The following is a 106,911-nucleotide window of genomic DNA, read 5'->3' on the forward strand; positions in this document are numbered from 1 at the left end:
GGACGGCTGGGCGCCCGGGTCGGTGCCGCCGACTTCGCGCAGGCGCTGCTGCGGGTGCGCCGCGAGGACCGTGCGGCGGCCTTGGCGGCGGCCGAGCGGGCGGCGGCACTCGGGACGCCGGAGGGCGAGCGGCTCGCGCGCCGGCTCTCCGCCGGGGGACCCGCCCTGCCCACGTCCCACCACCGGACCTCGGGGGTGCGGATCCTGGTCGAGTCGGGTGAAGTCCTGGAACTCCAGGCGGACTTCCCGGAGGCGTTCCGGCGGCTGGGCCGGCCGGTCACGGCCGGCGACGAGCAGCGGTACTGCCACCACTGGGGTCAGGAGAACCACCAGCACTGGCTGGCCGTCCTCCCCGAACAGCGCGAGCTGGTCGCCGTGCGGTTGGTGCACGACCTGTCCCAGGCCGCCGTGGACGATCAGCGGGGTATCGCCGCCGCCCTTCCGCTGCTCGCCGAGTCCGGCGGCACCGCCGGTGACAGCACCCGTCTGTGCGTCGCCTACGGGCTGGGCGCCCGGCATCCGGAGGACCGGCTCGCCGCGGTGGACGCGCTGCTGGTGCTCGCCGCGCGCGGGCAGCTCGACGCGGAGCGGCTGGGCGCCGACCTGGGCCAGCTGGTCCGGCGCGGTGCGGTGAAGCCGCTGCGGCTGGCCGAGTCGGCGCGGACGGCCGCGGCCACCGGGGCCAACACGACGATATGGGAGATGCTCCGGCACACCCTTCCCGTGCTGCTCGCCGACCTCGCGACGGCGGGCGCGGGCACACCGGGTCCGGTCCGTGGGCTCGGGGAGCTGCTCTCGGTCGCCGCCGAGTGCGCCGAGCGGTCCGGGGCCCGCGGTGCGCTGCCCCATCTCTCCCAGGCGGCGGCCCGGCGCGGCTCGTCCCGTCTGGTGGTCCAGGCCCGCCGGCTGCGGGACGCGCTGGGCGAGGAGGCGGCCGCGTGACAGAGACCAGAACCGGTCATTTCAGATACCTCGGCAAGAGTAAAAACAGCACAAAAACAACATAAGCACGCTTTACCCGTCGGTCACAGAGCGTTCGTGATCACGCAACACCCTTCCTTCACAGTGGATGCATGAATCGAGACATGTCTGATGTGACGCGCACACGGAACGGACGTCCCGTGCACCACTGGCGACGGGACGTCGTCGAACTGGCCGCCCTGTTCACAGCCGTCGCGGTGGCGGACGCGGTGGCGAACCTGATCGGGCACGGCCCCGACGGTCCGGCGCTGCTGGTGATCTCGGCGCTGGTGCTGGCGGCGACGGCGGGATTCCACGTCTGGTGGGCGAGGCGCCCAGGTCACGCACCTCCGGTGACCGACAGCGATACCGGCGCCCGGCCGACCGTCCCCGAGACGCGGCAGGCCGGGACCGGTACGCAGACCCCTGCGGCCCAAGGCGTGGACAGCACGCTGTGGCGGATGCGGACGACCGTGCGGGACGAGCCCGGCTCGCTGGCGGCGCTGTGCACCGCGCTCGCCGGGCACGCGGTCGACATCCTGAACCTGCAGACGCACCCGCTGGCCGACGGCACGGTGGACGAGTTCCTGCTGCGGGCCCCGGGCCTGCTGACGGCCGGCGAGATCACCCGGGCGGTCGCGCTGGCCGGGGGCACGGACACCTGGATCGAGCGGGCCGACGCACACGACCTGGTGGACGCTCCGACCCGGGTCCTGAGCCTGGCGACCCGAACCGCCCTGGACGCGGCGGAACTTCCGCTGGCCCTCCGGCAGTTGTTGGGGAGGTGCACGATCCGCTCGCTCCCCGCCCATCCGGTCGGCGGGGCCCGGAGCCCCGAGACGGTTCCCGTCGAAGGGGCCCTGGAGGACACCGTGATGCGGCTGCGCGCACCGGAGGGTGGAGTGATCACCGTGGAGCGGCCGTATCTGCCGTTCACGCCGACCGAGTTCGCGCGGGCGCGGGCACTGGTGGAGCTGGACGCCCGGCTCGGGCCGCGCATCCCGCCCAGTCAGGACGTGCTCACCCTGCCCGAGGGCAGGGAGATCACCGTACGCCGGGCCGACACCGGTGACGTGGAGGCCGCGAAGGCGATGCACGAGCGCTGCTCGGCACGGACTCTCGGGCTGCGCTACCACGGTCCGGTCGGGGACGCGGACCGTTATCTGAACCACCTGCTCAGCCCCCGCTTCGGCCGGACGCTGGCCGTGCAGACCGCGTCGGGCCGGATCGTCGGCCTCGGGCATCTGCTGTGGGACGGGGACGAGACGGAGGTCGCGCTGCTCGTCGAGGACGACTGGCAGCGGCGCGGCATCGGCAGCGAACTGCTGGGTCGGCTGGTGGGGATGGCCGTCGAGGCGGGCTGCGAGAGCGTGTACGCGGTGACGCAGGCGTCGAACACCGGGATGGTGGCGGCGATGCGGGGGCTGGGGTTGCCGTTGGATTATCAGATCGAGGAAGGGACGCTGGTCATCACCGCGCGGCTGGCGGCGGTTCCGGCGGAGCCGGGGGATGCCGTGGCTGCCATGGGGTGGCTTTCCGGTGCGGGTGAGGCCGGGAAGGCCGAAGCGCCGTAGGGCTCAAGGGCGTCCCACGACTGCGGGTGCGTGGGGGCTGGTCGCGCCCGCGCGGCGGAGCCGCACATCGATACGGCCCCGCGCCCCTTCCGGGGCGCTCAGATGTCCCCCAGTGCCCGGTCCAGGTCCGCCCACAGATCGTCCACGTCCTCCAGCCCCACCGACAGCCGCAGAAGCCGGTCGCTTACCCCAGCGCTCCTGCGGTCCCCCTCGTCCACGATGCGGTGGCTGATGGAGGCCGGGTGCTGGATGAGGGTGTCGACGCTGCCGAGGCTGACGGCCGGGGTGATCAGCCGTACCCGGGAGACGACCTCGTGGGGATCGCCGTACACCTCGCAGGCGATCATCGCGCCGCCCAGGCGCGGGTAGTGGGTACGGGCGACGCGCGGGTCTGCGGTGAGGCGGCGGGCGAGTTCGGCGGCGGTGGCGGAGGCGGCCCGGACCCGTACCGGAAGGGTGGACAGGCCGCGCAGCAGCAGATAGCCGGCCAGCGGGTGCAGTACACCCCCGGTCGCGAAACGTATCTTCCTGAGCTGCCCGGCGAGTTCCTCGTCGCAGGCGACCACCCCGGCCAGCACGTCGCCGTGGCCGCCGAGGTACTTGGTGGCGCTGTGCAGCACCAGTCGGGCGCCGTGTTCGGCGGGGCGCTGGAGGACGGGGGTGGCGAAGGTGTTGTCGGCGAGCAGCGGGACCGTGCCGCAGGCGTGGGCGACGGCCCGCAGGTCGAGTTCGGCGAGGGTCGGGTTGGCCGGGGACTCGACCAGCACCAGGCCGGTCTCCGGGCGCAGCGCGTCGGTGATGCCGGCCGGGTCGGTCCAGGTGACCTCGGTGCCGAGAAGACCGGCGGTGAGGAGGTGGTCGCTGCACCCGTACAGGGGCCGTAGGGCGACGACATGGCGCAGGCCGGCCGCCGCGCGGGCGAGCAGCACGGCGCTCAGCGCGGCCATGCCGCTGGCGAAGGCGACGGCCGACTCGGTGCCCTCCAGTCGGGCCAGGGCGGTCTCGAAGCGGGCGACCGTCGGATTGCCGAGGCGCCCGTAGACCGGCGGGCCCGCCGGGTCCGCGCCGTCGGTGGCGAACGCGTCGATGCGGGCGGCCTCGGCGCGGCTGTCGTAGGACGGGTAGGTGGTGGACAGATCGATCGGCGGGGCGTGCAGGCCCTGGCGGGCGAGGTCGTCGCGGCCGGCGTGGACGGCCTCGGTGGCCAGGGCGCGCACGGCGCCGGACCGCCGCGTCACCGTGTCGCGGAGCTGCGCCGAGTCGTCGTAGGTGCTCACTGAGTCGTCGTAGGTGCTCGTCGAGTCCATGGCCGAAGGGTGAACATCGAGCGGGGTACGGGGAGCGAACACCGTGTTACGTTCGCCGTATGGCCGAATCTGTCGTACTGGATCCGGTCGATCTGCATCTGCTGCGGCTGCTGCAGAACGACGCCCGGACCACCTACCGCGACCTCGCCGCCCGGGTGGGCGTGGCGCCCTCCACCTGTCTGGACCGGGTGACCCGGCTGCGGCGCTCCGGAGTGATCCTCGGGCATCGGCTGGAGCTCGATCCGGCCAAGCTCGGGCGCGGTCTCGAGGCGTTGCTGTCGGTGCAGGTGCGGCCGCACCGACGGGAGTTGGTGGGGCCGTTCGTGGAGCGGATCAGGGCGCTGCCGGAGTCGCGGACGGTGTTCCATCTGACCGGTCCCGACGACTACCTCGTGCATGTGGCCGTGGCCGACATGGCGGACCTCCAGCGGCTGGTCCTCGACGAGTTCACGTCCCAGCGCGAAGTGGCCCGGGTGGAGACCCGCCTGATCTTCCAGCAGTGGGAGTGCGGACCGCTGCTCCCGCCTACGCCGACAGCTCAATCCCAGTGACGTGCGGCGGCCCGTCGTACGAGGATGGACCGCATGTCACAGACCAACAGCCCGCTGCCCCGTCAGGTCGCCGACACCTTCGTCGACGAGCTCATCGCCCTCGATCCGATCACCGGTACGTTCCTCGGCGTCAAAGAGAGTTCGAGCCGGCTGCCCGACACCTCGCCGGCCGGCGACGAGGCGCTCGCCCGGCTCCAGCGTGACACCCTCGCCCGGCTCGACGAGGCCGAGCGGCAGCCCGGCGCGGACAGTGACATCGAGCGTCGCTGCGCACGTCTGCTGCGCGAGCGGCTCACCGCCTCCCTCGCCGTGCACGAGGCGGACGAGAGCCTGCGTTCCGTCAGCAACCTGAGCTCGGTCGCGCACGCGGTACGCCAGGTGTTCACCGTGACGCCCACGGCCACCGAGGAGGACTGGGCGGCGGTCGCCGAGCGGCTGCGCGCGGTGCCGGCCGCGCTGGAGGGCTACCGGCAGTCCCTGGAACTCGGTCTGGAACGGAAGCTGCACGCGGGGCCGCGTGCCACCGCGACCTTCGTCGGACAGCTCGGCGAATGGACCGACACGGGCGACGGCCGGGGCTGGTTCGAGCAGTTCGCCGCGTCCGGGCCCGAGGCGCTGCGCACCGAGCTGGACGAGGCCGCCCGCGCCGCCACCCAGGGCGTCGCGACGCTGCGCGAGTGGATGCGGGACGTGTACGCGCCGGCGATCGAGGGCGCCCCCGACGTGGTGGGCCGCGAGCGGTACGCCCGCTGGGTCCGCTACTTCAACGGCACCGACCTCGACCTGGACGAGGCGTACGCGTACGGCTGGTCCGAATACCACCGGCTGCTCGGCGAGATGCGGACCGAGGCCGAGAAGATCCTGCCCGGCGCGGCCACGCCGTGGGTGGCGCTGGCGCACCTGGACGAGCACGGCACCCACATCGAGGGCGTCGACGAGGTCCAGCGCTGGCTGCAGTCCGTGATGGACGAGGCCATCGAGAAGCTGGACGGCACCCACTTCGACCTGGCCGAGCGGGTCCGCCGTGTCGAGTCCCGGATCGCTCCTCCCGGCAGCGCGGCGGCGCCCTACTACACGCCGCCGTCGGACGACTTCTCGCGCCCGGGCTGCACCTGGCTGCCGACCATGGGCCAGACCCGGTTCCCGGTCTACGACCTGGTCTCGACCTGGTACCACGAGGGCGTGCCCGGCCACCATCTCCAGCTGGCGCAGTGGAAGCACATCGCCGAGAACCTCTCCCGCTACCAGGCGAGTGTGGGCATGGTCAGCGCCAACGCCGAGGGCTGGGCGCTGTACGCGGAGCGGCTGATGGACGAGCTGGGCTTCCTCACCGACCCGGAGCGCCGGCTCGGTTACCTGGACGCGCAGATGATGCGCGCGGCGCGGGTCATCATCGACATCGGCATGCACCTGGAGCTGACGATCCCGGACGACTCCCCCTTCCACCCCGGGGAGCGGTGGACGCCGGAGCTGGCGCAGGAGTTCTTCGGCGCGCACAGCAGCCGGCCGGCGGACTTCGTGGAGAGCGAGCTGACCCGCTACCTGTCCATGCCGGGGCAGGCCATCGGCTACAAGCTGGGCGAGCGGGCCTGGCTGCTGGGCCGGGAGCAGGCGCGGGAGCGGCGCGGCGACGGCTTCGACCTCAAGACCTGGCACATGGCGGCCCTGTCCCAGGGTTCGCTGGGCCTGGACGACCTGGTGGACGAGCTGTCCCAGCTCTGACGGTACGCCGGCGGCGGCAGCCGCCCGCGGAGCCGACGACCTGCCCGGTGACCCGGTGCGCCTCCTGCGATGAGTCGCCCGGGTCGTCGGGCAGACCCGTGTCCGGCCGGGAACCGCGCGGCCACGACCGTCTGGGCCTCGCCGCGCTCACACCGGGGAGCGGCGCCCAAGACGTCGGCCCAGGTGGCGCCGTCTGCCGTTCGGGGGTGCTCCGGTGGCGGCGGCCGGGCGCAGGCGGCTTGCTGGTGCGGGGGCCATCGGACAGGAAGCGAGCCGCGCATGCAGACCTCCACGCCACCTCGGCAGTCGCTGGAGGCCCCCCGTGCCGCAGGTGTGGCCGGCATCGTCTTCGCACTGCTGCTGGCCGCCGCGATCGTGCTGATCCGGCTGGGCATCCCGCAGGGCGCCGACGCGGTCAACCCCCAAGGAGCGGACCCCGCCCGGCGCAGCGCCGTCCACGCCGCCCTCACGCTGGTGCCGTTCGCCGGCATCTTCTTCCTGTGGTTCATCGGCGCGGTGCGCACCCATGTCGGTGACAGCGAGGACCGGTTCATCGCCACCGTGTTCCTCGGCAGCGGGCTGGTCTTCACGGCGACGATGTTCGGCGCCGCCGCGGCGGCCGCGGCCCTGCTGGACACCGCGCATCCGGCGGGTACCTCGCCCTCCCGGCCCACCTGGGACTTCGGTCAGCACTTCGCCTACACGCTGATGACCGGGTACGCGATGCGGATGGCGGCCGTCTTCGTCTGTTCCACCTCGGTGATCGGGCACCGACTGGGCATCCTGCCGCGCTGGCTCACGGTGCTGGGCTTCCTCAGCACCGTGGTCCTGCTGTTCGTGTCGTCGGTCGTGCCCTGGGCCGAGCTGGTGTTCCCGGCCTGGTCGCTGCTGCTCAGCTCGTACATCGTGGTGGCGGGTTTCCGCCGCTCCGCCGCGGCCCCGGCGTCCTGAGCACTCACCCGATCGGAAGTCCCCGGCGCGCGGCGGCACGCACGAGCGCCCATGCTGGCGTGCGGGGAGTTCCCCGCCGTCCGGGACCGGACGGACGGGCTGGCGGTACGCACGACACCTGCCCACCGGAAGGGCGAAGCCATGATGCGCCTTGTCGTCGATCTCAACAGATGTCAGGGATACGCGCAGTGCGCGTTCCTCGCTCCGGACGTCTTCACCATGCACGGCGAGGAGTCGCTCGTCTACAACCCGCACGCCGAGGCGGAGCAGCGGGAGCGGCTGGCCCGCGCCGTGGCCGCCTGCCCCGTTCAGGCGATCACGGCCGACGGTCTGGACGAGGCCGTGGGAAGGACTTCCGATGCCGCCCGCTGACTATCTCGACTGGCTCCGGCGCGAGGGCCGGATCGTGATCGTGGGTGCCTCGCTGGCCGGGCTGCGGGCCGCCGAGACGCTGCGCGCCGAGGGCTTCGCCGGCGAACTCACCATGGTCGGCGACGAGCCGTACGAGCCGTACGACCGGCCGCCGCTGTCGAAGGGGGTGCTGCTCGGCAAGGCGTCCCCACAGCACACCGAGCTGCCCCATCGCCGGGAGATCGACGCGAAGTGGCGGCTGGGGGTGGCGGCGACCGGTCTCGACATCGAGGCCAGGCGGGTACGGCTGGCCGACGGCGACGAGGTCGAGTACGACCGTCTGCTGATCGCGACCGGAGTGAGCGCCCGGCCCTGGCCCAAGGAGGACGAGGCCCGGCTGGACGGCGTGTTCACCCTGCGCACCCGGGACGACGCGGCCGCGCTGCTGCGGCGGCTGAAGGCCGGCCCGCGCCGGGTGTTCGTGATCGGCGCCGGGTTCACCGGTTCGGAGATCGCCTCGGCCTGCCGGGAGCACGGCATCGAGGTCACCGTGGCGGAACGCGCGGGCGCGCCGCTGGTGGGCGCCCTGGGCGGGGTGATCGGCGCGGTCGCGGCCGACATGCACCGCGAGAACGGGGTGGACCTGCGCACCGGGGTCATGGTCACCGCGCTGGAGGGCGACCCGGCCGGCCGGGTGCGCGCCGTCCATCTGTCCGACGAGAACATCGTCGAGGCGGACATCGTGATCGTGTCGCTCGGCGCGATGCGCAACACCGGCTGGCTCACCGGATCCGGTCTCGGCGCGGGCCCCCAGGGCATCGCCTGTGACGCGGGCTGCCGTGCCTTCGACTTCCGGGGCATCGTCACCGACGACATCTTCGTCGCCGGCGATGTCGCCCGGTCCCCGCACGCGCTGTTCGGCTACCAGTTCCTCTCCCTGGAGCACTGGGGCAACGCGGTCGCGCAGGCCGAGATCGCCGCGCACAACATGATCAGCCCGAGCGCCGAGCGCAGGCCGCACCTGTGGGTGCCGGCGTTCTGGTCGTCCCAGTTCGGGGTGAACATCAAGTCGGTCGGGGTGCCGCCGATGGGCGAGCAGATCATGATCACGCAGGGCTCGCTGGCCGAACGCCGGTTCGTCGGGGTGTATGGCTACAAGGGCCGGACGATCGCCGCGGTGAGCTTCGACAACACGCGGTGGCTGGAGTTCTACCAGCGGCAGATCGAGAAGGGCGCGCCGTTCCCGGTGGAGTTCCCGACGGTGGACCGCCGCCCCGAGGGCCGGGTGCCGGTCGACGCCGACTTCCCGGACCCCGCCCTGCCGACGCACGGCCCCATGGTGACCCTCAGCGGCTACTCGCCGACCGACCAGCAGCTGGTCTTCCACCCCGCCCGCCACTGACCGCGCCCCGGCCCCGACGCTCCAAGGACCTGTCATGACGACGCACACCTCGATGTTGCGCCAGATCACCGACTTCGCGAACCGCGCCGACCCGTACCCGGTGTACGAGGAACTCCGCAAGACGCCGGTGCTGCATGAGGAGGACGACGGCCCCTACATCATCAGCTCCTACCACGACATCGAGGCCCTGCTGCACGATCCGCGGATCAGCTCCGACGAGTCCAACGTGACCGTCGGCGGGCAGGACGACCTGTCCGGTCCGGAGGCGACGGGACTGCCGCCGAGCTTCATCCGGCTCGACCCGCCGGAGCACGACCGGCTGCGCAGGATCGCCAACAGCTCCTTCGGGCCACCGCACCGGCCGCGCCGGATCGAGAACATGCGGGGCCAGCTGGAGGAGATCATCACCGGTCTCATCGACGGCCTCGGGGACGCACGGGAGATCGACCTCGTCGACCAGGTCGCGTACCCCTTCCCGGTCACCGCGATCTGCCGGCTGCTGGGCGTGCCGCGCGAGGACGAGCCCCGCTTCCGTACCTGGGTCGACCCCATCGTCGCCGGCCTGGACCCCGACAGCCGTACGGCCGCCGAGTCCCAGCACACCGCGCAGGAGGCCCGGCTGCAACTCGGCATGTACCTGAACGGGCTGGTGGAGCAGCGGGCCAAGGAGCCCCGTGACGACATGCTGTCCGACCTGGTGCACAGCAGTGGTCCGGACGGCTCCATGACGACCATGGAGGTACTGAGCACCGCGGTGCTGCTGCTCATCGCCGGCCACGAGACGACCGTCAACCTGATCACCAACGGCATGCTCACGCTGCTGCGGCACCCGGAGGTCCTGGAGCGGCTGCGCAACGACCCGGGGCTGTCGGTACGGATCGTGGAGGAACTGCTGCGTTACGAGCCACCGGTGCAGCTCGTGCCGCAGCGCACCTGTATCGCCGACATCGAGGTGCGCGGGGTGACCATCCCCAAGGGTTCGCGTATCTGGCTCGTCCTGGGCGCCGGCAACCGGGACCCGGAGCGGTTCCAGGACCCCGACCGCTTCGACCCGGATCGCCAGGACATCCAGCACCTCGGCTTCGGCAGCGGCATCCACAGTTGCTTCGGCGCCCCGCTGGCCCGCATCGAAGCCCAGCTCGCGCTCTCCCAGCTGGCCCGCCGGCTCGACAACCCGCGGCTGGTCGAGGACCCGCCGCCCTACCGTCCGAACGCGGTGCTCCGCGGCCCACGCCACCTCAACATCGCCATCGACGGCGTGAAGTGACGGCCGGTCAGGACTCGATCCTGCGCAACTGCACCAGACCCAGCCAGGTTTCCGGGCCGGGTCTGGTGTAGGCGGCGCGCACCTGGTAGGTGCCGGGCTCCAGCGGGACCCGCAGATGGTCCCCGCCCTCGGCCTCGCCGCCCGGCCAGGCGGAGTCGAACAGGACGACGGGGCCCGGGACCTGCCAGCGGATCTCGTTCTCCCACACGGCGCTGTCGAGCGCGGCGGGGACCTGTGCCAGGAGCTCGTCCTCGGAGTTGGCGGCGGACCAGCGTACGAACGTGCCGTGGTCCGGCAGGAAGGACGTCGAGGCGGGCTCGTCGCCGAGGACCAGGGCCGCGCTGTCCCCGACCGGGAGCAGTCCGACATAGCCGTCGACCTCGCAGGCCCGGTCGTAGTCGGTGGCCAGTTCCTCGCTGTCGGCTCCGGCCCAGAACGGCAGGACCGTCTCCGGGACCGCCACGAGCGGGCCGCCGCCCGACTCCACCCACTCCACCGCGCCTGGATCCGCATAACGAGTCATGTGGTGAACCTACACGTACAGCGACGGCACACCTTCGCCCCCGGGAATCAGCAACCGCAGTCGCCCTGGACGGGCGCGGTCAGCGGGTCCGGAGCCCGGCGCGTACGGCCCTGCCAGGTCTCGAACTCGAAGCCCTCACGCACCCAGTACTCGAAACCGCCGAGCATCTCCTTGACCCGGTAGCCGAGTTCGGCCAGCGCGAGGGCGGCACGGGTCGCACCGTTGCAGCCGGGACCCCAGCAGTACGTCACCACGGGCACGTCCCTGTCGAGAAGTCGGTCCGCCTGCCCGGGGATCAGGGCGGTGGGCAGGTGGACGGCGCCGGGGATGTGGCCCTGGTCCCAGGACTCGGTGGAGCGGGAGTCCAGGACGACGAAGCCGGGGTCGCCGTCGGCGGCGAGGGCGGCGGCCACGTCGGAGACGTCGGCGTGGAAGACGAGGCTCGCCCGGAAGTGGGCGGCGGCCTCGGCGGGCGCGGCGGGGGCGACGCGCAGGACGGGGTTCACGGTGGTGGCGGGCATCTGGGGCCTTTCGCTGACCGCCGGTACGGCGGATCTCCTTGACCCGAAATCTACGGCCGGCGACCGGCCGTCCTGAAGGTGTGATCCCCGGCCCTGGCCTTGTCCGGCCGGGGATTTCCTGTTATCCATCCGCCATGACCGTGTTTTCCCCGGACGCCACCGACTGGCGCATCCTCGATGTCCTCCAGCACGAGGGCCGGGCCAGCTTCGCCGAGCTGGCGCGTGCCGTCGCGATGTCCCCGAGCGCGGTGACCGAGCGGGTGCGCCGCCTCGAGGAGGCGGGCGTGATCCAGGGGTACGCGGCCGTGGTCGACCCGGAGCGGCTGGGCCTGCCCATCCTCGCCTTCGTCCGGCTGCGCTACCCCAACGGCAACTACCGGCCGTTCCACGACCTGGTCGCCGTCACCCCCGAGATCCTGGAGGCGCACCACGTCACGGGCGACGACTGCTTCGTCATCAAGGTCACCGCCCGCTCGATGCGCCACCTGGAGGAGATCTCCGGCAGGATCGGCACCCTCGGCTCGGTGACGACGAGCGTCGTCTACTCCTCGCCCCTCCCCCGCCGCGCCATCGGTACCTAGACCCCGCGCCGGTGCAGCGCCGAGCCCGATCTGCCCTTCGCCACCTCCAGTTGGGCGTGGATACGGCGGCGCAGGTCCGGGACATGGCTGACGATGCCCACGCTGCGGTCGCGTTCGCGCAGCGAGTCGAGGACGTCGAGGACCTCGTCCAGGGTCTGTTCGTCGAGGCTGCCGAAGCCCTCGTCGATGAAGAGGGTGTCGAGCCGGACCCCGCCGGCCTCGTCGGTGACGACGTCCGCGAGGCCGAGGGCGAGCGCGAGGGAGGCGAAGAAGGTCTCGCCGCCGGACAGGGTGGCGGTGTCCCGTTCGCGTCCGGTCCAGGCGTCGACGACGTGCAGCCCGAGGCCGCTGCGGCCGCGTCCGGTGCGGTCGTCGGAATGGACGAGGGTGTAGCGGCCGGAGGACATGCGGTGCAGGCGTACGGTCGCGGCGGCGGCGACCTGTTCCAGGCGGGCTGCCAGGACGTACGACTCCAGCCGCATCCGGCGCTCGTTGTCGGCGGAGGTGCCGGCGGTGAGGGCGGCGAGCCGGGCGACCCGCTCGTACTCCTCGCGCAGCGGTCCGAGCCGGCGTACGCCCTCGGTGGCGCGGGCGGACAGCCGGTCGAGTTCGGCGCAGCAGCCGGCGGCCCGGTCCCGGGCGGACGCGGCGTCGCGCAGCCACCGGCCTGCCGTGGCGGCGTCGGCTTCCGCCGCGTCGAGGTCGGCGGGTGACTGCTGGGCGGCCGCCGCGGTGTCGGTCTCCGCCAGTACCGCGCGCACCGCCGCCTCCTCGGACTGCCAGTCGTCCAGGCGCCGTTGGAGTTCCCGGTGGGCGGTGTCGTCGAGGAGGGCCGCGGCCGCGGCCTGCGGGGTGTCGAAGCCGGCCCGGAAGGCGGCGTCGGCGAGCCGTGCGTCGGCGTCCTTCAGATGCCGGGCGGTGTCGTCGGCGGCGCGGGCGGCGTCGGCGGCGTCGGTGAGCAGCGCCGCCTGCCGCTCCAGTTGCGCGGCCCGGGCGGCGACACTGGCCGCACCGCCCCTGGCCTTCGCCAACTCCTCCTCCAGGGAGGCCTGTTCGGCGTCGAGGCCGTCACGTCGGGTCAGCCGGGCGGTGGCCCGGACCTCGGCCTGCTGCCGGCCGGCCAGCCGGCGCTCGCGCTCCTGCTCGGCGAGCCGCAGCTCCTCGTGGGCCGCGTGCAGGTCGGAGGCGCCGCGCCGGGCCCGCGTGTACTCCTGCTCCAACTCGTCCGCCTGGGCGGCGAGTTGGCTGGTGGGCGTGTCGGCCGCCTCGGCGGTGGCGGCGGCCAGCGCCTCGCGGACGGTGCCGAGGCGCCGCTCGTCCCCGGCGCGCTGTTCGTCGGCGCGCTGATAGGCGGCGAGCGCCCGCTCCTCCGCCTCCCGGTCGACGTGCCCCGCGAACTTCCGTGCGGGCGCCGGGTGTTCGGTGGACCCGCAGACCGCGCAGGGTGCGCCGTCGGTGAGATCGGCGGCCAGCTCGGCGGCGATGCCGTTCAGCCGCTGTTCCTTGAGGTCGAGCCAGTGGGCCCGGGCGTCGACGGCCTGGCGCGCGGAGGTCAGGGCCGCACGCTGGGCCTCGTCCGTGTCCCGGCCCAGCTGGTCCCGCAGCCGTGCCGCCGCCAGCCGCCGGCGGGCGGGTTCGCGCTGTACGGCGAGCTGCTCGGCGCGGGTCGCGGCCTCCTGGGCGGAGTCGATACGGGACTGCAGTCCCGCGCGCAGGGCGTCCCAGTCGGCGAGCCAGCCCGCTGCCTCGCGCCGGGCGTCCTCGTCGTCCCGCTCCTGCCGGTCCAGGTGCCCGCGCTCGTCGACGACCTCGGCGAGCCGTCGCTCGGCCCGGCGCGCGGACTCCAGCCCGCCCAGCTCCTCGGCGGCCCGGCGGGCAGCTGTGGCGAGCCCTGCCGCTCCGGCTCCGGCGAAGGTCTCCGGCAGCAGCGCACGCGCGTGCGCCTCGGCGGCGGCCGCCTCGCGGTGCCCGGCCTCGGCGGCCTCCCGCAGCTCCAGCGCCGGCGCCACCGCCGCCGCCCGCCGCCCCCGCTCCATCCGCGCCTGTGCCTCATCGCGGTCCCCGGCCCGCTCCTCCAGCCGTCCGGCCCGCTCTCGCGCCTCGGTGAACCGGCCCTGCAACCGTGCCAGTTCGCGGACGCCGGTCAGCGCCCGATCGGCGGTGAACTGGGCGGACTCGGCCGCGGTGAGGCGGCAGTGGGCGACGGTGAGGCGCTCGCGGGCGGTGCTGCGGGCGACGGCGGCGGCGGTGAGGACGGCCTCGGCGAGACCGGGCTCGCCCGGGGTCAGCTCCGGCAGCTCCATCGCGTCGCCGGCTTCCTGCTGCATGCGGTGTGCGTCGGCCAGCAGCGCGGAGTCACCGTCCCGCACCCGGGCCTCGGTCGTCCTGCGGCGCTCGGCGAGGCGCTTCTCGACGTCGGCGAAGCGCTGGGTGTCGAAGAGGCGGCCGAGCAGCTGGCCGCGGGCGCCGGCGTCGGCGCGCAGGAAGCGGGCGAAGTCGCCCTGGGGCAGCAGGACGACCTGGCAGAACTGCTCGCGGCTCATGCCGAGCAGCTGGCTGATCTCCTCGCCGATCTCCTGGTGGGAGCGGCTGAGGTCCTTCCAGGCGCCGTCTGTCGCGTCGTACTCGCGCAGCCACGTCTGGGCCTTGTCGAGGGTGGTGCCCGAGCCGCGTTTCTTGGGGCGTTCCCAGGGCGGCTGCCGGGTGATCTCCAGCCGTCGTCCGCCGACGGTGAGTTCGAGGCGGACCTCGGTGCGGGTGGCCGGGTCGGCGTGGTCGCTGCGCAGGGACGTTCCCTGGCCGCTCTGGCGGGCGCCGGGGACGGTGCCGTACAGCGCGTAGCAGACGGCGTCCAGGACGGAGGTCTTTCCGGCGCCGGTCGGGCCGTGCAGAAGGAAGAGCCCGGCGGCGGAGAGCGCGTCGAAGTCGACGCTCTGGGTGGAGCCGAAGGGGCCGAAGGCGGTGATGTCGAGCCGGTGGAGCCTCACCGAGCGGCCTCCGCATTCCGTCGCGCGCAGGTGCTCACCGCGCCACCTCCCGCACCGCGCCGTCCGCGCGCACGGCGTCGAACGCCTCGCCCAGCACGGCCAGTTCGGGCTGGTCGGGGCCGGCGCCGCGGACATGGGCGACGAAGTCCTCGGCGATCTGGCGGTCGGTGCGGCCGGCCAGGCGGCGGGCGTAGGTCACGTCGGGGTCGTCCGGGGCGCGGTCGGGGGCGAAGACCAGGCTGAGGGTGCCCGGGAAGCGGTCGGTGAGGCGGGCCATGGGGTCGGCGGGGCGGACCGGGTCGGTGAGGGTGGCCTCGATCCAGGCGTCCTCGTGCCGGGTCAGCGCGGGGTCGGCGAGCAGGTCGTCCAGGGTGCCGCGGATGCGGGCCAGCGGGCGCGGGACCGGGCAGTCGAGGCGCTCGGCGCTGACGGTGCCGTCGGCGGCCAGGTCGACGAGCCACATGCTCTTGCGGTGGTCCGCCTCGGAGAAGGAGTACGCCAGCGGGGACCCGGAGTAGCGGACGCGCTCGGTGAGGGTCTGGCAGCCGTGCAGGTGGCCCAGCGCCACGTAGTCGACGCCGTCGAAGACTCCGGCGGGGACGGCGGCCACCCCGCCGACGGTGATGTCGCGCTCGCTGTCGCTGGCCTCGCCGCCGGTGACGAAGGTGTGCGCGAGGACGACGGAACGCGTGCCGGGCGCGCGGGCGGCGAGGTCGGCGCGGACGCGGTCCATGGCGGCGGCCAGCACCGGCTCGTGCCCGGCCTTCTCGACGGCGAACTCGTCCTTCACCAGGGCGGGTTCGAGATACGGCAGGCCGTAGAAGGCGACGTCGCCGAAGGCGTCGGCGAGGACGACGGGTGTGCCGCAGGCCGACGGTTCGGTGCGCAGATGGATGCCGGCGCGGTCGATGAGACCGGCGCCGACGCCGAGGCGGCGGGCCGAGTCGTGGTTCCCGGAGATCATCACCGTGGGCACGCCCAGGTCGGCGAGCCGGTGCAGGGCGTCGTCGAACAGCTCGACCGCGGCCAGTGGCGGAACCGCGCGGTCGTACACGTCTCCCGACACGACCACGGCGTCGACGGCGTGCTCACGCACGGTGGTGACGAGGTGGCCGATGAACTCGGCCTGGGCGCCGAGCATGTTCACCCGGTGGAAGGCGCGGCCGAGATGCCAGTCGGAAGTGTGCAGAAATTTCATGAAATCACACTGCCCCGCACATTCGCCCCTACTACCCCTCAGAAACCGGCACGAACCAGCACAGGCTCGCCATCAGCATCCACCACGCTAACGCCTGCCGTCCCCTGATCCACCACTACCCTCAGATTCACCATCACTTCCGACAGCAGATGGCAAGAAATGTCCGAGAACATCCGTTTGGCGGCTCTCGCGGTCCCACGTGGTGGCGGTGACCCCGCGCTCCCGCAGGACCGCCTTGCGGACCTTGCCGGTCTCGGTGAGCGGCAGCTCCGGGACGGTGTCGACGTACCGGGGCACCGCGAAGGCGGGCAGCTCGCCCGCGCAGTGCCGTACGAGGTCCGGAGCGTTCAGCAGGTGGCCGGGCCGGGGGACGACCGCGACCATGACCTCGTCCTCGGCCAGCTCCGAGGGCACCGGGAAGGCCGCGGCGTCGGCGACCGCCGGATGCGTGCGGACGGCCGACTCCACCTCCTGCGAGGAGACGTTCTCGCCGCGCCGGCGGATGACGTCCTTGATCCGGTCGACGAAGCGGAACCATCCGTCGGGTTCGCGGACCACCCGGTCGCCGGTACGCCGCCAGGCGGCGCGGTCCGGCTCGGGCTCCCCCAGGTAGCCGGTGCTGAAGGCGAACGCGCGGGTGCTGCGGACCAGCAGCTCGCCGGGCACGCCGTCCGGGACCGGGGCGAGGCGGTCGTCGACGACGCGCGCGGAGAAGCCGTCGCGCATGGTGCCCAGGTAGCCGGGCCGCTGGTGTTCGGGAGTCGACCCGATGACGAGGTTGGTCTCCGTGGAACCGAATCCGTCGACGAGAGTGACCCCGAACCGCTCGCGGAAGGGTTGCCACGCGGAGCCCGGGGTGGCCGGGGAGAGACCGCGCCAGGCCCGGTGCGCACGGTCGCCGGGGCCCGGGGGCTGGGCGAGGAGCATGGGCACCATCGCGCCCAGCAGGTAGACGGCGGTGGCACCGGCCTCGGCCACCCGCTCCCAGTGGCGAGAGGCGGAGAACCGCTCGCCGACGACACAGCTCGCTCCGACTGCCATGGCGTGGGCCAGGGTGTTGAGGGCGTTGGTGTGGAAGAGCGGCAGGCAGGTGTACAGCACGTCGTCGGCGGTGAGACGGAGCGAGTCCGCGACGCCCCGGCCCCACCAGACGGTCTGGGCGTGCGGGCAGCGCACGCCTCGCGCCGTTCCCGTGGTACCCGAGGTGAACAGGACGAAGGCGGTGTCGTCCGGACGCACGCGGGCCGCCGGTACGGCCTGGGCCGCGCCCGGCACGGGGACGTCCTCCCCGCCCACGATCCACAACTCCCCCCGGAAGCCGGCCACCACGGCGCGTCCGGCCGCGTCCGGTTCCGCGAGCAGGTACCGCGGTTCGGCCTCGCGCAGGACGTGCCGCAGCCCGCCGCCCCGCAGTCCGGTGTTGAGCGGGACCAGCACCGCGCCCAGCCAGGCACAGCCGAGGATCAGGTCGACGACCTCGATCCGGTTGCCGGCCATGACGGCGACGCGGTCGCCCGGCCGGCAGCCGCGCTCCGCGAGCGCTCCCGCCATCGTGGCCGCGGCCGTACGGGACTGCGCGTACGTCCGCGTCACCTCTCCCAGGCGCAGGAAGGTCCGTTCGCCGAAGTCCCCGGCCGCCGCGTCGAGCAGACCGGGAATGGTGTCGTTCACCGCAGCACTCCGGCCTCCCGGAGCTCCCGGATGCGCTTGACGGGAAACCCGGCCACCTCGCTCAGTACGGCGTCGGTGTCGGCGCCGAGGACGGGCGCGGCCGCGCGGATCCCGCCGGGCGTGCGGGTGAGGCGGATCGGGACGCCCTCGTGCAGGAAGGCTCCCGCGACCGGGTGCTCCTTGCGCACGTAGAACCCGCGGGCCCGCAACTGCGGGTCGTGTTCGACCAGTTCACGGCCGTCCTGGACGGCTCCGGCCGGGACGCCGTGTGCCTGGAGCGACTCGGCGGCGAGGTCGGCGGGCATCGTGCGGGTCCACTCCTCCAGCGCGGCATCGACCAGGGGTGCCGCGTGCCTGCGCGCCTCGGCCGTCCGGGTCCGCTCGTCGGTGGCCAGTGCGGGGCGGCCGATCACCTCGCACAGCGCCGCCCATTCGGCGTCGTCGCGCACGCTGACGGCCAGCCAGCGGTCGGCGCCGAGGCACGGGTAGACGCCCTGCGGGCTCCACGCCGGGTGGGTGTTGCCGCTCGGCTTCACCTCCGGTCCGCCGAGGAGGCTGGTGCCCATGTGGGCGGCGATCGCCTCCAGTTGGGACAGGTCGACGTGCTGCCCGCGCCCGGTGGCGGCCCGGTGTTCCAGCGCCGCCACCGTGGCGAGGGCCGCCTGCAGGCCGGCGACGATGTCGCCGTGACCGTAGATCACGCCGACCACGTCGACCGGTCCCCAGCCGGTCAGTCCGGTCAGTCCCGAGCTCGCCGAGACCGTGTCGGCGTACGACACCCAGCCGTTGCGTGGCCCGGTGTGCCCCATGCCCGACATGCTGACGTACACGAGATCCGGGTTGATCCGGCGCAACTCCTCGTAGTCCAGGCCGAGTTTCCTCATGACCGTGGAACTGAAGTTCTCCACGAGGACGTCGCAGTGCGCGATGAGGTCCCGCAGCACCGCGACGCCTTCGCCGGTCCGGGTGTCGAGCGCGATGCTGCGCTTGTTGCGGTTGACCTCGTTGAAGTAGCCGTTGGTGTCGGGGTCCGTGTGCGGGCCGCGGGACAGGTGCATGAAGGGGGCGAAGCGGGTGGGGTCGGGGCGGCCCGCGGACTCCACCTTGATCACGTCGGCGCCGTGGTCGGCCAGGATCTTGGTGCAGTACGGCCCGGCGAGGACCCAGGTCAGGTCGAGGACCCGGATGCCGTGGAGGGCGGGGCGCACGGGGTCCTGCGCGTGCGCGGCAGACGGTCTCGGACGGTGTTCGCCGAGCACGTCCTGGTCGGCGCCCTGACCAGGTACGTCCAGCTCCCGGACCCGGCGGCCTTCCGGGAACGCGAACGGGAAGCCCAGGTCGGTCCGCTCCCCCTCCTCCGTGCGTACCCGGGTGAAGAAGCCGCGGGCGGCGAGCTGCGGGTTGCCGGGCAGTTCGTGGGGCAGGTCGACGGCGGCCCAGGGCAGCTTCCTGGCCTGGGCCCGCTCCGCGAACTCGGCCTTCGGCCATGTCCCCACGAAGTCCTGGACGACCTTGAACACATACTCCTGGTGCTTCTTGCGTTCGACCGGGTCCTGCCAGCGCGGTTCCGTGAGATCGGCGGCCGCGCCCTCCTCGCGCAGCCAGTCGAGCAGCGCGTCCCACATCCGCGGGCTGCCGCCGAGACCACCGCCCAGATAGCCGTCGGCGGCCCGGAACAGCCCGTGCGGAACCAGCGGATGGACGCGTCCCGGGCGTGGCGGCACCCGGTCCTCGTGCAGGTAGGCGAGGGTTCCGGCCTCCAGGGCGGCCGCCACGCACGCCTGGGCCGACACGTCGACGAGCTGTCCCGGACCGCTCCGCCGGGCGCGCAGGCCGAGCACGGCGGCGATCGCCGCGTTGACGCCGGCGAGCTGCTCGGCCTGGTGCTCCGGGAGCCGCAGCGGCGGCCCGTCGGGATCACCGACCTGTGCGAGCATTCCGCCCAGCGCGGCCACCACGAGGTCGGTGCCCTGCCAGTCGGTGCGGGGGCCGACGAGGCCGAACGGGGTGACGCGGACGTGTACGAGGTGATCCAGACCGTCGGTGAGTGCCTCGGCTCCGCTCGGACCCCCGTCGAGCAGCACGTCGGCGCCGGCCAGCAGGCGACGCAGGTCCTCGGGCGTGGCGGGGACCACCGATCGCTTGCCCGCGTGCCAGTGGACGAACGCGTCGCCGTCGAGTTCGCGTCGGGTCTCGTCGCCTTCCGGAGGCTCGACGAGCACGACCTCGTACCCGAGCCCGACCAGCAGCCTGCCGGCGAACCGGGTGAAGGGGCTGGACAGTTCGACGACACGCACGGTGGTCTCGCTCATGTCTCCTCCCCGGAGAGTCAGTTGTGCCGCTGGTTCAGGAAGCCGGAGACGACGCTGTGGTAGTCGTAGGGCCGTTCCTCCTGCGGGTGGTGGGAGGCCTCGCTGATCACGTGCAGGTTGCCCTTGGGGATCATGCGGGACAGCATCAGCGGGTAGTCGGGGGTCAGGAACGCGTCGTGCATGCCCCACAGGAAGAGCGTCGGCGCGGCGATCCGGCCGAGTTCGGCGGTGAGGTCCTGCCAGTCGCCGCGCGGGTTGTCGGAGGCGCCGGCCAGGGCGGTCTCCTCGGGGTCGAGGCTCTGCTCGTAGCGCAGGGTCACGGTGCCGTCGGGGATGGCGTCGGGGTCGAACCACTCCAGGCGGGCGATGAGTTCGCGCATCTTCGGCCACGAGGGGCCGGTGCCGCCGTAGTACACGTCGCGGGCGTTGCGGCCACGGCGGCCGCCCTCCGGGAGGGGCGCGAGCGGGCCGTAGAAGACGGGCATGCTGCCGGTGATCACCAACGACCGGACGCGCTCGGGGTACTTGGCGGCGAGGTTGAGCGCGATGGTGCCACCCCAGGAGTTGCAGACGAAGTCGGCCCGCTCGATGCCGAGTTCGTCGAGCAGGGCCACGGTCTTCGCCGCGTGGTAGTCCCACATGGGGCCCTCGATGACGGGCTTGGCGGACTTGCCGTACTGCAGGATGTCCACGAGCAGGCACCGGCGGTCCGCGGCGAACAGGGGGGCCACCTGCCCGAAGTCCGACCATCCGGTGCACCCGGGGCCGCCGCCGTGCAGGAAGACCGTCGGGCTGCCCTCCCCCAGTTCGACGTAGTGGTACTTGACGCCGTCCGCTTCCGCGTAGGCGCCTTCCGGGGGCGCCTGGATGTCCATGAGGTCCATGGACCGATGGTGGGACGGCGGCGATCCCCGCCCAAGCGGAACGGTCCGCTGAGCGGGCCGGTTCCGTGGCGGCCGGCGGCCGGCGGTCCCTAGCGTCCGGGCACGGGACGACCGCGGGAGGCAACGCATGATCCACAACACCGTGCTGGAGCTGGCCGAGGAACGGGCCCGGGCGTCGATCGGGAGTGAGGAGCGGCGCTCGCTGGGGATCGTACGGGCCGAGGACGCGGCGGAGTTCGCACGGGCGGCCGGGGAGAGCGCGCCGTGTCTCGTCGATCCCGCCCGCGCCGACTTCGCCGTCCATCCGATGTACGTGGTGAGTCTGCTGCGCGGGGCGCCCGGGGCAGACCCGGCGGAGTTCCGGCCGGACGGCATGTACCGCGACGAGGTGCCCGGCACCGACGGGCTGGACGTGCGGCTGATGGCGGGTGGGCAGGCCGTGCGCTGGATCGAGGCGGTGCGGCCGGGAGACCGGATCGAGCTGCGGCGCAGGCTCACGGCCGTGGAGCGCAAGGGCAGCGGCGCGGGCTTCCTGCTGCTCACCGTGGAGAAGGCGTACGGCGCGGAGCGGGGGACGCTGGTTGAGGTCACGGAGAGGTTCATCGTCCGATGACGGGGCGGGCGCGGCGGATCGTCGTGGGGCAGGCGGTACCGCCCGTGGAGCTGACGCCCGATGCGGTCACCCTGCTGCGGTTCGGCGCGGTCACCCGCAATGCCCATCGCATCCACTACGACACCGGGTTCGCCCGGTCGGAGGGGCTGGACGGGCCGGTCGTGATGGCTCAGCTGCACGGCTGCCTCTTCTACCGTGCCGCCGCGGAGTTCGCGGGCGCGGGCGGGCAGGTGCGGGAGGTGGGGTGGCAGAACCGGGCGCCGGCCCACGTGGGTGACCGGCTGGTGGTGACCGGCACCGTGGGTTCCGTGGACGCGGTCGGCGGTGCGGTCACTCTCGATCTGGTCGAGCGCTGCGGTGCCGAGGGGGTGGTGTGCTGCCGGGGGCGGGCGGTGGTGGTCCCGGGGTGAGACGGTTCCAGGAGTTTCACCGCGGTCGGCTTTTCCTGCGGGACTGGCGCATACGATCCGTAGGCAGGAAGTGTGCGACCGGAGGTGTGCCGATGAGCAAGCCCGAGCTGGAGTTCCACCGGCCCGACGCGCCCTGGACCACACCACCGGGAGCCGCCCCCGGCGTGCAGGAGCAGACCCTCGCCGAGGACCCGGCCACCGGTGCCCGCACCGCGCTCGTACGGTGGGCGCCGGGCACCGACACGTCCGCCCAGGGCGTGACCCGGCACGGCTTCTGGGAGGAGGTCCATCTCCTGTCGGGAGCCCTGCACGACCTCACGCTGGACAGGACCTTCACCGCCGGCATGTACGCGTGCCGCCCGCCCGGCATGCCGCACGGGCCCTGGACCTCCGAGGACGGGGTGACGATGCTTGTCATCACCTACCGTTCCTAGAGGCTGAGCGGGAGTGAGTCCTGTTGCCAGGATTCGTGCTCAGCCGAACGCCCCGGACGGTGTTGGGCGTTCTGGTCGACCGCGTTCGCTCCGCGTCCGGGCGGCACGGATCGTGTCCGTGGTCCGGGGATGCGGGGGCGGTGTCCCTCACGTCCTGGGTCCACCGAACTGGCCTGGACGGTCCGATGCCCGCATCCATCGCTCTGGTGGGTGCGGGGCGGTGCCGTCCGACGCCGGATCGGGTGTCCCAGGGCGCGCCTTCCGATCGCCACGGCGGCTGCGTCGTGGCGAGTGGTCTTCCTGGTGTTGCTGGTGAGGGGTTTCTGCCAGTGCTGGGCGCCCCACCGGGAGGTGTAGGCGGGGTCGACGGCGATGACGGGGATGCCGAGTTCGGCCGCCATGCTGACCAGCCGGGCCCGCAGCCTGGCCACGGGCATGCCCGAGATCAGTTTCCGGAACTGCTTCCTGCCGCCGTGTTTCTCCCGGGTGGTCTCCGCGGCGAAGTCGAGGTCCTCGACGGCGATCGCGAGGCCGTGGCGCCTGGCCCAGTGCAGCAGCCGGATACCCCACCCAACGACCACTGTCGGTGAAGGTCACGCATTCGACGAAAGAACTCCCGTTCCCCGCCCAGAGTGAGCCTGCCAGTGCCCGGACGGCTCACTCATGCGCACCAGAACGCGTTCAACCGACGCCGATCGCAAGCTGTTCACAACCCCGACCCGGTCGGCCGGCGAGCAGCACCCTGAGCGTCGCGTCCGGGTGCGGCGTCGGGGTCCTTCAGTCCAGGTCCAGCACCACCTTGCCGACCGCCTCGCCGGTCCGCAGCCGGTCGGCTGCCTCCGCCAGCCCGTCGAGGCCGTGGCGCTCGATCTCCAGGGTCAGCGCCCCGGACCGCAGGTCGGTCAGCAGGGCCTCCGCGTCGGCGGCGACCTCCTTCCCCCGCGACATCAGGTTCACCGGCAGCACGGACACGTCGGCCAGCAGGAAGTCCGCGAGGTCCACGGTGAACTCCCGTCCGGCGGTGTAGCCGACCAGTGCGGCCCGGCCCCGCGGGCGGACCAGCGGGAGGGCGTCCCGCAGCACCGGGCCGCCCACCGTGTCGATGAGTACGTCGACCTGGCCGCCCGCCGACTCGGGAGACAGTTCGGAGGCGAGGACGGGCTTGGCGGGAGCCGGGACGTGACCGAGCTTGGCGGTCCGGCCGACCACGCCGACCACCTCGGCCCCGGCCCGCGCGGCGACCTGCACGGTCAGCGCCCCGACCGCGCCCGCCGCGCCGGTCACCAGCACCCGCTCCCCCGGTCGTACGGCGGCGACCGTGTGCACCGCCGCCCACGCGGTGCCGGCCGGGGAGAACCAACTGCACGCCAGGGCGGGGTCCGTGCCCTGCGCGACCGCGGTCACGGCGGCGTCCGGCACCAGCGCGTGCTCGGCCCAGCAGCCGTCGCGGCGCAGGCCGAGGCCCTTCCCGCCGAGCCGGACGAGGCTGCCCTCGGGGTGGGTGTCCGAGGCGAGGACGACCCCGCAGCCCGTGGTGCCCGGTACCGCCGGCAGGTCGGGGAGGATGCCGAACCTACCGTCCACGACGTTCAGATCGAGGTGGCCGACCTGGGCCGCCCGCATCCGTACGAGGGTGTGCCCGGGGCGGGGCTCCGGCACCGGGCGCTCCACCAGACGGGGCAGCGAGCCGAAGCTCTCCAGTACCAGGGCGCGGGACATACCGGTGGTCACAGCTTCACTCCGTACCGACGCAGGACGCGGGACGCGACGATCCGCAGGACGCGGTCGAAGACGAACCCGAGGATTCCCAGGGTGATGATTCCGACGAAGACCCAGTCGATCCGCCCGTAGTTGCGGGAGGTCCAGATCAGTGACCCGAGCCCGACCCGGGAGGCGACGATCTCGGCGGAGACGATGGTCAGGAAGCTGTTGCCCATGGCGAGGCGCGCGCCGGTGACGATGTGCGGCACGGTCGAGGGCAGCACGATCCCCTGGAGGATCTGGCGGCGGCTCGCGCCGAGGTTCTGCGCCGCACGCAGCTTCGACTCGCTCACCGCCAGCACCCCGGCGCTGGTGTTCACCGTGACGATGAAGACGGCCGTGTAGAAGATCAGGACGACCTTGGACGACTCGCCGATGCCCAGCCACACCACCGCCAGGGTCACGAAGGCGACCGGCGGGATGAACCGGAAGAACTCGATGTAGGGCTCCAGGAGTTGGCGTACCACCGGGACCTGTCCGACGAGCAGTCCCACCGGTGCGCCGACGAGGACGCCGAGCCCCCAGCCGATCAGGATCCGCCGGCTGGAGGCGACGATCGAGTTGGTGAGTGTGCCGTCCGCCGCCAACTGGCGTGTGGCGCTGAGGGTCTCGCTCGGGGAGGCGACCAGCGAGGAGCCGTACCGCATCGCCAGCAGCTGCCAGACGCCGAGGCCGACGAGGACGGACAGGGTGTACATGCCGAGCGTGCGCAGCCGTCGTACGCTCGCCCAGGCCGGGCGTTTGCCGCTTTCCGCGCTGCCGGCGGCGGCAGCCGTCGCGACGGTCATCGGTCGTCCTCCTCGGTGTCGAGCCCTTGGTCGCGCAGCGCCTTGCGGACCTCTTCGCCGATGTCCTCCCGCAGCCGGCGGCGAAGTTCGACGGCGGCCGGATCGTCCTCGTCCCGGGGCCTGGGCAGGTCCACGGGGTAGACGGACTTCACCGAGGCCGCGGGGCCCGCGGTCATGACGGCGATCCGGTCGGCCAGCAGGATCGCCTCGTCGATGTCGTGGGTGACGAAGACGACGGTGCAGCCCGAGGCGCGCCAGACGCGGTCGGTCTCCTCCTGCATCACCTGCCGGGTCTGCGCGTCGAGCGCCCCGAACGGCTCGTCCATCAGCATGACGCCCGGTTCGTTGGCCAGTACGCGGGCGATCTGCACGCGCTGGCGCATGCCGCCGCTGAGCTGCCCCGGAAAGCGGTCCGCGCAGTGGCGCAGCCCCACCAGGCCCAGGTACTCGTCGGCGAGCTTCGTCTGTTCCGCGCGCGAGGCGCCGCGCATCCGCGGCCCGAACGCCACGTTCTGACGCACCGTCATCCAGTCGAACAGCGCCTCGCTGCTCTGGAAGACCATGCCCAGCTCCGGATCGGGGCCGGTGATCGGGGACCCGCCGACGGAGAGGGTGCCTTCGTCCGCGGTCACGAAGCCCGCCATGGCGGACAGCAGCGTCGACTTGCCGCAGCCGCTGGGGCCGAGCAGGCAGAGGAACTCACCGGCGTCGATGTCGAGGGAGATGTTCCGTACGGCCTGGAAGGAGTCGAAGCGGATGCCGACGCCGTCGGCGCTCAGGGCCGCGCCGCGGCGGCTGACCGGCGCGCGGTCGGTTTTCACGGCCTCCGTCATGAGGATCCCTTCAAGTGCTGGGTGAACCACCCGCGTTGGACGGCCGCCGGCACGTCCGGCTGGGCCTTGACCTTGCCGGTGTCGACGAAGAACCTGGCCGTGTCCGCGTATCCCTTGAGGTCGGCGGCGGTGAAGTCGCGGGCTCCGAAGTCGATTTCCTTGATGGCGGTCAGGGTCTGGGCCGCCGGGACCTTCACCGCCTTCTCGGTCGCCTGGGCCGCGGCCTCGGGGTCGGTCTCGGTCAGCCGCGCCGCCTCTTCCAGGGTCTCCGCGACCTTGGTGGCGGTGTCGGGGTTGGCCTTGAGCCAGGCGGCGCTGGTGAGCAGCCACTGCGAGTAGGTCACCCCGTAGGCGCCGGTGTTCTCCAGGATCCTGCCGCCCTGCGCGACCCCCTTGGTGGGCCAGGGCTCCCACAGCACGTACGCGTCGACGTCACCCTTCTTCATCAGCGCCGGGATCTCGGGCGGGTCGGCCGTGACGAACTCCACCGACTTCGGGTCGATGCCCTTCGACTCCAGGAACCGGGTCGCCGCGAGTTCGGACAGCCCGGGGGCCACGGCCATCTTGCGGATCTTCGAAGGGGACGCCACCTTCGGGCCGAGGACGACCTTGAGGTACTGCCCGGACTGCTCGTAGACCATCAGCGACCGCAGGTCGGGGTCCTGGGGCAGCATGCTGATGGTGGTGCTGTCCGAGTTCCCGGACATCTGGACCTGGCCGGCGACCAGGTTGTTGACGCCTTCGCTGCCCTGCCCGAACTGGACCAGCTCGACGTTCACGCCGTGCTTGGCCCACAGGCCTTGGGCATCGGCGAGGAAGAAGGGCGCGTACGAGGCGTCGATACCGACGCCGATGCGGATCGTGGGGCCCGCGGCGCTCTGGCCGGAGCCGGCGGCCGAGTCGGTGGTGGCCGCGCTGCACGCGGTGAGCGTGAGCAGCGCGACGGCGAGGGCGGCGGGGCCTGCGAAGGGGTGTCTTGTCGTGGACCGTGTCTCCATGAGCACCTCGGGGGTCGGTGGGAGTCCGCGGGTTACGGCTGGTCGTCGGGGTGCGGCCCGGGAATTGGCGCACCGTAGAACGGGGGGCGCCCGCCACGCATCGACAAGGGTCCGCTGAACGGGACGCGCAGGTGAGCCCCGGTCTCCGGGCGGCTCCGCGCGGTGCGGTCTGCTCAGCGGACCGGGTCCCTTGGGCGGATCCTCCGGCCCGCCGCATGCTCACCTCACAGCTCACCCGGCAGCAGGAGGACGCCCACGATGACGGTCGACGACTCTCCCGACACACCGCCCCCGGTCCGGAGCCGCCGCAGACCAGCAGGAGAGCCCGGCCGCCAGGACTGGAAGTCGTGGCCGCACTACGACGCCGCGGGCGCGGGCTTCCGCGGCTACTGGTATCCGGTCACCTGGTCCAGCCACATCACCGCCGATCCGCTCCCGTTCACGATCTGCGGCGAGAAGATCACTCTGATCCGGGACGGCGGCACCGCGTACGCGCTGCACAACCGCTGTCCGCACCGCGGTGTGCCGCTGTCCGAGGGCAACCAGCAGTTCCCCGGCACCGTGAGCTGCCCGTACCACGGCTGGACCTTCGACCTGCCCACCGGCAAGCTGGCCGCGGTCATCACCGACGGGCCCGGCTGCCGCCTGACCGGCAAGGTCTCGGTGCGGACGTTCCCGGTCGAGGAGCGCCTCGGCATGGTGTGGGTGTACATCCCCCTCGCCGACGAGGAACCGCACCCCATCGACGAGCAGCTGCCCGAGGAACTCGTCTCCAACGCCTTCGTGATGGGCGGCCGGATCGACCCGCGCAGCGGCAACTGGCGCTTCGCCTGCGAGAACGGCTTCGACGAGGGCCACGCCAAGTACCTGCACCGGACGGCCCTGTGGCGGCTCTTCAAGCCCATGCCCACCTGGAACATCACCCGGATCGTGGCCAAGGGCCGCTGGATCTTCCGGGTTCAGGACGAGGTGTACTGGGAGGCGGACTTCCCCGGAGTCGGCCACTGGACCAACAAGCGCTGGTGGAAGGCCCAGCCGCCGAAGGAGACCTTCAACATCGGCAACACGGGCAAGCCCGACAAGGTCGATCCGACGATCGAGGCCCAGGAGTTCCCCGGCTTCGCGTCCCTGTCGATGCCCGGCGTGCTGCGCATCGCGTATCCGAACTTCATCCACTACGAGTTCTACGTCCCCGTCGACGAGGACAACCACCGCTATGTCGGCGTGATGGTCAACTTCACCGAGGGCTGGGACACGCTGCGCTTCTACGGCAAGTACCTGGGCGCGATCCGCTGGCTGTTCCACGGCCAGTTCTCCGGCCAGGACGCGTGGATGGTCGACATCACCGACGCACCCCCGGAGAAGCTCTACCGCCCCGACATCTCGCTGACCGCCTGGCGGAACCTCAGCGAGGAGGAGTACGGCAAGAAGCTCGCCGGCAGCGGTTCCGGCGCCGGCACCGACGAGAAGAAGGCATGACCATGGGCCGCACACTGCTCACCCTGCTGATCGGGGCCGGGATCGCCATCGGGCTCCCGCTGGCCAGGAAGCGCTTCGCGCGCACCACCATGACCCAGGTCCACAGGATCAACCAGTGAACGCCGCGGGCGAGTCGGCGGGTCTGGACGCCCGGCGGCAGGGGTGGGTCCAGGACGCCTGGGGGCAGGTCACCGGCGACCGGCTGCGCGAGCTGATCACCGGTCTCGTCGACATCCCGAGCCCCACCGGCGACGAGGGCCCGCTCGCGGAGCACATCGCCGCCACGCTCACCACGGCCGGCTGCCCGGCCCGGCTCCAGCCCCTGGACGACCGGCAGGCGAACGCCTGGGCCCGGCTCTCCGGCGACGGCACCGGCCCCGACCTCATGCTGTACGCCCCGATCGACACCCTGACCGTGGGCGAGGAGAGCGAGGATCTGCCCTGGATCGGGCCGGAGTTGCGGGACGACATGCGCCCGCGGGCCACCGTCCACGACGACCTGGTCGTCGGCCTCGGCGCCTCCAACCCGAAGGGCCACGCCGCCTGCGTGATGATGGCCGCCGAGGCGATCGCGCTCGCCGGGATCCCGCTCACCGGCGACCTGGTCGCGGCGTTCGGCGCGGGCGGCATGCCCACCAACGCCCGGCCTGTCGGCACCCGCCGCAACACCGGTCAGGGGGTGGGCTGTTCGTTCCTCCTGGAGCAGGGTGTGTGGACCGACTACGCGGTCATCGCCAAGCCCGGCTGGACGGTGTCCTGGGACGAGGTCGGCCTCGTGTGGTTCGAGGTGACGGTCCACGGCACGCACACCTATGTGGGCTCACGCCACCGCCTCCCCTACGACAACGCCGTCGCGCGCGCCGGTGAGGTCGCCCGGCATCTGGAGGAGTGGTTCGTCGAGTACGCCGACCGGCACACCGCCGGCACGGTCGCGCCGCAGGGCATCGTCTCCTCGATACGCGGCGGCTGGCCCCGGATGGCGGCGGTGACACCGGCCGCGTGCACCCTCATGGTGGACCTGCGCATCGGCCCGGACACGACCCCGATGCAGGCCAAGCGGGAGTTCCTCGCCGCCCTGGACAAGGTGCCGGCGGACGTCACCGCCGAGCTGGTCCTGGCGATCCCCGGTACCCGGACCGACCCGGAGAGCTGGATCTGCCGCTCGGCGACCGCCGGCTGGGAGGCCTTCGAGGGGCGCGCGCACGAGGTGATCCGCGGCAACAGCGGCGCCACCGACGCCAACATCCTGCGCGGGCGCGGCATCCCCACCGTCCGGGTCGGCATGCCGAAGGTCACGGACGCCCTGTTCGACGTCGACTTCGCACGCGGCATGAACACCGTCTCCGTGCGGGCCATGGAGAGGCTGACGCGCCACCTGATCCGTACGGCGGTCGACACCGTCACCCGGTCCCGCGCCGACGTGGAAGGAGCAACACCGTGACCGAGATCGTCCTGGGCGTCGGCGCTTCGCACAGCACGCTGATGAACACCCACTGGGAGGAGACCTTCCACAAGGACCGGGCCGAACGGTTCCGCGACGCGCTGTACGGGGCCCGGGAGGCACTCGCCGCGGCCCGCCCCGACACGGTGATCCTGATCGGCTCCAATCACTTCCGGGGCTTCTGGCTGGACCTCATCCCGAGCTTCACGATCGGGGTCGGCGAGTGCGTCGCCAGCGGCGAGTCGGGCACCCCGAAGGGCCCGCAGCCGGTGGACGTACCGCTGGCCCGGCACCTCGCCGGCTCCCTGGTGGAGAACGGCGGTTTCGACCCGGCGTTCTCGGCGCGGCTCCAGATCGACCACGGCCAGTCGCACGCCATCCAGTACCTCCTCGATGGGCTGGACGTCGAGATCGTGCCGATCGTCGTGAACGTCTTCGCCCCGCCCCTGCCCACCCTCACCCGCTGCGAGGAACTGGGCCGGGCGATCCGGGCGGCCGTCCTGGCCTTCCCCGGGGACCGGCGGGTGGCGGTGGTCGGCTCGGGCGGGCTGTCGCACCGGCTGCCCTGGCCGGACTGGCGGGAACCGCACGGCGACGACGAGGAGTTCATGGTCGGCGCCTGGCTGAACGGCCGGGAGAACTGGCAGGACTACGACGTCCGGCGCCGCGAGATCATCCGCGCCGCCGAGGCCGCACTGAACCCCGAGTTCGACGACGACTTCCTGTCCCTCGTCGAGCGGGGCGAGACCGCGCGGATCACCGCGTACTCCACCGAGGAGCTGGAGAAGGTCGCCGGCAACGGGGCGCAGGAGGTGCGCACCTGGCTGCTGATGTCGGCCGCGCTCGACCACGTGCCCGGCCGCCGGCTGGCGTACGAACCGATGCCCGAGTGGCTCACCGGAATGGGCGTCGCCGTCCTCGACCCCCAACAGGCCCTTACCGAAAGGCAGTCATGAGCATCTGGACCGAACTGTCGGGCATCGACTACCGGCACGCGTACGTCGAGACCGGCGACGTCACCACCCGCGCCCTGCAAGCCGGTCCGGAGGACGGCGAGCACGTCGTGTTCCTGCACGGCACGACCGGCCACCTGGAGGCGTTCGTCCGCAACATCCCGGCGCACGCCGAGGCCGGCTACCGCTGCCACGCCATCGACATGCTCGGCCACGGCTACACCGGCAAGCCGGACCGGCCGGGTGAGATCCCGGCGTACGTGGAGCACCTGATGGCCTACCTCGACGCGGTGGGTGCCGAGCGCGCACACCTGGTGGGCGAGTCGCTCGGCGGCTGGGTGTCGTCCTGGGCCGCGAGCGAGCACCCGGACCGGGTCGCCTCCCTCCAGTTGCTGTGCATGGGCGGTACGAAGGTCAACCCGGCGGTGATGGAGCGGCTGAAGACCTCGACCCGCGCCGCGGCCCTGGAGCCGGACGTCTCGTACACCCGCGACCGGCTGGCCCTGCTGTGGGCCGAGTGGGACGAGGACCTGGGCGAGGAGCTGACCCAGGTGCGCTACGAGATCTACCACCACCCCGAGTTCCAGGAGAACCTGCACAACCTGCTCGCCCTCCAGGAGGTGGACGCCCGCGAGCGCAATCTGCTGCGTCCCGACCGGATGGCGCGGATCAAGGCCCCCACGCTGGTGGTGTGGGGCAACAAGAACCCGCTCGGGGACGTCCCGGAGGCCGAGGCGATCGCCGCCGCGATTCCCGGGGCCAGGTTGGAGGTCTTCACCGAATGCGGGCACTGGCCGCAACATGAGAAGGCCACGCTGTACAACCCGCTGAGTCTCGCGTTCCTCGCCGAGTCGTCGTCCGGTCACTGATCGTGAGATTCCAGCCGTAACCCCTGATCGTGAGGTGTCCGCCATGACCGTCGTCCCGATCACCCGCGCCGTGGCCCCTTCTGCCCCGCCTCCCGCGACCGGGCCGTCGCTGGGGCCGGAGTCGATGAACTCCGTCCTCGGCAAGGTGCGGCCCATCCTGGAAGCCTTCACCGCCGACGACGAGTCGCTCTCGCTCGCCGATCTCGTGCGCCGTACGGGCGTGGCGAAGGCCACCGTGCACCGGCTCTGCCAGGAGCTGGTGGTGTGGGGGCTGCTGGAGCGGGCGGGCTGCGACTACCGGCTCGGGCTGCGGCTCTTCGAGATCGGGCAGCGGGTGCACCGGCAGCGGATCCTGCGCGAGGTGGCGCAGCCGTACATGGAGGACCTCCTGCTGGCCACCCAGGAGACCATCCACTTCGCGATCCACGACGGCCTCGACGTGGTCTACCTGGAGAAGATCCTGCCGCACCGGGGCCTGAGCGAGGAGTCCCGGGTGGCCGGGCGGCTCCCCCTGTACTGCACCGCCACCGGGAAGGCGATCCTGGCCTTCTCCCCCGCCACCCTGTTCGGGGAGGTGGTCAGGAACGGACTGAAACCGTTCACCCGGCACACCATCACCTCTCCGGGGCGACTGCGCGGCCAGCTGGAGCGGATCCGGGAGGGGGGCGTCGCGACCGAGGCGGAGGAGGTCAGGCTCGGCTACATGAGCATGGCCGTGCCGGTCTTCGGCCGGCAGCACACCCTGGCCGGCGCGCTGTCGATCACCGCCCCGACCTACCGGGTGGACGCCGCCGCACACGCCAGCGCGCTGCGCACCGCGGGTCTGGGCATCGGCCGTTCGCTGCGGTCGGCCCTGTGAGCGCCCTGGACCAGGTGCTGGCACGGGCCCGGAGTCTCGTCGGCCGGTGGGAGGACGAGGACTGCGGCACGGTGACCGTGAAGGACTTCTGCCGGTACGCGGCCGCGCTGAACGACACCGGCTACCTCCGCCGGGCCCGCGAACGGGAGGCGGCGGGCGCGGCGGTCGAGGCGCCCGCCCTCTTCCTCGCGGCCACCATGAGCTGGGAGGACGGGCCGGTCGAGCGGGACCTGCGGCCGGACGGGCTGGCCGCCCGGGAGTCACCGTGCACCGAGGGCCTGCCGGTGCGCCAGGTGCACGGCGGACAGACCGTACGGCTGGGCCGGGCCCCGGTCGCGGGCAGTCGCGTCACCGCTTCGCGTGCGGTCACCTCCGCCGAGCGCAAACAGGGCCGGTCCGGCGCCTTCGTCCTGCTCGGTCTCACCACCCGCTTCACCTCGGCGGACGGGACCGAACTGACGGCCGTCGACGAGACGATCGTCGTCATGGAGGCACTCGACTCCCCCGGAGCCGCATGAACACGCCCGTCGCCGGTGACCTCTGCCCGCCGCAGCGGTACACGCACAGCAGCGTCCAGTTGTTCCGCTTCAGCGCGGTGTCCTGGAACGCCCACCGCATCCACTACGACGCCCCGTTCGCGGCCTCGGAGGGCTTCCCGGGCGTGGTCGTACAGTCCACCCTGCACGGCGAGACACTCAGCCGGCACGCGCTGGCGTGGGCCGGACCCACCGCCCGTCTGGAGACGGTGAGCTGGCGCAACCGTACGACCGCCGTGGCCGGCGAACCGCTCACCTGGACCGCGACCGTCCGGGCGGTGGAGGGCGCGCGCGTGTCCCTGGACGTGGCCGTTCTCAAGGCCGACGGCGCCCCGTGCGTGACGGGAACCGTCGAACTGGCCCTCGGCTGACCGCCGTCCCGTCAGCCGGACCGGTTCCGTTGGGCGCAGCGCGGCCCGTTCCTACGCTCCTGAACCATGAGCGTTCCTACAGTTGAGCCGGTCGCCCCGGACGAGTCGTCGGTGACCGACACCGACATCCTGATCATCGGCGCCGGCCCGTCCGGCCTCTACGGCGCCTACTACGCCGGGTTCCGCGGACTGCGCGTCACCGTGATGGACGTACTGCCCCAGTGCGGTGGCCAGATCAGCGCGATGTACCCGGAGAAGCCCATCTTCGACATCGCCGGATTCCCGTCGGTGCGCGGTCGCGACCTGGTCGACAACCTGGTCGCGCAGGCGGCGCCGTACGGGGTCCGCTACCTCCTCGGGGAGCGGGCGGTCGACCTGGCCCACGGGCCGGACTGCCGTCCCCTGGTCCGCACCGACCGGGGAACCGTCGTGCGGGCCGGGGCAGTTGTGATCACCGGCGGAGTGGGGACGTTCACCCCCAGGCCGCTCCCGGCGGGCGAGGACTACCTCGGCCGCGGGCAGGTGTACTTCGTGCCGGACCCGGCCGAGCACACCGGCCACGACGTGGTCGTGGTCGGCGGCGGCGACAGCGCCTTCGACTGGGCGGCACTGCTCGCCCCCATCGCCAGGTCCGTCACCCTCGTCCACCGCAGCGCACGCTTCCGTGCGCACGCGGCGAGCGTGGCGAAGGTACGCGCCCTCGGCATCGAGATCATCACCGACTCCGAGGTGAGCGCGCTGCACGGCGCGTCGGGCGTCGAGCGGGTCGAGGTCCGGCACCGTACCGAGAAGTCCACCCGGCTGGTGCCCGCCCGTACCGTCGTCGCCGCCCTCGGTTTCGTCGCCGACCTCGGCCCGCTCCAGACCTGGGGACTCGAACTCCGGGCGCGACGGATCACCGTCGACACCCGGATGGCCACCAACCTGCCCCGGGTGTTCGCCGCCGGCGACATCACCGACTACCCGGGCAAGGTGCGGCTGATCTCCGTCGGTTTCGGCGAGGTCGCCACCGCCGTGAACAACGCGGCCACCGTCATCGATCCGGAGGCGGCGCTGTTCCCCGGACATTCCACGGAGAAGGAGAACTGACATGGCCTACGTCATCGGATCGGCCTGCGTCGACATCATGGACCGGTCGTGCATGGAGGAGTGCCCGGTCGACTGCATCTACGAGGGTGAGCGCAAGCTCTACATCAACCCGGTGGAGTGCATCGACTGCGGCGCCTGCGAGACGGCCTGCCCCGAGCAGGCGATCACCGTCGACCGGCTGGCCGACCCGGAGTTCCGCGCCGACAACCGCCGCTTCTTCGAGGAGCCGCTGTCCGGCCGTACGGCTCCCCTCGGCACGCCGGGCGGGGCGAGCGGGCTGGGACCGGTGGGTGTGGACACCGCCCTCGTGAACTCCCTCGGGGACCATGCCTGACGGGCGGGGTGGCGCAAATCTGCGTCCCCATGGGTGGCGCAATCCTGCGCCCGCCGCGGGAATTCCAAGCGAAAGCTGCACCGCAACACGGGCATACCATCGCCCACCCACACTCCTCTTTACCAGTTCCCACGGAGAGGAGTGAACACAGCCTCATGACGCAGCGAACGGTCCTGTCGGGAGTGACGTTGATCGACGGCACGGGGAGTGCCGCGCGGGCGAATGCGGCCGTGGTGATCGACGGCGCCGTGATCGCCGAGGTGGGTCCCGCGGACACGGTGCCGACGACCCCTCGGGACACGGTGTACGACCTGCGGGGGATGACCCTGTTGCCCGGCCTCATCGACTGCCATGTGCACCTGCGGTCCAACGCGGGCACCCGGCCGCACGACGTGCACCTGTGGAACATGCTGACCTCGGTGGAGGAACAGACCCTCCATGCCGCGGCCAATGCCCGTGAGGCGCTGCGGTCCGGTTTCACCACGGTCCGTGACACCGCCGGCTCGCTGCCCGAGGTGGCGGTCAAGCACGTGGTCGACGAGTACGTCCTCGACGGGGCGCGGGTCGTCGCCTCGGGTCTCGTGGGCATGACCGCGGGGCACGGCGACATGTTCTGTCCGGCGACGCTCGACGAGAAGCGGATGTGGCCGCCGGCGGACGGGGTCGACGAGTGCCGCAAGCGGGTCAGGCAGTACGCCCGGATGGGCGTGGACCTGATCAAGATCTGCACGAGCGGCGGCACGCTCTCCCTCGGCGACAAGACCGAGTGGCGTAACTACACGGACGCCGAGATCGACGCGATCGTCGACGAGGCACACGCCCTGGACCTGCGGGTGGCGGCCCACGCGCACACCCGGGGCGGGATCACGGCGGCGCTGAGCGCCGGGGTCGACACGCTGGAGCACGGCTCCGACCTGGACGACGACCTCGTCGAGCTGATGCTCGAACAGGGCACCTTCCTGTGCCCGACCCTTTCGATCAGCGAGTTCATGACGGAACACGGGCCCCGACGCGGCCTGGCCGCCGAGCAGTTGGACAAGGCGGAGCGACTCCGCGAGCGCCGGCTGGCGTCCGTGCGCAGGGCCTATCGGGCCGGCGTACGGATCATCTCGGGCAGCGACTCCTCCAACACGATGCGCTTCGGGAACCACGCGCGCGAACTGGAGCTGCTGCACGAGCAGATCGGCATGACACCGGCGGAGGTCCTGGTCGCGGCGACCTCGGCGGCCGCGGACGCCCTCGGCCTCGGTGCCAGGACGGGGACGGTCGCCCCGGGGAGGTGGGCGGACCTGCTGCTGGTGGACGGTGATCCGCTCGCCGATCTGCGCGTGCTCGCCGACCGGCGGCGGCTGCGCGCGGTGTTCCGCGAGGGCCGGGCGGTGGACCCGGGCGCGGCCGAGTCCGTCCCCGCCGCCCTGGCCGCGCGCCGCCGTCCCTCCGATCCGGCCCGTCCGGCGCCCCGGGCGTCGGCGCCGGCCGCCGCGATGTAAGGGGAGAGACCCAGTGCTGCGTTATCTGTCGATCCGTGTGGTCCGCTCGCTCGCGGTGGTCCTCTGCCTGAGCGCCATCGTGTTCGCCCTGGCGCATCTCGTCCCCGGTGACCCGGCGGCCCTGATCGCGGGCGAGAACTCGACTCCCCAGCTGCGTGCCGAGATCACCCGGCAACTGGGACTCGACCAGCCCGTGTGGTCGCAGTACCTCAGCTGGATCGGGCACGCCGTCCGGGGCGACCTGGGGTCGTCCCTGCTGGACGGGCAGAGCGTCGCCGCACAGGTCGCCGCCCGCCTCCCGGTGAGCCTGGAACTCGCCGTCTACGCCGCGGTGATCGCGGTCCTGTGGGGCATTCCGGCGGGGATCTGGTCGGCCATGCACCAGGGGCGCGTCAAGGACCGGGTGGTCAACAGCGCTGCCTTCATGGGGCTCGCCGTCCCGCCGTTCGTGGTCGGCACGGTCATGGTCCTCCTGGTCAGCACGCTGGCACCGGCCTGGCCGCTGTTCTCGTTCGTACCGTTCTCCCAGGACCCGCTCCTCAACCTCCAGGTGCTGCTGCTCCCCGCGGTGGCACTGGGCATCCCGTTCGGCGCGACGCTCTGCCGCTACATGCGGACCGCCGTCCTCGACGTCGAGGGCCAGGACTTCATGCGGACGGCGACGGCGAAGGGCGCGGGACGGCGACGGCTCATGCTGCGGCACGCGCTGCGCAACGCGCTGGTGCCGGTGGTCACCGCCGGCGGCCTCCAGCTCGGGGTGCTGGTCGGCGGCACCGTCATCGTCGAGCAGGTCTTCGCCCTCCCCGGGCTGGGCTCGCTGATCGTCAACTCCATCACCCAGCACGACTTCACGGTCATCCAGGGCGCGATCCTCGCCCTGGGCGCCTCCTACGTGCTGATCAACCTGGTGACCGACCTGGTCTACCCCCTCATCGACCCCCGCATCCGGACGACTGGAGCCCGCCGTGACGGTTGAATCCACCGCGTCCGCCGTCACCGTGACCGCGGCGCCACGACGACGGCTCCGCCTCGGCTGGAACCCGACGCTGACCACGGGTGTCTGCATCCTCGGCGCGATCGTGGTGCTGGCCCTGCTCATCGCCGGCTTCGGCCGCTACTCGGCGGAGGACGTCGGCGACTCGCTGCTCACCGGTCCGTCGGGAAGCCACTGGCTGGGCACCGACAACCTCGGCCGTGACCTGTTCACCAGGACCTTCGTCGCGGCCCGGCAGTCCCTCCTGGTGGCCTTCGGGGCGACCACGCTCGCCGCGCTGATCGGCGTGCCGATCGGTCTCGTCGCCGGCTACAACGCCCGACGTCTGGACGCGGTGCTGATGGCGGCGATGGACACCGCGATGTCCATCCCCTCGGTGCTGCTCGCGCTCGTGCTGGTGTCGGTCTTCACCCCGGGCATGTGGGTCCTGATCACCGGCATGGGGCTGATCTTCGTGCCGTACTTCGCCCGGATCGTGCGTGCTCCGGCGCTGACCGTGCGCGAGCGCGACTTCGTCTCGGCGGCCCGCATCGCCGGGGTCCGCACCCCGGTGATCATCGGCCGCCATGTGCTGCCGAACGTGCTGTCCTCCGCGCTCGTCCAGTACGCGAACACGGCGGCGACCTGCGTCCTGGTCGAGGCGTCCCTGAGCTATCTGGGCCTCGGCATCCAGCCGCCGACGCCGAGCTGGGGCCGGATGATCTTCGAGGGGCAGCGCTACATGAAGGACGACCCGCTGCTGGTGATCGTCCCCGGCATCACGCTGGCCGTCGCCACCGCCGCCTTCGGCCTGATCTCCGACGGCCTGCAGGAACAGCTGAACCCGCGCGGCAAGCGCCGTACCACCTGATCGGACGTCGGTCCACGTCACTTCACCCTCACGTTCTTGAGAAACAGGCGGTCACCATGACGAACCATGTACACACGCGCAGAACCGCGCTGGCGCTCGGCGGGAGCACGCTGGCCGGCCTGCTGCTGGCGGGCTGCGGCGGCACGGCCACGGCCGGCAAGGTCTCGGGCAAGCCGGTCAGCGGCGGATCCCTCCTCGTGGGCCTCGACGGGGAGCCCACCGTCGGGTTCGACCCGCATGTGGCCCAGGCGTACTTCGACCAGCAGATCGTCGCGCAGTTCTACGAGGGTCTGCTGAGCCTGGACAGCAAGGGCAAGGTGCAGCCCGGCCTCGCCAAGAGCTACCAGCAGGTGAACCCCACGACCTACCGTTTCACGCTCCGCGACGGGGTGACCTTCCACGACGGCACCAAGCTGACCACCGATGACGTGATCTTCAGCCTGAAGCGGCTGATGGATCCCGCGATCAAGTCGCCGTACACGCAGCAGTACAAGATCAAGACGGTGACCGCCGTGGACAGCAGCACGGTGGAGGTGAAGCTCAGCGCCCCCCAGCCGTCCCTGTACAACTTCCTGGCCCGCCCGTGGAGCGGCGCCGTCATGAGCCGGAAGTGGACGACGTCCCGCACCGGCAACCAGCTCAAGCAGTCGGAGAACGGCACCGGGCCCTTCGCCCTGAAGAAGTGGACGAAGGGCGTCTCCATCCAGCTCACCGGTTACCGCGACTACTGGGAGAAGCCGAAGCCGTACCTCGATTCGGTCACCTACCGGCTCATACCCGACGAGACCTCCCGCGTGGCCTCGCTGCGCTCGAACTCGGTCCAGCTGCTGTCCTTCCGCGACCTGCGCATGGTCGAGGACGTCAAGAGCACGAACGGCGTCACCGAGGCCAACGGGCCCCTCGTCTCCAGCATCTGGCTCAACATGAACACCCTGAGCGGGCCGCTCGCCGACAAGCGGGTGCGGCAGGCGTTCAACCTCGCCATCGACCGCGACACCCTGATCAAGACCCTGGGCAGCAGCTCCGCCACCTTCGGCTACGTCATCCCGCCCCAGGACCCGTACGGCACCACCCCCACGGCCTCCGACCCGATGTACCAGCAGAACCAGGCCAAAGCGAAGGACCTGCTCAGGGCGGCGGGGCAGAGCAAGGTCAGCATCGAACTGCTCGCCCCCAGCGACCCGGCCTACGGCCCCGACATCTCCGCCATGGAGCTGATGAAGGCACAGCTGTCCAAGGTCGGCATCACCCTCAACCTCAAACTCGTGCCGTTCGCGAGCATCGTGCCGCACGTGCTGGCCGGCGACTACCGCGACATGGTGATGATGACCAGCGTGCTGAACGCCGACCCGAGCCAGTACCTCGACCTGTGGTTCGCCAAGGGCAGCCCGGGGACCAAGGTCAAGGACCAGCACCTGTGGGACCTGATGGCCGCCGCGAAGGCCGAGGAGAACAACGCCAAGCGGGTGACGCTGTACCACCGACTCGCCCAGTACATCGCCGACGAGGCCTACCTGCTGGTGCCCTACGCCAAGGCCGTGCGGGGCGAGGCGTGGAGCGACCGGCTGCACGGCTACCAGCCGGATGCCACGGCGACCCGGCTCAACCTGAAGAGCGCGTGGCTGGTGCCGTGAAAGCCGACACACTGACTCCCCCTCGGGCCGGTACCGAGGCCGACGGCGCCGGCCCGGTCCTCGATGTCTCGGGACTGCACATCGGATTCGGCGGCTCGGACGTGGTCTCCGGTGTGGACCTCCGCGTCAAACAGGGCGAAGTGGTCGGCCTGATCGGCGAGAGCGGCTGCGGCAAGTCCAGCGTCGCCCTCGCGGCCATGGGGCTGCTGGGCTCCGGTGCCTCCGTCCGCGCCGACCGGCTGGTGGCCTGCGGCACGGATCTGCTGGGCAGCAGCCCCTCCGAGCTGGAGAGCCTGCGCGGCGACCGGGTGGCCATGGTCTTCCAGGAGCCCATGACCTCCCTCAACCCGTGCATGCGGGTGGGCGCACAGGTCGCCGAGGTGCTGCGGATCCACGGCAAGGCAGGCCGGCAGGAGGCCCGGGAGCGGGCGGTGGAACTGCTGCGCCTCGTGGAGATCCCCTCGCCCGAGCGCCGGGCCCGGCAGTTCCCGCACGAACTGTCCGGCGGCATGCGGCAGCGCGTCGTCATCGCCATCGCGATGGCCGGCAACCCACGCCTGCTGCTGGCCGACGAACCGACGACCGCGCTGGACGTCACCGTGCAGGCCGAGATCCTGCGCCTGCTGCGCTCCCTCCAGGAGGAGCACGGCATGGGGATGCTGCTCATCTCGCACGACCTCGGTGTCATCACCGCCATGTGCAGTCGCGTGCAGGTGATGTACGCCGGTCAGGCGGTCGAGTCCGGCACCGTCGACCAGGTGCTGAACGCGCCCCGGCACCCGTACACCCGGGCGCTGCTCGCGGCGGTGCCCCGGACGCGGGAGAGCGGCGGCACCCCGCTGACGGCGATCCGCGGCCAACTCACGGACGACGCCCGCCGGTTGCCCGGTTGCCGCTTCGCGCCGCGCTGTCCGCTGGCCGCCGACGCCTGTACCGCGCCCCAGCCGTTGCGGCCGGTCGGCGACGGGTGGGTGTCGCGCTGCTGGCGCGACCTGGACGACGCCCCGACCGCAGCCGGAGGAAACGATGAGTGACACGCAGCCCGACCTGGCCGGGAGCGAGCCGCTGCTCGAACTCTCCGGCATCGGGCACGAGTTCGGCGGTCGCCCGGGCCGTTCCGGTGTCCGGGCGGTCGACGACATCACCCTCGCCCTGAATCCCGGCGAGACGGTCGGCCTGGTCGGCGAGTCCGGGTGCGGCAAGAGCACGCTGGGCCGGATCGCGACCAGGCTGTACCGGCCCACGCGGGGCGCGGTGCGCTTCGAGGGCAAGGACATGACGCACAAGCCGAAGGGCGCCGACCTGAAGGCGTTCCGGCGTGCGGTGCAGATGGTGTTCCAGGATCCCAACGGTTCGCTGAACCCCCGGCTGCCGGTGGGCTCCAGCATCGAGGAACCGCTGCGCGCCCGGGGCGTGGCGCGCGCCGACCGGCGTACGCGCTTGGCGGAGGTGCTGGAGGAGGTCGGCCTCGACGCGGCGGCCGCCGCCCGCTATCCGCACGAGTTCTCGGGTGGTCAGCGCCAACGCCTCGCGCTGGCCCGCGCGTTGGCCCCGCAGCCGTCCGTGATCGTCCTCGACGAGCCGACGTCGGCGCTGGACGTCTCCATCCAGGCGCAGATCCTCAACCTCCTCCAGGAGATCCAGCAGCGCGACCGCATCGCCTACTTGTTCATCTCGCACAACCTCGGTGTGGTCCGGCATCTCAGCGAGCGGGTCGCGGTGATGTACCTCGGGTCGATCGTCGAACTCGCCCCGGCGAAGGAGTTGTTCGAGGCTCCGCAGCATCCGTACTCCATGGCGCTGCTCTCGTCCGTTCTGGAACCGGGGGACGACGGGCCTGGCGAGCAGATCGTCCTCAAGGGCGAACTGCCCTCCCCCTCGGACATTCCGGCCGGCTGCCCCTTCTCCTCCCGCTGCTGGCTGGCCGACGACCACTGCCGCAGCGAACGCCCCGCGCTCACCGAACAGACACCGGGCCATCTGACGGCATGTCACAAACCAGGGAGTCACTGATGACGGACACACTGCGTCGCGGCTACGCACCCAGCCGTTTCGGTCAGTTGCACTATGTCGAGTGCGGCACGGGCGAGCCTGTGCTGATGCTCCATCAGACGCCCCGGTCCTGGACCGAGTACCTGGACGTGCTCCCCCGCGTCGGTGCCGTGCACCGGGCGATCGCCATGGACACCCTGGGCTTCGGCGCCTCCGCGCAACCCGACGAACCCCACACCGTCGAGCGGTGGGCGGACGCGGCCGACGACCTGATCGAGGAACTGGGCCTGGAGGAATTCCATCTCGTGGGCCACCACACCGGCGGGGTGATCGCGGTGGAGCTCGCCGCGCGCCACGGGAAGCGGGTCTCCAGTCTGTTCCTGTCCGCGACCCCCTTCATCGACGACGAGAAGCGGCGCACGGTGAACCAGCGCAAGCCCGTCGACCATGTCGTCCCCCGCCCCGACGGTTCGCATCTGCTCGAACTGTGGAACCTCCGGCGCCCGTTCTACAAGGACGGCGAGGAGGCCGCCCTCAACCGGTTCATGGTCGACGCGTTGACCGTGCTGGACCGGGTGGAGGAAGGGCATGTGGCGGTACGGGGCTCGATGATGGACCAGCGGCTGCCCCTCGTCACCGCCCGCACCCTCGCCGTCTGCGCCTCCGAGGACCACTTCTCGATGCCGGGCCTGGAGAAGTTCGCGGACGCCGGCTGCGAGACGCTGGTCATCCCCGACGGACATGTCCCCGTGCCGGAGCAGCTCCCCGAGGAGTTCTCCCGGCACATCCTCGAATGGGTGGCGGCGGGATGACCACCGTCAGCGATGTCCGGGTGGCCGACGAGCGGCCCAACTCGGTGCTCGGCAAGGTGAGTCTCATCCTGTCCGCCTTCGGGGACGACGACTTCTCGCTCGGCCTGGCCGAGCTGACGTCCCGTACCGGCATCGCCAAGGCCACCGTCCACCGGCTCTGCCAGGAACTCGTCGCCACCGACTTCCTGGAACGAGACGGCTGCAACTACCGCCTGGGCGTACGGCTTTACGCGATGGGCCTGCGCTCACCCCACCAGCGCACCCTGCGCGAGGCGGCCAGGCCCGTCATCGAGAACCTCGCCCAGAGTCTCGACAACGCCGTCATCCTGGCGATACCGCACGACTCCGAGCTGCTGTGCGTCGAGAGCCTCGGCACTCACCGCAACCGGGCCCGCTCCACCTCAGGCGGCCGGCGCCTGCAGTTGCACAGCACCGCCGCGGGCAAGCTCACCCTCGCCCTGCTCCCCGAGCAGTACCCGCTCGCCCGGATCCTCCCCCTGACGGTCCGCTGCACTCCGCACACGCTCGGCCCCGCCCAACTACCCGGCGAACTCAGGCGTATCCGGGAGCAGGGTCACGCCGTCGAGGTCGAGGAGAAACGCCTCGGCTACCTCGCGGTCGCGGTGCCCGTGCGCGGCACCGGCGACGCCTACCTGGGCGCGCTGTCGGTCATCGCCCCCACCGCGGGCAGCAGGATCTCCCGGCTGCTCCCGGCCCTGACCCGGGCGTCGAGCATCATCACGGCGCGCCTCGCCCGGTACGAGTCCCTCCTCGCTCCGCTGTGAGGGCGGGCACCGCACCGCCTTCGACGAGGGCCGCCACGAAGCCCGCGGGATTGTCGCGCATCATGTGGTGGCCCGCGTCGGGGACCTCGACGACCGGGATGCCGGCCGCCCGGACCGCGTGTTCGTCCTGGTACGGGCGGCTGCGGGTGCCGAGCAGCATGACCCGGGGCTGCGGAAGACCGAAGAAGATCTCCGCCGTCCCGGGAGTGGTACCGCCCACCAGGCTCACCGCGCTGCGGTGCAGGATCGCGGGGTCCGCCGCTCGCACCCGTGCCGCGTAGTCGGGCTCCAGCCCCGCCAGTACGGTACGGAATCCGTGGCTGACGAAGTCCTCCTCCCGATGGGCCGCGATGGCCGCGCTGTACAGGCCGCCGCCGGCCCGCAGGTTGGGCTCGGCCACGACGACCCGCGAGGCCAGCTCCGGGCGCGCCGCGGCGAGGACGATCGCGATGCTCCCGCCCATCGAGTGCCCGATGAGAACGGCGTCCCTGATCCCGCAGTGGTCCAGGACGGCGGCGACCGCCTCGGCATGGGCCTCCAGCGTGCCCGGGAACGCCTCCGGACGGTCGCTGAACCCGTGCCCGAGGAGGTCGAGGACCACCGCCCGCCGGCCGTGCAGGTCGGGATGGGTGACGGTCCCGGCGAAGTCGGCGGAACCGGCGCACCCCAGCCCGTGGATGTACACCTGCGCGGGGCCCTCGCCCGGGATGTCGATCCAGCGCATGCGACCGCCGGCCGCCGGGATGTACGTGGATCGCATCAGTGCTCCTCAGCAGGTGTCGGGCAGCGGGAGGCCGGCGGGTTCGCCGGTGCCGTTCTCATCGCCACAGCCGCCTGTCGTCCGGCACCCCGGCCAGGCGCTCGGCCGGGGCGTGGGTCGCCTGGGGTTCCCGCAGCGGCACGACGCCGACGCACCGGCCGTCCCGGTCCAGCAGCCGTCCCATGTGCTTGACCGTACGCAGCACCACCGAGCGGTCGTCGATCACGAGGCGGGGCAGCCGGCGCGACAGGTGCGCCTCGAAGGTGTGCACGTCGGCCAGCGCGCGCAGCCACACGTCGATCACCAGGTTGTGCGGGCCCGCGGTGATCGCGCACGACCGGACCTCCCGTACACCGGACAGCACGCGGCTGGTCTCCTCCAGGTACTGGGCGGGGACGGACGCGAAGTACACCGCGGACAGCGGCCAGCCGGACAGCGGCCTGGCCAGGTCGCAGCGCAGGCTCACCCGCGAGGCCAGCAGCGACTGGAGTCGGCGGCGCACCGTGGTGAGACCGACGCCGGTGACGGTCGCCAGGGCGCGTATCGACATCCGGCCGTCGGAGCTGAGCAGTTCCAGGATCTGCGCGTCCAGGGCGTCCCAGGGCGAGCCGGTCCCCGTGCCCGCATCGGGCGGAACGTCCGACGCGTGGCTCGCCTCGATACGGGCGCACTGGGCCGCGTCCAGGCTGCGCAGCCGCCAGCGGCTCCCCTCGGTCGGGACACCGGTGGAGACGTGCGTACGCGTCGCCCGTACGCCTGGTGTCTGCTGGAAGAGCCGGGTGGTGAGGTGGGCCAGTTCGTCGAGATCCCTGGTCTGTACGGCGGTCACGACATCGCGTCCGCCGGCCGTGATCTTGACGTTCGCCACGGCGTGCTCGGCGGCGAGCGCGCGTGCCACGTCCTCCGCGACGCCCGGCTCGGTGTCGACCTCGACGATGCCCGTCACCACGATCCGGAAGTCGGAGAGCCGCGGATAGGCGGTCACCCAGGCCAGGCCGGCCTCCTCCAGCCGCTGCCAACGCCGGGCGACCGTCACCGGATTGACGCCGAGCACGTCCCCCACCAGAGTCCACGGGGCCCGAGGGTGGATCTGCAGCGCGTGCACGACACCGCGGTCGAGTTCATCGAGGTCCGACGCAGCGAAATCCTGCGCCTCCTGAGACGGCGTATTCCTGCGTGCCCGACCGGAATCACGACCGGAAGCTGCACCGCAGCGCGGGGTTCTCTCGTCCATTGCAGACTCCCTTTCGCCTGTTCCTGACACCGAGGTGCCCGATACCGGGGTTCCTGATACCGAGGAGTGATTCGGCCCCACCATGACGGATGCCATGACGCAAGAGACCTTCAGGACCGCGCTGCGAGTCGAGAACGCCCGCCTCATCGACGGTACCGGCGCCCTCCCGGTGGACGACGCCGTCATCGTCTCGGATGCGGAGGGAACGCTCACCTACGCCGGCCCGGCCGCCGCGGCCCCGCCGATGCCCGGTGACACCGCCGCGGTCCGGATCATCGACGCGGGCGGCCGGACGGTGCTCCCCGGGTTCTTCGACTGCCACACCCACCTCGCGTACGCGCAGGGCTCGCCGCCCGGGCGCCGTGGCGAACTCGACCCGGTGCTGGTCACCTACGACACCGCGACCCGGCTCCGGCAGACCCTGGACGCCGGCATCACCACCGCCCGTGACCTGGGCGGACTGTCCACCGGATTCCGTACCGCTGTCGAGACCGGCCGGATCGTCGGCCCCCGGCTGCACACCGCCGTACGGATCATCAGCCACACCGGCGGGCATGCCGACTTCCGGCTGCCCGACGGCACCGACCTCAGCGGCGGCGAGATGGCGGAGCTGGCCGACACCGTGGACGAGTCCCGGCTCGCGGTACGCACGATGCTGCGCGCGGGCGCCGACGTGATCAAGATCTGCGCCACCGGCGGTATGGCCAGCCCCTACGACCAGCCCGAGGACGAGGGACTGCTCGAAGAGGAGATCCGGGCCGTGGTGGACGAGTGCCGGCGGCACGGCGGCAAGCCGGTCGCCGCCCACGCCCAGGGCACCGCGGGCATCCTCAACGCCATCCACGGCGGCGTCACCAGCATCGAGCACGGCTACGGCCTGGACGAGCAGGCGCTGGACCTGGCGGGCGAGCGGGGGACCTTCGTGGTGCCGACGCTGTCCACGGTGTTCGCGGGGATCGACAGGAACACGATGCCCGCGCACCACTACCAGAAGAAGATCCGCTGGTCGGGCATCACCAAGGAGAACATCGCGCGCGCCATCGAGCAGGGCGCCCGCATCGCGCTCGGCACCGACGCCGCCGTCTGCCCGCACGGCCAGAACCTGCTGGAGCTCAGCTATCTCGTGGAGCTGGGCATGGACCCCATGGCCGCCATCGTCGCCGGCACCCGCACCTCCGCCGAACTCCTGGGCCTCTCCGACCGGCTGGGCACGCTGGCCGCCGGCAGGACCGCCGATCTGGTCCTGTGCGAGGGCGACCCGCTCACGGACATCGGGGTGCTCGGCGATCCCGGGAACATCGTGTGCGTCGTCCAGGACGGCGTCGTACGCAAGGATCTGCTGCCGCCGGCCGGACGACGCTGACGTTTTCATGTGCCGGCCTTCCCGCTCCGGGCGGCGGAACGGAGGTCCGGCAGGACCGCGGAACCGACGGTCTCGATCAGTTCGGCGGGCGCGTCGTAGGAGCCGACGTGCTGCAGGAAGACATCGGTCACCCCCGACGCGCGCAGTGTCCGGAGCCGTTCCGTGATCTGTGCGGCCGTTCCGAACAGGCAGAACTCCTGGGCGAACCGGACGGCCGCGTCGTCGCTGATCCAGGCCGAACAGATCCTGACGGCCGCGTCCCAGTCCTCGGCGTGCACGAGGTCCGGACAGACGCCTTCCACCGTCGCCGGGACGTCCACGTCGATCCCTGCGAGGGCGAGGAAGGGCGCGCCGCCGTTCTGCGCGATCGAGGCGCAGATCGGCTTGATCTGGCGGGCCTCGGCCACGATGTCGTCGGTCACCGCGCAGAACGCGGAGACGGTCACCGGCAGTGTCCCGGCACTCCGGCCGACCGCCTCGGCACCTTCCCGCACCCGGGCGGTGGCGGCGGCCAGGGTTCGCGGTGAGACACCGCTGAGCAGGATGACACCGTCGGCGATCTCACCGGCCAGGCGCAGGTTCCGCGGCCCGCTCGCGGCCAGATGGATCGGCACCGAGGGCTGGGGATCGCGCAGCCGGGAGCGGGCCCTGCCGTCGAAGTCCCACTCGTGCCCGTCCAGCAGCGCGCGCAGCATGCTCAGTCCCTCGCGCAGTTGTGCCGCGTTGGTCTGCCGCAGGCCGACGGGCGCCACGGAGCTGTTGCCCACGCCGAGGCCGAGGGTGAACCTGCCGGGCGCGAGTTCGGCCACGCTGCGTGCGGCCGAGGCGACGACGGACGGGTGCCGGGTCGCCACGTTGGTGACGGCGGTACCGAGGCCGATCCGCTCGGTGCCCAGGGCGGCGGCGGTCAGCGTGGTGAACACGTCCCGCCACAGCAGCTGCGAGTCGGGGAACCACACCTGGTCGAACCCGAGTTCCTCGGCCCGCCGTACGGTCCGGGCCACCCGGTCCGCCCGGTCGCACGGAGGGATGCGCACCCCGATCCGCAGCGGGCCCTTGTCCGTGCTCACCGGCACCTCTCGAAGAACGCTCATGGACAGCACCCTAGGAAGGACCCGGCTGCCGCCAAACGTCCGCGGTCCGTTGAGCGATCCGCCTCCATCGGTACGAACGGGGCCCCGATCACGCGCACCGTCCTCACGCGTCCCCGTAGGCCTCCCCGCCCAGTTCGAGGCCGGCCGTGCCCGCCGTCGCGTCGGCCAGCCACGCGCGGAAGGCGTCCACGTCGGCGTCCGGCAGCCCGATCTCGATGGTGACCGCCTCGCCGTAGCGGACGTCACGGACCTCGCGGCCGGTGGCTCGCAGGTCGTTCTGGACCTTGCCGGCCCGCTGGTGGTCGACGGTCACCGTGGCCAGCCGGAAGCGGCGGCGGGTGATCGCGCCGAGGGTGTCGAGGGCCTCGCCGACCGCGCCGCCGTACGCGCGGATGAGTCCGCCGGCGCCGAGCTTGACCCCGCCGTAGTAGCGGGTGACGACGGCGACGACGTACCGCATGTCGCGGCGCAGCAGCATCTGGAGCATCGGGACGCCGGCGGTGCCGCCCGGTTCGCCGTCGTCGCTGGCCTTCTGTGTGGAGGCGTCGGCGCCGATGACGTAGGCCCAGCAGTTGTGGGTGGCGTCGGCGTGCTCCTTGCGGACGCGCGCGACGAAGTCCTGGGCCTCCTGCTCGGTGGCCGCCGGGGCGAGGGCGCACAGGAAGCGGGAGCGGTTGACCTCGGTCTCGTGGGTGCCCGCGCGGGCGACTGTGCGGTACTCGTCCTGCATCCGCCCACCCTATGCGGACACCTGTCAGTCCTTCTCCCCGCGAGCCACCGTGACCTCCGTGAGCAGTGCCGTCCCCGGGACCAGCGCCGCCCATCGCGTCCCGTGCCAGGCCAGGACGGCGATCGCCGACGTCGGGAACTTCCTCCGCACCTGCTCCAGGGTGTCGTCCAGGCCGTCCCCCGCCAGTTCCAGGACCAGTTCCTCCAGTCCCGGGTTGTGCCCGACCAGCAGCAGCGTCTCCACCTCGGCCGGGGCCTCGCGCACCACCTCCAGGAGGTCGGGTACGCCGGCCGCGTACACCCGGTGGTCGTGGCGCACCGGCGGTGGTGTGCCCCACTGGGCGGAGGCCAGGTCCCAGGTCTGCCGGGCGCGTACCGCGGTGGAGCAGACCGCGAGGTCGGGCAGGCAGTCGGACGCGGCGAGGGCGCGGCCGGCGGCGGGTGCGTCCCGGCGGCCGCGGGGCGCGAGCGGGCGCAGCTGGTCGGGGACGCCCGCGGGCCAGGCCGACTTGGCGTGCCGCAGGACGACCAGGCGGCGCAGTGGTCCCACCCCCGCGGTCACGCGGCGCTCCCGAGGTCGCGGGTGAGGTCGAGGGCGAGCAGCCGGTCGGCGTAGGCACAGGTCTCGAAGCGGGCGCCGTCGGGGATCTCGGGCTGGTTCTCCATCCAGCGCAGGACGCCCAGCACCCCGGGCACGTCGAGGTCGCCCTCCCAGGCGTCCCGCAGCCGTCCCCGCACCTTCTCGGGCACCGGCCGCGAGGGGCTGCGCGCCCACTGGGCCACGGCCTGCCGCAGTCGCCCGAGCCGCCGCCCCGCCGCGTCGAGGGCGCCGGCACCGAGATGGACGGCCGTGCCGCGCGGGGCATCGAGAAGGGCGAGCCGGAGTGCGGCGGGGTCGGCGAGCCCGTTGAGGACGCCGGCATCGGGACCGCCGGCCGGGGCGACGGCGACGGTCGGCCCGGTGCCGGGCACGGTCACGCCCTCCGCCGCCACGTGGACGACCTGGGCCTCGCCCAGACCCGAGGAGAGGTCGCGGCCGTCCTCGAAGGGGCGGATACCGAGCGTGGTGGCGGCGGCGTGCAGCTCGGCCTGGTGTTGGTCGGCGGTGAGCAGGGGCAGGACCGGGGTGCCGCCGATCTCCAGGGCGCGCAGGAGCAGGTCGGTGGTGAGCAGGACCCGCAGCGCCGTCAGGTCGTACCCGGAGGCATGGGCCTCGACCCGGGTCAGGGCACGGCGGGCGGGGGCGGCGGGGACGGTGTCACCGGTCTTGGCGTCGAGGATGCGCAGCACGGGCTGAGCGTAGGCGGGCGGGAGGCCGTACGCAGGCACCTTGCGCCGATTCCGGTCACCGTGGCGGGACATGCGGGACATGCGGGACATGCGGGACATGGGATGCCTGCCGCCGCGAAGACTGTCCCGACGGTAATGCGCGCGCCCCGCACCCCTCCCGCGTCTGGGCACCGCTCGCGCCGGTCGCCCCCTCCCGACGTGCTGTGATGGGCTTCACCGTAAACATGAGGCACCCCTCGAGTACGCTGGGCAGCGCCGAACATGAGGACCCCCTCAGGATGTCCCCCACAGCTCGGCACCGGCCGATCCGGAATCTCCGGGTCGCACAACACGGACATGACAGCGGCCGCCACATCGGCGGAATCGCAGCACCTCACAAGGAACTGACTATGAACACGTGGATCAGGCGCGTCTCGATCGCCGTTGCTTCTACGGCAGTGGCGGGCGGAGCCCTCCTCGGAGCCGGCGGCTCGGCATCGGCGGCGACGGCCCCGGGACCCGCGGAGCACCCGCGATCCTCGGTCGCCGCCCTCGCTACCGGCAGCGACCGTGACGGCCAGCGCGAGGTCGGGTACGAGAGCGGCCACCACGGGGAACAGGACGACGGCTGGGACGCGCCCCGCGGCTGGTCCAAGAACGACGACCGGCACCACTACCGCACGCAGGAAGAGCGTCGGGACGGCCGCCACCTGTACGTCTGGGACGGGCACCGCTGGCAGGAGAAGACGACGCGGTACGGCGTCGGCGACGACCGCTGGTACCTGGACCAGGTCGCCTGGTACCTGCACCAGCGCTGATGCGGCCGCAGACCGTCGCGGCCGGTGTGACGAGCCGCGACGACGTGGCCGGGGGTCACGTCGTCGCGGCTCGTCGGACCGGCCGCTCGCCGGGCCGGCATCGGGCCCGGTCCGATGAAATCGCTTCCTGGCCGAACGGGGCCGACACGCAGGAACCGCGTGTGCTGCTCCCGTCTTCCGGCGCTTCCGCTCGCGCCGGCGATGCCATTACGTCCCGTGCCTCGAAACCGCCGGGGGGCGAACGCGGTGCCGGGCGAGCGGGACGCAGGAGTGAGGGACAGTGAGATCGGTCAGAACCGTGGCGTACGAGCTGCCCGTGCAGTTCGTCCTGTCACACGAGCTGTCGGTGCCGATGTACGCGGTACTGCGGTACGAGGCGGACGACCCCTACGCCGTCCGCGCCGTCTTCCACCCCCCGGGCGAGGGCCGGACGGTCGAGTGGTTCTTCAGTCGCGACATGCTGGCTCAGGCCCTGAGCGAGCACACCGGGCACGGCGACGTGCTCATGTGGCCGGCCGCCGACCCGGGACGCGACGTGGTGTTCGTCGCCCTGCGCTCACCCGCGGGATCGGCCCTGCTCGAGTTCCCCGCGCGGGGCGTGGATTCCTTCCTGCGCGAGACGCGGTCCGTGGTGCCGCCGGGGACCGAATCCAGCCGGCTCGACCTGGACGCGGAGCTGGCACAGTTGCTGGCGGGAAACTGAACGGCTCCCCTGAACGGCGACGCCCTGGCGAACGCGAGTGAGCCCGGTGCCGACTGCGGCACCGGGCTCGCTGTGTGTCCCGTCGCCCGGGACCTCACCTGCCGAGGCTCAGGCCTCCTCGTGGCACTCGCGGCACTCCGCTTCGGGGCACTCGAGAGTGGTGAGGGTCTGGTCGACCTGCTGGGGTGTCAGCGGCGGCTCCGGCAGCTCGTGGGCACACTGGGCGCGGAAGGCGTCGAGGAGCAGGTGAAGGTGGCGGCGCCAGGCGTTGGGGGCGACGGCACGGGTGGCCTGGATGATCCCGGCCTGGGACCAGATCACGAAAGCGAGGTCCTCCGGGGTGACATCGTCACGGAGGACGCCCTGCTCCTGGGCGTTGCGGAAGATCTGAGCGGCCCGTTCTCCGGCACGCTCGAACATTCCCCTGCCGAGCGCGTGAAGCGGCAGCCGGGCCGAGACCAGGTCGTTGAAGGCGTGGTCACAGGCCTGCAGTTCGCAGAGCTTCTCCAGGTAGTGGCAGAACCCTTCCCAGGCGTCGTCCATGGCCGCGGCCTCTTCAGCCGCGGCCAGCAGTTCCGTGAACTTCGCGGTGAAAAGCTCTTCGACCAGGTCGAGCCTGCGGGGGAAGTGCCGGTAGAGCGTCCCGATCGCGACGCCCGCCTCGCGGGCCACACCCTCCAGGGACGCGTCGAGCCCCTCCGCGGCGAAGGCCTTGCGAGCGGCTGCCACGATCGCGTCCCTGTTGCGCTGCGCGTCACGGCGCAGCGGCTTGGCCGACGCCGGGGACGCGGACAGGACGTGCTGCTGGCTCATGCTTCAAGACTAACATGAGGGGCCCCTCGAATTCGGGATGTGACCCTGCTCATGGCACGGACGCGGCGGCCTGCCCGAAGGCCTCAGGACGGTCCAGCTCCTTTCGGTTTCGCCGGCACGCGCAGCCACGCGAGGCCTGCGGCGGCCAGGTAGGCGAGCGCGCCGATGGCCATGCTGGTGCGCAGCCCGGTGTTGTAGTCCGTGGCTGTGGCGAGCAGGCTGCCGCCGAGCGCGACGCCGGTGGCGCTGCCGATCTGGCGGGTGGTGTTGAACAGGGCGGAGGCGGCGCCCGAGTACGCCGAAGGCGCGGCACCCATCACGGTGGCGGTCGAACCGGTGAGGGCGAAGGAGGTACCGAATCCCGCGGCCATCATCGGGGCCACCAGCAGCGGGTAGGCGGGGTCGGCTCCCGCCGCGGCCCACCCGGCCAGCCCCAGGGCGGCCAGGAGCATGCCGGAGACCACCAGTGGACGATCGCCGGTGCGGCGGCTCAGCCGCCCGGACAGAACCGAGGCGAACATGGTCATCGCCACCGCCGGGAACAGCGCCAGCCCGGTGCCGAGGGCGCTGAAGCCGCGCTGGTGCTGGAATTCCAGGCTGGCGGTGAACACCATGCCGTAGAAGCCGAAGTTGAACAGCAGGCCGATGACGGCTCCACCGCTCATCGCACGAGAGCGCAGCAGGCTCGGCGGAAGGACGGGAGAGCGGGCCAGCCGCTCGCGCACCACGAACGCCGCGGCGGCCAGCACGGCCAGGCCGATCCCGGCGAGAACAGCCGGATCGGACCAGCCCCGCCGTCCGGCCTCGTTGAGCGCCGCGGTCAGCAGCGCCACCGCCGCCACCACCGCGCACTGCGCCGGCCAGTCCAGGGCCCGGGCGGCGCGCCGCGGCGAGCGTGCCACATGCCGCAGCGTCAGCACCAGGCAGGCCACACCGACGGGCAGGTTGATGAGGAACACCCAGCGCCAGCCCAGAGTGGAGACGAGCAGCCCGCCCAGCAGCGGGCCGGCCGCGGCCGCGATGCCCGCCATCGAACCCCACAGCCCGAAGGCCCGCGAACGTGCGGCCGACCCCGGGTAGGCCTGCTGGAGCAGGGCCAGGGAACCGGGCACGATCAGTGCCGCACCGAGCCCCTCCGCCAGCCGGGCCGCAACCAGGAAAGGGGCGTTCGGCGCGAGCGCGCACGCGGCCGAGGACAGAGTGAACACCGCCACGCCCGAGCAGAAGACCCGCCGGTTGCCCAGCCGGTCGCCCAGCGCGCCACCGGTCAGCAGGAACCCGGCGAAGACGAGGGTGTACCCGTCGGTGATCCACTGGATGCCGGTGAGCGAGGCCGACAGGTCCCGGCCGATCACCGGCACGGCGACGTTGATGGCCGTCACATCCAGGATCACCATGAAATAGCCGGCGCACACCGCCAGCAGCGGCGCCCAGGAACGCCGCCCGGACTCCGGGCCCGACTCGGCAGAGGACATCGGCTCACCACCGCCGGCCGATTCCGTGAACGCCACGGCCCCCCTCCGTCCCATCCGCCGGGGCATGACATCAAAAGCCACGATAAGGGACATATGCGCGGGACTGCGTGATCACCCGGCGGCAGCTCGTGGACCCGGATCTCGACCCCTGCCGCCAGGCACGCCCCGCCCCGGCTGCAGGAGCCGTACGGCCGGATCCCGCGCGCCGACGAGACGCCGCTACCAGCCCCCGGCCGTTTCCTCCGTACCGGCACAACCGCCCGCCCCGGGCACGGCGTTCAACGGCCGGGCGAAGGAACTGGGGCGGATGGACGCGCTGCCGGACGGCGGCGTCATGGCGATGTCCGGGACGGCCGGGGCGACCTTGCTCGAAGTTCGGGCATGGCCGTGAAAAGGCAGCCGTCGGAATCCAGCTGCGCCCCTTCGATCGCGCCCCTGGGGCAACCGCCCGGCACTGCGGGGCTCCTGGCGTCCTGGCCGGAACAGACCACGACCTCCGGCCGCGACCCAGAGGAATCGCCAGGGCCGACTCATCGTTGCCACGGACGGCAGTCTTCGTATCAACCTCAAGGAGTCCGGGCATGTTCGGCGACGCAGACACAGTCCGCAAGGTCCTCACCGAGCTGGGCGACACCTGGGCGGTCGTCGGCCTGTCCACAAACCAGCGGCGTCCGGCATACGGCGTGGCCGCGGTGCTGCAGCGCTTCGGCAAGCGCGTCGTGCCGGTACACCCGAAGGCGGAGACGGTCCACGGCGAGGTGGGATACCCCTCGCTGGACGCGATCCCCTTCGAAGTCGACGTGGTCGACGTGTTCGTGAACAGCAGCCTCGCCGGCGTCGTGGCCGACGAGGCGGTCTCCATCGGCGCCAAGGCTGTCTGGTTCCAGCTCGGCGTGATCGACGAAGCCGCGTACGACCGCACCCGCGATGCCGGCATCGACATGGTCATGGACCGCTGCCCCGCCATCGAGATCCCACGGCTCGGCTGACCGACCCGGCCCACCGGTTCACCTCCACACGAAGCGGAAACGCACCTGCGCACACCGTCCCGGTCGACATGGCGGACGCCTTCGTCAACAGCGAGTCGGCCGGTGCGGTCGCGGACGACGCGGCCTCCGAGCGGGTGCGGGCCGCCGGTCCGGACATAGCCATGGACCGCTGCCCGACCATCGAAATTCCCCGCCCGGACCACGCCTGTCTTACCCTCTTCTCACGTTTCCCAACTGAATACGGACATTCCGTGACCGCCTCTGACCTGTGCAAAAGCTTTGGCCAAGACAGGAACGATCGAGGGTCAAATTTTGGGCAACACTCTTCAGTCGGCGCGGCGCGCACCCTTAAGTTGTGGCCTCTTGCTCGTTAAATCTGCGTTCAGAAACTGAGAGGCCACTTGACATGGTGAGTGTCGAGAAAGCCGCGACGGAGGACATCACACCTTCGGGCGGTCTGAGGCGGGATGTCGGGCTGATCGGCCTGATGTGGGCCTCGGTGGGCTCGATCATCGGGTCCGGCTGGCTGTACGGCGCACACGACGCGGTCATGCAGGCCGGTCCCTCGGCGATCATCTCGTGGGTGATCGGCGCGGTCGCGATCGTGCTGCTGGCTCTGGTCCACGCCGAGCTCGGCGGTATGTTCCCGGTGGCGGGCGGTACGGCCCGCTACCCCCACTACGCGTTCGGCGGCCTGGCCGGCATGTCGTTCGGCTGGTTCTCCTGGCTCCAGGCCGCGACCGTGGCGCCCATCGAGGTCGAGGCCATGATCGGCTACGCCGGTCACTGGAAGTGGGCACAGCACTTCCAGCACGCCGACAAGACCCTGACAGCCAGCGGCCTGCTGGTGGCGATCGTGCTGATGGCGGTCTTCGTCGGCGTGAACTTCTTCGGCGTGCGCGTGTTGGCACACACCAACAGCGCCGCGACCTGGTGGAAGATCGCCGTACCGCTGGCCGCGATCTTCATCATCGCGGTCGGCAACTTCCACCCCGGCAACTTCCACTCGGAGGGCTTCGCGCCGTTCGGCGCCAAGGGCGTGCTGGCCGCGATCAGCACCAGCGGCATCATCTTCGCGCTGCTCGGCTTCGAACAGGCCATCCAGCTGGCAGGCGAGAGCCGCAACCCGAAGAAGGACCTGCCCCGCGCCACGCTCGGCTCGGTCGCGATCGGTGCCGTCATCTACGTCCTGCTCCAGATCGTGTTCATCGGCGCGCTGTCGCACAGCTCCTTTGCGCACGGCTGGGCCCACCTCGCGTACGAGGGCGACAGTGGTCCGTGGGCCGGCGTCGCCACCATGGTGGGCCTCGGCTGGCTGGCCTGGGTCCTCTACCTGGACGCGATCATCTCGCCCGGCGGCACCGGCCTGATCTACACCACCGCCACCTCGCGGGTCTCCTACGGCCTGGCCAAGAACGGTTACGCGCCGAAGATCTTCACGAAGACCGACGCGCGCGGTGTGCCGTGGTTCGGTCTCGTCATGTCCTTCGTGACCGGCGTGATCTGCTTCCTGCCGTTCCCGAGCTGGCACCAACTGGTCGGCTTCATCACCTCCGCGAGCGTGCTGATGTACGCGGGCGCACCGCTTGCGTACGGCGTCTTCGCCGACAAGCTGCCGGGCCATGAGCGCCCGTACCGGCTGCCCGGCGGCAAGATGATCTCGCCGGTGGCGTTCGTGGTGGCCAACCTGATCATCTACTGGGCCGGCTGGGGCACCCTGTGGCGGCTCGGCCTGGCGATCGTCCTCGGCTATCTGCTGCTCGGCGGCTACGCCTGGTACGCCCACAGCAAGAACCTGCCGGACGCACCCCGGCTGGACTTCAAGGCCGCGCAGTGGCTGCCCGTCTACCTCCTGGGCATGGGCCTGATCTCCTGGCAGGGCGGCTTCGGCGGTCAGGGGAACATCCCGCTGTGGTGGGACATCGCCGTCATCGCCGTCTTCTCGGTGGTCATCTACTACTGGGCCAAGGCGACCGCCTCCACGGCCGAGGACATCCAGCGCAGCATCGACGAGGTCGTGGTCACCGACGCCCCGGTGCACTGACCGTCCCGACTCCCGTGTCCCGTCAGCCATGGCCGCCCCGCCGTGGCTGACGGGACACCGTCATAATGTGGGCGTGACTCCCCACTCCCCCTCCGAAGAACGCCGTACGGTCGTCGTCGTGGGCGCCGGGCCCGCCGGACTGGCCGTCGGAAACATCCTGCGGGCCGCCGCCGTCGACTGCGTGGTCCTGGAGACCGAGAGCAGGCAGTTCATCGAGACCCGCCCCCGGGCCGGGATCATCGAGGAATGGGCGGTCCGCGGCCTGCAGCAGCGCGGCCTGGCCGACACCCTGCTGGCCCGGGCGCAGACGCACAGCGAGTGCGAGTTCCGGTTCGGCGACGAGCGCTTCCGGTTCGACTACGGCGAGTTGACGGGCCATCACCACTATGTCTATCCGCAGCCGCTGCTGGTGACGGACCTGGTGCGGGAGTACGCCGACGTCCGCGGCGGGGACATCAGGTTCGGGGTGCGGGACGTCACGCTGCACGACCTGGAGACCGACCGGCCCGCCGTGTCGTATCTCGACCCCGAAACCGGCCAACGGCACGTCCTGCGCTGCGAGTTCGTCGCGGGCTGTGACGGAGCGCGCGGGGTGACCCGGGACGCGATACCGGACGGGCGGGTGCGGATCTCCCGGCAGGACTACGGCATCGGCTGGCTGGCGCTGCTCGCCGAGGCGCCGCCGTCCTCGGACTGTGTGCTGTTCGGCGTCCATCCGAACGGTTTCGCCGGGCACATGGCGCGCAGCCCCGAGGTCACCCGCTACTACCTGCAGTGCCCGCCGGGCGACGACCCGGAGAACTGGTCGCACGAGCGGGTCTGGGCCGAACTGCGCGAACGGCTCGACGCGGCCGGGGCGCCGCCGCTCAACGAGGGGCGGCTGGTCGAGAAGCGCGTGCTGGACATGCACAACTACGTGGTCGAACCCCTGGTGTTCGGCCGCCTCTTCCTGGCCGGCGACGCCGGGCACCTGACCGCGCCGATCGCCGCGAAGGGCATGAACCTCGCCCTGCACGACGCCTTCCTGCTGGGCGACGCGATCGCCGCGCACGTCACCAAGGGCGACGACTCCGGGCTGAACGGTTACTCCCACGCCTGTCTGCGCCGGGTCTGGGACTACCAGGAGTTCTCCGCGTTCCTGTCCGGCATCTACCACGGCACCGCGTCCGGCGACCCGTTCCTCGCGGGCACCACGCTGGCCCGGCTGCGCAGACTGTTCACCTCACGCGCGGCGGCGACGGCCTTCGCCGAGCAGTACCTCGGCTCGGCCGCCGCCTTCTGAACGCTACGCGGGGACGGCCGCCGGCTGTCCCGCGCGGGTCGCGAGGAGTGCCGTACCGGCAAGGCCGAGCAGTACGACCGCGAGGGCCATGGCCAGGTGGATTCCGGCCGGCGGCGTGGCGCCCGCGGCCATCAGCGCGGTGGCGGCGGCCGAGCCGAGCACCGAACCCAGTTGCCGGACGGTGTTGTTGACCCCGGAGGCCGCTCCGGCCAGGGGCGCGGGGACGTACCGCATCGCCTCGGTGGAGAGCGGTGCGATCATGCAGCCGGTGCCGAGCCCCATGAACATCAGCGGCACGGTGAAGACCAGCGCCGACGCCGAGCCCTGCGCAAGCAGGATCACCGCGAGCAGACCCGCGCAGAAGGACACCAGCCCGGCCAGCAGCACCCGGCGGCCGCCGATCCGGTCACTGAGGCGTCCGGCGAGCGGGGAGACGAAGAGGGAGACCAGCGGCGAGGGAGCGAGAGCCAGTCCGGCGTGCACCGCGCTGAAGCCGAGCTGCTGCTGGAAGTAGAGGCCGAGCGGCAGCACGGCGGCGATCAGGGCGGCACCGATCGCTCCGACCAGCGCGGTCATCACGGTGAAGCCACGGTCGGCGAACAGCCGGAACGGGACGAGCGGTTCGGTCTCCTGACGCCGTGCCTGCTGGCGCAGGAACAGGGCGGCAAGGACCAGTCCGGCGGCGGCGAGCGCCAGGATCCCGGCGTTCCAGGAGTACCGGTCGCCCTCCATCAGGGCGAAGGTCACGCAGGTCAGCGCGGCGGTGGAGAGCAGGGCGCCGGACAGGTCGAGCCGGTGGGCGCGGCCGGTGCGCAGGTCGGGGACGAGCAGGAAGGTCAGGACGAGGACCAGCAGCCCGATCGGGACGTTGACGAAGAACACCCAGCGCCAGCCGACCGTGCTGACCAGGAGCCCGCCGAGGGTCGGTCCGGACAGCGTCGCCACCCCGGCGACCGAACCCCAGACGCCGAGCGCGGTACCGCGTCGCTCGGCCGGGAAGACGGCCATGACCAGCGCCATGGTCTGCGGGGTGAGCAGCGCCGCCCCCAGCCCCTGCACGAGCCGTGCGGCGACGAGGACTTCGACCCCGCCGGCCAGCCCGCACACCACGCTGGCCGCGGTGAACACCGCGACCCCGGCCGCGAACAGCGTCCGCTGCCCCTTCATGTCGCCGAGCCGCGCGGCCGTCACCAGCAGTGCGGCCAGGACCAGGGTGTAGCCGCTCACGGTCCACATCACCTGGTCGAGCCCGGTGTGCAGGTCGCTCATCACGTCCGGGATCGCGATGTTGACGATGGTCATGTCGAGCAGGGTCATGAAGAACCCGAGGGAGAGGGTGACCAGAACGGCCCAGGGGTTGCCACGGAGCTTCGTCGTCTTCGGCATGGGCAGAAGCATATCCATCCGATGGAGATGCATCAAGATATGATGCATCTCCACATGATGCATTTCCGTGAGATGCATCTAGGGCAGATGTAGCCTGAGGAGCGTGAACGTCATCGACCTCTACCTGCTGGGCCACCGCCTCCAGAAGCTCGCCGAGTCCGCCATCCCCACCGACGGCATCGGCGAACACCCCACCAGCACGGGCACGGTGCTGATCGTGGCCGCCGATCTGCGGGACCACCCCCGGACCACGGTCACCGAGATCGCCCAGCGCACCGGCCTGGCACAGAGTCAGGTCTCCAACGCTGTCGCCCGGTTGCGCGATGTCGAGGCGGCCACGGCCGAACCCGACCCGCGCGACGGTCGCCGTACGCTGCTGAGCGCGGCCGCCGAGCCGTCCGGCCGCATGCGAGCAGTACGGGAGGCACCCCTGGGCCCGGCGCTCGCGGCGGCGACCAGCGACCCGGACGAGGTGCTCACCCTGCTGGAGAAGCTCAGTTCCCTGCTTCGGTAGGAGCTTCGGCGGCGGTCTCGGCGAGCCGGTGGTCGGCCACCTTCAGCGCCTCGTCGACCAGCCGGCGCAGATGACCGTGGCGCAGCGAGTACACCACCCGGCGCCCCTCCTTGCGGGTGCCCACCAGGCCCGCGAGCCGGAGCCGGGCCAGATGCTGGCTGACGGCGGGCCGCGCGGCACCGCAGACCTCGGTGAGCGTGGTGACGTCGGCCTCCCCCGCCGTCAGGGCGCGCAGCAGGGTCAGGCGGGTGCGGTCGCCGAGCAGGGCGAGGAGTTCGGCGGCGAGCGCGAACTGCTCCTCGCCCGGGCTGCGCGGATGCGCATGCTGCGCAGGTGATAGGTGCATGCGTGCGCTCATACGCACATAATGGCCTCGGGGGCGTCGCATGTCCACGTCCCCCGCACCGGAGAGGGGAGCCGCATGAGCGACCGGCACCACCACGAGCACGCACCCGCGGACGACCGGCACCACCCTGAACAGGCGCACGCCCACGACCGCCACCACCCCGAACAGGCGCACGCCCACGACCGCCACCACCCCGACCAGGCGCACGCCCACGACCAGCACCATCACGAGCACGCCCACGCGCACGGTCCTGATGGCGAGCGCGGTCACGGCCACTCCCACTCCCCTTCGTCGCCGGGCGGCCTCCGCCACCGCCTCGGGCACCTCCTCACCCCCCACTCCCACGAGACGGCCGACAAGCTCGACTCCGCTCTGGAGGCCTCGGCGCGGGGGATGCGCGCGCTCTGGGTCTCGCTGGCCGTGCTCGGGGTGACGGCGCTGGCGCAGGCGGTCGTCGTGGTCGTGTCCGGCTCCGTCGCCCTGCTCGGCGACACCGTGCACAACGCCGCCGACGCGCTCACCGCCGTACCGCTCGGCATCGCCTTCGTGCTCGGGCGCCGCGCGGCGAACAGCCGCTTCACCTACGGATACGGGCGGGCCGAGGATCTCGCGGGGATCGCGATCGTGCTGACGATCACCGCGTCGGCCGCCTTCGCCGCCTGGACCGCGGTCGACCGGCTGCTGGATCCGCGCCCGGTCGCGCACCTCCCGGCGGTCGCGGTGGCCGCGCTGGTCGGGTTCGCCGGGAACGAGTGGGTGGCCCGGTACCGGATCCGGGTCGGCAGGGAGATCGGCTCGGCGGCGCTGGTGGCAGACGGGCTGCACGCCCGCACCGACGGATTCGCCTCACTGGCCGTCCTGTTGGGGGCCGGCGGCTCGGCCCTCGGCTGGCAGCTCGCCGATCCGCTGGTGGGGCTGGCGATCACCGCGGCGATCGTGCTGGTCCTGCGGGACGCGGCGCGCGAGGTGTTCCGGCGGGTGATGGACGCCGTGGACCCGGAGTTGACGGACCGGGCCGAGCGGGCGCTGCGCGAGGTGCCGGGGGTGCGGGCGGTGGGTGAGCTGCGGCTGCGGTGGATCGGGCACCGGCTGCGGGCCGAGGTCGCGGTCGTGGTCGACGGCGAGGCGACCGTACGGCAGGCGCACGCGGTCGCGGTGGCGGCGGAACACGCACTGCTGCACGCCGTACCCCGGCTGACGGCGGCCCTGGTGCACGCCGACCCGGCGCCCGCGCCCGGCGAGCAGGACCCGCACCTGGCGCTGGCCCACCACGCGACGCTCTAGCTAGACGCCCAGGCCCTCCAGCACGACCGCCCCCGGCAGCTCGGCGAACGCCTTGCCGGGGACCAGGAGTTTGCCGCGCCGGCGGCCGCTGCCGACCAGGACGTAGGGCAGGTCGACGACGGCCGAGTCCACCAGCAGGAGCCAGTCGCGCGGGAGTCCGATCGGGGTGATGCCGCCGTACTCCATGCCGGTCTCCCCGGTCGCGGTGTCCATCGAGGCGAACGAGGCCTTGCGGGCGCCGAGATGGCGGCGCACGACACCGTTGACGTCGACCTTGGTGGTGGACAGGGCCAGACAGGCCGCCAGCGTCGTCTCGCCGCCGCGCTTGCCCGCCACCACCACACAGTTGGCCGACCGCTCCAGCAGGTCGCGCCCGTAGTGCTCGACGAAGACGGCGGTGTCCGCCCACTGCGGGTCGGTCTCGACGTAGATGATCTGCTCGGCGGGGACCGCGCCGCTCCAGTGCCGTACGGCGTCGGCGACCGGGGCGGTCAGCTCGTCGAGGCAGTCCGGGGCGGGGACGGCGGTGTCGAAGTCTCCGATGGGTGCGCGCATGTCCGCACGCTAACAGCCCGGCCGCGGGCGGTTCAGGGCACGGGCGGGACGGAGACCGTCATGACCATCTCCATCGGCACGTCCCCGGTGTTGCCGTACACATGGGCCGTGTTCGCCTCGAAGGAGGCACTGGCGCCCGTCGGCACGCGATACTCGGCCCCGTCCACGGTGAGGGTCAGTTCACCGGCGGTGACATGGACGATCTCCACGGTGCCGGTCGGATGGGGTTCCGACGGGCTGCTCTCGCCCGGCATCAGACGCCAGTCCCACATCTCCAGCGGGCCGGGCGCCTCGGTGCCGGCGAGGAGCCGGTTGTAGCTGCCGGCTTCGGTGTGCCACAGCCGTACGGCCTTGTCGCCGGGGACGATCTGGACCTTGGGGCCCTGCTCGTAGTCGAGCAGGGTGGTGATGCTGATACCGAGCGCGTCGCCGATCTTGACGACCGTGCCGATGCTCGGGTTGGTGCGGGCCTGCTCGATCTGGATGAGCATGCCGCGGCTGACCCCGGCCCGGGCCGCGAGCACGTCGAGGGTGAAGCCGCGCACCGCGCGCCAGTGCTTGACGTTGCGGGCCAGGGACTGGGTCAGCAGGTCGAGGTCCGACACGTTCCGTCCATCGTGGAGAGCATCACGGTCCAATATTCTGAATGACAGAGTTCAACTGCTTGAACTACGGTGGGGTGTACCTGATCGTTCACCGAACTGTACTGCGAGGCGGGCCGTGACAGCATTCTTCGCCCTGACCACCAGTCTCCTGTGGGGGCTGGCCGACTTCGGCGGCGGACTGCTCACACGACGCGCCCCGGCGCTCACCGTGGTCGTCGTCTCGCAGGGCATCGCGGCGGCGGTCCTCGGCGTGATCGTGGCCGCCACCGGCGGCTGGAGCGAGGCCGGGCCGCGGCTGTGGTTCGCGGTCGCGGCGGGTCTGGTAGGGCCGGTCGCGCTGTTCTCCTTCTACAAGGCCCTCGCCCTCGGCCCGATGGGGGTGGTCTCCCCGCTGGCCACGCTGAGCGTCGCCGTCCCGGTCGGGGTCGGGCTGTTCCTCGGTGAGCGGCCGGGGCCGCTCCAGGCCGCGGGCATCGCGGTCGCCGTCAGCGGAGTGGTTCTGGCCGGCGGCCCCCAGCTGCGCGGCACGCCCGTCCAGCGCCGGACGATCCTGCTCGCCATGGTCGCGGCGGTCGGCTTCGGCTCGGTGATCGCGCTGATCGCGGAGGCGTCCACCACGGTCACCGGCCTCTTCCTGGCCCTCTTCGTACAGCGGCTGACCAGCGTCGCGACGGGCGGGGCCGTCCTGTGGCTGTCTGTGCAACGGGGCGCGCCCGCGCTGCCGGAGGGCCGCTTCGCCTGGTCCGCGCTCCCGGCGCTGGGCTTCGTCGGTCTCGCCGACGTCGCGGCCAACGGGACGTACTCGGTCGCCGCCCAGCACGGCCCGGTCACCGTCGCCGCGGTGCTCGCCTCGCTCAACCCGGTGGTCACCGCGCTCGCGGCCCGCGGTTTCCTCAGCGAACGGCTGCGCGCGATCCAGGCGGCGGGCGCCGGCCTGGCGCTGGTGGGGACACTGCTGCTGGCCACCGGCTGAGCCGGCGGGCCGCTCAGCTCTCGGTCTCCAGTTCGGCGAGCCGCGCCACGCCCTCCTCGTCGAGCTCCGCCAGCGCGCGCAGCTGTTCCGGGGTCATGCCCTCCGGTATCGGCACCGGCGCAGGCGTGCGCAGCGGCGGCTGCCAACCGGTCTCAGCGGTCCAGCGGCGTACCACCCGGGCGGGGGCGCCGGCCACCACGGCGTGGTCGGGCACCGTCCCCCGGACCACCGCGCCGGCGGCCACCACCACGTTCCGGCCGATCCGCGCGCCCGGCAGGATCACCGCGCCGGTACCGATCCAGCAGCCCGGGCCGATCTCCACGGGCTCCATGCGGGGCCACTGCCTGCCGATCGGCTCGTGCGGGTCGTCGTAGGAGTGGTTGGTGGAGGTGACGTAGACGTACGGGCCGAAGTAGCAGTCGCTGCCGATGGTGACGGTCGTGTCGGCGATGACATGGCTGCCGCGGCCGAGGACCACACCGTCGCCGATGCGCAGGATCGGCTCGGGGCCGAGGTCGAGGTCGGGCATCAGGCCCGCGGTGAGGGTCACCTGTTCGCCGACGATGCAGTGGGAGCCGAGATGGATCCACGGTTCACCGAAGACCGTGCCCAGCGGGAAGGCGAGGCGGGTGGCCTCGCCGATCGCGCCGAAGCGGAAGTGGCCGGGGTGGTCGGCGGTGACGGAGCCCGTGCGCTGCACCCAGGCCCAGCCCGCGTGCACCGCGCGCTGGGCGAGGCGGCGACACCAGGACGAGAACGTGTTCTTGGGCTTCGGCACGGGGTCACGCTACGCGGAGGGGGCCGCCGGCAAGAGGGTGGGCTGCTGTGATCTTCGCCCCAGGCGGTGAGCTAGGTTGCCGTGGACGTCGATGGCGATGGCGATGGCGATGGCGATGGCGATGGCGATGGGAGACCGTGATGACGCAGAAGGCGCTGATCGTGGGGATCGGCGGGCGCGAGCCGAAGATCGAGGACGACGTGTTCGTGGCGCCGACCGCCTCGGTGATCGGGGACGTGACGCTGAAGGCCGGGGCGAGTGTCTGGTACGGCGCGGTGGTGCGGGGAGACGTCGAGAAGATCACCGTGGGGGCGCGGGCGAACGTGCAGGACAACGTGACGCTGCACGCCGATCCGGGGTTTCCGGTGAGTGTCGGTGAGCGGGTGTCCATCGGGCACAACGCGGTGGTGCACGGGGCGACGGTCGGGGACGACTGCCTGATCGGGATGGGGGCGACGGTGCTGAACGGGGCGGTGATCGGGGCGGGGTCGCTGGTCGCCGCGCAGGCGTTGGTGCCGCAGGGGATGGTGGTGCCGGCGGGGTCGTTGGTGGCGGGGGTGCCGGCGAAGGTGCGGCGGGAGTTGAGTGAGGAGGAGCTTCAGGGGGTGACCCTCAACGGGACCTTCTACGCGGAGTTGGCGAAGGCGCATCGCGGGGTGCATGAGTAGGTCATACGGCGGGTGCGGCGTTGTGGGGCCTGGTCGCGCCCACGCGGCGGAGCCGCACATGGATACAGCCCCGCGCCCCTTCGCGTACGTCTACTCCCCGGCGTCCACAAGCTCGGGTTCCTTCTCCTGCATCCTGCTCGCCCTGCGCTTGACGATCAGCATCGACGCCACGCCCACCAGGACCGCCAGCGCCAGGCCCACGTACGAGAACCTCTTCAGCCAGTCCTCCGCGACGATGCCGACGTAGTAGACCACCGCCGTCGTGCCGCCCGCCCAGCAGATGCCGCCGAGCAGGTTCGCCGTCAGGAACTTCCAGTACGGCATGTGGAGGACGCCCGCCAGCGGGCCCGCGAAGATGCGGAGGAGGGCGATGAAGCGGCCGACGAAGACCGCCCACATGCCCCACTTCTCGAAGGAGCGCTCGGCGGTGGCGACATGGCCCTCGCTGAAGTGTCTCGGGAACTTCCGGCCCAGCCAGGCCAGCAGCGGGCGGCCGCCCTTGCGGCCGATCGCGTAGCCGATGGAGTCACCGATCACCGCGCCCGCGGTGGCACAGGCGCCGAGGACGAACGGGTTGACGCCCGAGTGCTGCGAGGAGAGCAGCGCGGCGGAGACCAGCACGATCTCGCCCGGCAGCGGGATGCCCAGGCTCTCCAGCCCGATGACCAGCGCCACCACTGCGTAGACGGCGACCGCCGGTACCGAGTCGAGCCATTCCTGGACGTGCACCGCCGGATCCTCCCCTGTCGCGTGCTGCGTACCCCAGGAAGGCTACCCGGTCGGCCGGGTACGGCCGTGCCCGCGGCACCGGCCCGCCCCCCGGCCTTCGGTTTTCCGACATCCGGGTGTCACACGGGACGGGAAGGCTCCCCAGCGGTCCCGCACGCCTGCGGTCCCGCTCGCCTGCGGCTCCCCACCGCGGCCCGCCGTGGAAGGACAACGTCCCCGTGTCCTCACTGTCGTCACTGTCGTCCCTGTCGTCGTCCCGCTCCGACGCGCCCGTGCCTGCCCTGTCGACGCCCTCGATGGCCGGCCGGCCGCTCCGGCTCGCCCTGTGTCTGTCCCCGCTGCTCATCGCGGCGGTCTGGGGGCTGACCAATCAGTCCCTGCTGTCCGAGGGGGTCGGCCGGCTCGCCCGTGCCGAACCCGCGTGGCTGCTGACCGCGGGCGGTCTCACCTGCCTGACCTGGGTGGTGGCCGCCTGCATGCGGCAGGGCGCCGTGCCCGACCGGCTGCCGCCGGGGCTGCTGCTGGCCTCGCAGTTCGCCGCCGGCGCCGCCAACCACGCGCTGCCCGCCGGACTGGGCGCACACGCCGTCACCGTCCGCTTCCTCCGCACCCGGGGCGTCCCCCTGGAGCGGGCCACCTCCTCGATCGCGCTGTACTCGGTGGCCAAGTCGGGTGCGAAGACGGTCGTGCTCATCGTGTTCCTGCTGTCCTCGTCCGCCTGGCGGCGGCTGGGCGAGCTGGTCCCGGACGGCGTGGTGCTGATCCCGGTCGCCGCCGTCCTCACCCTGGTGGGCATCGCGATGGCGGTCGTACGACCGCTGCGGCGGCCGATCACCGGGCTGGTGCGGTCCGCGCTCTCCGACGCCCGGACGGTGCACGCCCGGCCCTCCCGGGTGCTGGCCCTGTGGGGCGGCGCGACGGCGATGCCGCTGGTGCAGGCCTGCGTGCTGGCCTGCACCGGGGAGGCGCTCGGGCTCGGGCTGTCGTGGGGCACCGTGATCTTCGCGTACCTGGCGGCGGGCACCGCGGGCGGTGCCGTACCGGTACCCGGCGGGGTCGCGGTGGACGCGGCCCTGGTGATCACCCTGGCCGCGTTCGGCTCCCCGGTCGCGGTGGCCACCGCGACCGTGATCGGCTACCGGGTGCTGACCGACTGGGTGCCGCTGCTGCCGGGCGCCCTGGTGCTGTCGGCGATGATCCGCGCCAAGGTGCTCTGAGGGCTCAGTCGCGGCGGGCCACGATGCGGTAGGCGTTGGAGACACGCAACCGGTGCGAGAACGGCCGTACGGCGAAGCGGTCCGCGAGGGTGCCGGCGATCAGGGCCGGGATGCCGGCGAGGAGCAGGGCGGCGCGTGCCGTCTTCTGGAGGGCGCCCGGCGGGCGGGGCAGCCAGGGGGCGTCCTCACGCGGGGCGGTGTGGTCCAGGGCGAGCCAGACGCCGGCCAGCAGGTCGACGGGGTCGTGTGCCTCGGCGTGCTGTTCGGCGACCACCGTGAAGCCCAGGTCGGTGAGGCGGGCGCGGAGGTTGGCGACGGGGACGAAGTGCAGGTGCTGCGGCTGGAGCCAGGGCAGCCACCAGCGGCCGAGGAGACGGGCGTAGCGGCTCTCCGGGTCGGGGACCTCGATGAGGAGGTGACCGCCGGGGCGTACCGCTTGGTGGGCGGCGCGCAGTTCGCTGTCGGGGTCGGTGCTGTGCTCCAGGTAGTGGAACATGCTGACCACGTCATAGCCGGCGGCGAGGTCGGGGGCCAGTTCGGGGAAGGCGCCCCGGTAGGCGCGCTCCACGCGGCCCTCGCGGGCGGCCAGTTCGACGCCGTCGGTGAAGTCGAGGCCGTCGAAGGCGGTGCCGGGCAGCACCTCGCGGGCGGCCTCGCAGAAGTGGCCGTGGCCGGTGCCGACGTCGAGCCAGTTCTTGGGGGTGGCGTCGTGCGGGAGCATGGACTCGGCGCGGCCCCGGTACATCTTGGTGCGGCCGCCGAAGGTGCCGCTCATCTTCTGTTCGCCGAGGCCGTCGTAGAAGTCGCGGTAGTAGAACTCCAGGCCCGTCTCGTTCAGGCGCGGGTTCTGGAAGGTGTGCCCGCACTCCTGGCAGCGGTCCAGGAGGAAGCGGCCGGGCTTGTGCTGGAGCAGGTCGGTGGTGCGCAGCCGGGTGGTCAGCCGGTCGGAGCCGCACCAGGGGCAGGTGGTGCGGCGAGGTTCGAAGAAGCGGTCGACGCCGTCGGCCAGGTCCCGCTGGTAGGCGGAGCGCAGCGCCTCGATCTCACTCTGCTTGCTCATCGGGTCTCCTGAATCGCGAGTCGACTGCCAGGTCTTCCAGGTGGGTTGCGGCGACCGGTGCACCGCCCGCGGCGCGGAACGCGGTGCGGATCCGGGCCGCCGCGGTGCGCGGGCCGGGCTCGTACAGGACGGTGTCGAGGGCCTCGCCCAGCCGCTGGGCGGTGACCCGGCCGAATCTGACCCGGACGCCCGCGCCGGCGTCGACGACCTGCCCGGCGATCACCGGCTGGTCGTCCCGGATGGGGGCGACGACCAGCGGGACGCCGTGCCACAGCGCCTCGCACACGGTGTTGTGCCCGGCGTGGCAGACGACCGCGTCGACCCGTTCCAGGAGCGGGAGCTGGGGCAGCGAGGGCAGGATCAGGATGTCCTTGTCGTCGGTCGCGGGCGGCAGGGTGCCTCCGGGGTCGGCCACCAACGCCTGCACCCGGTGGGCGCGTTCGCGTACGGCGGCCACGCACTCGGCCAGGAACCGCCCGCCGACGTCCGCGTTGGCGGTGCCGAGCGAGACGAGGACCCGCTCCCGGCTCGGGTCCAGCCACTCCCAGGGGAAGCCGTCGGCCACCGGCCGCTCCGAGATCGACGGGCCGACATGACGAACCGTCATCTGATCGGTAGCGCCTGCCAGGTCGGGGGTGGTGAAGGCGAGGGTCAGATACGGCGAGAAGCGCGGGTCGGCCGTGCCCGCCGGGTCGCCGATGCGGTCCCGGAGCTCCGCGAGCCGGGCCCGGAGCCACTCGGCGACCTTGGGGATGCCGTCGTAGGCGCCGCCGAACTCGGCGGAGGTGGTCGCGGAGGTCGCCCAGGGCAGGCCGAGCCGCTCGGCCACCAGGGCCCCGGCGAAGGCCTGCTGGTCGGCGACCACGACATCGGGGCGGAAGTCGTCGACGGCCGCCCGGACGCCGGGCGCCATCGCCTGTGCGAGCGGCACCAGGAACCACTCCCACAGGAACTTCAGCGCCTCCGCGCCGCGCAGGTCCGCGGGCCGTTCGCCCTCGGCCGTCCCCGCGCACGGGTACACCCGCGCCTGGGCTCCCGCCAGCCGGCGCAGCAGCCCGGGGTCCGGGCAGACCCATGCCACCCGGTGTCCGCGCGCGGTGAGTCGGGCGGCGACACCGACGGCCGGGTTGATGTGCCCGACCAGGGGCGGGACGACGAAGAGGAAGCCGCTCACCGGACGCCGGCCGCCCGCGCCCCGCTGACCGAGTGGATCAGCTCCATGATGTGGCCGCCGACCGTGCCGGCCGCCTCGACCAGCACGGAGTGCTCGTGTCCGGGCAGCACCACCGACCGGAAGTCCGCCAGCAGGGCCTCCTTCAGCGGGACCACCTCCACCAGGTCCGAGTCACCGCCGTACACCCCGAGGACCGGGCAGCGTACGGCGCTGATCTGGTCCTCGGTCAGGACCCGGCTGGCCGGGATGTCCCGGCCGAGGGAGGTCTCGCGGGCGAGCCGGGCCGCGCCCTTGGCCAGGCGGGCGGTGTTGTGGCCGCGGTTCGAGGTGATCCAGGCGATCGCGTCCGACTCGTTGTGGGCGAGCTCGGTGACGACCCGGGTCAGGATGGAGCCGAGCTTGTCCGCCCAGGCGGCGGTGGCGGGCTCGGACTCGATCAGGGTGAGGCTGGCGGCGCGTTCGGGGTGGCGGGCCGCGTAGCCGAAGGCGATGGTGCCGCCGTAGGAGTTGCCGACGAGGTGGACCGGGCCGGTGATCGACAGCCGGTCGAGCAGGGCCTCCAGGTCGTCGATGTTGTGGTCGAGGGTGTAGCCACCGGACGGCCGGCCGCTGCGGCCGTGGCCGCGCAGGTCGTACATGACCACGTCCAGGCCGGAGACCGCGAAGGCGGGCGCCACCGTGAAGTAGTAGCTGGCGAGGCTGTCGGTGAGCAGCCCGTGGACCAGGACCACGGTGGCGACCGGGGTACGGCCCTGCCCCGGGCCCATTCTCTGCACATGGAGCCGGATGTCTCCGGTGTCGACGATCGCCATGGTCAGCCCGCCTCCGTGGCCTTCAGGCTCCACACGACGTACTCCACCAGCCGGCCGACGGTGAGCCCGATGATCTCGTCGAACTCCATCCCGGCCAGGAACTCGGCGAAGTTGACCCGCTTCCCGTACCGCTCCTCCAGGAGCCCGGCGAGGGTGACCAGGTCGATGCTCTCCAGCTCCAGGTCGCGGTTGAAGGTGGTGCTCATGCCGATCTCGGCGTCGTCGTCGCCGTACTCCTCCAGGAGGACGCGGAGCATCCGGGTGAGGTCGGCGAGCACCGCCTCCTCGTCGGCGCGGACTTCGGGCTGGGTCGGATTCATCGCGGGTCCTCCTCTGGGTCTGCGGCTGCCGGTCCGGTCGTCCAGGCCACGACGTAGTCGCGGTCCGGCAGTGCGGGGGGATTGCGGACCGGCGCGCAGTGCACCGGGTAGGCGCGTTCCAGTCGGCCCGAGACCAGCAGCCGGCTGCCGTCCGGGGCCGCCTCCAGGACGGCGAAGTCCCTCGGGCGGCCGTCGAATCCGGTGCCCTCGGCCTTGGCGACGGCCTCCTTGGCGGCCCAGAACCGGGTGAACCACAGCGCTGTGGAGCCGGTTCCGGAAAGTCCGTGCAGCAGGTGCAGTTCGTCCGTGCCGAGGGCGGCCGCCAGGGCGGCCGGGTCGCGTTCGGTGACCTCTTCGATGTCGATGCCCGGGCCGGGTCCGGGCCGGTGCGGTCGTACGATCGCCACGGCCGCCTCGGCCCGGTGGGCGAGCGAGACGTCCAGCGCGGGCAGCGTGCGGCCGTGCACACCGGCCACGTAAGGGCGTCCCAACTCGTCGTTGTGGACCCGGAGTTCGGCGGGGAAGACCGGTCCCTCGCCGTGCTGCCAGAGCCACTGCCGGACCGCGTCCTTGGCGGCGATCCGGCCGAGCAGCCACTGTCTGCGGCCGCGCGGCGCGTGCTCCGCGTACTGCGAACGCTCCACTCCGCCCAGGGAGTTGCGCATGATCAGTTCACGGGAGGCGAGGTCCGGCCAGCGTTCGTGGACCAGTGCGTAGCCGCCCGGCCGCGCCTCGGAGAGGGTGTTGCGGTCGGGGAAGCGCTCGACGGGGCGGGTCTGCGGGTCGTTGTCGAAGCGCCGGTCCTGCCAGCCTTCGATCCGGGCCCATACCCGGTCCTCGACGGTCAGCTCCACGTCCGCCTCCAGGACGGTGTCGGTGAGCGAGGTGATCCGCACCAGGCAGCCGACCTCGGTGCCGGGTGCGGGATGCGGGCCGTGGAAGCGGGTCTCCCGCATCCCCACCGGGAAGACGACGGTTCGCTCGGTGCGGGTGGCCATGATCCAGTAGCCGAGGATCTGGCCGACGTTGTCGAGGAGGGCGCCCGGGGCGGCAGGGGTGGTGATCACGCCGCGGACGTGCCGGTCGCCGATCGCGGTGAGTTCGGTGACGCCCTGGAACGCCGGGCCGTGGAACATCCAGCGCTCGGAGTAGAGCTGCGCGGCGGTGTGGTCGGGGGTGCGTTCGGGGGCAGGCGCCGGGGTGGGGGCGGCAGGCGGGGGCGCGTAGCCGGGGGCGAGTTCGACGACCGCGCGGGCGGTTGGCCCGAAGGCCACCGAGACACGGCCGGGGCCCTCGGGGGTGACGGTGACCGCGACGTCGACGGGAGGCGTGGCGGTGAGCCAGCGGTCGAAACGGGCGCCGTGCACGGCCACCGCCCGCAGTCCGGTGGCCTCTTCGGCCGCGTCCATCAGGTGCCGGACGATGGTGGTGGCCGGGACGACCGGCCAACGGTCCTCGACGTCCGGCCAGCCGGGGCGTTGCGGGTAGAAGCAGTGGTCGAGCAGGTGGGGCATGGTGTCCGGGGAGACCCGGACGGTGGTGGTGCGGGTCTCGGGGGCCGGTGGAGCAGGCAGGGCCGGCGGAACCGGTGGAACCGGCGGGGCCGACGGAAGGGGCGAGACCGCGGGAACCGGCGAAGCCGCAGGGACCGGCGGGGCCGCGGGAACCGGCGGGGCCGGTGTCCGGCGTGCGGTGAGGACGGCGACCGCCGTGTCCGCGGTGTCGCGCAGCAGCGCGCTGAGTTCGGCGGCGGCCGGGACGCGGACGGCCAGGTCGTCGAGCGGGGACGGGCCGGTGGGGGCCTGCGTCCGCCCCAGCTCCGCGCGGAGCCGGTGCAGGACCGGGCCGTCCAGGGACACCAGGGCGCCGTCCAGGTCGAGGCGGACGGGCGGGCGGTGTCGTACCGGCGTACTGGCGCCGTTCGTTCGGGGGACGACCGCTACGACGGCCGGCGCCACGGACGCGCCCGCCGTCCACAACGCCGTCGCCACGCGGCGGAGTTGGGCGAGGCCGGAGCGGTGCGGGGAGTTGGCGGCGACGGCCAGGTGGTCGCGGTCGCCGAGGGTGTCGGCGATGAGGGAGGCCAGCTGGCCGGGGCCGGTCTGGACGAAGGTGCGGTGCCCGGCGGCGTACAGGGCCTCGACCAGCTGCCGGAACCGGACCGGCTCCAGCAGGTGCCGGACGAACAGCTCGCGCACCTCCGCCTCGGCCTGCGGGAAGGGGGCCGCGGTGGTGCCGGACCAGACCGGGACGGCCGGTCTGTGCAGCCGGAAGCGCTCGGCGGCCTCCTTGATGGGTGTCAGATACGGCTCCAGCATCGGCGTGTGGAAACCGGACCGGAACGGCAGCACCTGGCACAGCACGCCGTCGGCGCGGAAGGCGCGGACGAAGTCCGCCACGGCCCGGTCCGGGCCGCAGACCATCGACTGGCCGGGCGCGTTGTCGTGGGAGAGGACGATCCCGGCGTCCGCCCAGTCGTCGTCCAGGGCGGCCAGGACCCGCTCCGCGGGTGCCCCGACGGCGGCGAAGGCGAGACCCGGGACGGTTACCGCGTCGGGGTCGAACTCGGCCATGAACGCGTCCACTTGGTCACCGGAGTAGAGACCGGCGGCGACCATCGCCGTCCACTCGCCGACGCTGTGCCCGGCGACCGCGTCCGGGACCACGCCCATCCGGCGCAGCGCGGTGTCCAGGAGCCGCCCCACGCCGACGACACCGAACCCATGACGGCCCACGTCACCGACCCTTACGTCCTGAGGGGCGGGGCCGGTGACGGTGGGGAGGCCGAAATGCGCGGCGATGTCGTCGACGCGGGGAGTGAACTCGCCTTCCAGACCGGGGAAGACGAAGGCCAGCCTGCCGGTGTCGAGGAGCGGGGCGGGCCGGAACCACACGTCGTTGCGACCCTGCCAGGCCCGGCCCTTGCCGACCGCGCGGCGGGCGAGGGCGAGCCGTTTGGCGGTGGGGTCGACGATGCCCAGGCGGGCCGGACCGGCCTCCGGGTGGGTGCGGTCGGGGGCGAGACCGGCGACGAGGACGGCGGAGTCGTCGGCGGCGAGGGCGGCGGCGAGTTGTTCGGGGGTGCGGGCGGCGAGGAGGAGGATGCGCTCGGGCTCGGTGACCGACGTGACGTGCGCGACGGCGGCGGCACGCTTGCCGGGTGCCTCCTCCAGCACCACGTGTGCGTTGATCCCGCCGAACCCGAAGGCGTTCACCCCAGCCCGGCGCACCGGCTGGTCGGGGGTGGTCTCCCAGGGCTCGGCCCGGTCCAGGGTGCGGAAGCGGGTGTCCGCGAGGGCCGGGTGCGGGTCGTCGCAGTGCAGGGTGGGCAGCAGGGTGGCGTGGTGCAGGGCGAGGGCGGCCTTGACCAGGCCCGCGACGCCGGCGGCCGGCATGGTGTGGCCGATCATCGACTTCACGGAGCCCAGCACGGCCCGGTCGCCGCTGCCGCCCGGCCCGAACACCTCGGCGAGGGTGGTGAGTTCGGCCCCGTCCCCGGCCGGGGTCGCGGTGCCGTGCGCCTCCAGGAGCCCGACGGAGCGCGCGGCGGCGGGGTCGAGACCTGCGGCCCGCCAGGCCTGGCGTACGGCGTGGGCCTGGCCGCCGGGATCGGGGTTGACGAGTCCGGCGGTACGGCCGTCGCTGGCCACGCCGGTGCCGCGGATCACGGCGTAGACGCGGTCGCCGTCGCGTTCGGCGTCGGTGAGGCGCTTGAGGACGACGACGCCGGTGCCCTCGCCGATGAGGATGCCGTCGGCGTCGCGGTGGAAGGGTCGGATGCGCTGGCTCGGGGAGAGCGCGCGCAGCTGGGAGAAGACGCTCCACAGGGTGATGTCGTGGCAGTGGTGCACTCCCCCGGCGAGCATCAGGTCGCAGCGCCCGGCGGCGAGTTCGGTGACCGCCTGGTCGACGGCGACCAGCGAGGACGCGCAGGCCGCGTCCACGGTGTAGGCGGGGCCGCGCAGGTCGAGCCGGTTGGCGATCCGGGAAGCGGCGAGGTTGGGCACCAGGCCGATCGCCGACTCGGGGCTGGCGGGCCCGAGCCGCTCGGTGAACGCCTCCCGCACCCGGGCCAGTTGGCCGGGGGTGAGGTCGGGCACCAACTCGCCCAGGGTGCGTATGAGTTGCCCGGCCGTCCGGACCCGCTGGTCGAGCCGGACCAGACCGGGCGTGAGATAGCCGCCCCGGCCCAGGACGACGCCGATCCGGTGCCGGTCGGGCAGCCGGTCCTCGCCGCCGGCGTCGGCGATCGCGGCGGCGGCCACGTCGAGGGCGATCAGCTGGTCGGGCTCGGTGCCGTCGACGGAGTTCGGCATGATGCCGTACCGGGTGACCTCCACCTCGGCGAGGCCGTCCACGAAGCCGCCGCGCCGGCAGTACACCTGGTCGGGGACGGCGGGCCCGGCCGCCGAGCCGGGCCGGTAGTAGTCCGCGTCCCAGCGCCCTTCGGGCACCTCGCCGATCGCGTCCACGCCGTCACGCAGGTTTCTCCAGTACGCGTCGAGACCTGCGGCGCCGGGCAGCAGCACCGCCATGCCCACGATCGCGACCGGTGTCTGGCGGTCGTCGGTCATGTCACCAGCCCGACGCGGTGTAGACGACGGCCCGGACGGACTCCGCGCCCCAGGCCAGCTCGCGCAGCAGCGCGGCGGCGCCCTCGTCGGGGTCGATCAGCTTGATCCCGCGCCGGGCGTACTCGCGTCCCAGCTCCGGGCTGACCATGCCGGTGTGGCCGCCGGTCGGCGCCCACGGCCCCCAGTGGACGGTCAGCGCCCGGTTGCCGGTGCGGTCCGCCCAGTCGGCGCCGAGGCTCTCCAGGGCGTCGTTGGCGGCGGCGTAGTCGGCCTGGCCCCGGTTGCCGAGGACGGCGGAGATGCTGCCGAACAGCACCGCGAAACCGGGTCCGTTGGGCAGCTCCTCAAGGGCGGCGAGCAAGGTGGTCGCGCCGGCCGTCTTCGTGCCGTAGACCCGCTGGAAGGACTCCGGGGTCTTCTCGGCGATCAGCCGGTCCTCGATCACGCCGGCCGCGAAGACGACCCCGTCCAGGCGGCCGTGGTCGGCGTGGATCTCCTTGACGGCCTGGAGTGCGGCGTCCCGGTCGCGGAAGTCGACGGCGTGGTAGCGGGCCTCGCTGCCGAGCGCGGCGAGTTCGTCGAGGGTGGTGGTGATCTCCCGCTGGGCGAGGATCAGTTCGGTCTCCCGGTTGACCTCGGCGGGCTTGAGTCCGCCCCTGGCCGCGAGGGCCGCGCGGAGTTCGGCGGGGGTCCCCGCGGCTGCGGTGTCCGGGGCCTCGGGGCCGGTGGGTGCGGGGGTCCGGCCGAGCAGTTCGACACGGCAGCGGCAGGCGGCGGCGAGTCCGGCCGCGAACTTCGCGGTGATGCCCCGGGCCCCGCCGACCAGCAGCACCACGGAGTCCCGGTCCAGGCCGAGCGCGGCGGCCTCGGCGGCCCCTTCCCCGGCCGGTCCGGCACCGGTGCTGCCGAGCGGGCCCAGCGGCACCTCGGCGAGCTCCAGCCCCTGCCGGCCGGCGGCGGTGCGCAGGACGACGGGTGCCGGCTCCGGTGCGAGCAGTTCGGCGAGCAGTGCCTCGGCGACGGCGGCCGGTCCGGTGTCCGTGAGGGTCACGACCCGGGCGACCGTCTCCGGGTACTCGCGGGCGACGGTACGGAACAGCCCGTGCAGCCCGGCCGAGCGGGCCGCGTCCTCGCCCTCGGCGGGTCGGGCGGCGAGCAGCCAGCGCGGGCCGCGCGCCAGGGCCGCCCGCAGCACGGGGAACGCGTCCGGCAGCACGGGCGTGTCACCGCCGGGCAGCGCGCCCAGGTACACCACCCCGTCGACGGTTCCGTCCGCCTCGCCGAGCCGGTGGTCCGGGCCGACGGTAAGGCACTCGGCGCCGTACGCGGAGAGCCGTTGCGCCAGCTGGGCGCCGTCCCCGAGGATCACGAACCGCCTGCCGGACAGCAGGGCGGCCGGGTCGGCGACGGCGTCCGGCTCCGCCAGTGCGACGGGACGCATCTCGAACCGCTTCGGCGCCTCGCCCGGCGGGACCTCCTCGGCCGTCGCGGCCGCTGCCGCCGGCTCGGCCGCGGCGCCCGTCCGGTCGGTGGTGCCGCCGGTGGTGGCCGTGGCCGTCTCCTCCTGCCGTTCGCCGCCGTCGACCCGCGCCTTCAGCCATCCGGTGACGGCCGCGGCCGTCCGCGCCTTGGCCAGTTCCTCCAGCTCGGCGTCGTCCAGGGTCTCCGCCCCGCCCGCGATACCCAGCCGCTTCGCCAGCTCCCCGGCGATCTCGGCCCGTTTGATCGAGTCGATGCTCAGGTCCGCCTCCAGATCGAGGTCGGGCTCGATCATGTCGACGGGGTAGCCGGTGCGCTCGCTGATGATCTCCAGGACGACCCGCTCGACGTCGGTCCCCGCGGCCGCCGCCACGGCGGGCGCGGCCGGCCCGGCCACCGGCTCCGGCTGGGATACGACGATCTCGGCGGGCGCGAGCGCGGGCGCAAAGGCAGGTGCGAGTGCGGGCGCGAGCTGCTGCGGCGACGCCGGCGCGGCGGGCACCGCCCCCGGTACGGCCCCGAAGTAGGTGAGCAGCACATCGCGCTGCGCGGCGATCATCTCCCGGCTGGTGCGCAGGAATTCGGAGATCAGCGCGTCCCGGTCGGCCGGGGCGCCGTGCGGCTGGTTCGTCGTCACAGTCGTCTCCACGACTCGTCGGGCCGGTGCGAGGGCACCGGGCAGGAGGTCTCCGGTGGCGGTGCGCACGAGCTGTCCGTCGACCGTCCAGCCGGGCCGCTTGGGCACCGGGGTCCGGACCGCGTCCACGGCGTCACGGCCGCGCAGCAGCCAGGCGGTGCGTACCGGTGCCCCGGCGACGGCCAGCCGGGCGAGTGCGTCGAGCCAGCCGCGCAGTCCGCTGTCGGCACGGGGTTCGCAGGCCACCGTGGTGTGCGGGCGGTCGCCGAGGATCTGCCCGACGAGCCGGGTGAGGACGGTGCCGGGCCCGGCCTCGACGAAGACCCGCGCCCCGGCCTCGTACATCGCCTCGATCTGGGCGGCGAAGGCGACGGGGGAACCGATCTGGGCGGCGAGTTCGGCGCGTACGGCACCGGGATCCGGCGGGTAGGGGGCCGCCGTGCGGTTGGACCACACCGGGAACTCGGGCGGTCGTACGGCCGTCTCCGCGAGGACCTCCGCGAACCGGTCCCCGGCGCCGGCGACCACCGGGCTGTGGAAGGCGCAGGCCACCGGGATCCGCTTGGCGCCGATCCCGCCCTCGCGCAACAGCCGTACCGCTTCGGTCACTTCTTCCGTGGGGCCCGAGATCACGCTCTGCTTGGGCGAGTTGTGGTTGGCGACCACGACCGAGTCCGGGACTCCGGCGGTGCGCAGCGCGTGTTCGACGTCCTCCGCCGCGCCGGACACGGCGGCCATGGTGCCCGGTTCGTCGCCCGCGGCGGCCAGGATCGCGGCGGCCCGTTCGGCGCTCAGTTCCAGGAGGGTCTCGGGGGTGAGGGCGCCGGCCGCGCTGAGGGCGACGAGTTCGCCGTAGCTGTGTCCGGCGGCCATGTCGGGTCGGACCCCGGCCGCCGTCAGCAGGGCGTGGGCGGCGAGGCCGGTGATGCCGAGGGCGGGCTGCGCGGCCCGGGTGTCGGTGAGGGCGGCCCGGTGGCGCTCACGGGTGGTGTCGTCGAAGGCGGTCGGCGGGTAGAGGGGGCCTGCGTGGGCCCGGCCGAGCTGGAGGTAGTGCTGGAGCTCGGGGAAGGCGACGAGGAGGTCGGCGAGCATGCCGGGGCGCTGGCTGCCCTGGCCGGGGAAGAGGAACGCGACCTTGGCGTCGGTGTCGGCCGTCGGGTCGGCCAGGTGGAGGCCGGCGGCCGGCTCGTGCTCGCCCGCGAGGATCCGCCGTAGCTGCCCGGTCAGCTCGTCCGGGTCACGCGCCACCACCGCGGCGCGTACCGGCTCGTGCGAGGCGTCCGCGCGGCGGGCGGCGGCGAGCGCCAGGTCGCGCAGCCGCCACGACCCCGTCTCGGCGGCCCGCAGGATCTCCTCGACGCCCCGGTGGGCGGCCTTCTCGTCCCGTCCCCGGAACAGGAACAGCTCGGCGGGCCAGAGGTCCAGCCCCTGCTCCGGCGGTACGACGCTGTCGTAGGCGCCGAGCACCACGTGGAAGTTGGTGCCGCCGAAGCCGAACGCGCTGACCCCGGCGACCCGTTCGGCGGCCGGAGCGGTCCACGGCCGGGCCTCGGTGTGGAAGGCGAACGGGCTGTCCTCTTCCTTCCAGGCCGCATTGGGCCGGTCGAGGTGCAGGGTGGGCGGCTTGACGCCGGTGTGCAGGGCGAGGGTGGTCTTGATCAGCCCGGCGAGTCCGGCGGCGCACTTGGTGTGCCCGATCTGGGACTTGACCGAGCCGAGCGCGCAACCGCCGTTCTCGGCGCCCGCCTCCGCGAACACCTCGCTGAGGATGGTGAGTTCGGTGCGGTCGCCGACTACGGTGCCGGTGCCGTGCGCCTCCACCAGGCCGACCTGTGCCGGGGACACGCCGGCGTTGCGGTACGCGCGTAGCAGCGCGGCCCGTTGTCCCTCGGGGCGCGGGGCGGTCAGGCCCAGGGAGCGGCCGTCGCTGGAGGAGCCGAGTCCCTTGATCACGCCGTAGATGCGGTCCCCGTCGCGTTCGGCGTCGGCCAGCCGCTTGAGGACGACGCAGGCCACGCCCTCGCCGAGCGCGATGCCGTCGGCGGAGCCGTCGAAGGCGCGGGAGCGGCCGGTCGGCGAGAGGGCGTGCACCGAGGAGAAGAGGACGTAGTCGTTGATGCCGTTGTGCAGGTCGGCGCCGCCGCACAGCACGACGTCGCTGGTGCCGGCGGTGAGTTCCTTGCAGGCGACGTCGACGGCGGCCAGCGAGGAGGCGCAGGCGGCGTCCACGGTGTAGTTGGCGCCGCCCAGGTCGAGGCGGTTGGCGATCCGCCCGGAGATGACGTTGGCGAGCATGCCCGGGAAGGAGTCCTCGGTGAGCCGGGGCAGTTGCTCTTCGAGGCCGTCGGGGACCTTGCCGTAGTAGGAGGGCAGTACGGCGCGCAGGGTGGCGGCGTTGGAGAGGTCGCTGCCGGCCTCGGCGCCGAAGACCACGGAGGTGCGGGAGCGGTCGAACTCCCGTCCCCGGGCGCCGTATCCGGCGTCGTCCAGGGCGCGCCGGGCGGCCTCCAGGGCGAGCAGCTGGACCGGTTCGATGTGGCCGAGGGAGGCGGGCGGGATGCCGTAGCTCAGCGGGTCGAAGGGGATGGGGGGCAGGAAGCCGCCCCACTTGGAGGTGGTGTTGCCGTCGGCGTGGTGGACGGCCGGGTCCCAGCGCTCGGGCGGGACCTCGGTGACCGCGTCGTGTCCGGCGACCACGTTCGCCCAGAAGGTGGCGAGGTCCGGGGCGTGCGGGAACATGCCGGCCATGCCGACGATCGCGATGTCGAGCGGGGCGGGGGCGGGCGGTTCCTCGTGCGGTTCGGGTGCCGGCCGCCGCTGGGCCAGGAAGTCGGCGGCGCCGTCGGTCACGGCGCGGTGCAGGGCGGCCACGGTGGTCGTCGCCGAGCGCAGCACGGCGACCTCGCCGGCCATGAACATCCCCTCGTTGAGCTGGCGTTGCTCGTCCACGGGCGTCAGCCCGCCGCCGTCCGCACGGTCGACGCCCTTGCTGGCGATGCGCAGCCGGCCGACGTTGAGCCGCTCCAGTTCCTCCCACAGCCGCCGGTCCGGTACTCCGTTCGCCCGCAGTTCCGCCTCGCGCCGGTGGTAGTCGAGGGTGAAGGGGCTGGGCACGCAGCGGGTGGCGTGACCGGGTGCGGTCTCCAGGAGGGCGGTCGAGGCGGCGGCCCTGACCTGGCGCTGGAAGAGGGGCTGGATCGCGCCCCGGTCCACGGCCTCCTCGGTGAAGAGGTAGGCGGTGCCCATCAGCAGGCCGACGGCGGCGCCCCGGGCGGTCAGGGGCACGGCGAGCGCGGCGACCATCGCCGCGGAGCGTTCGTCGTGGATGCCGCCCGCGAAGAACACCTCCAGGCCCTCGGCCGCCGGGAAGTCCTCCAGCACGGCGAGTTGGGCCTCCCAGAGCGGGAAGCTCGCGCGCGGTCCGACGTGGCCGCCGCACTCGGAGCCCTCGAACACGAACCTGCGGGCCCCGGCCTCCAGGAACTGCCGGAGCAGCCCGGGCGAGGGCACGTGCAGGAAGGTGCTGATCCCGGCCCGCTCCAGCGCCTCCGCCTGGGCGGGGCGGCCGCCCGCGATGATCGCGTGGCTGGGCCGCAGTTCCCGTACGGCGTCGAGCTGGGCGTTCCTGAGTTCCTCGGGGGCGAAGCCGAGCACGCCGACGCCCCAGGGCCGGCCGTCCAGTGCGGCCTTGGCCTCGGTGAGCATCTCCCGGGTGCGGGCGCCGTCGGCGAGGGCCAGCGCCAGGAAGGGCAGCGCCCCGTCGTCGGCGACGGCCGCGGCGAAGGCGGCCCGGTCGCTGACCCGGGTCATCGGGCCCTGGGCGACGGGCAGCCGGGTGCCGAGGGCGCGGCTCATGGCGGAGGTGGCGGGCCGTAACGCGTCCGGGGCGGAGAGGCCGGACCTCGGCGCGTCCGGGGCGGACGTCTCGGGCCGTACCGCGGCCGGGGCGACGGCACCGCCGCCCTCCCGGATCGCCGCCGTCAACTCCCTTACGGTCCGCCGGACATCACCCCACCGCTCGGCGAACCGGGCGGCGAGGAAGCCGTCCTGTCCCACCGGCAGCAGCTGGGTGCGCAGGTCCTCGGCACCCAGCAGCGCGGCGACCGCGGCCGGGTCGTCGGCGGGCGGGCGCACGGCGTCCGGGCCGCGCCGGTGCAGTACCCGGTGACCGGCCACGACGGCCGTCTCGGAGCCGTCCAGCGAGCGCAGCACGGCGGCCGTCGCCTCGGGCAGCCGGGACTCGGCGAGCAGGGCCAGCTGGCTGTCCAGGACGACTCCGGCCGCACCGCCGGCCACCGCGGCCGCCGCGGTACGCGGCCCGATGCCTCCGCAGGCCCACACCGGTACGTCCAACTCGGGTGCGTCGAGCAGTTGTTGGAGCAGGACGAAGGTGCTCAGGCCGCCGACCCGGCCACCGCTCTCGGCGCCCCGGGCGATCAGCCCGTGCGCTCCGGCCGCGACCGCTGCGCGGGCCCCGGCCAGATCGGTCACCTCGGCCAGCACGCGGCTGTGCGGGGCGAGTTGACCCACAGTCCAGGGTGCGCCGGCGGCCAGGACCACCGTGTCGGGTACCGGGCCGAGGTCCTGCGGGGTGAGCGCGCAGCCGGGGGCGACCCGCACGCCGTACGGTGCGGGCGCCGCCCGTTTCAGCCGGGCCAGCGCCTCCCGGGTTCTTCGGTCACCGCGTCCCAGGTCCAGGACACCGAGTCCGCCGGCGGCACAGACCGCTGTGGCGAGCCGGGCGTCGGGTTCTCCGAAAGGGGTGATGCACATGATCAGGTCGACGGCACGCACAGGGGACGTCATGATGCTCCGAATAATCGGGAGGACAGCACGGTGGGGGATGTGTGCGGCGGAGAGCTCCGGGTGAGGCCCCCGGAAACTAGCGAGTTCATTACTCGCGGGTCAATAACGGAACGGCCCTATCACGCCCGGGGGTATTGATTCGGCCAGCCGGGGGAATTCACCGCAAGAGCCGAAAATCCGGGTAATCCACTGCACCGGAACGGCCGTCGAACCGGTGGAGCACAGGCGTCACACCGTCACAAGACCGTCAAAGCACCCGGGCGATTCACCCGGCACTCACCCCGGCGCAACACCCCGTGCGGCCGCGCCGAGCTCTGTAAATTCCGGATGACTTCGGTCCGCTGGCTCGATCCTGGCACACCGGAAACGCGTGCCGCTCACCCCTGCACGAAGCCTGCACCATCCCTGACCCAAGCCTGACAAAAACCTGTCGTCAAGTGTATTACTTCACATGAAACACGCGATGGGGAAAATCCTTGTAAACCCTTGAAGTAAAGCGGCCGGAGAGCCTTCGCCCGCCGGCCGCCCATTGACTTGGATTCAGTGGTCTCAGCCGCTCACCCGCGTGCTGGTGCGCAGCTTCAGGTCGCCGGACGAGGCACCCACCCAGACGGTGCGCCGTCCGGTGCCGAGTGTCCAGCGATGACGCCGGGCGTCCCACGACGACAGGGTGCGCGCGGCGACCCGTACGGTGACCCGCCGCCGCTCCCCCGCCCGCAGCTCCAGCCGCCGGAACCCGCCCAACACCCGTACCGCCTGGTCGAGTCGGAGGTCGGGTGAGCGCCCGACGTACACCTGAGGCACCTCCACCCCCGTCCTGCGCCCGGTGTTGCGCACGCTGAACGCCACCTCCAGACCGCCGCGCGTCCAGCGCGCCTGAGCGTCGGAGTAGGCGAAGGAGGTGTACGACAGTCCGTGCCCGAAGGGGAAGAGGGGCCGCACGCCCTGCGCGTCGTACCAGCGGTAGCCGACGTGGATGCCCTCCGAGTACTCCTCGGTGCCGTCGACGCCGGGGTAGCGGCGCGGGTCGCCGGCGACCGGGTGGTGGTCGTCGTCGACCGGGAAGGACTGGGTGAGGCGCCCGCCGGGGTCGCTGTCGCCGAACAGGACGGCGGCGGTGGCGGCCGCGCCCGCCTGGCCGGGGTAGTACATCTGGAGCACGGCCCCGGTGTCCGCGAGCCACGGCATCGAGGTGGACGACGAGGTGTTGAGGACGACGGTGGTGCGCGGGTTGGCCGCGGTCACCGCCCGGATCAGCTGCTCCTGGTGGCCGGGGAGGGCGAGGGTCGTGCGGTCGAGGCCCTCGGTGGCGTCCTCGTAGGCGAACAGCACGGCATGGCGTGCGGCGCGGGCCGCGGTCACGGCCTCGGCGACGTCCTGGGCCCGGGTCGCTCCGGTGATCCGGCGCAGCCGGAACAGCAGACCGGAGTCGCCGCCCGCCGCCGTGATCTTCAACTTGTGTGCGCCCTTGGCGAGCCGGAGGGTGGCACGGCGGACGCCGAGGCCGTCGGGGGCGACGGCGACGAGCCCGCCGGAGAAGTACTCGCCGTATCCGGGCGCGATGGGGAACAGGTCCTCGCCGTCCAGCAGGACCGTGGGGCGGGCGGTGGCCGCGGACGAGAAATGGAGGATGCGAGTCCACTCGTCGGTCTCGCCCACGGTGAGCGTGCCGTCGTACTCCCAGGTCTTCCCGGCGGCGACCCGCTGCCCCTCGCTGTCGAAGGCGGGGCTGAGGGCGGTCGCCGGCACCGCCTTGCCGAAGAGGTCCTCGCCGAGTGCGTAGGTGACCGTGCCGTGCGCCCGGGCCCTGAGGGCGTCGAGGGGGCTGTCGGCGTGGTCGGGGATGACGTGGGCGCTGCCGCCGCCGCTGACGAAGGGGAGGCTGCCGGTCGGCCCGATCACCGCGATGCCGCCGCCGTCCAGGGGCAGGGTGCGGCGCTCGTTGCGCAGCAGGGTCGCGCCCGCCTTGGCGACCTCCAGGGCCACGGCCGCGCCCGCCTCGGCGTCGCGGCCGGGGCGCGGCGGGGCGCTGCCGTCGAGGAGGCCGAAGCGGTCCATCACCGAGAGGATCCGCCGTACCGCCCGGTCGAGGTACGTCTCGGCCACGCTGCCGTTCTGTACCGCGGACTTGAGGGCCGTACCGAAGTACGTCCCGTCGGGCATCTCCATGTCGAGGCCGGCGGTGATCGCGGCGACCGTGCTGTGCGCGGCGAACCAGTCGGTCATCACCCAGCCCCGGAAGCCCCACTGGTCGCGCAGGATGTCGGTGAGGAGGGTCTTGTTCTCGCAGGCGAAAGTGCCGTTCACCTTGTTGTAGGCGCCCATGACCGCGCCGGTGCCGGCCGCCACCGCCGCCTCGAAGCCGCGCAGTTCGATCTCGTGCATGGTCTGTTCGCCGGCCTGCACGTCGATCGAATTGCGGTCCTTCTCCTGGTTGTTGAGCGCGAAGTGCTTGACGGTCGCGATCAGGCCCTCGCCCTGGATACCGCCGATCTCGGCGGCGACCAGGTCCGAGGCGAGCAGCGGGTCCTCGCTGAAGGTCTCGAAGTTGCGGCCCGCGTAGGGGGTGCGGATGAGGTTGACCATCGGGGAGAGCAGGACGTCCTGGCCGAGGGCGCGGCCCTCGCGGCCGATCACCTGGCCGTAGCGGCGGGCCAGCCCGGGGTCGAAGGCGGAGGCGAGCAGGACGGGGGCGGGCAGGGCGGTGGCGTGTTCGGTGATACGGACGCCGGCCGGGCCGTCGGCGAGTCTGAGGGGCGGGATGTCCAGCCGGGGGACGCCGGGCACGTAGCCGGCCTGGCCGAGCGAGTCGGGGTCGGTGGCCCCGTGCAGCAGGGAGATCTTCTCGTCCAGCGTAAGTCCGGCGATCAGCCGCTCGACCCGGGGGCCGGCTCCGGCCTCGGGTCTTCCGGCCGCCGCGGCGGAGGTGAGCGGGACGAGTCCGCCGGTGGCCGCGGCGGCGACCGCGATGGCACCGGCCGTCAGTCGCAGGGCGGATCGTCGGGAGACGGTTTCGGGCATGAGCCGTCACTCCTTCGGTGTGCGGGCACGACGATGTGGACCGCGAAGGCGCGCCCGGGCGCCCGGATCGCGTTCGGCATGTGAACGCACCATCCGCCACACCACCTTGACGAACCGTCAACCGCACCACCGGCGCGTCGGAAACGTAGATCCGGTGGTGACTCGTGTCAACGATCTGAACAGAAAACGGTCCGGCGCCGACAAGAACCGAAAACGGAGGGCCACTTCACACCGTGACCCTCCACCGATCCACCCACTGGACCGCCACCGCTTCGGCGTGCGGCCCGCCACCCACCGGCTAGCCGAGCAGGCTTCCCACCCCGCTCACGACACCCGTCACCGTGGCCGGCACGGCCTCCAGGACGTCGCCGACCGTCCCGGCGAGCGTCGCGACGGGCTCGGGCTGCCCCTGCGGCTCGGCCGGCCCGACCGGAGCCGGTTCGTCATGGGAGCCGACCTGCGCGACCCGTGTGCTGTACGGCTCCTGCGGATTCCCGGGCACCTGCGGCGGTGCCTCCGGATCCGGCGGGGGCGCGGGGAGTTCCGGCTCCTCGTCCTTCTTCGGTCCGGATGGCGCGGAGTGCGTGGCGCCCGGCGTCACCGGCTCGCCCCCGCCGCCCGACGCCAGCTCCCAGCGCTGCCGAAACGATCCGTCACGCCGGGCCACGACCACCTTCGTGCCGTCCACGGCCAGCGCGAGGTCCTTGTCCCAGCGCAGCAGGAGCTCACCTCGGACCGTCAGGTCGTAGGACACCTCGCCCGCGTGCACCAGGCAGCCGGAGACCACGACCCGGTGCGTGGCCGGGTCGGCGGCTAGGCAGAGGCTGGGATCGAGCGCGCTGCGCAGCAGGCCGTCGTCCTGGTACGACCACTGCTGGGACCCGGCGTCCGAACACCTGCCGAGCCGCAGGTCCGCGCCCAGCCGCGGCCGGCCGCCGCGCACGTCCAGGCAGAGCCCGGCATCGAGGCTGCGCAGCCTGCCGTGGGCGATCTCGACGGGCTCGCCCGCGGAGGCCGGGGACGGGGAGGTACCTGCGGAGGCCTTCGGGTCGGGGCCGGGCCGGGTGGTGCTGGTGCTGGGGGCGCCCCAGGTGGTGGTGCCGGGGTCGGGGACACCGCTGTCGTCGGACCAGCCCCTGACCACCAGCACGGTGGCGAGCAGTGCGAGGGAGACCAGGCCGGCGCCGGCCAGCAGGGCCTTGCGCCGGCCGCCCTCGGACACCGTGCGGTGCCGGCCGCCGGGCACCGCCGCGGGCTCGGGTTCGGGGCCGGCCGGCCAGGCCTCGACGGCGCCGACGCCGGCGCCGTGGCCGGGCCGCGAGTCGAGATAGCGGCGGGCGCCCCAGCCGAGCACGGTCTCGGCGAGCAGCACCTCCAGACCGCCGTCGAAGTGGCTGAGCTGTTCGGCGGCGTGCCGACAGAACCGGCACACCGTCAGGTGCTTTTGCACATCGGGGAGCAGAGAGCCGCCCCGGCGAATGGGGACGTCGAGGAGACGGTTGTAGAAACGGCATTCCTTCGAAGGCGCGAGTTCCCGGTGTGCGCGCACCAGGCCGACCCGGAATTGTTCACGGGCCTGGTCGAGGGCGGCCGTCGCGGTAGTGGTGTCTACACCCAACAGACTGGCGGGTATGTTTATGGGTTCGGCTTCGGCCTCGGTGTGCCAGAGGAGGCATTGCGAGGCCCCGGGAAGAGCCTGGAAGGCGCGTTCTGCGAGTTGCCGTCTTTCCGGGGTGCCCGGTCTCGCGGCGCTGAGTCCGCGGCCGCCGGTGGTTTTGCGCAGTTCCGGTACGACCACGGAAATGGCTTCGTCGGCCGCCCAGGCGCGGACCGTCTCCCGTACGGCGACGAGGAGCTGTGGACGCAGGGCGCCGCCGATCGCGCCGCCGGCCAGCCGGCCGAGCACCCGCTCGAAGGCGGCGCTGGCGACCAGTTGCGCGACGGGGGTGGCGGAGGCGAGGCAGACGACCGCGTAGTCGCAGGTGGCACGCCAGTGCCGGGTGAGCAGCAGGGCGACGGCATGGTGCCTGGCCGCGGGGGTTCCGGTGAGCTGGGCGATGAGATCACGGTCGGACTCCCCCGGGCTCGAACCGGGACGAGGCGGGTAAGGCGGGCGTGGGGGGTAGGGGGATTGCACTGAACCATTTCCTTCCGAGCCGCAGGACGGCATGCGAAATGGCGTCCTGACGGAATGCAGTGCCTGATTGGTGCATACCTTTTGGAGCCCATAAGGACCGGACTAACGGCCATGCCGGCCTCTGGACCCTCCCGCGGGGAGGCTCACCTTCGCACACGGCCCTCACAGGAAACAAGAAGTCGGGGTGACCTAAGTTCAAAGTTCTGGAAATTCAGATAAGTTACCGCCGGTATCCCCGACCGGATTGGATTCAGCGGGTTCACAGGTTCAACTTGTGCGCGCCACGGGCCCGATGGCACACGAAACCTTCAACTCCCGGACGGCCGCGGTCCCGGCGGCGGAACGCGGCCTTCCACAGCCGTCTCCCACGTTTCTCTCGGTCCGCTCTCATCCTGGTGGGCCAGCATGTGCCGCATGACCGCCCCCCACACCTCCCCCGCCCCCATGTCCCCCCGGTCGGTGCGCAAGGCCGTCGTCCCTGCCGCCGGACTGGGCACCCGGTTCCTGCCCGCCACCAAGGCGACCCCGAAGGAGATGCTGCCGGTCGTCGACAAGCCGGCGATCCAGTACGTCGTCGAGGAGGCCGCCCAGGCCGGGCTCGACGACATCCTCATGGTCACCGGCCGGCACAAGCGGGCCATCGAGGACCACTTCGACAGCGCCTTCGAGCTGGAGCAGGCGCTGGCCGCCAAGGGCGACACCGTGCGCCTGGACGCCGTACGCGATCCCGCGCGGCTCGCCGACATCCACCACATCCGCCAGGGCGACCCGCTCGGCCTCGGCCACGCGGTGCTGTGCGCCAAGCACCATGTGGGCGACCAGCCGTTCGCGGTGCTCCTCGGTGACGACCTGATCGACGCGCGCGAGACCCTGCTCAGCCGGATGCTGGACGTCCGCGACCGCTTCGAGGGCAGCGTGGTGGCGCTGATGGAGGTCGATCCGTCGCAGGTCCACCTCTACGGCTGTGCCGCCGTCGAGCACACCGGCGAGGACGGCGTGGTGCGGGTGACCGGCCTGGTGGAGAAGCCGTCCCCGGAGAACGCGCCCAGCAACTACGCGGTCATCGGCCGCTATGTCCTCGACCCCGAGGTGTTCGGCGTCCTGGAGCGGACCGCGCCCGGCCGGGGCGGCGAGATCCAGCTGACCGACGCACTCCAGGAACTGGCCGCGGGCGGCACGGTGCACGGGGTCGTCTTCGACGGACTGCGCTACGACACCGGCGACAAGGCCGACTATCTGCGCACGGTGGTCCGGCTCGCCTGCGAACGCCCGGATCTGGGGCCCGAGTTCACGGCATGGCTGAAGGAGTTCGTGGCGGGCCTGGCAGCCGGCGAGACGGCACGACGCTCCGACCGGGCCGCCTGAGCGAGCCACGCGAGAGCGGGGAAGCCCCACCGTCGCCGGTCGCAGTTGCTCCGGGGTCGCCGGCGCTGGGGAGCGGTTCTCCGGGCTGCTGCACGTCCCGAAGGGCTGATACCTCGGCAGTGCAGGCCTCGGCGTGCTGGACATCGCCCGCGGCTACGGCCTGGCGGGGCACCGCGCCGAGTCCCTCGAAGACCTCGGCGACCACATCCGCCAGGGCGCCACGGCAACCGGCCCCCGGCTTGTCGAGATCCTGCAACGCCGACCGGCAGCCCTTCCGAGGAGACCTCCCCGGCGCTCCGGCCCGGTCGTGCCGGGCCCAGGTGCTGATGCGGCGGCATGGCGCTACCGTCGTGTGGAGAGCCAGGGACGTGTTCACCGGTCCGGCGCGGGCTTCTTCTCCGACCGCGGGCCGGCCTTTCCTTCCTGTCACGCGACGCGTTCCCTCCGGAGAAGCTGGAACAAGGAGGCTTCCGATGGCGTCCACCGCACGGCGGCGGAATCTCCCGATGACTCTGGCGGCAGTCGCGATCGCCGTCGCCGGCATGGCTGCCGCGGCCCCGCCGGGCGGTGCGGCGGACACCGGACACGCAGCCGGCAAGCAGACGAAACCCACGATCGTCCTCGTGCACGGCGCGTGGGCGGACGCGTCGAGCTGGAACGGCGAGGTCACTCTCCTGCGCCACGCGGGCTACACGGTGCGGGCCATCGGCAACCCGCTGGAGAACCTGACGACCGACGCGCAGACGGTCCAGTACTTCCTCAAGAGCATCAAGGGCCCGATCGTCCTGGTGGGGCACTCCTACGGCGGCTCGGTGATCACCAACGCCGCCCAGGGAGTCGCCAACGTCAAGGCACTCGTCTACGTCGACGCCGCCGTACCCGCGGTCGGGGAGACCACGGCGCAGCTCAGCGGTTCGACGTCGGTCCTGACCAAGGGGAAGCCGGCCGATCTGTACGACGCCGTGCCGTACGCGAACGCACCGTCCAAGGCGTCCGCGCTGTACCTCAAGGAGAACGTGTTCGTCACCAAGTTCGCGAGCAGTGTGCCTCATGACCGGGCGGTCAGCCTGTGGGCCACCCAGCGCGCCGCGACCACGGTGGCCTTCAACACCCCGTCCAAGTACCAGGCGTGGAAGACGATCCCTTCCTGGTACTTCATCAGCACCGGCGACCAGATCATCACGCCCAGCTCGGAGAGGATGATGGCGCGCCGCGCGAAGTCCAACGTGACCGTCTACCAGGGCGGTTCGCACCTCACGCTGGTGTCGGACCCGGCAGCCGTGACAAAAGTGATCCAGTCGGCAGCCTCGTCCGTACGATGAGACGGCGGGCGACCGACGCGTCTCGAAACCGGCCAATGCCTCTCGCCGCGGAATCAGCGCCCGCCCAGGACCGTCCGGTCCGGCCGATCCCTTCGATCCGGCCGGTCCGGCCGGCCTCACGTAAGGATGAGCAATGAGCACGGTCACCACATCCGACGGCACGATCATCTTCTACAAGGACTGGGGCCCCCGCGACGGCAAGCCCATTGTCTTCCACCACGGATGGCCGCTGAGCGCCGACGACTGGGACAACCAGTTGCTGTACTTCCTGTCCAAGGGGTACCGCGTCATCGCCCATGACCGGCGCGGCCACGGCCGTTCGAGCCAGACCGCCACCGGTCACGACATGGACACCTACGCGGCCGACGTCGTCGCGCTGACCGACGCCCTCGACCTGAAGGACGCGGTGCACATCGGCCACTCCACCGGCGGCGGCGAGGTCGCCCGTTATGTCGCGCTGGCCAAGCCGGGGCGGGTCTCCAAGGCCGTCCTCGTCGCGGCCGTACCGCCAGTCATGATCAAGAAAGAGAGCAACCCGGAAGGCCTGCCCATCGAGGTGTTCGACGGGTTCCGCACCGCGCTGGCCGCCAACCGCGCCCAGTTCTACATCGACGTGCCCTCGGGGCCGTTCTACAACTTCGACCAGCCCGGGGTCGAGAAGTCGCAGGCCCTGATCGACCGTTGGTGGCTCCAGGGCATGACAGGCGCCGCCAACGCGCACTACGAGTGCATCAAGGCCTTCTCCGAGACCGACTTCACCGAGGACCTCAAGAAGATCGAGGTCCCGGTGCTCGTCATGCACGGCACGGGCGACCAGGTCGTGCCGTACGCCGACGCCGGCCCGAAGTCCGCCGAGCTGCTCAAGAACGGCCGGCTCAAGAGCTACGACGGCTACCCGCACGGCATGTTGTCGACGCACCCGGACGTCCTCAACCCCGACATCCTCGCCTTCATCGAGGAGTAGCCGGGGCTGCGGAGCGGACTCCCCCGGCAGGCCCGTGCCCTGCCGGGGGCGGACGAAGGCGCGCGCACGGCGGTACGGCGGGGAATCCACGGGCAGGCCGGCCCGCTCGGCGCAGACGGTCGGCCGGCCCGCCACTCCGCCTCGGTCTCCGGGGACTTGCGCGTCTCCGATCGCTCAACCGTTGGGGCGGAGTGTCCAGATCACGGTCATCTCGCCGGTCACCGCGCCGTCCTCGCGCTGGATGGTGACGGCGACCGGGAACTCGGGGCGCTTGCCCTCGTCGAGTTCGGCGACGACGTCGGCGATCGGGCGGCCCAGGGTCGCGGTCGCCCTGACCGGTCCGAGAGCCACCTTCTTGTAGGCGATCTCGGCGCTGACGGCGAGCGGCACGGCCCGGGAGAGCTGGTCGCCGAAGGCGGCGAGGACGATCGCGCCGCTCGCCGACTCGGCGAGGGTGAACATCGCACCCGCGTGCGGTCCGCCGATGTGGTTGTGGAAGTCGCCCTGGTCCGGCAGGGACAGCACGGCCCGCTCCGGAGTGGTCTCCAGGTACTCCAGGTTGAGGGTCCGCACCATCGGCACCGTGGCGGCGAGCATCTCGCCGATCGACATCTGGTCTGTGCTCATGACGGTCATGTTACTCACGGGTAGCAGAGTCTGAACAGTGCCGGCGCGCAGATCGTCGTCATCGCGGCCACGACCTGGTGTCGTGGGCGTTCGCCGGCGCCAAGGCTGTAAGACGTTGCGGGCGGCACTAGGGTTACGAGCCATGTGGCCAGAACAGCAGCCGCCAGGGGGCGAGCAGTACCCGCAGAACAACCCGTATCAGCAACCGGGTTACCAGCAGCCGAATCCGTACCAGCAGCCCGGATACCAGCAGTATCCGCAGCCGGGCGGGTACGGGCAGCAACCGCAGTGGGGTCCGCCGGGACCGGCCGGCGGGCCGCAGGCACCGCAGGGCGGGGGCGGCGGCAACCGGACGAAACTGGTCGCGATCCTCGCGGCCGCGGCCGTCGTCGTGGCGGCCGGGGTGACCGGGTTCCTGGTGCTCGGCGGTAACAAGGACGACAAGGACGACAAGGCTGACAGCGGGAAGGACCAGCGGTCGACCCGGTCGGCGACACCGTCGCCGACCGTCTCCGTGTCCGCCTCGACGGACGACAACCCGCGCGGCCAGGAGACCGAGAAGCCGACGGTCGCGGGCTGGAAGACCGTCGTGAACCCCAAGTGGGGCACGGCCTTCGACGTGCCGGCCGACTGGGAGGTGCTGACCCCCGGTACGTCCATCGGCTTCGAGGACAAGGACGGCAAGCCGATCGTCACCATGTCGGGGGCCGCCCAGTACAAGTCGAAGTGGTGCACGAGCGACGACGACAAGGACGGCAGGACCGAGGACACGTCCCTCGCGGCGGTCGGCACCAAGGGCGAGAGCGGCGCGAAGGGCGGCGGTGACGCGGCTGTCCGGGAGGTCCCCTGGTGGGTGTACGGCGGCTACACGCAGCCGGACAAGAAGAGCATCACCTACGACAAGAAGGCCACCGCCTACACCACCGCGTCCGGTCTCAAGGGCGCCTACGCCTGGGCGCGTTCGGCGCACACCCCGCAGAAGGGCAAGTGCGCGAGCGACGGCAAGGCGATCACGTTCGGTTTCGAGAACTCGGCCGGCGACCTGGTGTCCTGGGACTTCTACGGCGCCAAGGGCGTCGGCGGCGAGGTCCCGACGGCGACGATCATGAAGATCCTCAGCACGGTCCGGCTGCACGGCACCCCGACCGCGAGCTGACCTGATCAGGGGGCCTGAAGCCCACCAAACAGTTTGGCAAGCCGGACCCCCGGCGGGGATAGTCAGGCGGTGACCTCCACCTCCGACGCCCCCGGCACCCCCGCCCGCCTGCGCAGACCCGGCTGGGCGGGCCGCAACTACAGCCTGCTGACCGCGGCGGCGGTCGTGACGAGCCTGGGCGCGGGCGGCTCGCTGATCGCCGCCGCGTTCGCGGTCCTGGACGCGGGTGGCGACGGCGGGGACGTCGGCCTGGTGGCCGCCGCCCGGACCCTTCCGCTGGTGCTGTTCCTGCTCATCGGCGGCGCGGTGGCGGACCGGTTCCCCCGCCACCGGGTGATGGTCGCGGCCAACTGCCTCAACTTCCTCTCCCAGGGCACCTTCGCCGTCCTGGTGCTCGCGGGTGACCCCCGGCTGTGGCAGATGATGCTGCTCACGGCGCTGGGCGGCACCGGCCAGGCGTTCTTCAGCCCGGCGGCCGAGGGCATGCTGATGTCCTCGGTGAGTGGGGAGCAGGCGGCCCGCGCCTTCGCCGTGTTCCGGATCGCGATGCAGGGCGCGGCCCTCGGCGGTGCGGCTCTCGGTGGTGCGCTGGTAGCGGCGGTGGGGCCCGGCTGGGTGCTGGCGGTGGACGCGGCCGCGTTCGCCGTCGCCGGCGCACTGCGCTCGTTCCTCGACGTCAGCCATATCCCGCCGCGCACCCCCGGCGAGGGGATGCTGGCCGACCTCCGGGAGGGCTGGCAGGAGGTCAAGGGGCGCCCCTGGCTGTGGGGCATCGTCGTCCAGTTCTCGATCGCGAACGCGGTGGTGGGCGCGGCCGACGCGGTCTACGGCCCGCTCGTCGCCCGCGACAGCCTGGGCGGACCGGGCCCGTGGGGCCTGGCGCTGGGCGCCTTCGGCGCGGGCACGGTGGCCGGGGCCCTGCTGATGACCCGCTGGAAACCCCGCCGGCTGCTGTTCGTCGGCACCCTCTGCATCTTCCCGCTGGCCCTGCCCTCGGCGGCGCTGGCGGTGCCCGTCCCGGTGGGCATCCTCTATGTGGTGATGTTCGTGTCCGGGACGACGGTCGAGGTCTTCGGCGTCTCCTGGATGACCGTGCTGCACCAGGAGATACCCGAGGACAAGCTCTCCCGGGTCTCGGCGTACGACTGGTTCGGCTCCGTCTCCCTGCTGCCTCTGGCGACCGCGCTGGCGGGTCCCGCGGAGGACGTTTTCGGCCGGAGTCCGGCGCTGTGGGGCTGCGCGGGCCTGGTCGTCGCCGTCACGGCCGCGGTCCTGCTGGTGCCGGACGTCCGCAAGCTCACCCGCCGCACGGTCCCGGTCACCGCACAGCCGACGCCGGCGTCACCCGATGCCGAACGTTCCGCCGGGGGGCTCGGGTGACGGCACCGCGTCCGCGTCCCCGACCGGCCCGGCCCCGCCGACGAACCGGCGCAGCGCGGGCCCGTGTTCGACCCGCGCCGGAAACACGTCGGCGGCCGTGCGCCGGGCCAGCACGGCGGTGTCGACGGGCCGGTGCGAGGCGATGAGCACCGCGTTCCCGAACCGCCGCCCGCGCAGCACCCCCGGCTCGGCGATGACCGCCAGCTCCTCGAACACGGCCGCGAACGTGGCGAGTTGGGAGCGCAGGAAGTCGAAGGGGGCGGAGTCCGCGAGATTGGCCAGGTAGACCCCGTCGTCCCGCAGTACCCGCTCGGTCTCCCGGGCGTAGCCCAGCGAGGTCAGATGCGCGGGGATCCGGGACCCCCCGAAGACATCGGCGATCAGCACGTCCGCCGAGTCGCCGGGCGCACCCTCCAGCCAGCCCCGGGCATCGGCGGCGTGCAGGGCGATCCCGGTGGGGGCCGGCAGCGGCAGATGCTCGGTGACCAGGTCCAGCAGTCCCCGGTCGGCGTCCACGACGTCCTGCCGGGATCCCGGCCGGGTCGCCGCCACGTACCGGGGCAGCGTGAGGGCGCCCCCGCCGAGATGCAGCACGTCCAGGGGCGCCCCGGTCTCCGCCACCGCGTCCAGCACGTACCCGAGCCGCCGGGCGTACTCGAACTCCAGATGCGTCGGCGCGTCGAGATCGACGTACGACTGGGGCGCCCCGTCGACGGTCAGCAGCCAGGCCCGGTCCCGGTCGACGTCGGGCATGAGCTTGGCGGTGCCGTGATCGGTGACCCGGACGACGGGTATGGCTTCGTTCACCTCTCCATTGTGCGATGCCCGTGCCTGCCCAGGGGCGGCCTCACTCCACCGAGGTCACCGTCCCCGCCCCCACCGTCCTGCCACCCTCCCGGATGGCGAACCCGAGGCCGGCCTCCAGCGGCACCTCCCGCCCCAGCTCCACGGTCATCTCCACCGTGTCCCCGGGCCGGGCGACCGCCACCTCGCCGAGGTCGACGTCGCCGACCACATCCGCCGTACGGATGTAGAACTGCGGGCGGTACCCCGTCGAGACAGGGGTCGTACGACCCCCTTCGCGCCCCGACAGCACATACACCCGCGCCGAGAACCGCCGCGCCGGCACCACACTCCCCGGCGCCGCCACCACGTGCCCGCGCCGCACCGCGTCCCGGGGCACCCCGCGCAACAGCAGCGCCACGTTGTCCCCGGCCTGCGCCTCGTCCATCGGCTTCCCGAAGGTCTCCAGGCCGGTGACGACGGTCTCGACGTCCGCGCCGAGCACCTCGATCCGGTCGCCGACCCGCACGGTCCCCCGCTCGATCGCACCGGTCACCACGGTCCCGCGCCCGGTGATGGTGAGCACGTTCTCCACCGGCAGCAGGAACGGCGCGTCCAGATACCGCTCGGGCATCGGCACGTACGTGTCCACCGCGTCGAGCAGCGCCTCGATGGACGCCGTCCACCGTGGGTCGCCCTCCAGCGCCTTGAGCCCGGAGACCCGGACGACGGGCACCGAGTCGCCGCCGTAGCCGTGTGCGCTGAGCAGCTCGCGGACCTCGAGCTCGACCAGTTCGACGAGCTCCTCGTCGGCCGAGTCCGCCTTGTTCAGCGCGACCACTACGTGGTCGACGCCCACCTGCCGGGCGAGCAGCACGTGTTCGGCGGTCTGCGGCATGATCCCGTCGAGCGCGGAGACCACGAGGATCGCGCCGTCCAGCTGCGCGGCCCCGGTGACCATGTTCTTGACGTAGTCGGCATGGCCCGGCATGTCCACGTGGGCGTAATGCCGGGTGTCGGTCTCGTACTCGACGTGCGCGATGTTGATGGTGATGCCGCGGGCGGCCTCCTCCGGGGCCCGGTCGATGCGGTCGAACGGCACGAAAGTGCCGGTGCCGCGCTCGGCGAGGACCTTGGTGATGGCGGCGGTCAGGGTGGTCTTGCCGTGGTCGACGTGGCCCATCGTGCCGATGTTGAGATGCGGTTTGGTGCGGACGTATGCCGTCTTGGGCATGGCTCTACCTCGAAGCCTGAACTGCGGTGAAGCGTCTCGTCGGGGCGAGACGCGGGGACCCCGGAGAACCGCCGACCCTCCCCCTGCGGGGTCCGCCGGACGATCCGGGGAGGGTCAGCTTCGGGCGCCGTCGACAGCGGCCAGGAGAACGGGCACGGCAGCCTTCGGCGCATCCGCGGCTGCGGATGCTGCGAGGAGGAAGGCGTACCGGAACATGACGCAGATCATTGCCGATCCGTCGCCGCACGTCGAACGGTTTTCCGTGGCGCCGGTTTCGCCCAATGGACAGGAACCATACGGCGATCACACATCTGCTTCGGCTACTGTCACCGAATGCTCGATGCCAACCGCTCTGGCACCGCCACGGCCGTACCCCCGGCCGCCGCCGAGGAGCTGACCATTGCCGTGTCCGGTCCGGTGAACTTCACCGCGCGCTGCACAAGAGTGCTGCTGTCGCCGTGGTCCCGGCTGTCCCTGCTCGTCGCCCTGCTGGCGGCGGCCGCGTCGTCGGTGCTGCTCTTCGAGCCGCAGAAGCTGATGACGCAGGGCTGGCCGCCCCAGGTCGAGGGCACCACCGCGGTGGTCATCTTCGCTGTGGCGTACGGCCTGATCACGGTGGCGTTCGTGCCGCGGCCGTTCCTGAACCTGGCGGCCGGCGCGCTGTTCGGCTCGGCGCTGGGCATGGGCGCGGCCATGGCGGGCACCCTGCTCGGGGCCTGGATCTCCTTCGCGCTCGGCCGGATGCTCGGCCAGGATGCGCTGCGCCCGCTGCTGCGCGGCCGGCTGCTGAAGGCGGCGGACAACCAGTTCAGCAAGCACGGCTTCCGCTCGATGCTGGCGGTACGGCTGTTCCCCGGCGTGCCGTTCTGGGCAGCGAACTACTCGGCGTCCGTCTCCCGGATGCGCTACGCGCCGTACCTGCTGGCGACGGGGCTGGGCTCGATCCCGAACGTCGCCGCGTACGTCGTGGCGGGCGCCCGGGCCTCGACACCGACGTCGCCGGTCTTCCTGATCTCGGTGGCGGCGATCGTGGTCCCGGCGGTGGCGGGCGCGGTACTGGCCTGGCGGAAGCGCCACCACCTGCGCGCGAAATGAGCTTCACGCTGCGGATGCCCACGATGAAGATCCACAGCCGGTACTGCAAGGGCTTGAGCGCGTCCTCGCCCAGCCGGCGACGCACCGTGGGCGAACCGACCCCGCCAGGCACGGACCGTGTCCAGGCGAAGGCTCGTCTCTCAGGCGATGCGTGAGTTGGAGCGCCCCCCGTGCCGCGTGCAGGACGATCCGCGCACGGGCCCGCAGCCGGTGCTCGGTCTTGTGGCCGTAGGCCACCGTCCCAACCGCTCGCGCTCTGCGGCGGTCGAGACTGTCGGGCGGGCCTGGGGCGGCGGGCGGCGGGCGGCTCCTGCCGGTACCGTCGTGAGCCCGCGCTACTTCGCCGGTAAGCGTGACCATCGGCCCTCGGTGGGCTCAATTGGCCCAGGGCGGCGTGATGGTGTTGCCGTCGGCCAGCTTGGCCCTGAGCCCGACACGTGTGGTGACCCACATGTGCGCGGGCTGGTCGGTCGTATTGGCAACCGCCAGCTCGGACCCTGCCGGAGCCACCGCCGCGTCACCGACGCCGAGTTCGGCGGTCTCGGCGTCGATGGTGAGCCGAAGGCGACCGGACAGGACGTAGAACGTCTCCTCGTGACTGATCACGTGGGCCGGACCCACTGTCCCGGCCGGGATCTCGCCGCGCCAGGCGGCGAGATCCCGGCTGCCCGTGCCCGGACGGACATAGGAAACGAACCGGGCACCGTGGATCTCGTGCACGACGGCCTCGTGACTTCGGATGAAGGGCATGCCGGCCTCCCCCTATAGACAAGTAACTTGTCCATAAAGACAAGCAGCTTGACGACCTATAGTCAACCCCATGGATGACGCTCTGGCCTTCTCCGCAGTCGTACTGGCACTCTCCGGACAGTTGGTGCAGGAGATCCACGCTCGCGTGTACCAGCAGGGATTCGAGGACCTGCGGCCGGCACACGGTTTCGCCTTTGTCCGCATCTCCCTGGGCGACGCCACTACGGCCGACCTGGCCGAGCACCTCGGGGTGACCAAGCAGGCCGCCGCCCAGCTGGTCGAGGAACTGGTCCGCAAGGGATACGTGGTGCGGCATCCGCACCCCCGCGATGCCCGGGCCCGGCTCTTGAGGCTGACGGAGGCCGGCTGGGCCGCCACTCGCGCCGCCGACCAGGCTGCCCGGGAGGCCGTCGCGCCGTGGCGGGAGGCGCTGGGCGAGGCGCGCTTCAGCGAACTCGTCGCCGACCTGACCCGGATTGCGCCACCGGGACCGATCCGCCCCGCCTGGTGAGCGGGTGCCCGCTCGCGGCCCAGGGCTTCTCTTATGGATCACGTCGCGTGAGTCAGGGACCCGTACGATCGGGACGATTGCCGCGCGAGGGCCGACGGATCCTCCTAGTGCTGTGTGATCAGTGCGAGACCCTCGTTCCGGGGCACGGCGAAAATGGCACGCCTGACCAACGATCTGATGATCTGAAAAAACGCCCTAGTTCTGCGGTGCCAGGGTGCGCAGGACGTCGAACTCGTTGCCCTCGGGGTCTGCCATGACCACCCAGTTTCGGTCTGAGCCCTGGCCCACATCCGTCGTGGTGGCGCCGAGGCCGAGCAATCTGGTCACCTCGTCCTCGGTGCTGCCGTCGATCGGGCTGACGTCGAGGTGAAGCCGGTTCTTCACGGTCTTGCCCTCGGGCACCTGGATGAACAGCAGGGTGGGCGGCATCTGGCGGGCCCGAACATCCTCGACGGTCGGCACCCAGGAGCCGATCTCGACCTTGCCCTCGCTCCGGTCGATCACCTTGAAGTCCAAGACCTCGCACCAGAAGGCCGCGAGTCTCTCCGGATCGTGGCAGTCAACGGCCAACTCGGTGAACCTACTTGTCATGACTCTCCCCGATAGTGCGGACAGGGCTCAGAGTATGCCGCCCGTCCGACAGATCCGGGATCTTCCCGACCAGGGACGTCAGACGGGCTTGACCCGGCATCAGATACGCGAGAAGCCCCTGGCAGGAACAGGTTCCGGGTACCGAGAGGCTTCACGCGTCGACCAGTGTCACCTACACCGGCGTGCTCGATGTCAGCCGGGCCACTGCTGAGGCCCCCGCGAAGCTGCTGCCCCGGACCTGTCCACCGCACTGCAGCGCGCGGCCGGGCGGCTTTACACACCTCAACCTCGACGGCACCGTCATCCGTGCCGATCGCGTCGCCGCCCCCGGCCCGAACAAGGCCGACCTGTGGTGGTCGGGCAAGCACAAGCACCACGACGGCAACGTCCAGGTCATTTCCGCACCCGACGGCCGGCCGCTCCGGGTCTCGCCGGTCCGGCCCGGCCGCGAGCATCCTGCTCCAGATGGAGCACGGCCGCACCAGCTGACGAAGATCACGAACCGTCACGGCCCGCCATCCCATCCGCGGAGTCGACCCCCGAAGGACTTCGAGACGAGACCTCTGAGCGCCCGCCCTCCGATCGATGCTCAGACCGCCTCCAGAATCATCGCGTTCGCCAGCCCACCCGCCTCGCACATGGTCTGCAGGCCGAAGCGAGCGCCGCGCTCCCGCATCGCGTGCACCAGCGTCGTGGTCAGCCGGGTCCCGCTCGCCCCCAGCGGATGCCCCAGCGCGATGGCCCCACCGTGCACGTTGACCTTGGCCAGATCCGCCCCGGTCTCCTGCCGCCAGGCCAGCACCACACTGGAGAACGCCTCGTTCACCTCGAAGAGGTCGATGTCGCCGAGGCTCAGCCCGGCCCTGCGCAGCACCTTCTCCGTCGCCGGGATCACGCCGGTCAGCATCAGCAACGGGTCGGAGCCGGTCACGGCGAACGCGTGCAGGCGGGCCAGCGGCCGCAGCCCGAGCCGCTCGGCGGTCTCGCCGGCCATGATCAGCACGGCGGAGGCACCGTCGTTGACCGGGCTGGCGTTGCCCGCCGTGACGCTCCAGTCGATCTCCGGGAAGCGTTCGGCGAACCCGGGGTCGTAGTAGGCGGGCTTGAGCCCGGCGAGGATCTCGGCGGTGGTGCCGGGCCGCACGGACTCGTCCCGGCCGACCCCCTCCAGCCCCGCCACCTCGGCGTCGAACAGCCCCGCCGCCCAGGCGGCCGCGGCCTTCTGGTGCGAGGAGACCGCGAAGGCGTCCATCTCCGCCCGGCTGATCGACCACTTCGCCGCGATCAGCTCGGCGCTGATGCCCTGCGGGACCAGGCCCTCCGGGTAGCGGGCGGCGACGCCGGGACCGAAGGGGTCCTTGCCGGGCGGCACGTTGGACCACATCGGCACCCGGCTCATCGACTCGACGCCGCAGGCCACGACGATGTCATAGGCACCGGACATGACCCCCTGTGCCGCGAAGTGCACGGCCTGCTGGGAGGAGCCGCACTGGCGGTCGACGGTGGTCGCGGGGACGGTCTCCGGGAAGCCCGCCGAGAGCACGGCGTACCGGGTGGTGTTCATGGCCTGCTCGCCGACCTGGTCGACGGTGCCGCCGATCACGTCGTCGATGAGGGCCGGGTCGACGCCGGAGCGTTCGACGAGGGTGCGCAGGGTGTGGGCGAGAAGCTCGACAGGGTGGACGTGCGCCAGGGACCCGTTCGGCTTGCCCTTCCCGACGGGGGTGCGTACGGCTTCGACGATGACTGCGTCACGCATCGCGGGGACCTCGATTGCCAGTCTCGATTACCGGTGAGTAGGAAAACCGAACTCACCATAACTCCGTGAGTAGGAAATTCCAACCCTCACCTGGATCGGCGCCTCCCGGACCGCGACCGCGCACGACTTCGAGGCGGACGGCCGCCGGACCGTCCGCCTCTTGTGACTCCGCGTGACTCTGTGGCCTACTGCCCCTGCCGGTACACGTCCAGCCGCCCGCACATCCCGAACCGTCCCCGCTCACAGGGCTGTTCGGCCTGTACGACGGCGTCGGCGAGGTGGCCTGCATCGCCCCGTGCGAGGCGGTCGAGCTGCTCCCCCGTGGCCTCGGCGGCCGCCCGGGCGCCGCGCTCCCAGCGGGCCCGCCAGTCGGCGAGCCGGGGCCGCACGAGGGCGGCGGCGGCCCGGTGGAAGGCGGCCAGCGGCTCCGGGCCGGTGGCCTCGCGCAGGGCGCGGTAACCCTCCAGAGCGAGGTCACGGCGGGCCCGGGCGATCCGCTCCCGCTCGGCCTCCGGCGCGTCCGCCGGGACGGTGGTCACCGAGGCATACGTCTCCGGGTCGGTCAGGTACCGCGGCGGCAGCGTCAGCACCGCGTCCCCGGCCTCCGGGAGGCCGCTGTTCTGCATCAGGACGGTGATGCGCAGGTCGTCCTCGTTGACGAGGCGGTGGACGGTGCCCGGCGTGAACCAGGCGACCGTGCCGGGCGTGAGAGGCGTGACCTGGTACCCGGAGGCGGTGAGCGTCTGCACCGCACCCCGGCCGCCGGTGACGACGTACCCCTCCGAACAGACCAGGTGCAGGTGGGGAGTTCCGCCGCGCACACCGTCGGACGCGGGCCAGTCGTACACGCACAGGCGCGAGACCGCGACCCCGCCCGGCAGCCCCGCGAAACCGGACTCCCCACCGCTCACCACGGATGCGCCTCCAGGTACTTGGCGATGTCGGGGCGTTCCCAGGCGCCGTTCGCGATGACGACCCGGTAGCGGCGCCGGAGGGTGTCCCCCGGGGCCAGTTCGAGTTCGTCGTGGAAGGCCCAGGAGGGGGCGATGCCGGCGAACGGGTCGTTGCGCACGAACCAGTGCGCGGGGTGGCTGCCGCCCGCGCCCGAGTGGTCGTTCTCCGGGGCGTGTTCGAAGACGACGGTGGCATGGCCGTCGACGCCGTCGTGCTCGCCGGACAGGGCCAGCCAGGACGACTGGGAGCCCATCAGCTCCGGGCCTTCGCCCTCGGGGCCGATGATCCGGCCGTCCCGGAAGGCGCGCGGACCACGCCAGAACAGGCCGGTGTAGCCCGCCTGTTCGCGTCCCGCGGTGGTCGGGCTGCCGAACCGGAGCGGCTCGTCACGGACGTTGGTGACGGCACTGGACCAGGTCAGCGCCCAGGCACCGGACTCAGGGTCGACGTCATGGACCTCGATGCGCCGCCGCTCCCGCGCCCACAGCGTCCCGTCGTACGGATGCCAGGTCAGCCGCTCCGCGAGGACCAGCCGGCCGTCCGCGGACGACAGTTCGTCGAAGCCGACGTGCCGCATCGAGCCGACGCGCTCCGGGAGGACGAGGTAACCCTCGCCGTGGACATAGGAGTTGCCGCCCCACAGGTTCGCGCCGGACAGGTGCGAGGCGGTCAGGGAGAGGCCCTTGTGCCAGCGGTGGTCGTTGGGCCGGTAGTCGGTGACGACGTCCCCGGCGAGGGTGCGGATCGGGTGCAGATAGGGCTTGGGGGCCTCCCAGGCCGCCTCGGGCCGGTAGACGTACGCGAAGAGCTGCACCCCGGTGACCGGCTCGGTCACGCTGATCCGGTCGCCGTGGGTGTGCGTGATCCGCAGTTCACCGCTCACGCGGACGCCTCCTCGCGCTCGACCGGCGCCCAGCCCGGGGCGCCTCCGTGCAGGGCCGTGTAATAAGGATCACCGGGACCGATCTCGCCCGCACGTACGGTCGTGTCGGTGAACGCCGACTTGTACAGCGCGGTGATCAGCTCCAGGCTGGTGCGCCCGTCGGCGCCGCTGCTGCGCGGCCGCTCTCCCGCGCGCATGCAGGCGATCAGCTCGCGTAGCTGGGCCAGGTGCGAGCTGGGCACGTCCGGTCCGAAGTCCTGCCAGGCCGCCGCCTCGGCGGCGGGGACGCCCGCGGCCGGGGTGATCTGCCAGTTCGCGTTGGAGTGGCCGTACAGATGGGTCAGTTCGACGGTCGCGCGCTCGCAGTCGATGCGGATACGGCTGACCTCGTCGGGGCTCAGCACGCTGTTGACGACGGTCGCCAGGGCGCCGTTCGCGAACCGGACCAGGGCGGTGGAGACGTCCTCGGTCTCCACGTCGTGCACCAGCCGGGCGGCCATGCCCCGCACCTCGCTCCACGGCCCGAGCAGGTCGAGCAGGAGGTCCATCTGGTGGATGCCGTGGCCCATCGCCGGGCCGCCGCCCTCGGTCGCCCAGCGGCCGCGCCAGGGCACGGCGTAGTAAGCGGTGTCCCGGTACCAGGTGGTCTGGCAGTGGGCGACCAGCGGACGCCCCAGCGCCCCCTCGGCCAGCAGCCGGCGCACATGGGTGGAGGCGGAGCCGAACCGGTGCTGGAAGACGATGGACGCGTACGGCCCGCTGTCGGTGCCCTCCTCCGCCTCGACCGCGTCGAAGTCGGCGAGCGACGGCACCGGCGGCTTCTCGCACCACACCCAGGCGCCGGCCCGCAGCGCCGCCACCGTCTGGTCCCGGTGCAGGGTCGGCGGGGTGCCGATGGTGACCAGGTCGGGCCGTTGCTCGGCGAGCATCCGGTCCAGGTCGGTGTAGGCGTGCGGGATGCCGGCCTCGGCTCGGAACGCCTCGACGGCCGTGGCATCGATGTCAACGGCGGCGACGACCTCGGTCTCGCCCTCCGCGGCCAGCTGGGCGAGCGCGGGCAGGTGGGAGCCGCGCCCGATGGCACCGGCGCCGACGACGGCGGCCCGGATGCGGCGGCCGGTGAAGGGAGCGCCAGAAGAGCCAGAGGAGCCAGAAGAGCCAGAAGATGGGGAAAGGGGCGTGCGGGGCATGGACGTGATCAGCACTCCTCGGGGTGGGGACCGACGATGGGCGCGAGCCGTCGCCCGACGTGCGCCGCACACGCACCCCGATGTGCGGGAGCAAGCGCTTTCTCCTGGGGAAACGTAAGCGGCGGTGCCCAGGCCGGTCAACACCCCCTCACTCCTGTCCGCCCGCCGAACCCCTGTGTCCGCGCTGTCACCGCGGCCCGCTACGCTGCCGTTGCACACGCATGATCACGCGCGCCCGCGCGTCCGCCAGCCTCTCTCACCCCTGGGACGCCGTACCTTCATGTCTTGGTTTGAATCGCTGATCCTCGGACTCGTCCAGGGGCTGACCGAGTTCCTGCCCGTCTCCTCCAGTGCGCATCTGCGGCTGACCGCGGCCTTCTCCGGCTGGAAGGACCCGGGCGCGGCCTTCACTGCGATCACCCAGATCGGCACGGAGACCGCGGTGCTGATCTACTTCCGCAAGGACATCGGGCGGATCATCTCGGCCTGGTTCCGGTCTCTGTCCGACAAGGCGATGCGACGCGACCACGACGCCAAGATGGGCTGGCTGGTGATCGTCGGCTCGATCCCGATCGGCCTGCTGGGTGTGACGCTCAAGGACCAGATCGAGGGTCCGTTCCGCGATCTGCGCATCACGGCGACCATGCTCATAGTCGTCGGCGTCGTCATCGGCGTCGCCGACCGGCTGGCAGCCCGCGACGAGACGGGCGGCCGGCACCGGGCGCCCAAGCAGCGCAAGACGCTGGAGAACCTGAGCGTGAAGGACGGCCTGATCTACGGCCTCTGCCAGGCCTGCGCCCTGATCCCGGGCGTCTCCCGCTCCGGCGCCACCATCAGCGGCGGCCTGTTCATGGGCTACAAGCGCGAGGCGGCGGCCCGCTACTCCTTCCTGCTCGCCATCCCGGCGGTGCTGGCCTCCGGCGCCTTCGAGGTCAAGGACTCGGTGAGCGAGGGCCATGTGGCCTGGGGTCCGACCCTGTTCGCGACGGTGATCGCCTTCGCGTCCGGATACGCGGTCATCGCCTGGTTCATGAAGTGGATCTCCAACAAGAGCTTCATGCCGTTCGTCTGGTACCGCATCGCCCTCGGCATCGTGATCATCGCCCTGGTCTCGGCGGACGTGCTGAGCCCGCACGCGGCGGAGTCGGCGGGCTAGCACCAGGCGGTACGTCAGGCGGCCGGAGTGCCCTGGTGGAAGTACATCCGCCAGCCGGTCTCCGTCAGCCGCCACAGGGAGCTGCGCCAGACCCGGCGACCCTGGTTGTCCGCGAAGTACGTCAGGTGGACGAGGCCCGGTGCGAGCACGGTCCCGGACATCTCGCTCACCTGGACCGGCGACTCCGCGGACACCGAACCGTCGCTGGTCACCGTGAGGATCGACACCGCGTCCCAGCGGCGGCCGGACGCCCCGAACTCGGTGAACCCCGGGTCGAGGAGCTCCAGGACGAGGTCCGGGGAGGCACGCACCTCGGGATCGAGAAGCCGCAGCTCCCCGTCGATGGCCGCCTGTACCGCGTACTCGTCCTGGTCCGTCATGCGGGGAGGCTACGGCCTCGCAGCGCCCCGGCACAGCGAATATCGCCCTCGGGATCAGCCGAGCTTGAGCAGGAGTTCCGCGAGTTCCGCCGGCATGGTGATCATGCAGTCGTGGCCGGTGGGCAGTCGCCACGCCTGTTCCGTCGCGGGGACCGGGCGGCGGACGATGCCTTCCGGTACGTCGGCGACGCAGTGGATGTGGGTCCGGGGGATCGTGTGCACGGCCGGGTTGTCCAGCCGCACCGGCTGCTGGAGGCAGCGCACCGACTCGTCGGTCAGCATCGTGCGCAGCCAGGCCACGTCCGCCGGATCGGTCACCCCGAACAGGCCGTGCGGCGGCGGTAGTTCGGGCAGCGGCGGAACCCGCCAGCCGCTGCCGGAGGCCAGGGCCCGGTCGATCAGCACCTGGCTCACGGGCTGGGCGTCGGCGGCGCTCTCGCCGTGCTCCGGGACCATCGCGTCGAGATACACCAGGTGCCCGACGCGGTCGGGGACCTGGTTGGCGACGGACGAGACGACCAGCCCGGCGTAGCTGTGTCCGACGAGTACGACGTCGGTCAGGGCCTCGTCCGTGATCAGCCCCACGACGTCGTCGACGTGGGTGTCGAGGCCGACCTCGGGGCCGAGCAGATGCGCTTTCTCGCCGTGCCCGGTCAGCGACGGCGCGAACACCCGGTGTCCGGCCGCCGTCAGCCTCGGGACGACCCGCTTCCAGCACTCTCCGCTGTGCCAGGCGCCGTGCACCAGCAGATACGTCGACATGATCTCGCTCCTCACTGTGGTCATGACCGTCACCGATCACGCTCCCGCGCCCGCTCCGGCCGGGGCAGAGCCCCGCTGATCCTGGGGGTGACAGGACCAGGCAGGGGCGCGACGCCCCGCGTTACGGTGGCGGGGTGACCGACGAACCGAACCTGCTGGGCGCGTACGTACGGGCCCGCCGCGAGCTCGTCACGCCCGAGCAGGTCGGCATCCCCGTGCTCGGGGTACGGCGGGTGCCGGGCCTGCGCCGGGAGGAGGTGGCGATGCTGGCCGGGATCAGCGCCGACTACTACCTGCGCCTGGAACAGGGCCGCGACCGCAACCCCTCCGTACAGGTCCTGGAGTCCCTCGGCCGGGTGCTGCGCCTCGACGAGGCCGCGACGGCCTATCTGCTGAGCCTCGGCGCCGCAGAGCCCCGCCTACGCCGGCGCCGCCGCCGGAAGGAGACGGTTCCGCCCGGCGTCGCCCAGCTGGTCGCCGCCCTCCCGCTGCCCGCGCTCGTCGAGGGCCGCTACTTCGACGTGCTCGCCGTGAACGCCCTGGCGACCGCGTTGTCACCGCGGCTCACGGTCGGCGCCAACCGGCTGCGGGACACCTTCCTCGACCCCGCCGAGCCGGCCCTCCACCCGGACTGGGCGAACGCGGGCGCCGGCATGATCGCCGGTTTCCGCCGGTCCGTCGGGACCGACGCGGACGACCCCCGTGTCATCGAACTCGTCGGCGAACTCTCCCTCGCGAGCCCCCACTTCAGCCGGCTCTGGGCCCGCCACGACGTGGCCGCGTGCGAGGGCGCGGCCAAACACATCGACCACCCCCAGGTCGGCCGCCTGCGCCTGAACCGCGAACGCCTGACCGTCACCGGCACGACCGGCCAGACCCTCGTCATCTACCACCCGGCCCCGGACACCGACAGCGCCGAGAAGCTGGCGTTGCTTGCCTCCGCGACGACCGTGGTGTGAGCACCCCGGACGCAGATACCTTCTAACAAAATAATCATCAAAATCGTTAACAATCCTGCGCCTCCTTGCCTACAGTCTGGGATTCGAACGAGCCGCACAGCCCGACCTGCCCGCGATGCCGCCGGGCGGTGCGCAGGTACGGCTGTGACCACGTAATCCGCTGTACAAGGAGGTCTACGGGTGGACATCAACCGCAGAACCGTTATCCGGAGCGCCGCAGCCGTAGCCGCGTTCGGAATCGCCGAGGGCGTGGCAGGCGAGGCCTTCGCCGGCACCTCGTCGTCGCACGGTTCGTCGAGCACGTCCTCGGCGTACTCGCTGGAGTTCGATTCCACCGCCTGGTCGTACGACGCGA

94 protein-coding genes and 2 pseudogenes (1 of these 96 cut by a window edge) are annotated in these 106,911 nt (G+C 72.3%); 50 read left to right on the forward strand and 46 right to left on the reverse strand.

All coding sequences use genetic code 11. From position 1 onward, the window contains the following. Both ACGFZQ_RS44510 and ACGFZQ_RS44515 read left to right on the forward strand, forming a co-directional pair. Positions 1 to 942, forward strand: the end of a protein-coding gene (locus ACGFZQ_RS44510; protein ID WP_393845267.1) for a DUF6493 family protein. The gene continues 1,734 nt to the left of window position 1, outside the view; only the last 942 of its 2,676 coding nucleotides appear in the window; the start codon falls outside the window, past its left edge; the stop codon is at positions 940 to 942. Positions 943 to 1,121: 179 nt separating this feature from the next. After that, the gene (locus ACGFZQ_RS44515) at positions 1,122 to 2,534 is read left to right on the forward strand and encodes a GNAT family N-acetyltransferase (RefSeq protein WP_393845268.1); all 1,413 of its coding nucleotides are present in this window, start codon (positions 1,122 to 1,124) and stop codon (positions 2,532 to 2,534) included. A gap of 98 nt (positions 2,535 to 2,632) precedes the next feature. Here the strand turns inward: ACGFZQ_RS44515 and ACGFZQ_RS44520 are convergent, their stop codons facing one another. Beyond that, positions 2,633 to 3,841 (reverse strand): trans-sulfuration enzyme family protein, encoded by a 1,209-nt coding sequence (locus tag ACGFZQ_RS44520; protein WP_393845269.1) that lies wholly within the window; start codon positions 3,839 to 3,841, stop codon positions 2,633 to 2,635. A gap of 59 nt (positions 3,842 to 3,900) precedes the next feature. On the opposite strand from ACGFZQ_RS44520, the gene ACGFZQ_RS44525 reads away from it, so the two are divergent. The 6 genes from ACGFZQ_RS44525 (at position 3,901) to ACGFZQ_RS44550 (ending at position 10,085) form a co-directional block, all read left to right on the forward strand. Beyond that, on the forward strand, positions 3,901 to 4,392 hold the full coding sequence (locus ACGFZQ_RS44525; protein WP_393845270.1) for an Lrp/AsnC family transcriptional regulator: 492 nt from the start codon (positions 3,901 to 3,903) through the stop codon (positions 4,390 to 4,392). A gap of 33 nt (positions 4,393 to 4,425) precedes the next feature. Then, positions 4,426 to 6,114: a DUF885 domain-containing protein gene (locus ACGFZQ_RS44530; RefSeq protein ID WP_393845271.1), complete on the forward strand. Its 1,689-nt coding sequence runs from the start codon at positions 4,426 to 4,428 to the stop codon at positions 6,112 to 6,114. A 279-nt stretch (positions 6,115 to 6,393) separates the two neighbouring features. Beyond that, positions 6,394 to 7,065 (forward strand): hypothetical protein, encoded by a 672-nt coding sequence (locus ACGFZQ_RS44535; RefSeq protein ID WP_393845272.1) that lies wholly within the window; start codon positions 6,394 to 6,396, stop codon positions 7,063 to 7,065. Between the two features lie 144 nt (positions 7,066 to 7,209). Continuing rightward, positions 7,210 to 7,437: a ferredoxin gene (locus ACGFZQ_RS44540; protein WP_351734209.1), complete on the forward strand. Its 228-nt coding sequence runs from the start codon at positions 7,210 to 7,212 to the stop codon at positions 7,435 to 7,437. After that, on the forward strand, positions 7,424 to 8,818 hold the full coding sequence (locus ACGFZQ_RS44545) for an NAD(P)/FAD-dependent oxidoreductase (protein WP_393845273.1): 1,395 nt from the start codon (positions 7,424 to 7,426) through the stop codon (positions 8,816 to 8,818). The genes ACGFZQ_RS44540 and ACGFZQ_RS44545 overlap by 14 nt, the downstream gene beginning before the upstream one ends. A gap of 34 nt (positions 8,819 to 8,852) precedes the next feature. Beyond that, positions 8,853 to 10,085 carry a cytochrome P450 gene (locus ACGFZQ_RS44550; protein WP_393845274.1) on the forward strand — a complete coding sequence of 411 codons (1,233 nt, stop codon included), beginning with the start codon at positions 8,853 to 8,855 and terminating at the stop codon, positions 10,083 to 10,085. A 7-nt stretch (positions 10,086 to 10,092) separates the two neighbouring features. Here the strand turns inward: ACGFZQ_RS44550 and ACGFZQ_RS44555 are convergent, their stop codons facing one another. Together ACGFZQ_RS44555 and ACGFZQ_RS44560 are read right to left on the reverse strand one after the other, a co-directional pair. Then, positions 10,093 to 10,608 carry an immunity 21 family protein gene (locus tag ACGFZQ_RS44555; protein ID WP_393845275.1) on the reverse strand — a complete coding sequence of 172 codons (516 nt, stop codon included), beginning with the start codon at positions 10,606 to 10,608 and terminating at the stop codon, positions 10,093 to 10,095. Positions 10,609 to 10,655: 47 nt separating this feature from the next. Next, a complete protein-coding gene (locus ACGFZQ_RS44560; RefSeq protein WP_393845276.1) occupies positions 10,656 to 11,129 on the reverse strand; it encodes a rhodanese-like domain-containing protein in 474 nt (157 codons plus the stop codon). A gap of 134 nt (positions 11,130 to 11,263) precedes the next feature. Here ACGFZQ_RS44560 and ACGFZQ_RS44565 point away from each other — a divergent pair, with 134 nt between their 5' ends. Beyond that, positions 11,264 to 11,710 (forward strand): Lrp/AsnC family transcriptional regulator, encoded by a 447-nt coding sequence (locus ACGFZQ_RS44565; protein ID WP_393845277.1) that lies wholly within the window; start codon positions 11,264 to 11,266, stop codon positions 11,708 to 11,710. Here ACGFZQ_RS44565 and ACGFZQ_RS44570 read toward each other — a convergent pair. From ACGFZQ_RS44570 to ACGFZQ_RS44590, 5 genes are all read right to left on the reverse strand, one after another. Further along, complete coding sequence (locus ACGFZQ_RS44570) at positions 11,707 to 14,697, reverse strand: AAA family ATPase (protein ID WP_393845278.1); 2,991 nt, start codon at positions 14,695 to 14,697, stop codon at positions 11,707 to 11,709. The genes ACGFZQ_RS44565 and ACGFZQ_RS44570 overlap by 4 nt on opposite strands. A 34-nt stretch (positions 14,698 to 14,731) precedes the next feature. After that, positions 14,732 to 15,895: an exonuclease SbcCD subunit D gene (locus ACGFZQ_RS44575; protein WP_393845279.1), complete on the reverse strand. Its 1,164-nt coding sequence runs from the start codon at positions 15,893 to 15,895 to the stop codon at positions 14,732 to 14,734. 87 nt (positions 15,896 to 15,982) lie between these two features. After that, positions 15,983 to 17,566 carry an AMP-binding protein gene (locus ACGFZQ_RS44580; protein ID WP_393845280.1) on the reverse strand — a complete coding sequence of 528 codons (1,584 nt, stop codon included), beginning with the start codon at positions 17,564 to 17,566 and terminating at the stop codon, positions 15,983 to 15,985. Then, on the reverse strand, positions 17,563 to 19,878 hold the full coding sequence (locus ACGFZQ_RS44585; protein ID WP_393845281.1) for a CoA transferase: 2,316 nt from the start codon (positions 19,876 to 19,878) through the stop codon (positions 17,563 to 17,565). Before ACGFZQ_RS44585 ends, ACGFZQ_RS44580 begins: the two co-directional genes overlap by 4 nt. Positions 19,879 to 19,895: 17 nt before the next feature. Next, positions 19,896 to 20,762 (reverse strand): alpha/beta fold hydrolase, encoded by an 867-nt coding sequence (locus tag ACGFZQ_RS44590; protein WP_393845282.1) that lies wholly within the window; start codon positions 20,760 to 20,762, stop codon positions 19,896 to 19,898. Between the two features lie 127 nt (positions 20,763 to 20,889). Here ACGFZQ_RS44590 and ACGFZQ_RS44595 point away from each other — a divergent pair, with 127 nt between their 5' ends. The 3 genes from ACGFZQ_RS44595 (at position 20,890) to ACGFZQ_RS44605 (ending at position 22,219) form a co-directional block, all read left to right on the forward strand. After that, entirely contained in the window at positions 20,890 to 21,375 is a 486-nt protein-coding gene (locus tag ACGFZQ_RS44595) for a MaoC family dehydratase N-terminal domain-containing protein (RefSeq protein WP_393845283.1), read from the forward strand. Beyond that, positions 21,372 to 21,785, forward strand: a complete 414-nt coding sequence (locus tag ACGFZQ_RS44600; RefSeq protein ID WP_393845284.1) for an acyl dehydratase — start codon at positions 21,372 to 21,374, stop codon at positions 21,783 to 21,785. Before ACGFZQ_RS44595 ends, ACGFZQ_RS44600 begins: the two co-directional genes overlap by 4 nt. A gap of 92 nt (positions 21,786 to 21,877) precedes the next feature. Continuing rightward, positions 21,878 to 22,219, forward strand: a complete 342-nt coding sequence (locus tag ACGFZQ_RS44605) for a cupin domain-containing protein (RefSeq protein WP_393845285.1) — start codon at positions 21,878 to 21,880, stop codon at positions 22,217 to 22,219. On the opposite strand, the pseudogene ACGFZQ_RS44610 reads toward ACGFZQ_RS44605, so the two are convergent. The 5 genes and pseudogenes from ACGFZQ_RS44610 to ACGFZQ_RS44630 form a co-directional block, all read right to left on the reverse strand. Next, positions 22,216 to 22,782 (reverse strand): annotated as a pseudogene (locus ACGFZQ_RS44610) (IS200/IS605 family accessory protein TnpB-related protein); the annotation flags it as partial. The gene ACGFZQ_RS44605 and the pseudogene ACGFZQ_RS44610 overlap by 4 nt on opposite strands. Before the next feature lie 214 nt (positions 22,783 to 22,996). Next, on the reverse strand, positions 22,997 to 23,950 hold the full coding sequence (locus ACGFZQ_RS44615) for a zinc-binding alcohol dehydrogenase family protein (protein ID WP_393845286.1): 954 nt from the start codon (positions 23,948 to 23,950) through the stop codon (positions 22,997 to 22,999). Next, positions 23,947 to 24,768 carry an ABC transporter permease gene (locus ACGFZQ_RS44620; protein WP_393845287.1) on the reverse strand — a complete coding sequence of 274 codons (822 nt, stop codon included), beginning with the start codon at positions 24,766 to 24,768 and terminating at the stop codon, positions 23,947 to 23,949. Before ACGFZQ_RS44620 ends, ACGFZQ_RS44615 begins: the two co-directional genes overlap by 4 nt. After that, complete coding sequence (locus ACGFZQ_RS44625) at positions 24,765 to 25,601, reverse strand: ABC transporter ATP-binding protein (protein WP_393845288.1); 837 nt, start codon at positions 25,599 to 25,601, stop codon at positions 24,765 to 24,767. The genes ACGFZQ_RS44620 and ACGFZQ_RS44625 overlap by 4 nt, the downstream gene beginning before the upstream one ends. Continuing rightward, positions 25,598 to 26,599, reverse strand: a complete 1,002-nt coding sequence (locus ACGFZQ_RS44630) for an ABC transporter substrate-binding protein (protein WP_393845289.1) — start codon at positions 26,597 to 26,599, stop codon at positions 25,598 to 25,600. Before ACGFZQ_RS44630 ends, ACGFZQ_RS44625 begins: the two co-directional genes overlap by 4 nt. 258 nt (positions 26,600 to 26,857) lie before the next feature. Here ACGFZQ_RS44630 and ACGFZQ_RS44635 point away from each other — a divergent pair, with 258 nt between their 5' ends. From ACGFZQ_RS44635 to ACGFZQ_RS44715, 17 genes are all read left to right on the forward strand, one after another. Then, the gene (locus tag ACGFZQ_RS44635) at positions 26,858 to 28,078 is read left to right on the forward strand and encodes a Rieske 2Fe-2S domain-containing protein (protein ID WP_393845290.1); all 1,221 of its coding nucleotides are present in this window, start codon (positions 26,858 to 26,860) and stop codon (positions 28,076 to 28,078) included. Between the two features lie 115 nt (positions 28,079 to 28,193). Next, positions 28,194 to 29,519, forward strand: a complete 1,326-nt coding sequence (locus ACGFZQ_RS44640; protein WP_393845291.1) for a M20 family metallopeptidase — start codon at positions 28,194 to 28,196, stop codon at positions 29,517 to 29,519. Further along, entirely contained in the window at positions 29,516 to 30,475 is a 960-nt protein-coding gene (locus ACGFZQ_RS44645; protein WP_393845292.1) for a catechol 1,2-dioxygenase, read from the forward strand. Before ACGFZQ_RS44640 ends, ACGFZQ_RS44645 begins: the two co-directional genes overlap by 4 nt. After that, on the forward strand, positions 30,472 to 31,341 hold the full coding sequence (locus ACGFZQ_RS44650) for an alpha/beta fold hydrolase (RefSeq protein ID WP_393845293.1): 870 nt from the start codon (positions 30,472 to 30,474) through the stop codon (positions 31,339 to 31,341). The genes ACGFZQ_RS44645 and ACGFZQ_RS44650 overlap by 4 nt, the downstream gene beginning before the upstream one ends. 43 nt (positions 31,342 to 31,384) lie before the next feature. Beyond that, positions 31,385 to 32,200, forward strand: coding sequence for an IclR family transcriptional regulator (locus ACGFZQ_RS44655; RefSeq protein ID WP_351733907.1), 816 nt, complete (start codon positions 31,385 to 31,387; stop codon positions 32,198 to 32,200). Then, positions 32,197 to 32,718, forward strand: a complete 522-nt coding sequence (locus tag ACGFZQ_RS44660; RefSeq protein WP_393845294.1) for a MaoC family dehydratase N-terminal domain-containing protein — start codon at positions 32,197 to 32,199, stop codon at positions 32,716 to 32,718. The genes ACGFZQ_RS44655 and ACGFZQ_RS44660 overlap by 4 nt, the downstream gene beginning before the upstream one ends. Then, entirely contained in the window at positions 32,715 to 33,107 is a 393-nt protein-coding gene (locus ACGFZQ_RS44665) for an acyl dehydratase (RefSeq protein WP_393845295.1), read from the forward strand. Before ACGFZQ_RS44660 ends, ACGFZQ_RS44665 begins: the two co-directional genes overlap by 4 nt. Positions 33,108 to 33,173: 66 nt before the next feature. Continuing rightward, the gene (locus ACGFZQ_RS44670) at positions 33,174 to 34,196 is read left to right on the forward strand and encodes an NAD(P)/FAD-dependent oxidoreductase (protein WP_393845296.1); all 1,023 of its coding nucleotides are present in this window, start codon (positions 33,174 to 33,176) and stop codon (positions 34,194 to 34,196) included. A 1-nt stretch (position 34,197) separates the two neighbouring features. Then, positions 34,198 to 34,530: a ferredoxin gene (gene fdxA, locus ACGFZQ_RS44675; RefSeq protein WP_393845297.1), complete on the forward strand. Its 333-nt coding sequence runs from the start codon at positions 34,198 to 34,200 to the stop codon at positions 34,528 to 34,530. A gap of 155 nt (positions 34,531 to 34,685) precedes the next feature. Continuing rightward, the gene (locus ACGFZQ_RS44680) at positions 34,686 to 36,020 is read left to right on the forward strand and encodes an amidohydrolase family protein (RefSeq protein WP_393845298.1); all 1,335 of its coding nucleotides are present in this window, start codon (positions 34,686 to 34,688) and stop codon (positions 36,018 to 36,020) included. Between the two features lie 13 nt (positions 36,021 to 36,033). Then, entirely contained in the window at positions 36,034 to 36,996 is a 963-nt protein-coding gene (locus tag ACGFZQ_RS44685; RefSeq protein WP_351733918.1) for an ABC transporter permease, read from the forward strand. After that, positions 36,986 to 37,864: an ABC transporter permease gene (locus ACGFZQ_RS44690; RefSeq protein ID WP_351733920.1), complete on the forward strand. Its 879-nt coding sequence runs from the start codon at positions 36,986 to 36,988 to the stop codon at positions 37,862 to 37,864. Before ACGFZQ_RS44685 ends, ACGFZQ_RS44690 begins: the two co-directional genes overlap by 11 nt. A gap of 56 nt (positions 37,865 to 37,920) precedes the next feature. Further along, on the forward strand, positions 37,921 to 39,498 hold the full coding sequence (locus ACGFZQ_RS44695; RefSeq protein WP_393845299.1) for an ABC transporter substrate-binding protein: 1,578 nt from the start codon (positions 37,921 to 37,923) through the stop codon (positions 39,496 to 39,498). After that, positions 39,495 to 40,532, forward strand: a complete 1,038-nt coding sequence (locus ACGFZQ_RS44700; protein WP_393845300.1) for an ABC transporter ATP-binding protein — start codon at positions 39,495 to 39,497, stop codon at positions 40,530 to 40,532. Before ACGFZQ_RS44695 ends, ACGFZQ_RS44700 begins: the two co-directional genes overlap by 4 nt. Beyond that, the gene (locus ACGFZQ_RS44705; RefSeq protein WP_393845301.1) at positions 40,525 to 41,511 is read left to right on the forward strand and encodes an ABC transporter ATP-binding protein; all 987 of its coding nucleotides are present in this window, start codon (positions 40,525 to 40,527) and stop codon (positions 41,509 to 41,511) included. Before ACGFZQ_RS44700 ends, ACGFZQ_RS44705 begins: the two co-directional genes overlap by 8 nt. Next, on the forward strand, positions 41,511 to 42,302 hold the full coding sequence (locus ACGFZQ_RS44710) for an alpha/beta fold hydrolase (protein WP_393845302.1): 792 nt from the start codon (positions 41,511 to 41,513) through the stop codon (positions 42,300 to 42,302). The genes ACGFZQ_RS44705 and ACGFZQ_RS44710 overlap by 1 nt, the downstream gene beginning before the upstream one ends. Next, positions 42,299 to 43,087, forward strand: a complete 789-nt coding sequence (locus ACGFZQ_RS44715) for an IclR family transcriptional regulator (RefSeq protein ID WP_393845303.1) — start codon at positions 42,299 to 42,301, stop codon at positions 43,085 to 43,087. The genes ACGFZQ_RS44710 and ACGFZQ_RS44715 overlap by 4 nt, the downstream gene beginning before the upstream one ends. On the opposite strand, the gene ACGFZQ_RS44720 is transcribed toward ACGFZQ_RS44715, so the two are convergent. Both ACGFZQ_RS44720 and ACGFZQ_RS44725 read right to left on the reverse strand, forming a co-directional pair. Continuing rightward, positions 43,041 to 43,847, reverse strand: coding sequence for an alpha/beta fold hydrolase (locus ACGFZQ_RS44720; protein WP_393845304.1), 807 nt, complete (start codon positions 43,845 to 43,847; stop codon positions 43,041 to 43,043). The genes ACGFZQ_RS44715 and ACGFZQ_RS44720 overlap by 47 nt on opposite strands. A 58-nt stretch (positions 43,848 to 43,905) precedes the next feature. Then, complete coding sequence (locus ACGFZQ_RS44725) at positions 43,906 to 45,081, reverse strand: Lrp/AsnC family transcriptional regulator (RefSeq protein WP_393845305.1); 1,176 nt, start codon at positions 45,079 to 45,081, stop codon at positions 43,906 to 43,908. A gap of 82 nt (positions 45,082 to 45,163) precedes the next feature. Between ACGFZQ_RS44725 and ACGFZQ_RS44730 the strand changes: the two genes are divergently transcribed. After that, positions 45,164 to 46,444, forward strand: a complete 1,281-nt coding sequence (locus ACGFZQ_RS44730) for an amidohydrolase family protein (RefSeq protein ID WP_393845306.1) — start codon at positions 45,164 to 45,166, stop codon at positions 46,442 to 46,444. Positions 46,445 to 46,449: 5 nt separating this feature from the next. On the opposite strand, the gene ACGFZQ_RS44735 is transcribed toward ACGFZQ_RS44730, so the two are convergent. From ACGFZQ_RS44735 to ACGFZQ_RS44750, 4 genes are all read right to left on the reverse strand, one after another. Beyond that, the gene (locus ACGFZQ_RS44735; RefSeq protein WP_393845307.1) at positions 46,450 to 47,538 is read right to left on the reverse strand and encodes an LLM class flavin-dependent oxidoreductase; all 1,089 of its coding nucleotides are present in this window, start codon (positions 47,536 to 47,538) and stop codon (positions 46,450 to 46,452) included. Between the two features lie 103 nt (positions 47,539 to 47,641). Beyond that, on the reverse strand, positions 47,642 to 48,268 hold the full coding sequence (locus ACGFZQ_RS44740) for a YigZ family protein (protein ID WP_351733940.1): 627 nt from the start codon (positions 48,266 to 48,268) through the stop codon (positions 47,642 to 47,644). A gap of 24 nt (positions 48,269 to 48,292) precedes the next feature. Next, positions 48,293 to 48,829, reverse strand: a complete 537-nt coding sequence (locus tag ACGFZQ_RS44745; protein WP_393845308.1) for a SixA phosphatase family protein — start codon at positions 48,827 to 48,829, stop codon at positions 48,293 to 48,295. Next, positions 48,826 to 49,557: a hypothetical protein gene (locus ACGFZQ_RS44750; protein ID WP_393845346.1), complete on the reverse strand. Its 732-nt coding sequence runs from the start codon at positions 49,555 to 49,557 to the stop codon at positions 48,826 to 48,828. Before ACGFZQ_RS44750 ends, ACGFZQ_RS44745 begins: the two co-directional genes overlap by 4 nt. A 389-nt stretch (positions 49,558 to 49,946) precedes the next feature. Here ACGFZQ_RS44750 and ACGFZQ_RS44755 point away from each other — a divergent pair, with 389 nt between their 5' ends. Further along, entirely contained in the window at positions 49,947 to 50,354 is a 408-nt protein-coding gene (locus tag ACGFZQ_RS44755; protein WP_393845309.1) for a hypothetical protein, read from the forward strand. A gap of 280 nt (positions 50,355 to 50,634) precedes the next feature. Beyond that, entirely contained in the window at positions 50,635 to 51,057 is a 423-nt protein-coding gene (locus ACGFZQ_RS44760) for an SsgA family sporulation/cell division regulator (protein ID WP_393845310.1), read from the forward strand. A gap of 108 nt (positions 51,058 to 51,165) precedes the next feature. On the opposite strand, the gene ACGFZQ_RS44765 is transcribed toward ACGFZQ_RS44760, so the two are convergent. Both ACGFZQ_RS44765 and ACGFZQ_RS44770 read right to left on the reverse strand, forming a co-directional pair. Further along, on the reverse strand, positions 51,166 to 51,870 hold the full coding sequence (locus ACGFZQ_RS44765) for a TetR/AcrR family transcriptional regulator (protein ID WP_351733948.1): 705 nt from the start codon (positions 51,868 to 51,870) through the stop codon (positions 51,166 to 51,168). A gap of 83 nt (positions 51,871 to 51,953) precedes the next feature. Beyond that, positions 51,954 to 53,381 carry an MFS transporter gene (locus ACGFZQ_RS44770; RefSeq protein WP_393845311.1) on the reverse strand — a complete coding sequence of 476 codons (1,428 nt, stop codon included), beginning with the start codon at positions 53,379 to 53,381 and terminating at the stop codon, positions 51,954 to 51,956. Positions 53,382 to 53,926: 545 nt separating this feature from the next. Here ACGFZQ_RS44770 and ACGFZQ_RS44775 point away from each other — a divergent pair. The 3 genes from ACGFZQ_RS44775 (at position 53,927) to ACGFZQ_RS44785 (ending at position 57,660) form a co-directional block, all read left to right on the forward strand. Next, complete coding sequence (locus ACGFZQ_RS44775; protein WP_393845312.1) at positions 53,927 to 54,334, forward strand: CoA-binding protein; 408 nt, start codon at positions 53,927 to 53,929, stop codon at positions 54,332 to 54,334. Between the two features lie 406 nt (positions 54,335 to 54,740). Further along, the gene (locus tag ACGFZQ_RS44780) at positions 54,741 to 56,378 is read left to right on the forward strand and encodes an APC family permease (RefSeq protein WP_393845313.1); all 1,638 of its coding nucleotides are present in this window, start codon (positions 54,741 to 54,743) and stop codon (positions 56,376 to 56,378) included. Positions 56,379 to 56,451: 73 nt separating this feature from the next. Continuing rightward, positions 56,452 to 57,660: a 4-hydroxybenzoate 3-monooxygenase gene (locus ACGFZQ_RS44785; RefSeq protein WP_393845314.1), complete on the forward strand. Its 1,209-nt coding sequence runs from the start codon at positions 56,452 to 56,454 to the stop codon at positions 57,658 to 57,660. A 3-nt stretch (positions 57,661 to 57,663) separates the two neighbouring features. Here the strand turns inward: ACGFZQ_RS44785 and ACGFZQ_RS44790 are convergent, their stop codons facing one another. Then, positions 57,664 to 59,046 (reverse strand): DHA2 family efflux MFS transporter permease subunit, encoded by a 1,383-nt coding sequence (locus tag ACGFZQ_RS44790; protein WP_393845315.1) that lies wholly within the window; start codon positions 59,044 to 59,046, stop codon positions 57,664 to 57,666. Positions 59,047 to 59,149: 103 nt separating this feature from the next. Here ACGFZQ_RS44790 and ACGFZQ_RS44795 point away from each other — a divergent pair, with 103 nt between their 5' ends. Further along, the gene (locus ACGFZQ_RS44795; protein ID WP_393845316.1) at positions 59,150 to 59,560 is read left to right on the forward strand and encodes a MarR family transcriptional regulator; all 411 of its coding nucleotides are present in this window, start codon (positions 59,150 to 59,152) and stop codon (positions 59,558 to 59,560) included. Here the strand turns inward: ACGFZQ_RS44795 and ACGFZQ_RS44800 are convergent. Then, the gene (locus ACGFZQ_RS44800) at positions 59,541 to 59,906 is read right to left on the reverse strand and encodes an ArsR/SmtB family transcription factor (RefSeq protein ID WP_393845317.1); all 366 of its coding nucleotides are present in this window, start codon (positions 59,904 to 59,906) and stop codon (positions 59,541 to 59,543) included. The two genes, ACGFZQ_RS44795 and ACGFZQ_RS44800, sit on opposite strands and share 20 nt — an antisense overlap. Positions 59,907 to 59,981: 75 nt before the next feature. On the opposite strand from ACGFZQ_RS44800, the gene ACGFZQ_RS44805 reads away from it, so the two are divergent. Further along, positions 59,982 to 61,190: a cation diffusion facilitator family transporter gene (locus tag ACGFZQ_RS44805; RefSeq protein WP_393845318.1), complete on the forward strand. Its 1,209-nt coding sequence runs from the start codon at positions 59,982 to 59,984 to the stop codon at positions 61,188 to 61,190. Here the strand turns inward: ACGFZQ_RS44805 and ACGFZQ_RS44810 are convergent, their stop codons facing one another. Next, the gene (locus tag ACGFZQ_RS44810; protein ID WP_351733959.1) at positions 61,191 to 61,745 is read right to left on the reverse strand and encodes a YbaK/EbsC family protein; all 555 of its coding nucleotides are present in this window, start codon (positions 61,743 to 61,745) and stop codon (positions 61,191 to 61,193) included. It lies immediately after the preceding gene. Between the two features lie 32 nt (positions 61,746 to 61,777). After that, positions 61,778 to 62,350: a helix-turn-helix domain-containing protein gene (locus ACGFZQ_RS44815; protein ID WP_351733961.1), complete on the reverse strand. Its 573-nt coding sequence runs from the start codon at positions 62,348 to 62,350 to the stop codon at positions 61,778 to 61,780. A 115-nt stretch (positions 62,351 to 62,465) separates the two neighbouring features. On the opposite strand from ACGFZQ_RS44815, the gene ACGFZQ_RS44820 reads away from it, so the two are divergent. After that, on the forward strand, positions 62,466 to 63,323 hold the full coding sequence (locus tag ACGFZQ_RS44820) for a DMT family transporter (protein ID WP_393845319.1): 858 nt from the start codon (positions 62,466 to 62,468) through the stop codon (positions 63,321 to 63,323). Positions 63,324 to 63,336: 13 nt separating this feature from the next. Here ACGFZQ_RS44820 and ACGFZQ_RS44825 read toward each other — a convergent pair whose 3' ends face one another. Then, entirely contained in the window at positions 63,337 to 64,101 is a 765-nt protein-coding gene (locus ACGFZQ_RS44825) for an acyltransferase (protein ID WP_393845320.1), read from the reverse strand. 140 nt (positions 64,102 to 64,241) lie between these two features. Between ACGFZQ_RS44825 and ACGFZQ_RS44830 the strand changes: the two genes are divergently transcribed. Next, positions 64,242 to 64,769 (forward strand): gamma carbonic anhydrase family protein, encoded by a 528-nt coding sequence (locus ACGFZQ_RS44830; RefSeq protein WP_393845321.1) that lies wholly within the window; start codon positions 64,242 to 64,244, stop codon positions 64,767 to 64,769. 90 nt (positions 64,770 to 64,859) lie between these two features. On the opposite strand, the gene ACGFZQ_RS44835 is transcribed toward ACGFZQ_RS44830, so the two are convergent. After that, positions 64,860 to 65,498, reverse strand: a complete 639-nt coding sequence (locus ACGFZQ_RS44835) for a DedA family protein (RefSeq protein WP_393845322.1) — start codon at positions 65,496 to 65,498, stop codon at positions 64,860 to 64,862. Between the two features lie 218 nt (positions 65,499 to 65,716). Here ACGFZQ_RS44835 and ACGFZQ_RS44840 point away from each other — a divergent pair, with 218 nt between their 5' ends. Continuing rightward, entirely contained in the window at positions 65,717 to 66,715 is a 999-nt protein-coding gene (locus ACGFZQ_RS44840) for a YbhN family protein (protein ID WP_393845323.1), read from the forward strand. Positions 66,716 to 66,719: 4 nt separating this feature from the next. On the opposite strand, the gene ACGFZQ_RS44845 is transcribed toward ACGFZQ_RS44840, so the two are convergent. From ACGFZQ_RS44845 to ACGFZQ_RS44880, 8 genes are all read right to left on the reverse strand, one after another. After that, a complete protein-coding gene (locus ACGFZQ_RS44845; protein ID WP_382530315.1) occupies positions 66,720 to 67,775 on the reverse strand; it encodes a class I SAM-dependent methyltransferase in 1,056 nt (351 codons plus the stop codon). Then, a complete protein-coding gene (locus ACGFZQ_RS44850; protein ID WP_393845324.1) occupies positions 67,759 to 68,949 on the reverse strand; it encodes a glycosyltransferase in 1,191 nt (396 codons plus the stop codon). The genes ACGFZQ_RS44845 and ACGFZQ_RS44850 overlap by 17 nt, the downstream gene beginning before the upstream one ends. Continuing rightward, entirely contained in the window at positions 68,946 to 69,761 is an 816-nt protein-coding gene (locus ACGFZQ_RS44855; protein WP_393845325.1) for an alpha/beta fold hydrolase, read from the reverse strand. The genes ACGFZQ_RS44850 and ACGFZQ_RS44855 overlap by 4 nt, the downstream gene beginning before the upstream one ends. Positions 69,762 to 69,763: 2 nt before the next feature. Then, positions 69,764 to 70,081, reverse strand: a complete 318-nt coding sequence (locus ACGFZQ_RS44860; protein ID WP_351706099.1) for an acyl carrier protein — start codon at positions 70,079 to 70,081, stop codon at positions 69,764 to 69,766. Then, a complete protein-coding gene (locus tag ACGFZQ_RS44865; protein WP_393845326.1) occupies positions 70,078 to 74,655 on the reverse strand; it encodes a beta-ketoacyl synthase N-terminal-like domain-containing protein in 4,578 nt (1,525 codons plus the stop codon). The genes ACGFZQ_RS44860 and ACGFZQ_RS44865 overlap by 4 nt, the downstream gene beginning before the upstream one ends. Position 74,656: 1 nt before the next feature. Further along, positions 74,657 to 81,577, reverse strand: coding sequence for an SDR family NAD(P)-dependent oxidoreductase (locus tag ACGFZQ_RS44870; protein WP_393845327.1), 6,921 nt, complete (start codon positions 81,575 to 81,577; stop codon positions 74,657 to 74,659). Between the two features lie 549 nt (positions 81,578 to 82,126). Next, a complete protein-coding gene (locus ACGFZQ_RS44875) occupies positions 82,127 to 84,598 on the reverse strand; it encodes a beta-glucosidase (RefSeq protein WP_393845328.1) in 2,472 nt (823 codons plus the stop codon). 298 nt (positions 84,599 to 84,896) lie between these two features. Beyond that, positions 84,897 to 86,735, reverse strand: coding sequence for a ricin-type beta-trefoil lectin domain protein (locus ACGFZQ_RS44880; RefSeq protein ID WP_393845329.1), 1,839 nt, complete (start codon positions 86,733 to 86,735; stop codon positions 84,897 to 84,899). A 414-nt stretch (positions 86,736 to 87,149) separates the two neighbouring features. Between ACGFZQ_RS44880 and galU the strand changes: the two genes are divergently transcribed. The 3 genes from galU (at position 87,150) to ACGFZQ_RS44895 (ending at position 90,386) form a co-directional block, all read left to right on the forward strand. Beyond that, positions 87,150 to 88,100, forward strand: coding sequence for a UTP--glucose-1-phosphate uridylyltransferase GalU (galU, locus tag ACGFZQ_RS44885; RefSeq protein WP_393845330.1), 951 nt, complete (start codon positions 87,150 to 87,152; stop codon positions 88,098 to 88,100). Positions 88,101 to 88,573: 473 nt separating this feature from the next. Then, on the forward strand, positions 88,574 to 89,422 hold the full coding sequence (locus ACGFZQ_RS44890; RefSeq protein WP_393845331.1) for an alpha/beta hydrolase: 849 nt from the start codon (positions 88,574 to 88,576) through the stop codon (positions 89,420 to 89,422). 133 nt (positions 89,423 to 89,555) lie between these two features. Continuing rightward, the gene (locus ACGFZQ_RS44895) at positions 89,556 to 90,386 is read left to right on the forward strand and encodes an alpha/beta hydrolase (protein WP_351733991.1); all 831 of its coding nucleotides are present in this window, start codon (positions 89,556 to 89,558) and stop codon (positions 90,384 to 90,386) included. 174 nt (positions 90,387 to 90,560) lie between these two features. Here ACGFZQ_RS44895 and ACGFZQ_RS44900 read toward each other — a convergent pair whose 3' ends face one another. Then, positions 90,561 to 90,998: a DUF4442 domain-containing protein gene (locus ACGFZQ_RS44900; RefSeq protein ID WP_393845347.1), complete on the reverse strand. Its 438-nt coding sequence runs from the start codon at positions 90,996 to 90,998 to the stop codon at positions 90,561 to 90,563. 157 nt (positions 90,999 to 91,155) lie between these two features. Here ACGFZQ_RS44900 and ACGFZQ_RS44905 point away from each other — a divergent pair, with 157 nt between their 5' ends. Together ACGFZQ_RS44905 and ACGFZQ_RS44910 are read left to right on the forward strand one after the other, a co-directional pair. Continuing rightward, positions 91,156 to 92,169 (forward strand): hypothetical protein, encoded by a 1,014-nt coding sequence (locus tag ACGFZQ_RS44905; RefSeq protein ID WP_393845332.1) that lies wholly within the window; start codon positions 91,156 to 91,158, stop codon positions 92,167 to 92,169. A 69-nt stretch (positions 92,170 to 92,238) separates the two neighbouring features. After that, the gene (locus ACGFZQ_RS44910) at positions 92,239 to 93,549 is read left to right on the forward strand and encodes an MFS transporter (RefSeq protein ID WP_393845333.1); all 1,311 of its coding nucleotides are present in this window, start codon (positions 92,239 to 92,241) and stop codon (positions 93,547 to 93,549) included. Here the strand turns inward: ACGFZQ_RS44910 and ACGFZQ_RS44915 are convergent. Both ACGFZQ_RS44915 and tuf read right to left on the reverse strand, forming a co-directional pair. After that, entirely contained in the window at positions 93,511 to 94,356 is an 846-nt protein-coding gene (locus ACGFZQ_RS44915) for a spermidine synthase (RefSeq protein ID WP_382530290.1), read from the reverse strand. The genes ACGFZQ_RS44910 and ACGFZQ_RS44915 overlap by 39 nt on opposite strands. Before the next feature lie 40 nt (positions 94,357 to 94,396). Next, positions 94,397 to 95,566 carry an elongation factor Tu gene (gene tuf, locus ACGFZQ_RS44920; protein ID WP_393845334.1) on the reverse strand — a complete coding sequence of 390 codons (1,170 nt, stop codon included), beginning with the start codon at positions 95,564 to 95,566 and terminating at the stop codon, positions 94,397 to 94,399. A 333-nt stretch (positions 95,567 to 95,899) separates the two neighbouring features. Between tuf and ACGFZQ_RS44925 the strand changes: the two genes are divergently transcribed. Continuing rightward, positions 95,900 to 96,661 (forward strand): TVP38/TMEM64 family protein, encoded by a 762-nt coding sequence (locus ACGFZQ_RS44925; protein WP_393845335.1) that lies wholly within the window; start codon positions 95,900 to 95,902, stop codon positions 96,659 to 96,661. Between the two features lie 375 nt (positions 96,662 to 97,036). On the opposite strand, the gene ACGFZQ_RS44930 is transcribed toward ACGFZQ_RS44925, so the two are convergent. Continuing rightward, on the reverse strand, positions 97,037 to 97,411 hold the full coding sequence (locus tag ACGFZQ_RS44930) for a cupin domain-containing protein (RefSeq protein ID WP_393845336.1): 375 nt from the start codon (positions 97,409 to 97,411) through the stop codon (positions 97,037 to 97,039). A 70-nt stretch (positions 97,412 to 97,481) separates the two neighbouring features. Between ACGFZQ_RS44930 and ACGFZQ_RS44935 the strand changes: the two genes are divergently transcribed. Further along, on the forward strand, positions 97,482 to 97,922 hold the full coding sequence (locus ACGFZQ_RS44935; RefSeq protein WP_393845337.1) for a MarR family winged helix-turn-helix transcriptional regulator: 441 nt from the start codon (positions 97,482 to 97,484) through the stop codon (positions 97,920 to 97,922). Positions 97,923 to 98,117: 195 nt separating this feature from the next. Here ACGFZQ_RS44935 and ACGFZQ_RS44940 read toward each other — a convergent pair whose 3' ends face one another. Beyond that, on the reverse strand, positions 98,118 to 98,513 hold the full coding sequence (locus ACGFZQ_RS44940; RefSeq protein ID WP_393845338.1) for a VOC family protein: 396 nt from the start codon (positions 98,511 to 98,513) through the stop codon (positions 98,118 to 98,120). A 254-nt stretch (positions 98,514 to 98,767) separates the two neighbouring features. Here ACGFZQ_RS44940 and ACGFZQ_RS44945 point away from each other — a divergent pair. Then, positions 98,768 to 98,968: pseudogene (locus tag ACGFZQ_RS44945) on the forward strand (transposase family protein); the annotation flags it as partial. Positions 98,969 to 99,102: 134 nt separating this feature from the next. On the opposite strand, the gene ACGFZQ_RS44950 reads toward ACGFZQ_RS44945, so the two are convergent. The 4 genes from ACGFZQ_RS44950 to ACGFZQ_RS44965 form a co-directional block, all read right to left on the reverse strand. Next, positions 99,103 to 100,272 carry a thiolase family protein gene (locus ACGFZQ_RS44950; protein WP_393845339.1) on the reverse strand — a complete coding sequence of 390 codons (1,170 nt, stop codon included), beginning with the start codon at positions 100,270 to 100,272 and terminating at the stop codon, positions 99,103 to 99,105. 185 nt (positions 100,273 to 100,457) lie between these two features. Beyond that, positions 100,458 to 101,183: a cupin domain-containing protein gene (locus ACGFZQ_RS44955; protein ID WP_393845340.1), complete on the reverse strand. Its 726-nt coding sequence runs from the start codon at positions 101,181 to 101,183 to the stop codon at positions 100,458 to 100,460. Continuing rightward, positions 101,180 to 102,109, reverse strand: a complete 930-nt coding sequence (locus ACGFZQ_RS44960) for a PmoA family protein (protein ID WP_393845341.1) — start codon at positions 102,107 to 102,109, stop codon at positions 101,180 to 101,182. Before ACGFZQ_RS44960 ends, ACGFZQ_RS44955 begins: the two co-directional genes overlap by 4 nt. Then, positions 102,106 to 103,299, reverse strand: a complete 1,194-nt coding sequence (locus tag ACGFZQ_RS44965) for a Gfo/Idh/MocA family protein (protein WP_393845342.1) — start codon at positions 103,297 to 103,299, stop codon at positions 102,106 to 102,108. The genes ACGFZQ_RS44960 and ACGFZQ_RS44965 overlap by 4 nt, the downstream gene beginning before the upstream one ends. A gap of 280 nt (positions 103,300 to 103,579) precedes the next feature. On the opposite strand from ACGFZQ_RS44965, the gene ACGFZQ_RS44970 reads away from it, so the two are divergent. Then, complete coding sequence (locus tag ACGFZQ_RS44970) at positions 103,580 to 104,455, forward strand: undecaprenyl-diphosphate phosphatase (RefSeq protein ID WP_382530270.1); 876 nt, start codon at positions 103,580 to 103,582, stop codon at positions 104,453 to 104,455. Positions 104,456 to 104,469: 14 nt separating this feature from the next. On the opposite strand, the gene ACGFZQ_RS44975 is transcribed toward ACGFZQ_RS44970, so the two are convergent. Beyond that, positions 104,470 to 104,835, reverse strand: a complete 366-nt coding sequence (locus tag ACGFZQ_RS44975; protein ID WP_393845343.1) for a DUF4440 domain-containing protein — start codon at positions 104,833 to 104,835, stop codon at positions 104,470 to 104,472. 54 nt (positions 104,836 to 104,889) lie between these two features. Further along, on the reverse strand, positions 104,890 to 105,597 hold the full coding sequence (locus ACGFZQ_RS44980; protein ID WP_393845348.1) for an alpha/beta fold hydrolase: 708 nt from the start codon (positions 105,595 to 105,597) through the stop codon (positions 104,890 to 104,892). A 134-nt stretch (positions 105,598 to 105,731) separates the two neighbouring features. Here ACGFZQ_RS44980 and ACGFZQ_RS44985 point away from each other — a divergent pair, with 134 nt between their 5' ends. Continuing rightward, the gene (locus tag ACGFZQ_RS44985) at positions 105,732 to 106,556 is read left to right on the forward strand and encodes a helix-turn-helix domain-containing protein (RefSeq protein ID WP_393845344.1); all 825 of its coding nucleotides are present in this window, start codon (positions 105,732 to 105,734) and stop codon (positions 106,554 to 106,556) included. Positions 106,557 to 106,911: the final 355 nt, after the last annotated feature.

Source organism: Streptomyces sp. NPDC048254, from assembly GCF_043201895.1.
Lineage (GTDB): Bacteria > Actinomycetota > Actinomycetes > Streptomycetales > Streptomycetaceae > Streptomyces.

What these genes read in the sequence shown, in the direction of transcription:
- ACGFZQ_RS44925 (WP_393845335.1), top strand. Translation starts at nt 95,900, where the DNA reads ATGCTCGATGCCAACCGCTCTGGCACCGCCACGGCCGTACCCCCGGCC.
- ACGFZQ_RS44720 (WP_393845304.1), bottom strand. Translation starts at nt 43,847, where the DNA reads ATGCGATCCACGTACATCCCGGCGGCCGGCGGTCGCATGCGCTGGATC.
- ACGFZQ_RS44650 (WP_393845293.1), top strand. Translation starts at nt 30,472, where the DNA reads ATGAGCATCTGGACCGAACTGTCGGGCATCGACTACCGGCACGCGTAC.
- ACGFZQ_RS44520 (WP_393845269.1), bottom strand. Translation starts at nt 3,841, where the DNA reads ATGGACTCGACGAGCACCTACGACGACTCAGTGAGCACCTACGACGAC.
- ACGFZQ_RS44710 (WP_393845302.1), top strand. Translation starts at nt 41,511, where the DNA reads ATGACGGACACACTGCGTCGCGGCTACGCACCCAGCCGTTTCGGTCAG.
- ACGFZQ_RS44655 (WP_351733907.1), top strand. Translation starts at nt 31,385, where the DNA reads ATGACCGTCGTCCCGATCACCCGCGCCGTGGCCCCTTCTGCCCCGCCT.
- ACGFZQ_RS44845 (WP_382530315.1), bottom strand. Translation starts at nt 67,775, where the DNA reads ATGAGCAAGCAGAGTGAGATCGAGGCGCTGCGCTCCGCCTACCAGCGG.
- ACGFZQ_RS44590 (WP_393845282.1), bottom strand. Translation starts at nt 20,762, where the DNA reads ATGGACCTCATGGACATCCAGGCGCCCCCGGAAGGCGCCTACGCGGAA.
- ACGFZQ_RS44670 (WP_393845296.1), top strand. Translation starts at nt 33,174, where the DNA reads ATGAGCGTTCCTACAGTTGAGCCGGTCGCCCCGGACGAGTCGTCGGTG.
- ACGFZQ_RS44810 (WP_351733959.1), bottom strand. Translation starts at nt 61,745, where the DNA reads ATGCGCGCACCCATCGGAGACTTCGACACCGCCGTCCCCGCCCCGGAC.
- ACGFZQ_RS44550 (WP_393845274.1), top strand. Translation starts at nt 8,853, where the DNA reads ATGACGACGCACACCTCGATGTTGCGCCAGATCACCGACTTCGCGAAC.
- ACGFZQ_RS44585 (WP_393845281.1), bottom strand. Translation starts at nt 19,878, where the DNA reads ATGAGCGAGACCACCGTGCGTGTCGTCGAACTGTCCAGCCCCTTCACC.
- ACGFZQ_RS44630 (WP_393845289.1), bottom strand. Translation starts at nt 26,599, where the DNA reads ATGGAGACACGGTCCACGACAAGACACCCCTTCGCAGGCCCCGCCGCC.
- ACGFZQ_RS44805 (WP_393845318.1), top strand. Translation starts at nt 59,982, where the DNA reads ATGAGCGACCGGCACCACCACGAGCACGCACCCGCGGACGACCGGCAC.
- fdxA (WP_393845297.1), top strand. Translation starts at nt 34,198, where the DNA reads ATGGCCTACGTCATCGGATCGGCCTGCGTCGACATCATGGACCGGTCG.
- ACGFZQ_RS44970 (WP_382530270.1), top strand. Translation starts at nt 103,580, where the DNA reads ATGTCTTGGTTTGAATCGCTGATCCTCGGACTCGTCCAGGGGCTGACC.
- tuf (WP_393845334.1), bottom strand. Translation starts at nt 95,566, where the DNA reads ATGCCCAAGACGGCATACGTCCGCACCAAACCGCATCTCAACATCGGC.
- ACGFZQ_RS44930 (WP_393845336.1), bottom strand. Translation starts at nt 97,411, where the DNA reads ATGCCCTTCATCCGAAGTCACGAGGCCGTCGTGCACGAGATCCACGGT.
- ACGFZQ_RS44680 (WP_393845298.1), top strand. Translation starts at nt 34,686, where the DNA reads ATGACGCAGCGAACGGTCCTGTCGGGAGTGACGTTGATCGACGGCACG.
- ACGFZQ_RS44870 (WP_393845327.1), bottom strand. Translation starts at nt 81,577, where the DNA reads ATGACGTCCCCTGTGCGTGCCGTCGACCTGATCATGTGCATCACCCCT.
- ACGFZQ_RS44620 (WP_393845287.1), bottom strand. Translation starts at nt 24,768, where the DNA reads ATGACCGTCGCGACGGCTGCCGCCGCCGGCAGCGCGGAAAGCGGCAAA.
- ACGFZQ_RS44555 (WP_393845275.1), bottom strand. Translation starts at nt 10,608, where the DNA reads ATGACTCGTTATGCGGATCCAGGCGCGGTGGAGTGGGTGGAGTCGGGC.
- ACGFZQ_RS44905 (WP_393845332.1), top strand. Translation starts at nt 91,156, where the DNA reads ATGTGGCCAGAACAGCAGCCGCCAGGGGGCGAGCAGTACCCGCAGAAC.
- ACGFZQ_RS44775 (WP_393845312.1), top strand. Translation starts at nt 53,927, where the DNA reads ATGTTCGGCGACGCAGACACAGTCCGCAAGGTCCTCACCGAGCTGGGC.
- ACGFZQ_RS44695 (WP_393845299.1), top strand. Translation starts at nt 37,921, where the DNA reads ATGACGAACCATGTACACACGCGCAGAACCGCGCTGGCGCTCGGCGGG.
- ACGFZQ_RS44830 (WP_393845321.1), top strand. Translation starts at nt 64,242, where the DNA reads ATGACGCAGAAGGCGCTGATCGTGGGGATCGGCGGGCGCGAGCCGAAG.
- ACGFZQ_RS44540 (WP_351734209.1), top strand. Translation starts at nt 7,210, where the DNA reads ATGCGCCTTGTCGTCGATCTCAACAGATGTCAGGGATACGCGCAGTGC.
- ACGFZQ_RS44790 (WP_393845315.1), bottom strand. Translation starts at nt 59,046, where the DNA reads ATGCCGAAGACGACGAAGCTCCGTGGCAACCCCTGGGCCGTTCTGGTC.
- ACGFZQ_RS44595 (WP_393845283.1), top strand. Translation starts at nt 20,890, where the DNA reads ATGATCCACAACACCGTGCTGGAGCTGGCCGAGGAACGGGCCCGGGCG.
- ACGFZQ_RS44730 (WP_393845306.1), top strand. Translation starts at nt 45,164, where the DNA reads ATGACGGATGCCATGACGCAAGAGACCTTCAGGACCGCGCTGCGAGTC.
- ACGFZQ_RS44725 (WP_393845305.1), bottom strand. Translation starts at nt 45,081, where the DNA reads ATGGACGAGAGAACCCCGCGCTGCGGTGCAGCTTCCGGTCGTGATTCC.
- ACGFZQ_RS44940 (WP_393845338.1), bottom strand. Translation starts at nt 98,513, where the DNA reads ATGACAAGTAGGTTCACCGAGTTGGCCGTTGACTGCCACGATCCGGAG.
- ACGFZQ_RS44565 (WP_393845277.1), top strand. Translation starts at nt 11,264, where the DNA reads ATGACCGTGTTTTCCCCGGACGCCACCGACTGGCGCATCCTCGATGTC.
- ACGFZQ_RS44535 (WP_393845272.1), top strand. Translation starts at nt 6,394, where the DNA reads ATGCAGACCTCCACGCCACCTCGGCAGTCGCTGGAGGCCCCCCGTGCC.
- ACGFZQ_RS44895 (WP_351733991.1), top strand. Translation starts at nt 89,556, where the DNA reads ATGAGCACGGTCACCACATCCGACGGCACGATCATCTTCTACAAGGAC.
- ACGFZQ_RS44980 (WP_393845348.1), bottom strand. Translation starts at nt 105,597, where the DNA reads ATGTCGACGTATCTGCTGGTGCACGGCGCCTGGCACAGCGGAGAGTGC.
- ACGFZQ_RS44890 (WP_393845331.1), top strand. Translation starts at nt 88,574, where the DNA reads ATGGCGTCCACCGCACGGCGGCGGAATCTCCCGATGACTCTGGCGGCA.
- ACGFZQ_RS44855 (WP_393845325.1), bottom strand. Translation starts at nt 69,761, where the DNA reads ATGGCGATCGTCGACACCGGAGACATCCGGCTCCATGTGCAGAGAATG.
- ACGFZQ_RS44935 (WP_393845337.1), top strand. Translation starts at nt 97,482, where the DNA reads ATGGATGACGCTCTGGCCTTCTCCGCAGTCGTACTGGCACTCTCCGGA.
- ACGFZQ_RS44705 (WP_393845301.1), top strand. Translation starts at nt 40,525, where the DNA reads ATGAGTGACACGCAGCCCGACCTGGCCGGGAGCGAGCCGCTGCTCGAA.
- ACGFZQ_RS44715 (WP_393845303.1), top strand. Translation starts at nt 42,299, where the DNA reads ATGACCACCGTCAGCGATGTCCGGGTGGCCGACGAGCGGCCCAACTCG.
- ACGFZQ_RS44865 (WP_393845326.1), bottom strand. Translation starts at nt 74,655, where the DNA reads ATGACCGACGACCGCCAGACACCGGTCGCGATCGTGGGCATGGCGGTG.
- ACGFZQ_RS44600 (WP_393845284.1), top strand. Translation starts at nt 21,372, where the DNA reads ATGACGGGGCGGGCGCGGCGGATCGTCGTGGGGCAGGCGGTACCGCCC.
- ACGFZQ_RS44635 (WP_393845290.1), top strand. Translation starts at nt 26,858, where the DNA reads ATGACGGTCGACGACTCTCCCGACACACCGCCCCCGGTCCGGAGCCGC.
- ACGFZQ_RS44575 (WP_393845279.1), bottom strand. Translation starts at nt 15,895, where the DNA reads ATGAAATTTCTGCACACTTCCGACTGGCATCTCGGCCGCGCCTTCCAC.
- ACGFZQ_RS44605 (WP_393845285.1), top strand. Translation starts at nt 21,878, where the DNA reads ATGAGCAAGCCCGAGCTGGAGTTCCACCGGCCCGACGCGCCCTGGACC.
- ACGFZQ_RS44875 (WP_393845328.1), bottom strand. Translation starts at nt 84,598, where the DNA reads ATGCCCGAAACCGTCTCCCGACGATCCGCCCTGCGACTGACGGCCGGT.
- ACGFZQ_RS44740 (WP_351733940.1), bottom strand. Translation starts at nt 48,268, where the DNA reads ATGCAGGACGAGTACCGCACAGTCGCCCGCGCGGGCACCCACGAGACC.
- galU (WP_393845330.1), top strand. Translation starts at nt 87,150, where the DNA reads ATGACCGCCCCCCACACCTCCCCCGCCCCCATGTCCCCCCGGTCGGTG.
- ACGFZQ_RS44755 (WP_393845309.1), top strand. Translation starts at nt 49,947, where the DNA reads ATGAACACGTGGATCAGGCGCGTCTCGATCGCCGTTGCTTCTACGGCA.
- ACGFZQ_RS44765 (WP_351733948.1), bottom strand. Translation starts at nt 51,870, where the DNA reads ATGAGCCAGCAGCACGTCCTGTCCGCGTCCCCGGCGTCGGCCAAGCCG.
- ACGFZQ_RS44780 (WP_393845313.1), top strand. Translation starts at nt 54,741, where the DNA reads ATGGTGAGTGTCGAGAAAGCCGCGACGGAGGACATCACACCTTCGGGC.
- ACGFZQ_RS44965 (WP_393845342.1), bottom strand. Translation starts at nt 103,299, where the DNA reads ATGCCCCGCACGCCCCTTTCCCCATCTTCTGGCTCTTCTGGCTCCTCT.
- ACGFZQ_RS44800 (WP_393845317.1), bottom strand. Translation starts at nt 59,906, where the DNA reads ATGCACCTATCACCTGCGCAGCATGCGCATCCGCGCAGCCCGGGCGAG.
- ACGFZQ_RS44950 (WP_393845339.1), bottom strand. Translation starts at nt 100,272, where the DNA reads ATGCGTGACGCAGTCATCGTCGAAGCCGTACGCACCCCCGTCGGGAAG.
- ACGFZQ_RS44530 (WP_393845271.1), top strand. Translation starts at nt 4,426, where the DNA reads ATGTCACAGACCAACAGCCCGCTGCCCCGTCAGGTCGCCGACACCTTC.
- ACGFZQ_RS44625 (WP_393845288.1), bottom strand. Translation starts at nt 25,601, where the DNA reads ATGACGGAGGCCGTGAAAACCGACCGCGCGCCGGTCAGCCGCCGCGGC.
- ACGFZQ_RS44560 (WP_393845276.1), bottom strand. Translation starts at nt 11,129, where the DNA reads ATGCCCGCCACCACCGTGAACCCCGTCCTGCGCGTCGCCCCCGCCGCG.
- ACGFZQ_RS44975 (WP_393845343.1), bottom strand. Translation starts at nt 104,835, where the DNA reads ATGACGGACCAGGACGAGTACGCGGTACAGGCGGCCATCGACGGGGAG.
- ACGFZQ_RS44545 (WP_393845273.1), top strand. Translation starts at nt 7,424, where the DNA reads ATGCCGCCCGCTGACTATCTCGACTGGCTCCGGCGCGAGGGCCGGATC.
- ACGFZQ_RS44665 (WP_393845295.1), top strand. Translation starts at nt 32,715, where the DNA reads ATGAACACGCCCGTCGCCGGTGACCTCTGCCCGCCGCAGCGGTACACG.
- ACGFZQ_RS44525 (WP_393845270.1), top strand. Translation starts at nt 3,901, where the DNA reads ATGGCCGAATCTGTCGTACTGGATCCGGTCGATCTGCATCTGCTGCGG.
- ACGFZQ_RS44735 (WP_393845307.1), bottom strand. Translation starts at nt 47,538, where the DNA reads ATGAGCGTTCTTCGAGAGGTGCCGGTGAGCACGGACAAGGGCCCGCTG.
- ACGFZQ_RS44900 (WP_393845347.1), bottom strand. Translation starts at nt 90,998, where the DNA reads ATGTCGATCGGCGAGATGCTCGCCGCCACGGTGCCGATGGTGCGGACC.
- ACGFZQ_RS44860 (WP_351706099.1), bottom strand. Translation starts at nt 70,081, where the DNA reads ATGAATCCGACCCAGCCCGAAGTCCGCGCCGACGAGGAGGCGGTGCTC.